At 42.7% G+C, this 115,343-nt stretch carries 117 protein-coding genes and 1 tRNA gene (2 of these 118 running past the window's edge); 71 read left to right on the top strand and 47 right to left on the bottom strand.

Features of this window, described 5'->3' with window-relative positions:
* A protein-coding gene (locus tag V7S75_RS01020; protein WP_459510834.1) for a 2-phosphosulfolactate phosphatase crosses the window boundary here: on the top strand, window positions 1-44 show its final stretch. Its footprint begins 658 nt before the window's first position; only the last 44 of its 702 coding nucleotides appear in the window; the start codon falls outside the window, past its left edge; it ends in the stop codon at window positions 42-44.
* Complete coding sequence (gene thrC, locus V7S75_RS01015) at window positions 41-1,345, top strand: threonine synthase (RefSeq protein ID WP_459510833.1); 1,305 nt, start codon at window positions 41-43, stop codon at window positions 1,343-1,345. Before V7S75_RS01020 ends, thrC begins: the two co-directional genes overlap by 4 nt.
* Window positions 1,346-1,383: 38 nt before the next feature.
* Here thrC and V7S75_RS01010 read toward each other — a convergent pair whose 3' ends face one another.
* From V7S75_RS01010 to lptB, 9 genes are all read right to left on the bottom strand, one after another.
* Window positions 1,384-1,746, bottom strand: coding sequence for a hypothetical protein (locus tag V7S75_RS01010; RefSeq protein ID WP_459510832.1), 363 nt, complete (start codon window positions 1,744-1,746; stop codon window positions 1,384-1,386).
* Between the two features lie 63 nt (window positions 1,747-1,809).
* Window positions 1,810-3,369: a hypothetical protein gene (locus tag V7S75_RS01005; RefSeq protein WP_459510831.1), complete on the bottom strand. Its 1,560-nt coding sequence runs from the start codon at window positions 3,367-3,369 to the stop codon at window positions 1,810-1,812.
* A 1-nt stretch (window position 3,370) separates the two neighbouring features.
* Complete coding sequence (locus V7S75_RS01000; RefSeq protein WP_459510830.1) at window positions 3,371-4,111, bottom strand: glycosyltransferase family 2 protein; 741 nt, start codon at window positions 4,109-4,111, stop codon at window positions 3,371-3,373.
* Window positions 4,111-5,175 carry an NAD-dependent epimerase/dehydratase family protein gene (locus V7S75_RS00995; protein WP_459510829.1) on the bottom strand — a complete coding sequence of 355 codons (1,065 nt, stop codon included), beginning with the start codon at window positions 5,173-5,175 and terminating at the stop codon, window positions 4,111-4,113. Before V7S75_RS00995 ends, V7S75_RS01000 begins: the two co-directional genes overlap by 1 nt.
* Window positions 5,172-6,224, bottom strand: a complete 1,053-nt coding sequence (locus V7S75_RS00990) for an NAD-dependent epimerase/dehydratase family protein (protein WP_315574749.1) — start codon at window positions 6,222-6,224, stop codon at window positions 5,172-5,174. Before V7S75_RS00990 ends, V7S75_RS00995 begins: the two co-directional genes overlap by 4 nt.
* Before the next feature lie 50 nt (window positions 6,225-6,274).
* A complete protein-coding gene (gene recJ / locus V7S75_RS00985) occupies window positions 6,275-8,011 on the bottom strand; it encodes a single-stranded-DNA-specific exonuclease RecJ (RefSeq protein ID WP_459510828.1) in 1,737 nt (578 codons plus the stop codon).
* Window positions 8,012-8,156: 145 nt separating this feature from the next.
* Window positions 8,157-8,717 (bottom strand): sugar transferase, encoded by a 561-nt coding sequence (locus V7S75_RS00980; RefSeq protein ID WP_459510827.1) that lies wholly within the window; start codon window positions 8,715-8,717, stop codon window positions 8,157-8,159.
* Window positions 8,714-9,841, bottom strand: a complete 1,128-nt coding sequence (locus tag V7S75_RS00975) for a trans-sulfuration enzyme family protein (protein WP_459510826.1) — start codon at window positions 9,839-9,841, stop codon at window positions 8,714-8,716. Before V7S75_RS00975 ends, V7S75_RS00980 begins: the two co-directional genes overlap by 4 nt.
* A gap of 1 nt (window position 9,842) precedes the next feature.
* On the bottom strand, window positions 9,843-10,571 hold the full coding sequence (gene lptB, locus V7S75_RS00970) for an LPS export ABC transporter ATP-binding protein (protein WP_459510825.1): 729 nt from the start codon (window positions 10,569-10,571) through the stop codon (window positions 9,843-9,845).
* 185 nt (window positions 10,572-10,756) lie between these two features.
* Here lptB and V7S75_RS00965 point away from each other — a divergent pair.
* The 3 genes from V7S75_RS00965 (at window position 10,757) to V7S75_RS00955 (ending at window position 14,287) form a co-directional block, all read left to right on the top strand.
* Window positions 10,757-10,832: transfer RNA gene (locus V7S75_RS00965), tRNA-Phe, on the top strand.
* A 106-nt stretch (window positions 10,833-10,938) separates the two neighbouring features.
* Window positions 10,939-11,850 (top strand): sugar phosphate isomerase/epimerase family protein, encoded by a 912-nt coding sequence (locus V7S75_RS00960; protein ID WP_459510824.1) that lies wholly within the window; start codon window positions 10,939-10,941, stop codon window positions 11,848-11,850.
* Between the two features lie 85 nt (window positions 11,851-11,935).
* Window positions 11,936-14,287, top strand: coding sequence for a glycoside hydrolase family 95 protein (locus V7S75_RS00955; protein WP_459510823.1), 2,352 nt, complete (start codon window positions 11,936-11,938; stop codon window positions 14,285-14,287).
* Window positions 14,288-14,291: 4 nt separating this feature from the next.
* Here the strand turns inward: V7S75_RS00955 and V7S75_RS00950 are convergent, their stop codons facing one another.
* From V7S75_RS00950 to rbsK, 4 genes are read right to left on the bottom strand one after another with little or no spacing between them, the layout of a single operon-like run.
* Complete coding sequence (locus tag V7S75_RS00950) at window positions 14,292-15,281, bottom strand: GRP family sugar transporter (RefSeq protein WP_459510822.1); 990 nt, start codon at window positions 15,279-15,281, stop codon at window positions 14,292-14,294.
* Window positions 15,282-15,292: 11 nt separating this feature from the next.
* Window positions 15,293-16,840: an ADP-ribosylglycohydrolase family protein gene (locus V7S75_RS00945; RefSeq protein ID WP_459510821.1), complete on the bottom strand. Its 1,548-nt coding sequence runs from the start codon at window positions 16,838-16,840 to the stop codon at window positions 15,293-15,295.
* The gene (locus V7S75_RS00940; RefSeq protein ID WP_459510820.1) at window positions 16,837-17,841 is read right to left on the bottom strand and encodes a nucleoside hydrolase; all 1,005 of its coding nucleotides are present in this window, start codon (window positions 17,839-17,841) and stop codon (window positions 16,837-16,839) included. Before V7S75_RS00940 ends, V7S75_RS00945 begins: the two co-directional genes overlap by 4 nt.
* Entirely contained in the window at window positions 17,838-18,737 is a 900-nt protein-coding gene (gene rbsK, locus V7S75_RS00935; RefSeq protein WP_459510819.1) for a ribokinase, read from the bottom strand. The genes V7S75_RS00940 and rbsK overlap by 4 nt, the downstream gene beginning before the upstream one ends.
* 71 nt (window positions 18,738-18,808) lie before the next feature.
* On the opposite strand from rbsK, the gene V7S75_RS00930 reads away from it, so the two are divergent.
* Genes V7S75_RS00930 through V7S75_RS00910 form a run of 5 tightly spaced genes read left to right on the top strand, consistent with a single transcriptional unit; the run spans window position 18,809 to window position 23,285 of the window.
* Entirely contained in the window at window positions 18,809-20,026 is a 1,218-nt protein-coding gene (locus V7S75_RS00930) for an acyltransferase family protein (protein ID WP_459510818.1), read from the top strand.
* A 30-nt stretch (window positions 20,027-20,056) separates the two neighbouring features.
* Window positions 20,057-20,668 carry a flavin reductase family protein gene (locus V7S75_RS00925; protein ID WP_459510817.1) on the top strand — a complete coding sequence of 204 codons (612 nt, stop codon included), beginning with the start codon at window positions 20,057-20,059 and terminating at the stop codon, window positions 20,666-20,668.
* 48 nt (window positions 20,669-20,716) lie between these two features.
* Window positions 20,717-21,130: a VOC family protein gene (locus V7S75_RS00920; protein ID WP_459510816.1), complete on the top strand. Its 414-nt coding sequence runs from the start codon at window positions 20,717-20,719 to the stop codon at window positions 21,128-21,130.
* Entirely contained in the window at window positions 21,130-22,098 is a 969-nt protein-coding gene (locus V7S75_RS00915; RefSeq protein WP_459510815.1) for a zinc-dependent alcohol dehydrogenase, read from the top strand. The genes V7S75_RS00920 and V7S75_RS00915 overlap by 1 nt, the downstream gene beginning before the upstream one ends.
* Window positions 22,095-23,285: an MFS transporter gene (locus tag V7S75_RS00910; RefSeq protein ID WP_459510814.1), complete on the top strand. Its 1,191-nt coding sequence runs from the start codon at window positions 22,095-22,097 to the stop codon at window positions 23,283-23,285. The genes V7S75_RS00915 and V7S75_RS00910 overlap by 4 nt, the downstream gene beginning before the upstream one ends.
* Window positions 23,286-23,437: 152 nt before the next feature.
* On the opposite strand, the gene V7S75_RS00905 is transcribed toward V7S75_RS00910, so the two are convergent.
* Complete coding sequence (locus V7S75_RS00905; protein ID WP_459510813.1) at window positions 23,438-24,808, bottom strand: MFS transporter; 1,371 nt, start codon at window positions 24,806-24,808, stop codon at window positions 23,438-23,440.
* A gap of 144 nt (window positions 24,809-24,952) precedes the next feature.
* Here V7S75_RS00905 and V7S75_RS00900 point away from each other — a divergent pair, with 144 nt between their 5' ends.
* The 5 genes from V7S75_RS00900 to V7S75_RS00880 all read left to right on the top strand — a co-directional run bounded on the left by V7S75_RS00900 (window position 24,953) and on the right by V7S75_RS00880 (window position 29,755).
* Complete coding sequence (locus tag V7S75_RS00900; protein ID WP_459510812.1) at window positions 24,953-26,275, top strand: alpha-L-fucosidase; 1,323 nt, start codon at window positions 24,953-24,955, stop codon at window positions 26,273-26,275.
* Window positions 26,276-26,368: 93 nt separating this feature from the next.
* The gene (locus V7S75_RS00895; protein ID WP_459510811.1) at window positions 26,369-26,974 is read left to right on the top strand and encodes a gluconate 2-dehydrogenase subunit 3 family protein; all 606 of its coding nucleotides are present in this window, start codon (window positions 26,369-26,371) and stop codon (window positions 26,972-26,974) included.
* An 18-nt stretch (window positions 26,975-26,992) separates the two neighbouring features.
* A complete protein-coding gene (locus V7S75_RS00890) occupies window positions 26,993-28,708 on the top strand; it encodes a GMC oxidoreductase (RefSeq protein ID WP_459510810.1) in 1,716 nt (571 codons plus the stop codon).
* A gap of 228 nt (window positions 28,709-28,936) precedes the next feature.
* Entirely contained in the window at window positions 28,937-29,143 is a 207-nt protein-coding gene (locus V7S75_RS00885; RefSeq protein ID WP_459510809.1) for a helix-turn-helix transcriptional regulator, read from the top strand.
* Window positions 29,144-29,200: 57 nt separating this feature from the next.
* On the top strand, window positions 29,201-29,755 hold the full coding sequence (locus V7S75_RS00880; protein ID WP_459510808.1) for a hypothetical protein: 555 nt from the start codon (window positions 29,201-29,203) through the stop codon (window positions 29,753-29,755).
* Here the strand turns inward: V7S75_RS00880 and cysM are convergent.
* From cysM to bshC, 4 genes are read right to left on the bottom strand one after another with little or no spacing between them, the layout of a single operon-like run.
* On the bottom strand, window positions 29,741-30,616 hold the full coding sequence (gene cysM, locus V7S75_RS00875; RefSeq protein WP_459510807.1) for a cysteine synthase CysM: 876 nt from the start codon (window positions 30,614-30,616) through the stop codon (window positions 29,741-29,743). The two genes, V7S75_RS00880 and cysM, sit on opposite strands and share 15 nt — an antisense overlap.
* A gap of 1 nt (window position 30,617) precedes the next feature.
* On the bottom strand, window positions 30,618-31,427 hold the full coding sequence (locus V7S75_RS00870) for a serine O-acetyltransferase (protein ID WP_459510806.1): 810 nt from the start codon (window positions 31,425-31,427) through the stop codon (window positions 30,618-30,620).
* Window positions 31,427-32,464, bottom strand: a complete 1,038-nt coding sequence (gene mnmH / locus V7S75_RS00865; protein ID WP_459510805.1) for a tRNA 2-selenouridine(34) synthase MnmH — start codon at window positions 32,462-32,464, stop codon at window positions 31,427-31,429. The genes V7S75_RS00870 and mnmH overlap by 1 nt, the downstream gene beginning before the upstream one ends.
* The gene (bshC, locus tag V7S75_RS00860; protein WP_459510804.1) at window positions 32,457-34,010 is read right to left on the bottom strand and encodes a bacillithiol biosynthesis cysteine-adding enzyme BshC; all 1,554 of its coding nucleotides are present in this window, start codon (window positions 34,008-34,010) and stop codon (window positions 32,457-32,459) included. The genes mnmH and bshC overlap by 8 nt, the downstream gene beginning before the upstream one ends.
* 106 nt (window positions 34,011-34,116) lie before the next feature.
* Here bshC and V7S75_RS00855 point away from each other — a divergent pair, with 106 nt between their 5' ends.
* Window positions 34,117-35,220, top strand: coding sequence for a PorP/SprF family type IX secretion system membrane protein (locus tag V7S75_RS00855; RefSeq protein ID WP_459510803.1), 1,104 nt, complete (start codon window positions 34,117-34,119; stop codon window positions 35,218-35,220).
* On the opposite strand, the gene V7S75_RS00850 is transcribed toward V7S75_RS00855, so the two are convergent.
* Window positions 35,217-35,669: an NADH-quinone oxidoreductase subunit A gene (locus V7S75_RS00850; protein ID WP_459510802.1), complete on the bottom strand. Its 453-nt coding sequence runs from the start codon at window positions 35,667-35,669 to the stop codon at window positions 35,217-35,219. The two genes, V7S75_RS00855 and V7S75_RS00850, sit on opposite strands and share 4 nt — an antisense overlap.
* Window positions 35,666-36,283, bottom strand: a complete 618-nt coding sequence (locus tag V7S75_RS00845; RefSeq protein WP_377974607.1) for a DedA family protein — start codon at window positions 36,281-36,283, stop codon at window positions 35,666-35,668. Before V7S75_RS00845 ends, V7S75_RS00850 begins: the two co-directional genes overlap by 4 nt.
* A 103-nt stretch (window positions 36,284-36,386) precedes the next feature.
* On the opposite strand from V7S75_RS00845, the gene V7S75_RS00840 reads away from it, so the two are divergent.
* Genes V7S75_RS00840 through V7S75_RS00830 form a run of 3 tightly spaced genes read left to right on the top strand, consistent with a single transcriptional unit; the run spans window position 36,387 to window position 42,221 of the window.
* Window positions 36,387-36,770 (top strand): hypothetical protein, encoded by a 384-nt coding sequence (locus V7S75_RS00840; RefSeq protein ID WP_459510801.1) that lies wholly within the window; start codon window positions 36,387-36,389, stop codon window positions 36,768-36,770.
* Between the two features lie 38 nt (window positions 36,771-36,808).
* Entirely contained in the window at window positions 36,809-41,119 is a 4,311-nt protein-coding gene (locus tag V7S75_RS00835; protein WP_459510800.1) for a CusA/CzcA family heavy metal efflux RND transporter, read from the top strand.
* A complete protein-coding gene (locus V7S75_RS00830) occupies window positions 41,112-42,221 on the top strand; it encodes an efflux RND transporter periplasmic adaptor subunit (RefSeq protein ID WP_459510799.1) in 1,110 nt (369 codons plus the stop codon). The genes V7S75_RS00835 and V7S75_RS00830 overlap by 8 nt, the downstream gene beginning before the upstream one ends.
* Here V7S75_RS00830 and ispE read toward each other — a convergent pair.
* From ispE to V7S75_RS00810, 4 genes are all read right to left on the bottom strand, one after another.
* On the bottom strand, window positions 42,218-43,027 hold the full coding sequence (gene ispE / locus V7S75_RS00825) for a 4-(cytidine 5'-diphospho)-2-C-methyl-D-erythritol kinase (protein ID WP_459510798.1): 810 nt from the start codon (window positions 43,025-43,027) through the stop codon (window positions 42,218-42,220). The genes V7S75_RS00830 and ispE overlap by 4 nt on opposite strands.
* A gap of 2 nt (window positions 43,028-43,029) precedes the next feature.
* Window positions 43,030-43,788 carry a VWA domain-containing protein gene (locus V7S75_RS00820; RefSeq protein WP_459510797.1) on the bottom strand — a complete coding sequence of 253 codons (759 nt, stop codon included), beginning with the start codon at window positions 43,786-43,788 and terminating at the stop codon, window positions 43,030-43,032.
* A gap of 230 nt (window positions 43,789-44,018) precedes the next feature.
* A complete protein-coding gene (locus V7S75_RS00815) occupies window positions 44,019-44,888 on the bottom strand; it encodes a hypothetical protein (protein ID WP_459510796.1) in 870 nt (289 codons plus the stop codon).
* Window positions 44,885-45,748, bottom strand: coding sequence for a DUF58 domain-containing protein (locus tag V7S75_RS00810; RefSeq protein WP_459510795.1), 864 nt, complete (start codon window positions 45,746-45,748; stop codon window positions 44,885-44,887). Before V7S75_RS00810 ends, V7S75_RS00815 begins: the two co-directional genes overlap by 4 nt.
* A 106-nt stretch (window positions 45,749-45,854) precedes the next feature.
* Here V7S75_RS00810 and V7S75_RS00805 point away from each other — a divergent pair, with 106 nt between their 5' ends.
* From V7S75_RS00805 to V7S75_RS00775, 7 genes are all read left to right on the top strand, one after another.
* Window positions 45,855-46,184, top strand: coding sequence for a DUF4296 domain-containing protein (locus V7S75_RS00805; RefSeq protein ID WP_459510794.1), 330 nt, complete (start codon window positions 45,855-45,857; stop codon window positions 46,182-46,184).
* A 1-nt stretch (window position 46,185) separates the two neighbouring features.
* Complete coding sequence (locus tag V7S75_RS00800) at window positions 46,186-47,049, top strand: glycerophosphodiester phosphodiesterase family protein (RefSeq protein ID WP_459510793.1); 864 nt, start codon at window positions 46,186-46,188, stop codon at window positions 47,047-47,049.
* 5 nt (window positions 47,050-47,054) lie between these two features.
* Window positions 47,055-48,575 carry a GH3 auxin-responsive promoter family protein gene (locus tag V7S75_RS00795; RefSeq protein ID WP_459510792.1) on the top strand — a complete coding sequence of 507 codons (1,521 nt, stop codon included), beginning with the start codon at window positions 47,055-47,057 and terminating at the stop codon, window positions 48,573-48,575.
* A gap of 1 nt (window position 48,576) precedes the next feature.
* Window positions 48,577-49,029 (top strand): GatB/YqeY domain-containing protein, encoded by a 453-nt coding sequence (locus V7S75_RS00790; protein ID WP_459510791.1) that lies wholly within the window; start codon window positions 48,577-48,579, stop codon window positions 49,027-49,029.
* Window positions 49,030-50,070 carry a dual-specificity RNA methyltransferase RlmN gene (rlmN, locus tag V7S75_RS00785; protein ID WP_459510790.1) on the top strand — a complete coding sequence of 347 codons (1,041 nt, stop codon included), beginning with the start codon at window positions 49,030-49,032 and terminating at the stop codon, window positions 50,068-50,070. It begins immediately after the preceding gene.
* 3 nt (window positions 50,071-50,073) lie between these two features.
* Window positions 50,074-50,649 carry a precorrin-2 dehydrogenase/sirohydrochlorin ferrochelatase family protein gene (locus tag V7S75_RS00780; RefSeq protein ID WP_459510789.1) on the top strand — a complete coding sequence of 192 codons (576 nt, stop codon included), beginning with the start codon at window positions 50,074-50,076 and terminating at the stop codon, window positions 50,647-50,649.
* A 162-nt stretch (window positions 50,650-50,811) separates the two neighbouring features.
* Complete coding sequence (locus V7S75_RS00775; RefSeq protein ID WP_459510788.1) at window positions 50,812-51,423, top strand: transposase; 612 nt, start codon at window positions 50,812-50,814, stop codon at window positions 51,421-51,423.
* Window positions 51,424-51,529: 106 nt separating this feature from the next.
* Here V7S75_RS00775 and fbaA read toward each other — a convergent pair whose 3' ends face one another.
* A complete protein-coding gene (fbaA, locus tag V7S75_RS00770) occupies window positions 51,530-52,612 on the bottom strand; it encodes a class II fructose-bisphosphate aldolase (RefSeq protein WP_459510787.1) in 1,083 nt (360 codons plus the stop codon).
* An 880-nt stretch (window positions 52,613-53,492) separates the two neighbouring features.
* On the opposite strand from fbaA, the gene rplC reads away from it, so the two are divergent.
* The 30 genes from rplC to carA all read left to right on the top strand — a co-directional run bounded on the left by rplC (window position 53,493) and on the right by carA (window position 69,905).
* A complete protein-coding gene (gene rplC, locus V7S75_RS00765) occupies window positions 53,493-54,110 on the top strand; it encodes a 50S ribosomal protein L3 (RefSeq protein WP_377974635.1) in 618 nt (205 codons plus the stop codon).
* A 32-nt stretch (window positions 54,111-54,142) separates the two neighbouring features.
* Window positions 54,143-54,772 carry a 50S ribosomal protein L4 gene (gene rplD, locus V7S75_RS00760; protein WP_459510786.1) on the top strand — a complete coding sequence of 210 codons (630 nt, stop codon included), beginning with the start codon at window positions 54,143-54,145 and terminating at the stop codon, window positions 54,770-54,772.
* Window positions 54,773-54,809: 37 nt separating this feature from the next.
* Window positions 54,810-55,097 (top strand): 50S ribosomal protein L23, encoded by a 288-nt coding sequence (gene rplW, locus V7S75_RS00755; RefSeq protein ID WP_315574829.1) that lies wholly within the window; start codon window positions 54,810-54,812, stop codon window positions 55,095-55,097.
* A 45-nt stretch (window positions 55,098-55,142) separates the two neighbouring features.
* Window positions 55,143-55,970, top strand: a complete 828-nt coding sequence (rplB, locus tag V7S75_RS00750) for a 50S ribosomal protein L2 (RefSeq protein WP_459510785.1) — start codon at window positions 55,143-55,145, stop codon at window positions 55,968-55,970.
* A 3-nt stretch (window positions 55,971-55,973) separates the two neighbouring features.
* A complete protein-coding gene (gene rpsS, locus V7S75_RS00745) occupies window positions 55,974-56,252 on the top strand; it encodes a 30S ribosomal protein S19 (protein ID WP_315574833.1) in 279 nt (92 codons plus the stop codon).
* A gap of 39 nt (window positions 56,253-56,291) precedes the next feature.
* Window positions 56,292-56,666 carry a 50S ribosomal protein L22 gene (gene rplV, locus V7S75_RS00740; RefSeq protein ID WP_459510784.1) on the top strand — a complete coding sequence of 125 codons (375 nt, stop codon included), beginning with the start codon at window positions 56,292-56,294 and terminating at the stop codon, window positions 56,664-56,666.
* A 23-nt stretch (window positions 56,667-56,689) separates the two neighbouring features.
* Window positions 56,690-57,505, top strand: a complete 816-nt coding sequence (rpsC, locus tag V7S75_RS00735) for a 30S ribosomal protein S3 (RefSeq protein WP_315574836.1) — start codon at window positions 56,690-56,692, stop codon at window positions 57,503-57,505.
* 44 nt (window positions 57,506-57,549) lie between these two features.
* Window positions 57,550-57,969 (top strand): 50S ribosomal protein L16, encoded by a 420-nt coding sequence (gene rplP, locus V7S75_RS00730; protein ID WP_377974642.1) that lies wholly within the window; start codon window positions 57,550-57,552, stop codon window positions 57,967-57,969.
* Between the two features lie 40 nt (window positions 57,970-58,009).
* Window positions 58,010-58,201 (top strand): 50S ribosomal protein L29, encoded by a 192-nt coding sequence (rpmC, locus tag V7S75_RS00725; protein WP_377974644.1) that lies wholly within the window; start codon window positions 58,010-58,012, stop codon window positions 58,199-58,201.
* Window positions 58,202-58,275: 74 nt separating this feature from the next.
* On the top strand, window positions 58,276-58,533 hold the full coding sequence (gene rpsQ / locus V7S75_RS00720; RefSeq protein ID WP_315574841.1) for a 30S ribosomal protein S17: 258 nt from the start codon (window positions 58,276-58,278) through the stop codon (window positions 58,531-58,533).
* A gap of 44 nt (window positions 58,534-58,577) precedes the next feature.
* Window positions 58,578-58,946 (top strand): 50S ribosomal protein L14, encoded by a 369-nt coding sequence (gene rplN / locus V7S75_RS00715; protein ID WP_459510783.1) that lies wholly within the window; start codon window positions 58,578-58,580, stop codon window positions 58,944-58,946.
* Window positions 58,947-58,988: 42 nt separating this feature from the next.
* Window positions 58,989-59,324 carry a 50S ribosomal protein L24 gene (rplX, locus tag V7S75_RS00710; protein WP_377974648.1) on the top strand — a complete coding sequence of 112 codons (336 nt, stop codon included), beginning with the start codon at window positions 58,989-58,991 and terminating at the stop codon, window positions 59,322-59,324.
* A gap of 45 nt (window positions 59,325-59,369) precedes the next feature.
* Complete coding sequence (rplE, locus tag V7S75_RS00705; protein WP_315574846.1) at window positions 59,370-59,924, top strand: 50S ribosomal protein L5; 555 nt, start codon at window positions 59,370-59,372, stop codon at window positions 59,922-59,924.
* A gap of 40 nt (window positions 59,925-59,964) precedes the next feature.
* Window positions 59,965-60,234: a 30S ribosomal protein S14 gene (gene rpsN, locus V7S75_RS00700; RefSeq protein WP_315574848.1), complete on the top strand. Its 270-nt coding sequence runs from the start codon at window positions 59,965-59,967 to the stop codon at window positions 60,232-60,234.
* A gap of 75 nt (window positions 60,235-60,309) precedes the next feature.
* Window positions 60,310-60,705 carry a 30S ribosomal protein S8 gene (gene rpsH, locus V7S75_RS00695; protein ID WP_130895432.1) on the top strand — a complete coding sequence of 132 codons (396 nt, stop codon included), beginning with the start codon at window positions 60,310-60,312 and terminating at the stop codon, window positions 60,703-60,705.
* A 51-nt stretch (window positions 60,706-60,756) separates the two neighbouring features.
* A complete protein-coding gene (gene rplF / locus V7S75_RS00690) occupies window positions 60,757-61,314 on the top strand; it encodes a 50S ribosomal protein L6 (RefSeq protein ID WP_459510782.1) in 558 nt (185 codons plus the stop codon).
* Window positions 61,315-61,356: 42 nt separating this feature from the next.
* Window positions 61,357-61,704, top strand: coding sequence for a 50S ribosomal protein L18 (rplR, locus tag V7S75_RS00685; RefSeq protein WP_459510781.1), 348 nt, complete (start codon window positions 61,357-61,359; stop codon window positions 61,702-61,704).
* Window positions 61,705-61,710: 6 nt separating this feature from the next.
* Window positions 61,711-62,229: a 30S ribosomal protein S5 gene (rpsE, locus tag V7S75_RS00680; RefSeq protein ID WP_377974654.1), complete on the top strand. Its 519-nt coding sequence runs from the start codon at window positions 61,711-61,713 to the stop codon at window positions 62,227-62,229.
* Window positions 62,230-62,264: 35 nt separating this feature from the next.
* Entirely contained in the window at window positions 62,265-62,444 is a 180-nt protein-coding gene (gene rpmD, locus V7S75_RS00675; protein ID WP_377974656.1) for a 50S ribosomal protein L30, read from the top strand.
* Window positions 62,445-62,490: 46 nt separating this feature from the next.
* Window positions 62,491-62,937: a 50S ribosomal protein L15 gene (gene rplO, locus V7S75_RS00670; RefSeq protein WP_459510780.1), complete on the top strand. Its 447-nt coding sequence runs from the start codon at window positions 62,491-62,493 to the stop codon at window positions 62,935-62,937.
* Window positions 62,938-62,954: 17 nt separating this feature from the next.
* Window positions 62,955-64,283: a preprotein translocase subunit SecY gene (secY, locus tag V7S75_RS00665; RefSeq protein ID WP_459510779.1), complete on the top strand. Its 1,329-nt coding sequence runs from the start codon at window positions 62,955-62,957 to the stop codon at window positions 64,281-64,283.
* A gap of 2 nt (window positions 64,284-64,285) precedes the next feature.
* Complete coding sequence (map, locus tag V7S75_RS00660; RefSeq protein ID WP_459510778.1) at window positions 64,286-65,092, top strand: type I methionyl aminopeptidase; 807 nt, start codon at window positions 64,286-64,288, stop codon at window positions 65,090-65,092.
* A 7-nt stretch (window positions 65,093-65,099) separates the two neighbouring features.
* The gene (gene infA / locus V7S75_RS00655; RefSeq protein WP_092013982.1) at window positions 65,100-65,318 is read left to right on the top strand and encodes a translation initiation factor IF-1; all 219 of its coding nucleotides are present in this window, start codon (window positions 65,100-65,102) and stop codon (window positions 65,316-65,318) included.
* Window positions 65,319-65,349: 31 nt separating this feature from the next.
* On the top strand, window positions 65,350-65,466 hold the full coding sequence (ykgO, locus tag V7S75_RS00650; protein WP_130895424.1) for a type B 50S ribosomal protein L36: 117 nt from the start codon (window positions 65,350-65,352) through the stop codon (window positions 65,464-65,466).
* A 40-nt stretch (window positions 65,467-65,506) separates the two neighbouring features.
* Window positions 65,507-65,884 carry a 30S ribosomal protein S13 gene (gene rpsM / locus V7S75_RS00645; RefSeq protein WP_315574870.1) on the top strand — a complete coding sequence of 126 codons (378 nt, stop codon included), beginning with the start codon at window positions 65,507-65,509 and terminating at the stop codon, window positions 65,882-65,884.
* 45 nt (window positions 65,885-65,929) lie between these two features.
* Entirely contained in the window at window positions 65,930-66,325 is a 396-nt protein-coding gene (rpsK, locus tag V7S75_RS00640; protein WP_315574872.1) for a 30S ribosomal protein S11, read from the top strand.
* Between the two features lie 101 nt (window positions 66,326-66,426).
* The gene (gene rpsD, locus V7S75_RS00635; protein WP_315574874.1) at window positions 66,427-67,032 is read left to right on the top strand and encodes a 30S ribosomal protein S4; all 606 of its coding nucleotides are present in this window, start codon (window positions 66,427-66,429) and stop codon (window positions 67,030-67,032) included.
* Between the two features lie 69 nt (window positions 67,033-67,101).
* Entirely contained in the window at window positions 67,102-68,091 is a 990-nt protein-coding gene (locus tag V7S75_RS00630) for a DNA-directed RNA polymerase subunit alpha (protein ID WP_459494095.1), read from the top strand.
* 82 nt (window positions 68,092-68,173) lie between these two features.
* Entirely contained in the window at window positions 68,174-68,719 is a 546-nt protein-coding gene (rplQ, locus tag V7S75_RS00625) for a 50S ribosomal protein L17 (protein ID WP_377974666.1), read from the top strand.
* Window positions 68,720-68,804: 85 nt separating this feature from the next.
* Entirely contained in the window at window positions 68,805-69,905 is a 1,101-nt protein-coding gene (carA, locus tag V7S75_RS00620; RefSeq protein ID WP_459510777.1) for a glutamine-hydrolyzing carbamoyl-phosphate synthase small subunit, read from the top strand.
* A 98-nt stretch (window positions 69,906-70,003) separates the two neighbouring features.
* On the opposite strand, the gene V7S75_RS00615 is transcribed toward carA, so the two are convergent.
* From V7S75_RS00615 to V7S75_RS00605, 3 genes are all read right to left on the bottom strand, one after another.
* The gene (locus V7S75_RS00615; protein ID WP_459510776.1) at window positions 70,004-71,416 is read right to left on the bottom strand and encodes a TonB-dependent receptor; all 1,413 of its coding nucleotides are present in this window, start codon (window positions 71,414-71,416) and stop codon (window positions 70,004-70,006) included.
* An 86-nt stretch (window positions 71,417-71,502) separates the two neighbouring features.
* The gene (locus tag V7S75_RS00610) at window positions 71,503-72,363 is read right to left on the bottom strand and encodes an N-acetylglucosamine kinase (protein ID WP_459510775.1); all 861 of its coding nucleotides are present in this window, start codon (window positions 72,361-72,363) and stop codon (window positions 71,503-71,505) included.
* The gene (locus tag V7S75_RS00605) at window positions 72,360-72,599 is read right to left on the bottom strand and encodes a cytochrome b5 domain-containing protein (protein WP_459510774.1); all 240 of its coding nucleotides are present in this window, start codon (window positions 72,597-72,599) and stop codon (window positions 72,360-72,362) included. The genes V7S75_RS00610 and V7S75_RS00605 overlap by 4 nt, the downstream gene beginning before the upstream one ends.
* A 100-nt stretch (window positions 72,600-72,699) precedes the next feature.
* Between V7S75_RS00605 and V7S75_RS00600 the strand changes: the two genes are divergently transcribed.
* The 4 genes from V7S75_RS00600 (at window position 72,700) to V7S75_RS00585 (ending at window position 76,978) form a co-directional block, all read left to right on the top strand.
* Window positions 72,700-73,179, top strand: a complete 480-nt coding sequence (locus tag V7S75_RS00600) for a hypothetical protein (RefSeq protein ID WP_459510773.1) — start codon at window positions 72,700-72,702, stop codon at window positions 73,177-73,179.
* Between the two features lie 49 nt (window positions 73,180-73,228).
* Window positions 73,229-74,248, top strand: a complete 1,020-nt coding sequence (gene thiL / locus V7S75_RS00595; RefSeq protein ID WP_459510772.1) for a thiamine-phosphate kinase — start codon at window positions 73,229-73,231, stop codon at window positions 74,246-74,248.
* A 5-nt stretch (window positions 74,249-74,253) separates the two neighbouring features.
* A complete protein-coding gene (locus V7S75_RS00590) occupies window positions 74,254-74,955 on the top strand; it encodes a WbqC family protein (RefSeq protein WP_459510771.1) in 702 nt (233 codons plus the stop codon).
* Between the two features lie 79 nt (window positions 74,956-75,034).
* Window positions 75,035-76,978: a polysaccharide biosynthesis protein gene (locus V7S75_RS00585; RefSeq protein WP_459510770.1), complete on the top strand. Its 1,944-nt coding sequence runs from the start codon at window positions 75,035-75,037 to the stop codon at window positions 76,976-76,978.
* On the opposite strand, the gene V7S75_RS00580 is transcribed toward V7S75_RS00585, so the two are convergent.
* On the bottom strand, window positions 76,967-77,602 hold the full coding sequence (locus V7S75_RS00580; RefSeq protein ID WP_459510769.1) for a phosphatase PAP2-related protein: 636 nt from the start codon (window positions 77,600-77,602) through the stop codon (window positions 76,967-76,969). The two genes, V7S75_RS00585 and V7S75_RS00580, sit on opposite strands and share 12 nt — an antisense overlap.
* Window positions 77,603-77,782: 180 nt before the next feature.
* Between V7S75_RS00580 and msrA the strand changes: the two genes are divergently transcribed.
* Complete coding sequence (gene msrA, locus V7S75_RS00575; RefSeq protein ID WP_459511142.1) at window positions 77,783-78,310, top strand: peptide-methionine (S)-S-oxide reductase MsrA; 528 nt, start codon at window positions 77,783-77,785, stop codon at window positions 78,308-78,310.
* Here the strand turns inward: msrA and V7S75_RS00570 are convergent.
* On the bottom strand, window positions 78,307-80,964 hold the full coding sequence (locus tag V7S75_RS00570; protein ID WP_459510768.1) for a putative LPS assembly protein LptD: 2,658 nt from the start codon (window positions 80,962-80,964) through the stop codon (window positions 78,307-78,309). The two genes, msrA and V7S75_RS00570, sit on opposite strands and share 4 nt — an antisense overlap.
* Window positions 80,965-81,115: 151 nt before the next feature.
* Between V7S75_RS00570 and V7S75_RS00565 the strand changes: the two genes are divergently transcribed.
* The 4 genes from V7S75_RS00565 (at window position 81,116) to V7S75_RS00550 (ending at window position 86,750) form a co-directional block, all read left to right on the top strand.
* Window positions 81,116-81,916 (top strand): N-acetylmuramoyl-L-alanine amidase family protein, encoded by an 801-nt coding sequence (locus tag V7S75_RS00565; protein ID WP_459510767.1) that lies wholly within the window; start codon window positions 81,116-81,118, stop codon window positions 81,914-81,916.
* A 7-nt stretch (window positions 81,917-81,923) separates the two neighbouring features.
* A complete protein-coding gene (locus V7S75_RS00560; protein ID WP_459510766.1) occupies window positions 81,924-82,874 on the top strand; it encodes an MlaD family protein in 951 nt (316 codons plus the stop codon).
* A gap of 13 nt (window positions 82,875-82,887) precedes the next feature.
* Window positions 82,888-83,715, top strand: a complete 828-nt coding sequence (prmA, locus tag V7S75_RS00555; protein ID WP_459510765.1) for a 50S ribosomal protein L11 methyltransferase — start codon at window positions 82,888-82,890, stop codon at window positions 83,713-83,715.
* A 98-nt stretch (window positions 83,716-83,813) separates the two neighbouring features.
* Entirely contained in the window at window positions 83,814-86,750 is a 2,937-nt protein-coding gene (locus tag V7S75_RS00550) for a DEAD/DEAH box helicase (RefSeq protein WP_459510764.1), read from the top strand.
* On the opposite strand, the gene V7S75_RS00545 is transcribed toward V7S75_RS00550, so the two are convergent.
* Window positions 86,742-87,404 carry a metal-dependent transcriptional regulator gene (locus tag V7S75_RS00545; protein WP_459510763.1) on the bottom strand — a complete coding sequence of 221 codons (663 nt, stop codon included), beginning with the start codon at window positions 87,402-87,404 and terminating at the stop codon, window positions 86,742-86,744. The genes V7S75_RS00550 and V7S75_RS00545 overlap by 9 nt on opposite strands.
* Window positions 87,405-87,524: 120 nt before the next feature.
* Between V7S75_RS00545 and V7S75_RS00540 the strand changes: the two genes are divergently transcribed.
* A complete protein-coding gene (locus V7S75_RS00540) occupies window positions 87,525-88,844 on the top strand; it encodes an Nramp family divalent metal transporter (RefSeq protein WP_459510762.1) in 1,320 nt (439 codons plus the stop codon).
* On the opposite strand, the gene ribD is transcribed toward V7S75_RS00540, so the two are convergent.
* The 9 genes from ribD to V7S75_RS00495 all read right to left on the bottom strand — a co-directional run bounded on the left by ribD (window position 88,821) and on the right by V7S75_RS00495 (window position 101,228).
* Window positions 88,821-89,852, bottom strand: coding sequence for a bifunctional diaminohydroxyphosphoribosylaminopyrimidine deaminase/5-amino-6-(5-phosphoribosylamino)uracil reductase RibD (gene ribD / locus V7S75_RS00535; protein ID WP_459510761.1), 1,032 nt, complete (start codon window positions 89,850-89,852; stop codon window positions 88,821-88,823). The two genes, V7S75_RS00540 and ribD, sit on opposite strands and share 24 nt — an antisense overlap.
* Window positions 89,842-92,916 (bottom strand): efflux RND transporter permease subunit, encoded by a 3,075-nt coding sequence (locus V7S75_RS00530; protein ID WP_459510760.1) that lies wholly within the window; start codon window positions 92,914-92,916, stop codon window positions 89,842-89,844. Before V7S75_RS00530 ends, ribD begins: the two co-directional genes overlap by 11 nt.
* Window positions 92,917-92,929: 13 nt before the next feature.
* Window positions 92,930-93,949 carry a glycosyltransferase family 9 protein gene (locus tag V7S75_RS00525; RefSeq protein ID WP_459510759.1) on the bottom strand — a complete coding sequence of 340 codons (1,020 nt, stop codon included), beginning with the start codon at window positions 93,947-93,949 and terminating at the stop codon, window positions 92,930-92,932.
* 7 nt (window positions 93,950-93,956) lie between these two features.
* Window positions 93,957-95,051, bottom strand: coding sequence for an efflux RND transporter periplasmic adaptor subunit (locus tag V7S75_RS00520; RefSeq protein ID WP_459510758.1), 1,095 nt, complete (start codon window positions 95,049-95,051; stop codon window positions 93,957-93,959).
* Between the two features lie 72 nt (window positions 95,052-95,123).
* Window positions 95,124-95,606, bottom strand: coding sequence for an Lrp/AsnC family transcriptional regulator (locus V7S75_RS00515; RefSeq protein WP_459510757.1), 483 nt, complete (start codon window positions 95,604-95,606; stop codon window positions 95,124-95,126).
* Window positions 95,593-96,081 carry a gliding motility lipoprotein GldH gene (locus V7S75_RS00510; protein ID WP_459510756.1) on the bottom strand — a complete coding sequence of 163 codons (489 nt, stop codon included), beginning with the start codon at window positions 96,079-96,081 and terminating at the stop codon, window positions 95,593-95,595. The genes V7S75_RS00515 and V7S75_RS00510 overlap by 14 nt, the downstream gene beginning before the upstream one ends.
* Window positions 96,082-96,084: 3 nt before the next feature.
* Window positions 96,085-97,596 carry a PSP1 domain-containing protein gene (locus V7S75_RS00505; protein WP_459510755.1) on the bottom strand — a complete coding sequence of 504 codons (1,512 nt, stop codon included), beginning with the start codon at window positions 97,594-97,596 and terminating at the stop codon, window positions 96,085-96,087.
* Between the two features lie 21 nt (window positions 97,597-97,617).
* On the bottom strand, window positions 97,618-98,904 hold the full coding sequence (gene purD / locus V7S75_RS00500) for a phosphoribosylamine--glycine ligase (protein WP_459510754.1): 1,287 nt from the start codon (window positions 98,902-98,904) through the stop codon (window positions 97,618-97,620).
* A gap of 8 nt (window positions 98,905-98,912) precedes the next feature.
* The gene (locus tag V7S75_RS00495; RefSeq protein WP_459510753.1) at window positions 98,913-101,228 is read right to left on the bottom strand and encodes a RecQ family ATP-dependent DNA helicase; all 2,316 of its coding nucleotides are present in this window, start codon (window positions 101,226-101,228) and stop codon (window positions 98,913-98,915) included.
* A 79-nt stretch (window positions 101,229-101,307) separates the two neighbouring features.
* Between V7S75_RS00495 and V7S75_RS00490 the strand changes: the two genes are divergently transcribed.
* Complete coding sequence (locus V7S75_RS00490) at window positions 101,308-102,276, top strand: KpsF/GutQ family sugar-phosphate isomerase (RefSeq protein WP_459510752.1); 969 nt, start codon at window positions 101,308-101,310, stop codon at window positions 102,274-102,276.
* Window positions 102,277-102,279: 3 nt separating this feature from the next.
* Here V7S75_RS00490 and V7S75_RS00485 read toward each other — a convergent pair whose 3' ends face one another.
* Together V7S75_RS00485 and crtD are read right to left on the bottom strand one after the other, a co-directional pair.
* Window positions 102,280-102,753, bottom strand: a complete 474-nt coding sequence (locus V7S75_RS00485; protein WP_459510751.1) for a DUF4293 domain-containing protein — start codon at window positions 102,751-102,753, stop codon at window positions 102,280-102,282.
* Between the two features lie 23 nt (window positions 102,754-102,776).
* Complete coding sequence (gene crtD / locus V7S75_RS00480) at window positions 102,777-104,246, bottom strand: 1-hydroxycarotenoid 3,4-desaturase CrtD (protein WP_459510750.1); 1,470 nt, start codon at window positions 104,244-104,246, stop codon at window positions 102,777-102,779.
* 104 nt (window positions 104,247-104,350) lie between these two features.
* Here crtD and aspS point away from each other — a divergent pair, with 104 nt between their 5' ends.
* Entirely contained in the window at window positions 104,351-106,114 is a 1,764-nt protein-coding gene (aspS, locus tag V7S75_RS00475; RefSeq protein ID WP_459510749.1) for an aspartate--tRNA ligase, read from the top strand.
* 81 nt (window positions 106,115-106,195) lie between these two features.
* Here the strand turns inward: aspS and V7S75_RS00470 are convergent, their stop codons facing one another.
* Genes V7S75_RS00470 through V7S75_RS00455 form a run of 4 tightly spaced genes read right to left on the bottom strand, consistent with a single transcriptional unit; the run spans window position 106,196 to window position 109,668 of the window.
* Window positions 106,196-106,825: a carbonic anhydrase gene (locus V7S75_RS00470; RefSeq protein ID WP_459510748.1), complete on the bottom strand. Its 630-nt coding sequence runs from the start codon at window positions 106,823-106,825 to the stop codon at window positions 106,196-106,198.
* Window position 106,826: 1 nt separating this feature from the next.
* Window positions 106,827-108,356 carry a SulP family inorganic anion transporter gene (locus V7S75_RS00465; RefSeq protein ID WP_459510747.1) on the bottom strand — a complete coding sequence of 510 codons (1,530 nt, stop codon included), beginning with the start codon at window positions 108,354-108,356 and terminating at the stop codon, window positions 106,827-106,829.
* 32 nt (window positions 108,357-108,388) lie between these two features.
* The gene (locus tag V7S75_RS00460; RefSeq protein ID WP_459510746.1) at window positions 108,389-108,730 is read right to left on the bottom strand and encodes a hypothetical protein; all 342 of its coding nucleotides are present in this window, start codon (window positions 108,728-108,730) and stop codon (window positions 108,389-108,391) included.
* On the bottom strand, window positions 108,730-109,668 hold the full coding sequence (locus tag V7S75_RS00455) for a toxin-antitoxin system YwqK family antitoxin (protein ID WP_459510745.1): 939 nt from the start codon (window positions 109,666-109,668) through the stop codon (window positions 108,730-108,732). Before V7S75_RS00455 ends, V7S75_RS00460 begins: the two co-directional genes overlap by 1 nt.
* A 125-nt stretch (window positions 109,669-109,793) precedes the next feature.
* Between V7S75_RS00455 and fcl the strand changes: the two genes are divergently transcribed.
* Genes fcl through V7S75_RS00440 form a run of 3 tightly spaced genes read left to right on the top strand, consistent with a single transcriptional unit; the run spans window position 109,794 to window position 112,461 of the window.
* Complete coding sequence (fcl, locus tag V7S75_RS00450) at window positions 109,794-110,732, top strand: GDP-L-fucose synthase (RefSeq protein ID WP_459510744.1); 939 nt, start codon at window positions 109,794-109,796, stop codon at window positions 110,730-110,732.
* A complete protein-coding gene (locus V7S75_RS00445) occupies window positions 110,732-111,469 on the top strand; it encodes a class I SAM-dependent methyltransferase (RefSeq protein ID WP_459510743.1) in 738 nt (245 codons plus the stop codon). Before fcl ends, V7S75_RS00445 begins: the two co-directional genes overlap by 1 nt.
* Before the next feature lie 5 nt (window positions 111,470-111,474).
* The gene (locus V7S75_RS00440) at window positions 111,475-112,461 is read left to right on the top strand and encodes a YhdH/YhfP family quinone oxidoreductase (protein ID WP_459510742.1); all 987 of its coding nucleotides are present in this window, start codon (window positions 111,475-111,477) and stop codon (window positions 112,459-112,461) included.
* On the opposite strand, the gene V7S75_RS00435 is transcribed toward V7S75_RS00440, so the two are convergent.
* Window positions 112,451-115,343, bottom strand: partial view of a S8 family serine peptidase gene (locus tag V7S75_RS00435; RefSeq protein ID WP_459510741.1) — the 3' portion only. Its footprint extends 1,010 nt past the window's final position; the window shows 2,893 of its 3,903 coding nt (coding positions 1,011-3,903); the start codon falls outside the window, past its right edge — the gene reads right to left on this strand; the stop codon is at window positions 112,451-112,453. The two genes, V7S75_RS00440 and V7S75_RS00435, sit on opposite strands and share 11 nt — an antisense overlap.

Here is a 115,343-nt window from a genome sequence, read left to right as displayed (position 1 = left end):
ATGACGTGTTACCGAACTTACAAGGTGATAAATTAGTATTATGAAATTATACAGCACACAACACGAAAGTGCCGATGTAGATTTGCAGGAAGCAATTTTTAGAGGCTTGCCGCCGGATAACGGTTTGTACATGCCTTATGAAATTCCTGCGATGCCGGCTTCGTTTTTTGAATCCATCCACACACTTTCTTTGCCGCAAATTGCCAAAGCCGTTTGCAAGAATTTGTTGGGGGCCGACTTAACGGATGCTGAAATTGATGGAATTATCGACACGTCGATGACTTTTGATGCGCCGGTGGTTTCCTTGGAAGAAAATGTAGGTGTATTAGAGTTGTTTCATGGTCCTTCCATGGCATTTAAAGATTTTGGTGCGCGCTTTATGGCGGCAATCATGTCGCATTATTTAGTGAAGGCCAAAAGAGAAATCCGCATTTTAGTAGCCACTTCGGGTGATACCGGCGGTGCAGTTGCGCAAGGATTTTACAATACTCCTGGGATTTCGGTCACGATTTTGTATCCAACAGGCAAGGTTTCCGATATTCAAGAGAAGCAGTTGACGACCTTAGGTGGCAATGTAACAGCTTTGGAGATTGATGGAACGTTTGATGATTGCCAACGATTAGTAAAGCAGGCATTTTTGGATTCAGATTTGCGTTCCGCGTTTAATTTGGCATCTGCGAATTCCATTAATATTGCTCGTTTGATCCCACAGTCCTTTTATTATTTCGCGGCCTATGCGGCATTGCGTAAGCAAGGTGTTACGAAGCCTGTGGTTTTCAGTGTACCGTCGGGTAATTTCGGAAACTTGAGTGCAGGTTTAATGGCTTATCAAATGGGCTTACCCGTTCATGCATTTGTAGCGGCATGTAATGCGAATCATCCGGTGCCAGATTATTTGGCAACAGGAAAATATGAACCAAAACCTTCGGTCGAAACCATTTCGAATGCGATGGATGTAGGCGCTCCTTCGAATTTTATTCGCATGCGTTTGTTGGCCGGCGAGGAAATCGAACAGGTACGTAAAATCGTCAAGGGCTACGATACCACCGACGAAAAGACGAAGGAAATCATGCTGGATGTATACCAACGAACCGGCTATGTGATGTGTCCGCATACGGCCGTTGCTTATGATGGTTTGTTGCAATATGCTGCGGAATACCCAGGTGATTATTATAGTGTATTATTGTCTACGGCGCATTATGCGAAATTCTTGCCTACGGTGGAGTCAACGTTGGGAACGAGCGTAGAGGTTCCCGCACGTTTGGCGGAGCTTTTGGATAAACAAAAAAAGTCGATCCCGATGGGAACCGACTTTGAAGGTTTTAAGCAATATTTGCTGGGATAAAAAAAGGCCATCCGTCAACTGAAGGATGGCCTTTTTCATTATAAAAGTGCTTTGAATTTATCTTTGTCGATAAATGCTTGAGCTAATACCAATAATACAACAACGGCTCCAACACCTACAGCTCCGGCAATGTAGATTTCAAATAATAGAATATTCACAGCGATAGGTCCTAAGATTAGGACTGCTTTCGCGCGGTGTGCAGGGAATAAAATCAATAGCCCCCCGATTACCTCCAATACTTTGATGACCGTCATGTAGCCTGACCCACCGAACAAGACCATGAAGTCGAGTTGTTTTCCTGTTAAAACCGGGTCCGGCACAAAATGAAAGAAAAAGTTCAATCCGCCGAATAGAAATAAGAAGGCGAGCAATGCTGCGGGTACATGTTTAAGTAGTTTCATGTGTGTAAGTTTTTTGGTTTAATTTTTTCGAAGTAAGGATAAACTTTTCAGAATTCCAACTAATTACAGGCTGCCCAGGTATTGTGTTAACTTCGTTCCATTCGCTTTTTGCGTATAAAGCCAAATGTTTTTTCCCCGCAGATTTGTAAGCTGAAGCGAGTTGATATGCACCAAACGTGGTTTTTTAGCTTGGTCGCGGATAAATGATACGAGGTAGGAGGAATCTGGATTTGTCACGGATTGAATGGCCAACCAGCGTTGGTCGGCCTCCAATACTTTTTCCGGAATGTCATTGAGCTGTAAGCTTAGTTGTCCATTTCTTTCGTCAAGCGAATAGCTTTTTAATGCTTGGAATTTCGTCGGACTTTCTAGCGGGTAAGTAAGCAAAGCTTCTTTGTCGACTTGAAAATATTTTGCCTCCATCAGCATGCGAATTTGCTCGGGTGCGGCGGGGTAATTTAATAAACTTGCCGATTGGTATGCGTTTGTAATATCTGCGCGTAATCGATTGTGCAGCGCATCCTGACGTTTGGTCCAATAATACAAGGATCCAATAAAATACAGGCAAGAAAACAGCAGGATCATATTCAGCCTGATGTTAGACTTGTTGAAATGCGGAATGCCCAAAAGGTAGGTTCCGATCATGGCGAAACTGGCATAAGTATAAAAACGCTCGGATAGAATGAGGGTCGTAATGGAGTTTCCTTGACTTCGACCAATGCAAATCATTGCTCCGGTTGCTAGTATTTGTAACCAAAGCAGCCCTGGCATTTCCCATTGTTTGTTTTTACGTAAAAAATAGAGGCTGAGGAATACTAATATAGCTCCCCAAAGGGCATTTAGTCCGATTTTATAGCTGTCTGATATGGGCCAAGCCGTGTTTCCTAAAAAGCTTAAAAGGGCAATTGGGGCTTGAAAAAGGACATTTACAAAGGACTTGGCTTCACCTGGCTGAGGATGTTGCGCGAGAAAATAGCCGAAGATACTGATGCCTATAATGCTCAAAAATAACATCAATTTCTTCAACGGATGTTTAGTTAGATACATGTAAACGGTCAGTAGCGGCAACATGGCCCATCCTTCCGTAGAAACAAGCGGGTAACATACAGCCGCGATGCACAAGATAACGGAGTGTTTTCTACTGGCAGCTAAATATGCGATGAGGGTTAAAAAAAACAGCGAGCCGGTATGTTGGAGCACCCCTATCAAATTATACTGATCAATGCTCGCCATAGGAGCGAAAAGGATACATGTGATGGATATAAAATGGGCTGTGCTGAATTTTTGCGCTTGGAGGTATTTATAAAAAAAGGTTGCGATGCCAAGCAGGAGAAGGTTCCCGAGCAGGATGATGTACTTAAACTGAAGACTACCAAAAATTAGATAAGCAAATAAGGTAAATACCTTTCCGAAAAATAGAATGTGAATCTGATTATGCGGTTTGAAAAGAAAACCCCCAAAATCACGCCATGAGTCCTTTTGATAATGTTCGATTAATTCAACAAAGAGAAAATCATCTCCCCAGCCTGGGAAGTTGATAATCGTTTGATTCAATAAATAGAAATGGATAACAATGGGAATTGCGGAGAAGCAAAGAAATATATTGTTTCTCGTCGGTTTCATCTTAAGCCTCTCTTTTCAAATAGTCATTACGCGATAAATACTTTTCGATAATGACATAAAGCAAGATAAACAGGTAGCGACTTCCCATTTCTTTGATCTTCAGATTTGACTCTCCAGCCTTTCTATTTCGCCAGGAATTCGGTAGCACGCCGTATGAATAACCACGTATGATGGCTTTCAATGGCAGTTCAATCGTCAGGTTAAAATGGGCTGAAAGGAAGGGTTTTAAGCCCAAAATCGTTGTTTTCTTATATAATTTAAATGCATTGGTCGAGTCGTTGTAGGACATACCTAATAATAAACGAATCAAAGTATTGGCAAAGCGGTTAATTAAGTATTTATGTTTCGGATAGTCATAGGTCGCTCCGCCGCGAATGAACCGGGAGCCAAATACGCAGTCTAAATTTTCAGCAACCATCTTCCGGTAGAACGCAACAAGATCTGCTGGGTCATCCGATAAGTCGGACATCATAATCGCCACACAGTCTCCTTGAAATCGCTCAAGCCCATAACGAATGGCATAGCCAAAACCATTGGGACCATGATTGGTGTGTACAACTAAGGTCGGGATAGTTTCCTGAATTGTTGTCAGTAAGCCGAGTGTATTATCCTTTGAATTATCATTGACAACGACGATTTCGTGGTCAATTTGTTCTTCCTGCAATTTGGCATAAAGTGTGCGCAAGGTTTCCTCGATGGAACCTTCTTCATTATATGCTGGGAGAACGATGCTTAATTTCATTATGCTAAAATGGCTTTTAATGAGGCCTCATCTGCGATGAACCACTCATGAACTTCTTGAAGTAGGGTAGATACGCTTATTTCAGGTTTCCAGCCACTAAACTCTGTGATTTTGCTGTTATCAGTAATGTAAATAGGTAAGTCGCCAGGTCTGTTTTCTAGCGATGAGCCCATTTCAATCGTATTTCCGGTGATTTGTGTACATAAATCAGTCAACTCTGCTAAGGAAACGGTGTTTTCAAGACCTCCTCCTACGTTGAAAATTTGACCTTTTTGCAATCCTAAATTAGCAATCTGCCACTGAACCAAGCGGAATAAATCACGAACATGCAACACATCGCGGGCTTGTTGGCCTAAACCACCATAGCCAATGTACCCCAAACGACCTTTCCAGAAATGTTTGGCCATCCAAAGTACGATAACGCCTTGGTCAATTTTGCCCATTTGATAGGGGCCACTTAATACGCCACAACGGTTAATCACGGCAGGTAGACCAAAATTATGCGCGAATTCTTGGATGAAGTATTCAGACGCTAATTTGGTCGCTCCATATAACGAACGTAAACCTTCTAACGGATAGTTTTCGGCTACGCCTTGCTCCGACAAGCCTTTCAACGCTTGGTCGTTTGATAGATTAAAGCGCTTCGGGGAAGCAACTAAATTGGCTTCAGCGAGGGTATCGTAAGGATAAACGCGAGAAGTTGAAAGGAAAATGATTGCCGCTTGATGTTTTTTGGCAAAATAAAGCGTGTTAATTGTCCCGTTTAAGTTGGTGTCAATTAAGTTTTCTAATTCTCCCGGAACTTTTCCGGCTAACACAGAAGGTTCTGCAGCTGCATCAATCACGATTTCAACGGCAGGAATACGGTCGAAATCCGTTTTTACACGCACATCGCCATGCACAAATTGGCCGCCGGCTGCGAGCACTTTTTGCAAGTTGACTTCTGAGCCTCTGCGCGATAAATTATCTAAGCAATAGACTTCAGAATCCGTGTAATATTGTTTGAATAAAACGGCAAGGTTTGAACCTACGAAGCCGCAACCTCCTGTAATTAATATTTTCATGCTTCCATGTAACGGTTGTAGATGTCAACAAAAACATCTTCCAATGATTTCGTAATGTCCCAATTTGGGTAATGCGCCTTCATTTTGCGCAAATCACTGTAATAGCAAATGTGATCACCGATGCGGTTTTGGTCCACATATTTATATTTCATGGGCTTGCCTGAAATTTTAGCAATCAAGTCAAACGCTTCTAAAATCGAAACAGAATTGTCTTTTCCTCCACCGATGTTGTACACCTCAGCTACGCGTGGCGCCTTGATGAATTCCTCGATGAAACGAGCGACATCATAGGAGTGAATGTTGTCACGAACCTGCTTGCCTTTGTATCCAAAAACGCTGTATTCGCGTTCTTCAATGTTGCATTTGATCAAGTAGCTCAAGAAACCGTGTAATTCAACGCCTGCGTGATTCGGTCCTGTTAAACATCCCCCACGCAAACAAGCGGTAGGCATATTGAAATAACGGCCGTATTCTTGCACGGAAATATCTGCGGAAACCTTGGATGCTCCGAACAAGGAGTGCTTCGATTGGTCAATGCTGAAATGCTCAGCAATACCATGTTCGTAGGCTGCATCATCATAATCAAAGCGAGTTTCTAACTCCTTCATTTTGATGTTGTTAGGAGCATCACCATATACTTTATTGGTCGACAAATGTACGAATGGTACTTCTGTCGAATAACGACGAAGGGATTCTAATAAATTGAATGTCCCTACGGCATTGGTATCAAAATCTTCAAAGGGAATCGAAGCGGCACGGTCATGGCTAGGCTGAGCTGCCGTATGAACGATTGCATCGGGTTTGATTTGAGGAATAATGTCTAAAATGGCTTGGCGATCACGAATGTCAATGTTCGTGTACAATTTGTATTGACTGCCATATTTTGCCAATCGGTCTTTGTTGGAAGAATTATCCCCTTGTAAGCCAAAGAATATAGCACGCTGGTTGTTGTCAATCCCGTGTACTTCCCATCCTTTTTCTAAGAAATATTCACTTACTTCTGAGCCAATAAGACCCATCGAACCTGTTACGATTAATTTTTTAGACATCTCAAATTTATTTAAAAGACAAAGGTAACAAAAATGTCAATTTTTACCATTTATTGTGCCATATCTAATATGCGCAATTGCAGTTTTCGGTCACCTCGGAATTCATTTATATCCAAATGATAAACGATTTTGATTGGCAATTGTTTTTCGTAGGCGTCCACAAGTCCCTCATAATAATCTGCTCGAATTCCGAACCCGACAGCCTCCCAGGCCCTTCCTCCAGGCTGGTCAGAAATGACAATTTTCAGATGCTCTTCTTTCATGATTAAAGGAGCTTGGCAGAGATAAACTTGGCTACTTAGGAAATTTGGCAGCATATTACCCGGACCATACGGAGACAGTCGGCACAAAAGATTATCATAAAATGGCAAACTCAAGGCTTGCAGTGGAATTTCCATGTCGACCGTTAAATCTGCTTTTTGTTCACCTTCAGGGGTTCCTGCTTTAACCAAGCTCTCGAATCTTTCGATGAATGCGGGTAATGCTTCTTTGGTCAAGTGTAATCCAGCAGCATGGGTATGGCCTCCAAATTGTGTCAACAAATCCGCACATTGTTCAAGCGCATGATGTATGTCAAATCCCTTAACAGATCGTGCCGATCCGACGACTTGTCCATGGGATTCCGTCAGAATGATGGTGGGGCGGTAATAATATTCTTGGATTTTAGAAGCTACAATTCCTACGACGCCTTTATGCCAACCGGCTTGAAATAGTACGGTGCTATTCGCGTTTTGAAGAAAATCATTTCCCTCAAATAATTGTAAGGCTTGTTGGACAATTTCTTTTTCCACGACCCTTCTGTCCAAATTTTGTTGGATCACCGCTTCGGCCATCATACCTGCTTCAGTTTGGTTAGCAGCTAGTAGCAATTTAACGGCACCATGGGCGTGGTCCATGCGTCCCGCTGCATTGATGGTGGGAGAGATGGAAAAAACGATATCCGAAATTTGAATTGGGGCTTTTTTGTTGGCCTTTTGCAATAAATAGCCCAAACCGGGACTTGGGTTCGTGCCTAATTTTTGTAAGCCAAAATAAGCGAGTACGCGGTTTTCATCAATGATAGGTACCATGTCGGCCGCAATGGAGGCTGCCAATAAATCGATTCGATCTATCAGTGGTTCCATGTCCAAATCATTTTCTTGGATAAACCCTTGTAATAATTTGAAGCCTACACCACAGCCCGTGAGTTCTTTGAAAGGGTAGGCACAATCTTTGCGTTTGGGATCGAGGACAGCGTAAGCTTCCGGTAGGGTAGCTTCTGGAAGATGATGGTCGCAAACGATAAAATCGATTCCGTTTTCGTTGCACCATTGCACGCGTTCGTGGGCTTTGATGCCGCAGTCTAATGAAATAATCAGGGTATAACCATTATCTGCAGCATATTGAACTCCGGCTTGAGAAACTCCATATCCTTCCGCATAGCGATCAGGGATGTAATAATCACAATCGGCACCTAGTTCCAACGTTAAATAACTGTAGACCAAAGCGACCGAGGTGGTTCCATCCACATCATAATCTCCATAGATCAGGATTTTCTCGCCGGTTTCAAGCGCTTGGTTGAGTCTTTCAACCGCCTTATCCATGTCCTTCATGAGAAAAGGATCATATAATTGTTCCCAGGTAGGGACCATAAAAGTTTTAGCGGCAGCCAGGGTGTTAAGCTTGCGTGAAACGAGCAAGCGCAAAAAGTAGGGATTGATGTTGGCTTGGAATTCTTCTCCCAGAGCGCTTACGGCTTGGGGATTGGGTTCAGGTACATAGATCCAGTTTTTTTTCGCTTGCAACATGTTGGTTTTTTTATTGGCAATTTGCATTCGCGATTGGGCTAATGCAAGGATTAGGAAAGATTATCAGGAAACTTTTAGGGCTTTTTCGGAAATTGGGTGGGGGTAGACGCTGCCGGGGTCGCAGACCCCGGCAGCGTCACTCCGCTCAATGCTGAATCCCCTCACGCTTCACCACCTTATAAAAGGTCAATAGCACGACGTAAACGTCGAAAATGAGTGATTTTTTATCAAGATATTCATAATCTAGTTGCACCTTTTTTTCTAGCGGGATCTCATCCCGACCGTTCACTTGGGCCCAACCAGTTAGGCCGGGTTTTAAAACATGAATTCCTTTGATCGTACGTGCATCGATTAAATCTTGCTGGCTAGATAGCGCGGGACGCGGACCTACCACCGACATATCTCCACAAAGTATACACCACAATTGTGGTAATTCGTCAAGGCTACTTTTGCGTAAAAAAGATCCAATGGGAGTTAAATAGGCATCCGGATTCCCCAATAAGTGCGTAGGTAGCACAGGAGTCTCCACCTGCATCGTGCGGAACTTTGGCATATCGAATAAGGCATTTTCCTTGCCTACGCGTTTTGACCAATATAGAATTGGCCCTTTAGAGCTGAGCCAAACCGCGATTGCAACAACCAGCATGGGTATTGCAAAAATGATGCCGGCAATGATGACAACGATTAGATCAAAAAGTCTTTTCATGCACCCAGAATTGCCTGATTTAAATCTTCCCACAAATCTTCCACATGTTCCAATCCAATCGACAAACGCAATAAATTGCCTGGCGTTTTACTTTCAGGTCCCTCAATGGATCTGCGATGTTCCACCAAACTCTCCACACCCCCTAGGCTAGTTGCTTGTTGGAATAACTGCAATCGATTCGCCACCTTTCTTGCCTTTGCTTCATCGCCTTTGATCTGAATCGAAATCATCCCACTTTGACCATTAGGCATTTGTTTAATTGCCAATGCATAATTAGGATTTGAAGGCAATCCCGGATAATGCACCTGTTCAATGCCGGGATGTTTTTCCAAACGCGTGGCTAATTCCAATGCATTTTTGCTGTGCTCACGCATGCGCAAGGGCAATGTTTTGAGCCCTCTAGTTAGTAAATAGCAATCCAATGGATTTTGCGTAGCGCCCATTAAAATTTGAACACGTTTGACACGCTCAGTCCATGCTGAAACCTTTTTGAAAATAATGGCACCCCCTAATACATCAGAATGTCCCCCGATGTATTTCGTGGTTGCGTGCATCACGATGTCTGCGCCAAATTGAATCGGATTTTGTAAAATGGGGCTTGTCAACGTATTGTCAACGCCCACCAAAATATTGCGAGCATGTGCAATCTTACAAATCGCTTCAATATCACTTAAGCTCAATAAAGGATTTGCTGGTGTTTCCACCCAAATTAATTTCGTTTCTGGTTGGATAGCTGCTTCAACGGCAGCAAGATCGCTCATGTCCACTTGCGAAACCTGCAAGCCCCATGGTCCCATGATTTCTTCGGCTAATTTATAGCTGGCATAATAACCTACGGTAGGCATTAATACATGGTCTCCCGATTTCATACATTGGAAAACCGCTGAAACGGCAGCAAGTCCTGAGCCGAAAACAAAAGCAATTTCCCCTCCCTCTAATTGGGCGAGGCCTTTTTCTAATACATCGCGATTCGGATTTGAATTGCGAGAGTACATGTGCCCTTTGGGGTAAGAACCGTCTTCAGAGCGCTCAAAAGTCGTTGTCAAAAATACCGGCGGCGCAATGGAAGCGGCCGTTTCATCCTGCAAATGGGTTGCATGAATGGCAAGGGTTTCTTTTCTCATGCTATTTCTTTTTTAACTCAAAGTTCTTGCCGAGGTATAATCGTCTAACTTGCTCATCATCCGCGAGTTCTTGTGGAGTTCCCGCCTTCAAGATTCTACCTTCAAAAAGTAAGTAAGCGCGATCCGTGATGGATAATGTTTCATCTACGTTGTGATCGGTAATCAAAATACCAATGTTCCGGTATTTTAATTTGGCGACAATGCTTTGGATTTCTTCTACGGCAATGGGGTCTACGCCGGCAAAAGGCTCATCCAAGAGGATGAATTTTGGGTCAACTGCCAAAGCGCGTGCAATTTCGGTTCTACGACGTTCGCCACCCGATAGCACTTGGCCTAAACTTTTGCGCACATGGGTCAACGAAAATTCTTCTAATAAGCTCTCTGTTTTTTCTTTTTGTTCCGCTTTGGATAAATCTGTCAGTTCGAGAACGGCTAAGATGTTTTCCTCCACGGTCAAGGTGCGGAAAACAGATGCTTCTTGTGCCAAATAACCTACACCCAAGCGCGCACGCTTGTACATAGGCAAGTCTGTCACGTCAAGATCGTCTAAAAACACTTTGCCTTCATTGGGCTTTACCAGGCCTGTCGCGATGTAAAAAGAAGTTGTTTTACCGGCGCCGTTGGGGCCTAATAACCCAACAATTTCTCCCTGAGCTACTTGGTAGGAAATATGGTCATTAACCACGCGTTGGCCGTATTTTTTAACCAAATTTTCGGTTCGTAAGATCATAGATTTGAGCCTTCATTGCTAGGCTGATTTTAAAATTACAAAATCCCTCGGATAATCGCGGATGTAAGAACATATTTCCTTTAGTCAGCGTGGGCAAACGGCTTATTTGAAATATTTTTAAGGCCAAATTGGGATTAAAAAAAAACTTTCCTATTTTTGCAGTCCCATATCCATGGGATCAACGAGGTGGATTAGCTCAGTTGGTAGAGCATCGGACTGAAAATCCGTGTGTCCCCGGTTCGAGTCCGGGATCTACCACCACGTTAGAATTGAAAAGCCCTTCTTTTTGGAGGGCTTTTTTTTGTCCCTTAAATCCCGATAGTTTTTAGCCGTATTTATATTAAATTACATCGCTAAACCTATATGAATGAGTCAAATGAGCCGCAGATCCCTGCTAAAAGCCTCCGGCATCGCAGCGGGCATGTCCACCCTTTCACTGGATTCTCCAGTAATGGCTAAAAAATCATACAAACCTGAACTTTGCCTAAACATGAGCACCATCATGGGGCAAAAATTGGGGTATATCCGCGAAATCGAAATTGCAGCTGCAGCGGGTTTTCGCTCCTGTGAGATTTGGATGCCTACCTTAGAAGCCTATCTAAAATCAGGTGGAACCTTAAAAGAAGCCCGGAAACGTGCGGATGATTTGGGCATGAAGATTCAAAATGCCATTGGTTTCGCGCAATGGATCGTCGACGACGAAAAAGTTCGTGCCCAAGGCCTTGAACAAATGAAACGCGAAATGGATATGTTGGCCCAGCTCGGATGTCCGCGCACCGCGGCCCCTCCCATGGGTGCCACGAAAGAAGCAGGATTGGATTTGCATAAAGCTGCAGAACGCTATCGGGTTATTTTGGAATTAGGGGCTCAAATGGGCGTTAAACCCATCCTCGAAATGTGGGGCCATTCGAAAAATCTCAGCAAAGTTTCCGAGGTGCTCTTCGTTGCTGCTGAAGCTGGACATCCTGATGCCCGATTATTACTCGATGTTTTCCATATCTATAAAGGCGAATCTTCCGTGGATGCCTTGCATCTTGTCGGGCCTGATGCCGTCGATGTATTCCACGTGAATGATTATGTCAAGTCGATTGCTCCGGGACAAATCACAGACGCCGACCGCATTTATGTCGGAGATGGAGAAGCTCCCATCACGCAAATTTTACAAATTCTTCAGCCCGAAGTGATTTCCCTAGAATTATTCAACAAAACACTTTACACACAAGATCCACTAACCGTCGCCAAAAATGGCCTTGCGAAAATGCAACGTATAGTCTTGTAGGTGGGTGGTGACCCTGCCGGGGTCAACGACCCCGGCAGGGTTATAAAAAAATAAAATATTCACAGCAAAACCTAGCAAAAAACTGATGAAAAATATCTGCTTCTTGATTCTTTTAAGCACACCCCTGTTTGCACAGAAAAATCTTAAACTTTGGTACGATAAGCCGGCTACCTATTTCGAAGAAACGCTCGTCCTAGGGAATGGAACCCAAGGAGCAACGGTATTTGGCGGAACAAAAACCGAACAGATTTACCTCAATGACCTCACGCTTTGGTCCGGCGAACCCATGAACCCACGCATGAATCCCGAGGCTTATAAACACTTGCCCGCCGTGCGTGAAGCCCTCAAAGCCGAAAACTACCGTGCGGCAGATTCACTCGTCAAAAAAATCCAAGGCAAATTCTCCGAATCCTATGCGCCTTTAGGTACGATGTATCTGGATTTCCCAACAAAAACGATCACGCAATATTACCGCGAACTTGACCTCAATCAAGCCATCGCCAAAGTCCAATATCGCGCGGACGGCAATCTCATTAAACGACAATATTTCGTCTCGCATCCCGATAAAGTCTTCGCCATCCACATCAGTAGCGAACAAAAAGGTGCTTTGTCTTTCGCGATTCGGATGGATTCTAAATTGAAATTCCAAATCCATTCTACGACCAATCACCTACACATGCAGGGAACAGCGCCCGTCCGGGCGGATCCCAATTATGTCAGGAAAGAAGGAAATCCCATCATGTTTTTGGCCAACAAAGGCACCCGCTTTTCCACCGATATCTTATTGCAATCCACGGATGGGAAAGTTACGCGCACCGACTCATCCATCGTGTTGACAAACGGATCCGAGGCCGTCATCCTCGTTTCCATGGCTACCAGTTTTAATGGTTTCGACAAAAGCCCTTCTCGTGAAGGGAAAAACGACGATTCACTCGCTCAAAAACAATTACAAGACGCTAGTCTAATCCCACTCAAATCGCTTTATGCGCGCCATTTGACAGATTATCAGAAATTCTACCAACGGGTTTCGCTGACTTTGGGCGGGAAAGAAGCGCCTGAATTACCTACCGACGAGCGTTTACGTCGCTATGCGACGGGAGCGTCTGACCCTTATTTGGAAGCACTTTATTTTCAGTATGGCCGCTACCTGCTTATCAGCAGTTCAAGAACGCCGAAAGTACCTGCGAATCTGCAAGGGCTGTGGAATCCACACATCCGTCCGCCTTGGAGCAGTAATTATACCATGAACATCAATGCCGAGGAGAATTACTGGTTGGCCGAAAACACCAACCTCTCCGAAATGCACCTGCCTTTTCTTGGCTTCCTTGAAAACCTCGAGAAAACAGGACGGATCAGCGCTCAAACTTTCTACAATGCACCCGGCTGGGTCACGCATCACAATTCCGACATCTGGGCGATGAGCAATCCCGTGGGTGATTTTGGGAATGGGGAGCCGAGTTGGGCCAACTGGCCGATGGGCGCCACTTGGGCATCTACGCATCTTTGGGAGCATTATCAGTTCACGCTGGACAAGGCATTCTTGCAAAATAAGGCCTACCCATTGATGAAAGGCGCGGCAGAATTTTGTTTGGCCTTTATGATTAAGGATGCTAAAGGCAATCTCATCACATCGCCGTCTACATCTCCGGAGAATAAGTTCATCACACCTACAGGGTACATCGGCTCAACGCTTTATGGCGGAACGGCGGATTTAGCCATGATTCGCGAATTGTTATTGGATATTGTAGCTGCTCAAGAGGTCTTGCAAAATGATTCTCAATTCACGGCACAAGTGAAAGATGCCCTTGCGAAATTGTATCCATACCAAATAGGCAAACTGGGCAATCTACAAGAATGGTACCACGATTGGCCGGATCAAGATCCCAAACACCGCCATCAAAGTCATTTGTACGGCTTATTCCCAGGTAACCATTTGACGGTGGAAGAAACGCCTGCATTGACAAATGCTGCAAAGAAAACCTTGGAAATTAAAGGAGATGAAACAACGGGTTGGTCAAAAGGCTGGCGCATTAACCTTTGGGCCCGACTCAAAGATGGCGACCATGCCTACAAAATGTATCGCGAATTATTGAAATACGTTGAGCCCGACGGCGTGAAAATTAATTACCAACGTGGCGGCGGAACCTATCCGAATCTTTTTGATGCGCATCCTCCATTCCAAATTGACGGAAATTTCGGTGGCGCCGCTGCCGTGGCAGAGATGTTGGTACAGTCCACAGCCACGAAAATTTATTTGCTTCCAGCATTACCAAAAGCCTGGGATTCAGGAGAAGTTAAAGGTTTGAAAACCCGCGGAGGCTACACGCTTAACATGACCTGGGCAAATGGGAAAGTGCAAAATTTCACCCTCGTTAAACTAGGAGGTGGAACCGTCGATGTATTCATCAATGGCGAATGGAAAAAAGTGAAATTATAAGCGCTTATTTCGCGTAAATCAATAGCCCTAACCCGAGGATGTATAAAGCCAACATAAGCTTGAGCATTCCTTGGGTTTTGGCATCACTGCCGTCAAATTCTTTCCAAATATAAATTCCCCACAAAGCGGCAACGACCGTGGCGCCTTGACCGAGTCCATAGGAAATCGCCGTCCCCGCTTTTTCTGATGCGATAATGCTGAAGGCCATTCCCACAAACCAAATGGCTCCTCCAAGTATCCCTACACCGTGATCTTTGAGACTGCCCCGAAAATAATCCCCAAAGCCCACTGCTGCACCCTGAAACGGTCGGTACATCTGTATCGTATTAAACACCAAAGAGCTCGCTAAAATCCCCACCGCAAAAAATACCAATGCCGTATACGGGGTTAATTTTCCCGCTTCCGGCATACTGAAATTTACAACCATCGAGTTGGCCACATACTTATAAAACAAACCCATCATGCATCCGCTGACCACCGCAATCAACAGTCCTTTGACCGACATGCCCGTCGAACTGCGTTTGCCATATGCCCATGCATTCAAGATAATCGCCAAGGTGATCATTCCCACGCCACCAAAAATAATCAAGGGATTGCCACTCGGCTGATCTAAATAATTAACCAACACCCCAAGCACCAAAGCGATTCCAATTCCCACCGGAAATGCAACCGCCATGCCCGTGATGCCTATCGCGGCCACCAATAAAATATTGGCCGCATTGAATACCACACCGCCAATCAATGCGGATTGGATGTGTTCAGGCATTGCTTGTGCAACATCAGCTAAAAAGCCACGTCCCATCGTTCCTGTGCTTCCTAAGGTGAAGGCGAGGAGCAAAGAGGCCAACAATATCCCAAGGGAATAGTCCCAATAAAACAATTCAAATCGCCAGGTGGAGGTCGTTAATTTCTGTGTGTTCGCCCAAGATCCCCAGCATAACATGGTTATCACACAAAGGAAAACAGCTGTTGAATAGGTTTCAATGATGAACATGTTCTTGTCGTTTATAAATTTCCTAATCGATAATTTTTCTGATCATTCACGCGAATGGCCTTTTCTTGATAAATCAAAATGTCGGTCAATTTGCATTCATAACCCGCCGTTGGATTCACTAATTTCAATTTGACATCATGTTTTCCATGGGCCAAATCATATTTCCAGGTTACTTCATGTCGGCGAGTCGTAAAGGATACCGGCAATTTCACATGCTCCATCAACGCTCCATCAACCCAAACTTCAAGGTCAAAGGCATGCGGATCCAAGGACGCCCATTTGGCCATGTCACCCTTCACCACAAATCCCGTTCCCTCAAATTGGAAGCTATATTCGTCTTTCAACGGCTTATTCACCCACAAGCGTTCCACCGGATACACATCCGTGAAACTCTGTTCAAAACGTACTGCCTTAGGGGCTTCGAGCGGAATTTGGATAAGGTTGACCCCCACTTTCCCGCCGTGCATTTCAATGTTTTTCAAGGCATGACGGTAGCCGATTGCATATACTTTGTTCAAAGACGTTGTCGTGTATTTGAAATCAATATCTTCCGCCTCCTTTAATCCCAGTTTCCAGTAAGCTGGAATTTTGTCATAGCCGAGCATCGTTCCTAAAATCCCCGCAGCTGAGGAAGGATTGCAATCCGCATCTTGTCCACACCGCGTTGCGATTTCAACGGTCTTCCCAAAATCGCCCTGACCATATAATAAACCTATTACCACATAGGCCGAATTCACCGTCGCATCGATGTTGAAAGGAGCAAAAACGCCGTCCGGGCAACCGATGTCGTCCGACCATTTATTTTGAACCTCGAGCCACGTTTTACGCCAGTCGTTGGGGTATTGTTTATGCCAACGAATCACATCGGAGATGCATTTGTAATAATTACTTTGAGCAGGAATGGTTTTTAAAGCCTCATTGACAATTTTATTGATATCATTATGAACAAAGGCCAAAGTATAGCAAGCACCCAAGTACACCCCTCCATAATAACCATCACCGTAATTCATGATGTGCCCGATTTGATCTGAGATTTGCGAAGCTGCATTCGGCATCGCAGGTGACATCAATCCCGCAAAGTCACATTCGATTTGGTAATCGATGCAATCTGCGTGCGGATTGTTCTTCCAATGTCCCGATGCAGGTGGCATGATTCCATTCAAGATATTATATCGGCCGGCTTGATTCGCATGCCAAAGCGCATAGCCCGCTTGTGCATAAGCTTTCGCGTGTGAGGCGATCGGCGCTTGCAAACCCTCCCGTTCAAAAACCTCCACAAAGGTTAAATCCATGTACAAATCATCATACAATCCTGGATTTTCAAGCATCGTTTTTTTCAAATAGCCATCATACCACGGCACCGGTTGGTAAGCGTTTATTATCGTTCCATTGTAACGGAATTCCATCGGCCCACCAAAAGTCACCCCGATGGTTTGGCCGGCCCAACCGCCTTTGATTTTGTTTTGTAAGGCCGCCGGCGTGATGTTGAATAGCTGGGTTTGCGCTAGCGAGACTAGGCCCCAAAGTAAAAACGTCACTAAACTGAAAAGCTTTTTCATCGTTTGGGTTGTAGGTTTTGGTAGAGGTATTTTTTCATGATGCGGTCTATGAATCCGGCCGAATCGATGCTCGTTCCGATTTCCGCATTGGGTGTTTTCCCGGGAATTATGTGCGTGAAGCCTTTGTCATCCACGTCGATATGCACCTTTTCTGTTTGGAATAATGCCGGATAGGCTTCCATGCCGATGGCCACCGGGTCAAAAAGGGTAGGCGTTTCATTTCCCCAAAGCACATACAATCCACTTAAGGCATTCGTTAACGGGGATTGTCGCTGGTTAATTTTATCGCGATTGTTGCGGTCTAATTTCACCATCGCCGTCACATCTAATCCTGCATAAACAATGTTCGCTCCTGAATGGACAAATTTCTTAGCCGCAAGTATATCGACCACAACATTCCATTCCGCATCGATCGGCGCTTTCGCCGAATATCCCAATCGGAAAGAACCAAACATGGCATAAATCGCTTTGGCCTTTTTCAGCACCTGCGGATCTTGATCGATAATGTCCGCGAAATTCGTCACAGGGCCCACGGAAAAAATGATTACTTCCCCTGGATATTGCATCAAGGTATTTCGAATAAATTCTGCGGCATCAGGATCTTTTTGCTTCAAGGGACTCAAGCCAATCGTCTGCCGATATTGATTCGCGAAAACGGGGGCAACTTTGGGTGCAGGTTTAAATCCCTCCGCCCAATAAAATTGCTCGGCAAACCAGTTGGCCCGTTCATTTTGGCCTGAAGTATTGCGCCCAACATACACGGGGATTTTGGTTTGACCGGTTTCTGCCAACAATTTTTGAGCCAGGCGCGCACGGTCTTCCGTCCGACCGTAACAGGTCGTGATGCCCATAATTTCATAGCGATCCTGCATGGTAAGCAACAAACTCAGCGCATAGGCATCGTCAATGTCATCTCCCAAATCGCAATCAAAGATGACTTTTTGTTTTTGCTGGCCGAAGACCTGCAGCGAAATGAACAAGAAAAATATCACTTTTTTCATATCAATTCAGCTAATAAGGGCATGGACGCCTGAGCACCTGGTCGCGTGACAGAAATGGTTGCCGCAGCACAGGCAAAGGGAATCGCATCGGCCCAATTGGAATGATTACTTAAGGCAACGGCCAGTGCCCCATTGAAGCAATCGCCCGCCGCGGTCGTGTCTATGGCCTGCACCTGTTTTGTAGGGATGAAGTTTTTGGTTTCCGCCGACTGGTAATAGGCACCTTGTGAGCCCATGGTGATGAGCATGTGTGCTACGCCTTTGTTCAATAAAATCGTGGCGGCCTCTTGGGCCTTTCCTAAGGAATTCACCTCGATGCCTGTTAATAATTCCGTTTCGGTTTCGTTTGGCGTCAACGCAAATAGGTAGGGATATATTTCATCGGGAATTTCAGCGGCTGGCGCGGGATTTAGGATGACTTTAACTCCTTTGTTATGTGCTTTTTTAATCGTGTGCCAAACCGTTTCGAGTGGTATTTCTAATTGGATCAATAAGATGTCACCAGTTTCGAAAAGTGCATCCGCTTGTTCAATATCGACGATACCCAGGTTCCCATTCGCTCCAGAAGCCACAGTAATACTGTTTTCGCCTTGTGCATCTACATTAATCAGCGCTACTCCAGAAGGCAGATTAGGATCTGAAATGACAAAGTCCGTATGAATTCCTTCCGCGATGAACTGTTGGCGTGCCATATCTCCAAACACATCCTGTCCTACTTTACAGATAAAATGCACGTTGCCACCTAAGCGCGCAGCGGCTACCGCTTGATTTGCCCCTTTTCCTCCCGGATTCATAAAAAAGGAGCCCCCTAAAATGGTTTCGCCGGGTCTTGGAATCCGTGCGGATTGAATGACCATGTCGGTGTTTGAACTTCCTACGACAATAATTTTGGACATGTTTGTTGGGAAAAGTAATTCCAAATTACAATTAAATATTGATTTAGTATAAAAATGGCTAATTTTCGAACATGGAAATGAAAAACCGCATCGTATCGCTCGACGTCTTTCGAGGAATCACCGTCATGATGATGACGATAGTCAATAACCCGGGAGATTGGGGACATATTTATGCGCCTTTGGAACACGCGGCGTGGAATGGCTGCACGCCCACAGACCTGGTTTTCCCCTTCTTTCTTTTCATCGTAGGTGTATCCGTTTCCATCAGTCAATCGGGGACAGTTGCCTTTTCTAAAATTTTAACGAGGACTTTAAGTCTACTATTACTGGGTTGGTTTCTCAGTTTTTTCTCTAAAATTCATGTGTCTGATTGGTCGGGCGCCCCATTGATGGTCGTTCGATTGATGGCTACAACAATCATAACCCTTTTGTTTTTCACGGATTATCCTCGAAAATTACATGTTTCTCTTGCGCTTTTTGTTTTAGCCATCTTGCTCGCTTTTGGCGGGTTTGAAGATTTTGCCCACGTTCGTTTACCGGGCGTTTTACCTCGCATCGCCTTAGTTTATGCTTTATTGGCCATGTTACATGGCCGAATTGCCACGCGTGGATTGGTTCTTTTATCCTTGCTTTTTCTGATTGCTTATTGGGTCCTCATGACCTACATGCCCGTTCCGGGTATCGAGGCAGGAAGCCTGCAGGAGGGCAGGAATTTAGCGGCGTATGTCGACAACTATTTATTGCCTGGGCATTTGTGGTCGGTGACCAAAACCTGGGATCCCGAAGGGATATTAAGTACCATTCCAGCATTTGCGACGGGTACTTTAGGGATGTTGGCCGGCCTGTATTTTCGTTCGCAAACGCGACTATTGGCCATGGCGGGTTTATTCTGTATTGTTTTGGGGGCTGTTTGGGATCTTAGCTTCCCGATCAATAAAGCGCTTTGGTCTAGTTCCTTTGTATTATATACCGGCGGCTGGGCAATCGTTTTATTATGTCTTTTATATTGGATCGTAGACGTGCAACATTTCGCAGGTTGGACAAAACCCTTTGTAATTTTTGGTGTAAATCCCATGTTGGTCTTCTTCTTTTCAGGCATCATTCCGCGTGCCTTAAACATGCTAGAAGTGGAAGGGAAGGGGCTGACGGCTTATTTGCAGGATGTCCTATTCGCATCTCGAATTTCGGATCCTTTTCTAGCTTCATTCGCCGGGGCTTTTACGTACTTGCTCATCTGGTTTTTGATTTTACGCTTCTTTTATCAGCGCGGTCGCATATTTAAGGTTTAAACAATCCGACAATTTGTAAGTTAGCTTTTCATGAAATGTTACACTCCTTTCGATTTACAAGCGATGGATCGCTACCAACGCGCGAATTTTGTCAACTGTCTGGGCGGTTTTAAACCGGCGACTTTGATCGTTACCCAAAATCAGTCGGGCTTATCGAACGTTGCTTTGTTTACAAATATCGTTCATTTAGGAGCTGATCCAGCTTTAATCGGTTTTATCAATCGGCCAAAGGAGGCCACGCCACATACATTAGCCAACATAGAATCCACAGGTTTTTTTACGATGAACCATGTGGGTATTGACCAATTCGAAGCGGCGCATCAGACCAGTGCCAAATATCCGGAAGGTGTATCTGAATTTGATCACGTTGCTTTAACAGAACAAGTCCGTCCGGAATTTTCAGTCCCTTTCGTTGCGGGAAGTCCGGTGCAATTGGGCTTTAAATTGGTTGATGTCATGCCGATTAAGCATAATGGAACGTATTTAGTAATTGGCGAATTAGCCTGTGCTTTCTTGGACGAATCACATGTGGCCGCGGATGGTTTTATCGATTTAGCGGAGGCGGGTTCATTGGCAGTCTCGGGTTTACAAGGTTATTACCAACCAAAATTCCTACTTAATTTGGGCTATGCGCGTCCATAAGCTTAAAATTTCCTATTTTTAGGTTCTTGAACCTATAATAACACGGAAATGAAGATTGATTTTATCCATCGGATCCAGCACATTGGTATCCCCGCACATGACCTAGAAGTATCCATTCCATTTTATGAGCGCCTCGGTTTTGAGAATGTGATGGAGGCTCCTTTTGAGTTTGATGGCGGTTATGGCACCTGTGTCATGATGAAAAATCACGAGGTCATTGTCGAATTATACCAAATGCCTGCGAAGCAATTAGCTGAGATCAAAGGTCGGTCAAATGGCCATGTGGATCATTTCGCCATTGATGTTGCCGATGTAGATCATGCGTTTGATACTTTGAAAAAAGCAGGTTTTGAGATTTTAGAATCCACGCCGACTTTTCTTCAATTTTGGAAAAATGGAACTCGTTTTTTCAATGTGAAAGGGCCATCAGGGGAAATCATCGAATTTAATCAGATTTTATAATGCGGGCTGCTTATTTAACAGGGCCCAAATCCATTGCTTTTCGTGAGGAGCCCATACCGGTGCCAGGTCCGGGACAATTGCGCATTCGTTTGGAGGAAGTAGGTATTTGTGGTTCGGATGTACATTATTTTGGTGGGCACCGACCATTGCCAGGCCCAACGATTATCGGCCATGAAGGCTGGGGTTACATCGATGCCGTGAGCGAAGGAGTGCAGCGCGAAATCGGAGAGCGAGTTGTGGTTGATCCCAATGCGCCTTGTGGAAATTGTGTCTACTGCGAACGCGGCCAGGCGACAGTTTGTCCGAATAAACGAACCATAGGTTTAAATGCTCCCGGTTGTTTTGCGGAATATGTGCTTATTCCGGCCGACTTTGCGCATGCATTGCCTGAGACCGTTTCTGATACGGATGCTGTCACCATTGAACCTACTGCCGTTGCTTTTCATGCGCTTAAACATGCTTCTTTGCATGCTGGAGATGCGATTTATGTCCTTGGCCTCGGGGCCATCGGGATGTTGATTACCCATTTGGCAATTCAGCGCGGCATCATTGTTTATGTAGGCGAATTGAATGCGATGCTCTTAGAGAAAGCAGTTTCCTTGGGTGCGCGTACGGGTGAATGGCAGACGGCAGATGTTCGCGTTGCCTTTGAATGTACGGGTTCCGCGGCGGCAACCACCGCCTTGTGTGCCGATGTTCCAAGGGGTGCAAGTGTCGTTTTATTGGGTTTGTCGGAAAAGCCGGCAAGTTTTACTCCGTTGGATTTGGTTCGTCGGGGCATTTCCATTCGGGGGTCCTTGATCTATGACCATCCGGAGGATTTTAAATCGGTTATTCAATCGATTGTGGCAGGTGAAATTCACCCAGGCCAAATTATTTCAAAATATATTCCTTTAGCGGACTTGGAGGCAGGATTAATGGCAGCGTCGAGTGGTCACCCAGGAAAAATTGTTGTTCAAATCAAATGAAAAATTCGATGTCTTGGCTCCAAATCGGAGTAGTAGCCTTATGCTTTTTGCTGAATTTCAATGATGGCATCGATGTGCTGTTGGTCTCCTTTACGGGTGCTGAAATCATGAAGGAATTCGGACTTAGTAATGCCGAATTAGGCTACATTTTCAGTTCGGGTTTAGGTGGAATGACGGCGGGCTGTTTTATTTTAGCTCCTTATGGGGATCAAATCGGTCGGCGGAAGATATTTTTGATTTCCTTATTCCTGATCAGCTCGGGCATGCTTCTGGCCTATTTCTCATCGAATTACGCATTGCTTTTGGTTTGTCGGGCCCTGACCGGTTTAGGTATCGGCGGAATTTTGCCCAATTTGGCGACGGTTGCCTCGGAGTTCTCCACAGATAAAACGCGTGATTTTAATGTCGGTATTGTGCAGGGCGGTTGGCCGCTCGGGGCTATTTTAACGGGCTTTGCGAGTGCGTGGATTGTGCCTTTGTACGGTTGGCGCTTTGCCTATTTGTCTGCGGGAGTATTCTCATTGACGATGTTTATAGCCGTGTTTTTTGTCCTGCCGGAATCTCCGGCTTATTTGAACCGAGATAAAATGCAGGTGAAGCGTGCTTCTTGGCGGGATCTTTTTGTGCCGGAATTCCGACAATCCACGATTTATTTATGGTTGGCCACTTTCTTTGGATTCATCACACTTTATACCGTCTTGAGCTGGGTTCCCATTCTTGCCAAACAAACAGGCATGCCATTCGAATTAGCTACTTACATCGGGACTGCGATGAACCTGGGCGCTTTTTCGGGCGTCTTTGTGATGGGTATTTTGATTGGTCGGATTGGCATTAAACGCGTGATCATGATTTATGTTCTGCTCGCATTTGTGCTCTTGAACCTTTATGGAAACTTAGACCAAGATTTTCTATTGAAGTTTGCCTTGACATTCGGGATTGGCTTTTTTGTACAGGGTGGATTCAATTCCATGTATCCGGCTTCCACGCGCATTTATCCATCCGAAATTCGTTCAACCGGGGTAGGATTAGCGATGGGCATGGGGCGCTTTGGAGCGATTTTAGGACCAAGTTTATTTGGCTTGATGGCAGATTCTGGGGCATCCATTTCGATGCGTTTTGTGCTATTCTCTTTGCCAATTGTTTTGGCAGCGGTATTCATTAATCGGATTAAATCGCCGAATTTATAGGAGAAGGCTGATACGGCTATCGAGGGATCCGAGACTTAGGTCTGGGCTTGAATTAAAACCCTAGGCTTCAGCCTTGGGAACTTTGGCAATCCTATAAGGTTTGCCAAAGAGAAACGTCCAACGTCCAATGTCTAACGTCTAAAGTCCAAACATTAATCCATTAACGCCCTTCCTTTGGTTTCAGGTAGATACAAGACCCCCACAATCACCGTCAAGGCCGAAAGTGCAATCGGATAGAAGATTCCAGAGAAATTTGAATGGGTCACTGCTCCAAGCCATGTAGCGACAAAGGGTGCGCATCCTCCAAAGATTCCATTCGCAAAGTGATAGGGTACCGATAGCGAGGTATAGCGTATTTTGGTCGGGAATAATTCCACTAAAAACGCCGCGATGGGACCGTATGCCATGGATGCAAAGGTCACTAAGCACGTGCAAATGAAGGCTAATTCAATTTTCCCCTTCATCGTTAATTGGTAAGCGTCGTTGATCAAAGTCCCTTCCTGATCTACGATGTCCGACATCCATGCGAACAAAGGATAATAGAAAATGGCTGCGAGGGCCATGCCGCCCAACATGATTTTCTTGCGACCTACACGATCCGATAAACTTCCGAAAACCACAAACAAAGGTGTTCCCACAACCAAGGATGCAGCAATGATCAAATTGGTCGTTGTAAAATCAACCTTCAGAATCTTGTTGATAAATATCTGCGCATAAAATTGACCTGTATGCCACACAACCCCTTGTCCCACAATCGCACCAAACATCGCGATCAACATCAATCGGCGATTTGCTTTCGAAGCAAAAGCCTCTTTTAAGGGGTTTTCTGAGAGTCGGCCTTCCTGCTTCAATTTCGAAAACAGCGGGGATTCGTGCATGTTCCGACGAATGAAATAGGAAACAATCACCAAAATTCCAGATAGGGCGAAAGGCACGCGCCAGCCCCAATCCTTGAAAGTGGCATCGCCCATCAGGTTTTGGCAAACTAAAATCACGACGATCGAAACGAAAAATCCAATCGTAGCTGTAGTTTGGATGTAGGCTGTGTATTTTCCACGCTGGGCATCCGGTGCATATTCTGCTACGTAGGTCGCCGCACCGCCATATTCGCCACCTAATGCGAGTCCTTGAATGATACGTAAAAGCAACAAAATCGCGGGAGCAACGAGACCAATCTCACTATATGATGGGATTAAGGCAATGGCGAATGTAGAGCCGCCCATCAATAGAAGTGTTAATAAAAAGGTGTATTTCCGACCAATCTTATCACCCAATCTGCCGAACAAAATTCCACCAAAAGGTCTTGCCACAAATCCCGCACCGAATGCCGCGAGTGTAGATAAAAATGCCGCCGTAGGATCGTCTTTTGGGAAAAAAGAAAGGGAAATAATCGCAGATAAACTGCCAAAAATGTAAAAATCGTACCACTCAATCACCGTACCAACCGAGGAGGCGATGATGACTTGCCAGAGTTTTTTAACAGGAATTTTATTATTGTCGAAAATAGGAGAAGCTTCTTGCATGTGTAATTTTTAGCTGATAGGCTGCCGGGGTATATAAACCTGCAGTAGCGGTACAAAAAACAAAAAAATCTCCCAAAAATCCTATCTACTTCCTGATAAACCTATCCAAAAAAATGATAATTTGCTGATTCTAAACCTACATCGATGAAGAAAATCACCCTATTATTAGCCCTTTTTGCCAGTTTTCAGGCGATTAGCCAACAATACACGCCATCCGCCGCGAATTTAGCCGAACGTCAAGCTTTTCAAGACCGCAAATATGGGATGTTCATCCACTGGGGTTTGTCCAGTATGCTCGGCGATGGCGAGTGGGTCATGAATAACAAAGGCATTTCCAAAAATGATTATGGGCGCTTAATGCCTGCTTTTGATCCGAGCAAATTCAACGCAGATGCTTGGGTTAGTACCGCTAAAAATGCCGGAATGAAATACATCATCTTCATTACGCGTCACCACGATAGTTTTTCGAATTGGGATACCCAGCAAGCTGATTGGAAAATAACCAATACGCCCTTTCATCGCGATGCGCTCAAAGAGTTAGCGGAAGCCTGCAAAAAACAAGATATGAAATTGGGGCTCTATTATTCCACCCTGGACTGGTACCGCGACGATTATCCTTTTGAGACGGGTCGTACCGGCCAAAAAAGCGGCCGGAAAGGGAAAGGCGATTATGCTTCCTACCTGAAGTTTATGAAGGCCCAACTAACGGAATTGTTAACGAATTACGGGGAAATTCATAACATTTGGTTTGATGGGCATTGGGATCAAACGAATACAGAAGGAAGTGCGGATCGTAAATCGCGCATCGACTGGAAATACGATGAAATTTACAGCTTGATTCATCAATTGCAGCCTGCATGTTTGATTGGAAATAATCACCATTTGGATCCGATTCCTGGGGAGGACTTCCAAATGTTTGAGCGGGATTTACCCGGGGAGAATCATTCCGGGCTGAGTTTTCAGCAAGCCTCTGCATTGCCTTTAGAGACTTGTGAAACCATTAATGGTGCCTGGGGATATAACATCACGGACCGAAAATTTAAAACGCCCAAGCAAATTATTCATTTGTTAGTTGGCGCTGCTGGACGTAACGCAAACTTGTTATTAAATGTAGGTCCGATGCCCACGGGGGAAATCCAACCGGAGTTTACAGACTCGTTGGCTGTAGCTGGACGCTGGTTGAAAGGCCACGGAGAATCTGTTTACGGAACGCGCGGTGGGCCATTGAGTCCACAAACCTGGGGTGTAACGACTCAGACGGACACGCACGTGTATGTACATTTGTTAAAACGTCCACAAGACGAAACGATCTATATCCCAGGGAATTACAAAAATGGTCCCGTGAGCATGTTAGGGGAAACGCAGACTTTGGTAGGAACTGTAGAAAAACAAGGCATCCACATCGACGTCAAAAATCTACCTCCATACCGCATAGATTTAGTTTTAAAGTTAGAAAAAGCTAAATAATTCCTAGAAAAACGAAGATTCTGATTAAATTTGTTGCTTGTCTTTTTGATCAAAAAAGAAGACAACCGACCTGAACAATTTAACAATAAAACTATGCTTAACAGAAGAGATGCTGTCTCGAGAATAGCGATGCTCGTTGGAGGTGTTTTTAGTGCCCCTACCTTGTTTGCTATGGAGGCAAAAAAAGCAGGTATTGTCGCGGAAGCGGGTACCTTCACTTTGACAGATAGCCAACGCAAAATCGTTGCTGCCGTGGCTGAACACATTATTCCAAAAACATCTACCGCAGGTGCCATTGAAGCAGGTGTTCCTCCATTCATCGAAATGATGTTGAATGATTGCTACAAAAAACCAGAACATGTGAGCTTTAAAAAAGGGGTTGATAACTTAGCAAAAGCAAAGTTTTTGGATCAATCACATGATGCGCAAGTAGCGATGTTAACCTTGTTAGAAGCAGATACCAAAGAATTGATGAAATCCTATTCTGCGAGCAAAGTGAAAGTGGGAGACAATGTGGATAAGGATATTTTAGAAGGTGCCGGTGGTGTTCCATTCTGGCGCGTGATGAAAGAATTGACTTTGTTAGGATACTATACATCTGAAAAAGGCATCGAAGGTTCTTTCGAATACCATCCCGTTCCAGGCAAGTTTGAAGTCATTTCAAACATGAAGCCTGATCAAAAATCATTTGTTTATTAATCCCAAATCATACGAGAAATGAATCTTAATATAGATGCAATCAAGAGCCAAACGTTTGACGCTATCGTCATTGGATCCGGTATTTCGGGTGGTTGGGCTGCAAAAGAATTAACAGAAAAAGGCTTAAAAGTTGCCGTGATGGAACGTGGTCGTGAGATCAAACACATCGAAGGTTACGAAACTGCGATGAAAAATCCATGGGAGTTCGACCACCGCGGTCGGCCAACTAACATGGCTGCCGAGGAATATTGGGCAGGAATGCGTACAGGTTATACGCCTGCAGAGGAGCATCGCTACTTATTCGAAAATGATAAGCAAAATCCATACATCGAGAAGAAAGGTGGATTCGATTGGATCCGTGCTTATCACACAGGAGGTAAATCTTTGTTGTGGGGTCGTCAAACGTACCGTTGGAATCGCGAGGATTTCTTAGCGAATGAAAAAGAAGGTATCGGTACTCCTTGGCCTATCGGCTATGATGATTTAGCACCTTGGTATGCATACGTGGAGAAATTTGCGGGTATTTCAGGTCAAGCAGAAGGCTTAGACGTGTTACCAGATTCAGATTTCTTGCCTGCGATGCAGATGACTGCTCCAGAAGTTCACTTCAAAAATGCGGTGGATAAAAAATTAGGTCGTCCCGTGACAGTAGGTCGCGTAGCGCACTTAACAAAACCTGGTAAGCAACATACGGATCTAGGTCGTTCATCTTGTAACTACCGTAACAAATGTATGCGTGGATGTCCTTATGGAGCTTATTTTAGCTCTTTGTCGGCAACTTTACCAGCTGCACAACGTACAGGTCGTTTAACAATGGTACACAATGCAATCGTAGCTGAAATTATCTACGATGAGAAATCGCAAAAAGCAAAAGGTGTTCGCGTGATTGATCAAAACACCTTGGAGCATAAAGAGTATTTCGCAAAAATTATCTTCGTAAACGCTGGGGCAATTGGCTCAACTGCGATCATGATGAACTCGAAATCGAACCGTTACCAAAATGGTTTGGGTAATGATTCTGACCAATTAGGTCGTAACATCATGGACCACCATTTGGGAGTAGGTGCTTCTGCAACCGTAGATGGCTTTGAGAAAGACTATATGTTCGGAAATCGCCCGAACGGATTATACATCCCACGTTACCGTAACTGGGGCAAAGACAAGCGTGGATATACGCGTGGTTTTGGTTACCAAGGGGGTGCAAGCCGTGAAGGTTGGGGACGTGGCGTAGGTCAAGATGGCTTTGGTGCACAATTCAAAGAAAGCTTAACGCATCCGGGTCAATGGACTGTTGGTTTTGGCGGTTTTGGTGAAATTTTACCAGATCCAAACAACCGTTTTACGCTAAGCGATCAAAAAGATAAGTGGGGCTTACCTGTCCTTTCATTCGAAGCTAATTTTGGCGAAAATGAAATCAAAATGCGTCAAGATATGATGAATGATGCCGCTGAAATGTTAGAAGCAGCTGGTTTCAAAAACATCAACGCATATAATGGTCAAAATACGCACATTGGTTTAGGTATCCACGAAATGGGAACTGCGCGTATGGGTACATCTGTAAAGAACTCGATTGTGAACAAACATAACCAAGTTCACGAAGTGAAGAACGTATTCATGACAGACGGAGCTGCAATGGCATCCGCTTCTTGTGTGAATCCGTCGTTAACTTACATGGCAATGACCGCGCGTGCAGCCGATTTCGCTGTAAGCGAATTGAAAAAAGGAAATCTATAAGATTGATCTAATTTGTTTGAAAGCCCGAGGCAATTTGTCTCGGGCTTTTTATTTTTTGGGTATTTTCTAAAATGGAAAATTTATTTCCATTTAGTCAAATGATGTGCCGTTTCATAAATAAATCAACCGAATTAGTGATAAATCAACAAATATCTCATCCAAAGCATTGCATATAAGCATTCAATTTTAAATATTCCCGTATGAAAAATTCACCTAACCCTAATCATCATGAAAACAAAACACCTTTTTTCAGTCCTCCTGATTAAATCCCGACAATCCAAACGAATGACGCAACAACAAGTTGCTTCTGCCGTGGGAGTCAGTCAAAGTGCTTATAATTATTGGGAATCCGGTAAACACTTTCCAAATGCACAGAAACTTTACAATCTAACGCGCGTGCTCAGTATTCCAATCGATGAAATGATTGGCGTATAAAATCTCGCTTCATCCTTGACGTTTTCCAGCGTCAAGGATTTTTTTTACCTTTAAGCTATGTTGATTTCCCGAATCTCTTATTTCCTGCTTTTATCTTGCCTGATTTTCGCATGTAAACCTGCTGCTGAAGAAAGTACAAAACCCGTATTTTACCCTTGGGAGAAATACCTCACAGCGCAGATTGACTCCCTTAGCAAGCATCCGCAAACAGTACACAAAACCATTTTGTTGGACGGGAAAAAGGAAGAAAAGCAACTCGCAACGATCGATTGGAAACAAGAATGGGCGATGTTTTTGCATGCCGACTTGAATACGCCAGCTGCTGCTTCGGCCTATGATAATCTGTCTGAGGATGGATTTGTTTGGTATTCGTTGAAAGCCAATGAAAACTTAGCCGTAAAGAAATTATACATTCAATTGGATGCGTTGGACAGACCTGCAAAGGTTGAAATTGTCATTGACGAAAAGAATTTTCTTTTCGAAACGCACAAAAAATTACACATGAATTTTACGGATGGGCATGTACAGACCTATTCAATCGAGGGGTCCCAACAGATGCGTTGGATGTCTCCAACGCATTATCAATTAATGGGTGTATTACTCCCCAAATAATCCGCTCGACAAATAGCGATCCCCACGGTCGCAAATGATACATACAATAAGTCCTTCGTCTAATTCATTCGCTAAGCGAATACTCGCTGCCACGGCGCCCCCACTACTCATTCCGCCAAAAACGCCTTCTACCTTCGCCATCCGACGGGTCATTGCCGTCGCTTCATCTTCCGAAATGTCCATGATTCGGTCCACACGTTCCGGTTGGTAAATTTTCGGCCGGTAAGCCTCTGGCCACCGACGAATTCCAGGAATTTTCGAACCTTCTGTTGGTTGACAGCCCACAATCTGAATGGCTGGATTTTGTTCCTTTAGATACATTGACGTTCCCATGATCGTCCCCGTCGTTCCCATGGAACTGACAAAATGGGTGACTTTTCCTTGCGTATCCCGGTAAATCTCGGGTCCTGTCGTTTTGTAATGGGCTAAATAGTTGTCCGGATTTTCAAATTGATTCAATAAAACATAAGTTCCAGATGCAGCTTTTTCCACGGCATAATCACGCGCAGATTCGATGCTTTCAGTTAGGGTAACTTTTGCCCCAAAGGCTTCCATTGTTAATACGCGTTCCCGTGTAGAATTGGCGGGCATGGCTAATTCGATTTCTAAATCATATAGTCGGGCAATCATCGCCAATGCAATTCCCGTATTACCCGAAGTTGCTTCGATTAACTTCATGCCGGGTTTGATTTCACCTCGCTGAAGAGCAGACTCAATCATGTTTTTGGCCGCGCGATCTTTGACCGAACCACCGGGATTGTTGCCTTCCAACTTGCCCAATATGCGAACCTTGGGGTTATTGTGCAATTTATTCAAATCAACGAGGGGTGTATTGCCCACCAAATCCAATAAAGCAGCCATCTTATTCTTGAATGATTTTTTGATTTTCTTGATGATAGATTTTTGTGTTGGCCGCCACACTGCGTGTCAACCACACGTTTCCGCCAATGATAGAATTAGCGCCTACGACCGTGTCTCCCCCGAGAATCGTAGCACCGGAATAGATAACAACTCCATCTTCGATACTAGGATGTCGCTTAGTTGATGCCATCGACTTGTCTACGGAAAGCGCTCCCAACGTCACACCTTGATAGATTTTTACGCGTTTCCCAATCACACAAGTTTCTCCGATCACAATCCCAGTCCCATGATCCATGAAAAAATATTGACCGATTTGGGCGCCAGGATGAATATCAATACCTGTTTTGGAATGGGCATATTCTGTTAATATGCGGGGTAATAAGGGTACTTTTTCTTCGTGTAAACCATGTGCTAATCGATAAAATGCTAGGGCGTAAAATCCCGGATATGTACGAATAACTTCATAATCTGTCGTCGCCGCGGGATCACCATTCACCATGGCCTCAACGTCCGTCAAGAGCAATTGATAAATCCCTGGAATGCGCTCCATGTACCTTGTTGTAATGTTTTGTGGCGTGTCAGGTAATTTATCTGCCATGGCATGCAACAAACTTTCCAATCCATTTTCGATGGATTCCCACACTAAACGCAAGTCTTCAATTTGGCAAATTTGTTTACGCGCCTGTTCGGGAAATAGCGTCAACACAATTTTTGTGAACAGTTTTTTAATATCGGATGTGGCTGGAAAGGAGTCCGTATTCACATGGCGATCCAATATTTCTGCTAGGAATTTTTCAGGTAACATAGGCATTATGAAAATGTGGTTTGACAAATGGGATGCGCCATGACTGCATCTGTTTGGGCTTGCGTTTCTAAGGTATGGATGACTATTTCTTGAATCTGCTCGGGTGTTCGCTGATGCAAACCGTGCACATAGGCCTTGTCGTAATAATTCAAGGTAATCGCAGCTACCTGGGTAAAATCATCTACTTCTAATGCCTCGATGGCGCTTTTGTAGAAATCTCCGCCTAGGCGCTTTTTGATTTTCCCTACCGCATGGGCAAGTGCTTCTTTGGGATAATGGGCATATACCTCCACCAAATGAGGTAATCGGTATTCCGCCGCGATATCCAAAAATAAAATTGGTGCTGCACGAAGTTGTGTATATAAACCCAAAGGCATAAATACCTGCCCAATGTGCCTACTTTCATCTTCTATCCAAATGGGCTTGCTGTAGTCCAATCTTCGGAGCTGCGCGACAACCTCGTTCTCAAAATGTTCGCTCGTAGGTTGAGGGACTAATCCCAAATGTCCAAATACGGATCCTCGATGATGAGCAATGCCCTCTAAATCGATGACCTGGGCACCGCGCTTTTGCATCTCGAGTAAAATATCGGTTTTTCCACTACCCGTTTTCCCCCCTAAAACCACGAAAGGAATCTTACGATCAAATTCGCTTAGGACATAATTGCGATAGGCTTTGTAGCCGCCAACGAGAATTTTGACCTTTAAGCCAGCGGTCTCAAATAACCAGGCCATGCTTCCCGAGCGCATGCCGCCGCGCCAGCAATGCACGAGGATGGTATTGTCCACGGCGAGTTTCTTAGCCATCTTCACCCATTGAGCCATTTTAGGCCCTACGAATTCCAGTCCTAGCTCGATCGCGGCGTCTTTCCCAACTTGCTTGTAGGTTGTACCTACGCGAGCACGTTCTGCATCATCAAAAATTGGGAAGGAAATGGCACCAGGAATGTGTGCACGCAGGTACTCTTCTGGGGAGCGAACATCCAAAATAGGATATTGATCCGCAGCCGCTAAAAACGCCTCAGGACTAAGTTTTTCAGGCATCTTTTTCGGGTAAGTACATGACAAATAATTCAAACTTCAGCGGATCCAACACCGCAAGTAAATCCACGAGCAGATTCGGGTAATTGAGGTAAAACTCAAGGAAGTTAGTGTGCCTTTCTTGCCAATTCCCCTCCGGGAAAAGTTTATTTTTGATGGCTTGAATTTGGCCTAAACCTACAGCTTGGTTACGTTCTTCCGCCTTACGCATTTTCTTACTTAGCCGCTCAAGCCCTTTTTGCCAGCGTGTTTCTTCGGCTAACACAGAGGCCTCTAAGGTTTCGTCGATGGCCTGTGCTTTTTGGGCAATTTTCGACATCAGATTGGACAGGCGCTCTTGTTCACTTCCTAAGTCTAAAGCATGTTTGGTGTGCTTGTCGACAAATTGTTGTCTCAAACTACGCTCATCCTGGAAAATATCCGGAATACTTAATTCCAATTTCTCTAGTCGGGCCGCTTCCAAAGGCGGAATGATGATGCCAAAATTACGAGGTAGTAAAATCGGGAATGGCGTTTGATGCAAATCAAAAATGCCCTTCAATTGGAACCAATAGGCTACTTCAGCGGCGCCTCCCATGTAGGCTAAATTAGGTAAAATAGTTTCTTGGTATAAAGGACGCAAAGCAACATTCGGACTGAAGCGTTCTGGATGTGCTTTTATTTCTGCTTGCAAACTAGCAGCGCTAAATCGAATGGACTGATTAAGAACTTTAAATTCATCGCCCTGTTTTTCAATCCGCTCCCGCATGCCATCAAGCATGTAGAAGAAATTGATTTCACGCGCATAAATTTGAGGACTATAGCCCAAATTAGTCAAGATATCATTGCTGGCATTAACGCATGCAAGATGTTTATTGTCTAGTATATCCGCCTCCATAACTGGAATAAAACTGCTTTTTAAGCGCGCATCATCCGCATCTAAACAGATCAAGCCTTCTTGTCCAAACAGCGCATGCATGTATTTGCGAACGGCATCTGCCAAGTTTTTCGCATCAGCATAGCTTTCTTTGAAAACAGGAATGCCGCTTGGCAATTCTGACCAAATGCTGTTCAAGCCTGAAATTTCAAAGCGCCCAACAGGCCCTTTTTGTTCAGTATCCCACTGGATTTTCTTGCCAAATAAGTGCAAATGGTTGATTTCATCCCAGTCGTGATCCTCGGATGCCATCCAGTAGACTGGAACGAAATTGTATTTGGGATAGGCCTTTTTCAGTTGTCTCGCTAGATTTATCGTAGAGACGATTTTGAAAATCACATAAAGTGGTCCCGTAAATAAGTTCAGTTGATGGCCTGTGGTAACGGTGTACGTGTTTGAATCTGCTAAACTATTGATATTGGGGCTATTGGATAGCCCTTGGTATTGATCTGTTAATACTTCAACTAACAGCGACCTGTTAACTGATTTTTTAGAATCGATTTGTGCCTGGAAAGAAGCGAGGGTTGGTGCATTACCATACAAGGATTTTAATGCTGAATCACCCGCTAAATAGTTTTTTAGCAGTTTACCGAAGCCATTTATTTGATCGAGCGGATAAGTTTGAGTTTGCATTGGCCTTTTATGTTGGTAACCATTCCGTAAAAACCCCATAGATTTCCGGAAAGTTCGAACGAAATTAAATATATTTAAGCGAAATTTGTGGTTCTATACCAATCGAATGAGATTTTTAATTTTCCTTTTATTCTTCATGCTAACTTTTGTAGGCTTTGCGCAGCAAACGCCCCAGTTTACGCAGTTTATGATGAATAAATATGTTTATAATCCTGCCTTTGCGGGTTTTGAGGATTATATAGACATTAAATCAGGATTCCGTACGCAATGGACTGGGCTAAATACAGCAAATAAAACGGCCTATGTGACCGCAAATTTGGCCTTAGATAAATCGGACCGCACGTCCACCGGTCGTACGCCTTTCATGTCGAAAACGATACGTAGAAACTTTTCGCCCACTTATATCCGCCAAAAGACCAAACGTAGCGGCTTTCATCAAGGCATCGGTATTCAAGCATATTCGGATCAAATAGGGGGACTGACAAGTAATTCACTCGCAGGAACCTATGCCTATCATCTTTCCGTAGGAGGGGAAAACAAAATCGCGGTAGGTGCCACGGCAGGATATTATTTCCGCACGTTGAACATGACGGGATTTAACGTGAAAGATCCCGGTGATCCTTTCATCATGTATCAAGATCAAAATTTGCCATCCCTTACCCCAAGTGGTCAAGTTTCAGGGGGACAATCCCTGGTCAATGTGGGCATGCTTTATTACAATCGTAATTTTTACATGGGATTATCGGCTAATCAACTCATTTTTGATAGCTTCAGCTACCTCCGGTCGAGCGACGGTTCTGATACCTTATCGAGAAAACTAATGAATCCGGATAAGGCCGAAACCTATCAAGCACTCTTGTTGGGAAGCACAGCACCCAATATCTTCTTCCAAACAGGTATGGAAATTAAGTCCGGAGAGTTTTGGACCTATTCTCCTTCCTTATTGGTGAAGTATATGAAAGGGGTTTCATTAGGGATGGAGGCCAATATGCGCGTGACCTTTAATGATGCGATTTGGGCGGGTGCGACTTATCGCCACAATGAAGCCATTGGTTTAATGTTTGGGATGCACATAAGCCAACAAATTAATATGACCTATTCTTATGAGACTCATTCAAATGGTCCGATGAAAACATCCCTTGGCTCTCACGAGCTGGTGTTAGCGCTGAAATTCAGGAATAAGGTTTACAGTGTAGATCCTGCTTTTTAATTCTTTTTATATCGCTGGTAAGCGTTTTCTGGAATAGGACTTTCGATATCCTTTAATTCTTGAACGGGTTTTTCCCAATTGAGGTATCCACGTCTCCAAGCAAATGCGAGGCCTAGGCTTAGAATCCCAACAAACAAAAACATTTCCCACAAGGCATAAGCAGACCAGTTTGGAATGGCACGTAGTGTTTTGTTGCTGAAAACAACGGCCCAAGGGAAAAGGAAAATTAGTTCAACTTCAAATAGAACAAAGAGTAGTGCAATTACGTAGAAACGTGGATTGAAGCGCGTATTTGCATTGCCCACAGGTTCTTCGCCGGACTCGTAGGTGCTTAGTTTTTCTACATTCGGTCGGTTGGGTCGAATAAAACTCGCAAGCTTTAGCACCAAACCCAAAAAGGCGATACCTGCCAGGAGGAAAGCAGCTACATATCCAAATTGTTCAATCATTTGCGTAATTTCAAATAGCCCTTGATCAGGGTAAATGTCGTAATCCCTAGGAAAAATAATATGATGTATTGAACATAATTGATGATCCAAGGGAAGTATTGTCCCATGTAATATCCGCCGGCAACCAATAATCCTACCCACATGGCGCCGCCAACTAAATTCAATAGAATAAAACTGTACCAAGCCATGTGGCTTATTCCAGCTAAAATGGGCGTAAACGTACGAACGACTGGGAGAAATCGACTGATGACTAAAGCCATAAAACCATATTTTTCGAAAAACTCACGGGTGGAATCTAAATGTTTCTTTTTGAAGAAAAGGCTATCGGGCCTTCGCTGAAGGGATTTTCCGAAGAATCGCCCGACAAGGTAGCCAAGCAAGGATCCCAGAACGGCAGCTAAAAAGATACTTAATAAAATGGTCGTCAAAGGTTCTTTCAAGACACCAGTTCCTCCAAATACTCCTGTGAGGAATAATAGGTAGTCCCCTGGAAGGAAAAAGGCGAAAAACAAGCCATTTTCAGCAAATACGATGCAGGTGATAACAAAAAGGCCGGAGCGAATGATTGTTTCTGAATCAGTTAATTGATGCCACAAAAGATTTATTTCATCCATAATTTTTCCCCTCCTCAGGAGGGTTTGGCCTAATTCTCAATTGTTTAAATAAATTGAGCCCATAAATATCCAATAAATTTCGAATTTTTTCTACATTTGAGAGATGAAAAATGTAATCGCTTTTTTCTTGTTCATGCTTTTCTTCTCTGGGAGTCTTATTCCCAAAGTGGGCTTGGAGCAATCTTTTAAAGCGAATGAACTACTCAAACATTTTCAAGATCACAAAAAAATCTCCGGCGCTACCTTCCGCTTCATCGATTTCCTTTGGATGCATTATGCCGCAGATTCTAAGCACAACAAAACGACCAAACATCCTAGTTTGCCGCATTTTGATTTCTCGGGTACCGCGGGTTTTGTGCTTCCTGTTTTTCAATTACTCTTACTGATTCCATTCGTTTTATTAGCGATTCGCCGTTTACGAACGTTTTGGGAAAATCAATACCAATTTTCATTGGAACGTGTATTAATTGCGCCTCCCCGGGCATAAGAAGATTGTTTTTCAATTTTCTTACGTAATAATACACTATGATTAATTCCATCATTTCATTCAGTATCCGCAACAAATTGGTTGTCGGTTTATTTGTCTTAGGGCTATTATTTTGGGGAGGCTATTCCCTTAGTAAGTTGCCTATCGATGCCCTTCCGGACATCACTTCGAATCAAGTGCAGGTCATCACGCAATCGCCCGCACTCGCAGCTTCCGAAGTAGAGAAATTCATCACCTATCCGCTCGAGATATCGTTGCGGACTATTCCAAACGTCAAAGGAATTCGTTCCGTTTCGCGTATGGGATTGTCCATCATTACCGTTGTTTTTGATGATGCCGTCGCCATGGAAGTGGCGCGCCAACAAGTTTCTGAAAAGCTTAAGGGGGCAGAACCGTATTTACTGCGAGGTGCCGGCGTTCCCGAGATGGCCCCAATTACAACAGGTCTTGGTGAGTTCTTTCAGTACACCTTAGAAGTGGATCCCGCATTTAAGGATCAATATTCACTCGCAGATTTGCGGACATACCAAGATTGGATAGTTAAGCGCCAATTATTAGGAATTCCTGGCGTTGTGGAGGTTTCTTCTTTTGGAGGAAATTTGAAGCAATACGAAGTTGCGGTTAATCCTGAAAGGCTTCGTGCCATGCATGTGACGGTCAATCAAATCTTTACCGCCTTAGAAAACAACAATTCCAATTCAGGGGGTAGTTACCTCGAAAAAGGGACCGATGTGTATTTCATCCGAACGGAAGGTATGCTCGCGAGCCTAGCTGATGTAGAGAATGTCGTGGTAGATCAAAGAGGCCCTGCCGGAACGCCCATTCGTGTGAAGGATGTTGCGACGGTTCAGTTCGGCAAAGCGGTTCGATACGGTGCCATGACACGAAATGGAGAGGGTGAAGTGGTCGGTGCGGTGATGTTATTACTCAAAGGAGCCAGCGCGAATGAGGTTGTGCAAGATGTGAAAGTCCGCATGGAAGAAATTCAGAAAACGATGCCACAAGGGATAAAAATCGTTCCTTTTTTGGATCGTAGCGTTCTAATCGGCAAGGCCATTTCCACAGTTGAAAAGAATCTAATCGAAGGAGGATTAATCGTCGTTTTCATCTTGGTCTTATTGCTTGGTAATTTCCGTGCAGGTTTAATTGTGGCGTCTGTAATTCCCTTGTGTTTGCTTTTCGCCTTTGCGATGATGCACATTTTTGGGGTTTCGGCCAACCTAATGAGCTTAGGGGCCATTGACTTTGGATTGATTGTGGATGGTGCCGTCATTATTGTCGAGTCCATTATTCACCGACTCCATGCGCACAAGAAGGGCGAAGTCCTTTCGCAACATGAGATGGATGAAGAGGTGGGAATTTCTGCCAAAGCGATATTCCAGTCGGCAGCTTTTGGCGTCATCATCATTTTGATCGTGTATTTCCCCATCATGGCATTGGGGGGAATTGAAGGAAAAATGTTTAGACCGATGGCTCAAACGGTGAGTTTTGCCATTGTAGGAGCATTGATTCTTTCCCTAACCTACGTGCCCATGGCATCTGCTTTGTTTTTAAGCAAAAAGATTGACCACAAAGTGACGATTGCAGATCGAATTATGAATGCGATGTTTAGTCGTTATAAACCGATGGTCGACTGGGCATTGAGCAAACCCAAACTCATTGTGATACTATCTTCTGTGCTGCTTGTAGGAAGTATTGGTTTATTTACGACCTTGGGGGGAGAATTTATTCCAGAATTGAATGAAGGAGATTTTGCGGTGGAGGTTGTCTTACCAACCAACGCATCCTTGAGTCAAAGTATTCATGTCAACACAGAGGCTCAAAAACTATTGATGAAGCAATTTCCGGATGAAATCAAGCAAGTTGTTTCTCGTATTGGAGCATCTGAAATACCTACGGATCCCATGGGAATTAATGCTTGCGATTTGTTAATCATTTTGAAAGAGCCTTCAGCATGGAAAAAAGCGCATAGTCCTGAAGAGTTAGAAGCGAAAATGGATGAAGCCTTAAATGTTTTTCCAGAGGTTAATTTCGAATTTACCCAACCGATTCAAATGCGTTTTAATGAATTAATCGCGGGAGTTAAGTCAGATATCGCGATCAAGATTTTCGGGGAAGATTTAGGATTGTTGTTCGAGCATGCCACGGATGCTGCACGACACATTCGCAAAATTGATGGGGTAGGCGATATCAAAGTGCAGCAGATTGACGGTATCCCTCAATTGGTCGTGAAATTTAATCGGACTAAATTAGCTCAATATGGACTGAATGTTCAGGCGATTAACCAATTGATTAAAACAACTTTTGCTGGTGAAACGGCTGGAATTGTGATGGAGGGAGAAAAGCGATTTGATTTGGTTGTACGGATGGATTCCTTGCACCGACAAGACATCCAAAATCTCCGCGAATTGTATGTTGAGCTACCGAATGGAGGGCAGATTCCATTACAAGAGGTAGCTGAGGTTGATTTTGAAAACGCACCTGTAGAGGTTTCTCGCGATGATACGCACCGCAGAATTACGATTGGAATCAATGTTCGAAATCGCGACGTGGAAAGTGTTGTGGCGGATATTCAAAAAGTCATGAAAGAAAAAGTGGTATTGCCTGCAGGTTATTATGTGACCTATGGAGGAACCTTTGAAAATTTACAAGCCGCGAAATCCCGGTTGGCCCTCGTTGTGCCTATAGCCTTGGTCTTAATCTTCGTGCTCTTGTTTTTTACCTTCCAATCCTTTCTAGAAGCCTCTATTATTTATTTGGCCATCCCTTTATCGGCAATCGGTGGAATTTGGGCATTATGGTTGCGAGGAATGCCTTTCTCCGTTTCAGCGGGCATTGGTTTTATCGCCTTGTTTGGTGTCGCGGTGCTGAATGGAATTGTGCTATTATCCTTCTTTAAGCAGTTGGCAAATGAAGGCCTATCCGTTGAGGAGCGATTACAAAAAGGCCTAGCCTTGCGTTTCCGCCCTGTTATTATGACGGCAGCTGTTGCCTCCTTAGGTTTCTTGCCGATGGCGCTAAGTACATCGCCAGGTGCGGAGGTGCAAAGACCTTTGGCAACTGTCGTGATCGGAGGATTGATCACAGCGACTTTTTTAACCTTGGTTGTGATTCCGGTGGTTTATTCGATTTTGATGGGTAGAAAAGAACGAAAAGCAACAAGTGCTTTACTGGTTTTATTCTTATTAGGATTAGGCCTATCAAACGCTCAAGCACAAACCCCTAAGTTAAGTTTGAATCAGTGTGTAGCAGAGGCGTTGCAAAAGAACAGTTTGATTCGCTCGGGAGGTTTGGAGGTTCAAACGGCTGATGCGCTCATTGCCACAGGTCGTGAACTTCCCAAGGGGACACTTGATTTTCAATATGGCAAAACGCAAACTTACTTTAGTCAAGACTACACGGTCATGGCTAACCAAAGTATTCCTTGGCCGTCCTTATTGAAAGCACAGGTGAAAGCTTTGAGCTCACAAAAAATGATTGCTGAAAAGCGTTTAGCCGTAACCAAAAGTCTCGTTGCGGCGAGTGTGAAATGGTATTATTATCAATTGCTTGTCCAACAAAAACAAGCGGCCTTTCTAAAGCAACAAGATAGTTTATATGTTCAAATGCGCCGAGCGGCAAGTTTGAAGTATAAGGAAGGGGAAACGGGGAAATTGGAATTTGTTGCTGCGGAGGCACGCTTGCGTGAATTCCAACAAAAACAAGCTGCTTTGAGCTTGGATATGAAGGCCAATTATGCCCAACTCGCTTATTGGACGAATCACCCCAACCCTTTTGAAATTCAAGGAGACGAGCCTATCACAATGACCCTACAAAAAGGGAAAGATATTGCCTCTATGCCGGCCATTCAGTTGTTCGACGAACAAATTCAACACGGAAAATTGTTGACGGATGTAGAACGTCACAAGCTCTTGCCCGACATAAGAGTAGGAGCTGTTACGCAAAGTATTGAAAATTACGCGGGGCAAAATTTTATCCAAGCGGGGATCTCCATTCCCATTTTTGCCAAAGCACAAAAGGCTAGAGTCAAGGCGGCAGAAAGCAATGAGTTGTTCCTAGCTAGTCAAAAAGAACAAGGAATTGCGCAGCTCAGTGCGGAATTATCAAGTCAGTTCACGCTTTTGGAAAAGCATTTAAATGGGATTAATTATTACCAACAAACCGGCTTAGCACAAGCGGCATGGTTGGAATTAACCGCCTTGAAAAGTTACCAACAGGGTGAAATTGAATATGTGGAGATGTTGCAAAACACGCAGCAGGCTTGGCAAATTCGTGAACAATATTTACAAGAAGTATTGGCTTATAATCAGTCAATCGTACAAATCGAAACCATCTTAGGAAATGAATAAGTTAATCGCATTATCATTGGTCATTTTGTTGGCCAGCTGTGGAAAAGAAAAAGCCACGGAAACAAGCGCAGTTAGTACTGCCATTAAATTGACAGCCGAGCAAAAGCAAAATGCTGGCATTCAGTTCGGGACATTGGAAGAAAAATCGATGGCCGAAAGTGTATTCTGTACAGGTCTAGTGGACGTTCCCCCTATTTCATTGGCTTCGGTATCCTTGCCTATTGCGGGTTATGTCAAGTCTACGATTGAGGTTTTGCCCGGTAAGCAGGTCTCTAAAGGGCAGGTATTGGCCACCATCACAAGCATGGATTACATTCAGATGCAACAAGAATATCTGCAAGCACAAAGCCAAATGAATTTGTTGACAAGTGAACGTTCGCGGCAGCAAGTATTGCAGCAAGAGGAGGTTGGTTCAAAAAAGAAATTCCAACAAGCTGAGGCGGAATTAGGGAATCTACAAGCGATTTCTCGTGCATTAGCGATGAAATTGGAAATTTTAGGTTGTGATATGCAAGCTTTGGCGCAAGGGAAAATGAGTTCGAACCTGACGCTGAAGTCACCTATTGATGGCTTTATTCAGGATCAATCTTTGGCGATAGGCAAATACATTACGCCAACGGATGTTCTGGTTAAGATTGTTGGCGTAGCGCACAAGCATGTGGAACTAAAGGTTTTTGAGCGAGATCTCGCTAAACTTAGAATAGGCCAAACCATTCAATTTGAGGGTGACGGCAACAAATCGACGGGGAAAGTATTCTTAGTAGGCAAGCAAGTGGATATGAATACACGCCTGACACCTGTTCATGGTCATTTTACGATTGACGCGGATGAGCAAAAGTTTACCGTAGGCCAATTTGTCAATGCTATCATTCAAGTAGGCGAACAAAAGGTTTTGAGCATTCCGCAAGCGGGCTTGGCACGCGTGGGCAAAGGAGGCTACATTTATGTTGAGAAAACAGATGGTACGATGGCACAAATTCCGGTGGAGATCCGAAGCGCTGATATGGAGTGGGTGGGAATTAGACCTACGAAAGAATTGCCTGAAGGAAAAGTTGTTATTCAGGGGGCATCAGCTTTGGAGGCTATTTTTGCGAAAGACTAAGGCAATTGGCCCGACCAGGTTTGAAAGGCTTTCCAACTTTCAGGCAGTTTGACCTCTTGATCAAATAAACCAAAGATTGTCGAGCCTGAGCCACTCATCGCCGCGTATTGTGCTCCTAGGGCATATAATTCATTTTTGATATTCGCTAATTGTGGATAAGCAGGGAAGAGACTATTTTCAAAATCATTGGAAATGGTCTCTTTCCATGTTTCTAAGGGTTTTGTTAATTGCTTCTCCCAGTTTTTACGGGCTTTTTTAGGCTTAATTCCGGCATAGGCTTCTTGCGTCGATATGCCAAAATTGGGGTAAACCATCACCAAAAACTTTCCTGTTAATGTCAGGTCAATCGTGGCGAGAACATCTCCTTTTTCAGAACCCAACTGTGCTTGATTGAATAAGAAAAAGGCACAATCACTTCCTAATTTTTGAGCATAAGGGATTAAATCTTCATTCGTCAAGGGAAGTTTGAACATATCCCGAAGTCCCATTAGTGTAAATGCCGCATCGGATGATCCGCCTCCTAAGCCTGCTCCCATGGGGATAACTTTATGTAGATGAATATGAACAGGGGCTATGTTGAAAGCCTCTTTTAAGAGCATAAATGCTCGGTAGCATAAATTAGATTCCAATGTTCCCGAAATCGCTAATCCCGATGTGCTGAATTCAAAGGTGCTGCTCGGCGTGATTTCTAAAATATCTGACCATGGCGCAGGATAGAAACACGTGGATAGATTGTGAAAACCATCCGTTCTTTTTTCGGTAACATAAAGCCCCAAATTGATTTTGGCATTTGGAAATAAGATCATAATTAGTCTTCTAAGGTGTTACTGATTCCTAGAACTTTCAGGAGTAGATTGATGAAGAATAGGAAAAAGGCCAATTGGAAAAATACTTGGGCTGCGGATTTATGTTCCACTTCTTGGATGAGTAATTTTCGAGATTTTTCCATGATATCAATTTCACGGAAAATGGCTTGTAATGTTTGTTTGTCCCTAGCACGATAAAAGCGACCATTTGCCTGTTGGGCAATCATCCGAAGCGTACTTTCATCTACGGGATCTAGGCTAGCTTTTGTGCTTCCTACAGCAATTGTATATACTTTAATTTTAAAAGTTTTTGCTAATTCTGCGGATGTTAATGGGTCTAAATTACCCGCTGTATTATTCCCATCACTGATGAGAATAATGATTTTTTTAGGATTAGCTTCTTCTCGAATTTGGTTGATGCACATCCCTAAAGCATCGCCTAAAGCTGTCCCTTCTTCTGCAACTTGTTCATGAGATAGCGCGCGGAGTGAAAACGATAAAAAGCTACTATCTGCCGTAATTGGGCTCGATAAATAGGGGGCTCCGGCAAAAGCAACGAGCGCAATTTTGTCAAATTTCCGTCCTGCAATGAAGGCTTGAGCCGTTTGTTTTGCAACGGCTAATCGTGAAGGCTGTACATCTTTGCTTAACATGGATGAGGAAACATCCAGGCCTATGGCAATGTCTACTCCTTCTTGTTGTATCCGCGTGTGGTAAATGGACTTATAGGGATCTGCAAGTGCAACGATGAGCGATATCATGCAAAGGCTCAAGACAGTGTCTGGCAAAAAGGTTAAGATGCGGGTTAATTTGTGTTGTTTAAATGGGGCTTTGAATGATAAGACGACACGAGACTGGTTCTTTCTTTTGACTAATAGTCGAATAAGAATGATCAGCAGGGGTAATGGAATGAGATAAAGAAATATTGTATTTTCCCAGGAATAGGAAAAAATAGATTTTACTTGATGCCAAGAATAAAAGAGGTTGAATTTCATGATCGCTTGACTTCTTGATTAATTTTTGCCCGTTCTTGCATGTAAACGGTTTCTGCAATTTCGAGCAAAACTTTAATGGCTTCGAGGGTTTTTGCCGAAAAATTACCTCCATAAATGGCTGAATCTACTTCCTGTAATGTCTTTTCCAAGCGCTTGTCAGGTAGGTTATCAACCATTTCTGTCGTTGTGAAGGTGGCAAATGGAATGTCAGTCAGTTTTTCCAAATAATTTTTCCAAAGCGCAGTTGCATTCTCTAAATTCTGTAAACCTTTCGATGAATTTGAAATGTTCCGCATAAGCCGCTGGTAAGCACGTCTAAATTCTAGGTTTTTCCTCCAAAGTAAGTAAAGTTTGATGCCTTGTCGGATCCGATTCCCCAATAACCAATAAATAAGCCCGATGGCAATGAGCACGGTGATCGCCCCAAGGGTCAAGTTTCGAACATCAGGTTTGGGCTTTAATGGACTGATGGGGATGGATTGTATTAATGAATCGATTTTTATTTCCTTCGCATTGGGCATTAAACGCTTCAGATAAATGGTGTCTTGTGAGGGCGATACAAGGGTACAGTCTAACTCGGTTTGAACCGCGATGGGGATGCGTAAGGTCTGAAAATCCTGAATTTGAAATTGGCGAAATGTGTACACCGCCGAATCAATACTTATGTTTTTGCTACTTGTTTTTGTTGGGTAATAATCTTTTTTAATGGGCTTAAATACGCCAAAAGCATGATTGATACTTGGGAAAAAGATTTCCTGTTGGGGCGAATGTGATACCCGTAACACATAATGAATATCTTGCCCAATTTTGGCAGAATCCTCTAAAAAACGACCTAGTACACGAATGGCTTGTCCTTGCTGTATCATTTTCTCACATTAAAAAGTTTCACTAAGGCAGGCACAAAGTCTTCGCCGGCAGGAATGGCTACGTAATCCGCCTGCCATTGCTTGCATTGGTTTTTTAATTGTGTGTAATCACTATTGTTTGCTTTTAATAATTCGCGAAATGTACTAGCTGAGGTATTCATCCAAGTGGTTTGCTTACGTTCAGGATCATAAACAGGAATGATGCCCATTTTAGGTAATGCCGTCTCTAGTTTATCTTGTAGGTGAACAACGACCAAATCATGCTTTTGAGCTAATGCACGAAGTAAATCCTCATAATTTTCGTCGATGAAGTCTGATAAGACAAAAACCAAACTCTTACGTTTCAATGCTTGTAGCGTGAATTTTAGTCCAGCTTTTAAATCCGTACCTGAGGCTAATGGAGCCAATTTAAAAATTTCAGAAATGGTTTTGTATCCATGTTTTTTGCCAGCACCTGGGGCGATGAATTTCTCATTTTGGTCGGAATAGGCACAAAAACCAATATGCCCTGCTTCTTGCATAGCGGAGAAAGCGAGTACGCCTGCTACCTCCTTTAGGGTGTTAAGTTTGCTCTTATTTCGTTTGCCCACGAGTTGAGAGGCACTAACGTCCAACAAGAAAAAGACGGTTTGTTCTTTCTCTTCCTTGAATAATTTTACAAATGTGCCATGCCCTTTCGCGGTTGTATTCCAGTCGATGTGGCGTACATCATCGCCATAATGGTATTGTCTCAGGTCACTAAATTCCAAGCCTGACCCCTTGAAAATAGAGGAAAAGTTGCCGTGCATTTGCGTGTTTATCGCTTTACGAATGCGAATTTCCAATTGCACAATATGAGTAAGGAATGATCGAATATCCACTTCTTTTTGCCGAAATTTAGCTTTAGAATCTTGCTAAATTACCGATTTTTTGAGCACTTTGGATGAAAAGCGAGAAAAGCTTTCTAATTTGTATCAAATTTGATTTATGCGATTTTATATCACAATTCTCTTGTTGGCCTGTGTGGCATGCTCAGATTCGAAGCCCACGAATCGACTTCCTGAGGATCAAATGGCCGATATTTTGGCCGATATTCATTTGGATGAAGGGAAAATTAGCGCATTGAATATCGTCAGCGTGGATACCTCGGTTATCCTTTATAATCAATTGGAGCGGGCCACGTTAAAACGTCACGGGGTTGATTCTACTCGTTTTGCCAAAAGCTTTGCAGAATATGTTCAAGAGCCTCAGGATTTTATCGACTTGTACAAGCGAGTTAATGCGGCCTTGGCGAAAAAGCAACAAATGAAAAAATAGGATGAAAATTCTCATTGTTTTAATCTTGTTTAGCACTTCTATCATGGCACAAATTCCATTTATTCAAGGTCACCGCGGTTGTCGGGGATTATTCCCAGAGAATTCTTTGCCTGCTTTTGCGCATGCGCTGGAATTGGGTGTGCGCGTGTTGGAAATGGATGTCGTCTTGTCTGCCGATGGCAAAGTGGTCGTGAGTCATGAACCCTATATGAATGCGCGGTATGCGAGCCATCCTTCGGGAGAAGCTGTCATTCGATCGGAAGAATCGTCCTTGAATTTATACCAAATGCCCTATTCGGAGATCAAACGATTTGATGTGGGAAAGCGAGGAAATAGCTTGTTTTTGGAGCAAAAGGCAATGCCAACTTACAAACCTCTGCTTGCCGAAGTTCTCGCAATGGGTGAGGCGTTTCGCAAGCAAACAGGTGAAGCAGTCTATTATAACATTGAGATCAAGTCGGAGCCAGGGGAATATGGTAAATCCCAACCGGCAACGGTGAAGGAGTTTGCTGATGTGGTGCAGGGGCAGATTCGTCAATCTGTGGCGAATGAATTTGTGATTTTGCAAAGTTTCGACATGTCAGTATTGGCCTATTATCACCAAACCTATCCGGAAGTGCGCTTATCGGCCCTAGTGGAATCTGAAAAGCCACAATTTGTATTGGATACCTTGGGGTTCATCCCATCGATTTACAGTTCTAGTTATCAATATTTGTCGGAAGAAATGATTCAGTTTTGTCACGCCAAAGGCATGCAGGTGATTCCATGGACGATTAATACCACGGACCAAATGAAGCAGTTTGTAGCCATGGGTGTTGATGGAATCATTACCGACTATCCAAATCGCGCGCCCAAGATTCATTAATAATTATGTCCTTGTTTAACGAGACTTTATTGTGGTTTATGAAGCGGCGGATGCCGCGGATTGAGGCAATTTATGAACGGCCCTTGGATTTGCAATTTGATGGATTGCGTCGATTAATTACGGAGGGAAGAGAAACTGAATGGGGAAAGAAATACGGATATGAGGATTTTAACTCGTATGAGACTTTTCGCCAAAGGGTACCCATTTCAACCTATGAAGAGCTTTTTCCCTACATCGAGCGGATGATGCAAGGGGAACAGCAAGTCTTATGGTCTTCGCCGATTAACTGGTTTTCTAAATCGTCGGGAACCACAAATGCCCGGAGTAAGTTTATTCCTGTCTCAAAGGAATCCTTGGAAGAGTGTCACATGATGGGCGGGAAGGACATGATTACGCTATTGATTCAAAATAAGCCCGAGACGAAGATTTTTGAAGGCAAAGGCCTTTCGATTGGAGGAAGTTTAACTTCGGATTCCATGAATTCGAGTATGTTGATGGGGGATGTTTCTGCAGTGGTGATGAAGAATTTGCCTATTTGGGCACAGATGATTCGGACGCCCTCGTTGGACGTCGCATTAATGGGCGATTGGGATCAGAAGATTGAGAAGATGGCGCTGGAGACATCACAGGAAAATGTGACGAGTATTTTAGGCGTTCCTACGTGGACATTGGTGTTGATCGAGAAGATTTTGGAAATAACGGGTAAACAATCTATTCTGGAAGTTTGGCCAAATTTTGAATTTTTGGTTCATGGTGCGGTCGCATTTGGACCTTATCGGGAATTATTTCAAACGCATATTTTCCCCTCTTCGGAAGTAAGATTCTTGGAGATTTATAATGCATCAGAAGGTTTTTTTGGCATTCAGGATGATTTGAATAAACCCGATGAAATGCTATTGATGTTGGATTATGGCATTTTTTATGAATTCATCCCGATGGGTGAAAAGGGGGAGGAGCATGACTCGATTGTTCCTTTGGAGCAGGTTGAGTTGGGAGTGAATTATGCCGTGGTGATTACGACGAATTCGGGTTTGTGGAGGTATAAGATTGGAGATACGGTAAGATTTACGTCATTGAGTCCCTATCGGGTAAAGATTTCGGGAAGAACCAAGCATTTTATTAATGCATTTGGAGAAGAATTAATCATTGAAAATGCGGAGCAGGCTGTTGCGGCGGCTTGTCGGGCGACTGATTCGGAAATCAAGGATTATACGGCGGCACCGGCTTATATGGATGGTGGAAAACGCGGAAGTCACGAATGGGTGATTGAATTTTCGCGTGCGCCAAAAGATTTGCGTACCTTTGCGGTTGTGTTGGATGAAACCTTGCGTGCGAACAATTCGGATTATGATGCGAAACGTTCTTATGATTTGGTTTTGGGGTCCCCTAAAATTCATGAAGCGCCGGCAGGAACATTTTATGGCTGGATGCGGAGTCGTGGTAAATTAGGGGGTCAACACAAGGTGCCTCGTTTGAGTAATCACCGCGAATTTTTAGAAGGAGTTTTGGCTCATATCAATCAATAACATGGCTTTAAAAGAAACAATTGAGGCAGGCATCAAAGATGCGATGCGTGCAAAAGATGCAGATCGTTTACGTGCGTTACGTGCGATTAAATCGATGATTTTACTCGAGGAGACTTCGGGCTCGAATGCAGATGGCCTATCGGCAGATGCAGAAATGAAGATTTTAATGAAGGCTGCAAAGCAACGCAAAGATTCATTGGATGTTTATGTAAATCAAAATCGTCCGGATTTAGCGGAGAAAGAACAAGCGGAATTATCAATTATCGAAGAGTTTTTACCCAAACAATTATCTGAAGAGGAACTAACGACGCGCATTGCCGAAATCATTGCGGCTGTTGGCGCTACGAGCCCAGCTGATATGGGCAAGGTGATGGGTGCTGCTTCGAAGCAATTAGCCGGTTTAGCAGATGGGAAGGCGATTTCAGTGAAGGTAGGCGAATTATTGAAAAAATAGATGGAATTGAAGAAACGGGCGATACGGAATTTGAGTTTGGATGCGTTGAAGCAGGAAATGCTTCAGCACGGGGAGCCTGCGTTTCGTGCCAAACAAGTGTATGAGTGGATTTGGAAAAAGTCGGTGCGCTCGTTTGAAGCCATGGCGAATATTCCAAAAACAACTCGTGAGTGGTTGGAGACTGAATTTGATTTACAATGTGTGACGACTGCGGAGATGCAGGTGAGTACGGACCGGACGATTAAGTCAAGTTTTGCCTTACATGATGCACATTTGATTGAGGGGGTGTTGATTCCGACGCGTGAGCGTATGACTGCTTGTGTTTCGTCGCAGGTGGGATGCTCATTGACCTGCAGCTTTTGTGCGACAGGTTACATGGATCGGAAGCGGAATTTGGAGGCATTTGAGATTTATGATCAGGTGGTGTTGATTCGTGATCAGGCGCAGGAGAAATATGGGATTCCTTTGACCAATATTGTTTATATGGGGATGGGGGAGCCCTTATTGAATTATGCCAATGTGTTAGCTTCGATTGAGATGATTACTTCGCCGGAAGGTTTGGGGATGGCATCTCGTCGGATTACGGTTTCAACGGCTGGAATTGCGAAGATGATCAAGAAGTTGGGAGATGATCAGGTAAAGTTTAATTTGGCACTGTCATTACATGCGGCAAATGATGAGAAGCGGAATCGCATTATGCCGATCAACGAGTCGAATACATTGGAGGCCCTTTCGGAGGCTTTGCGGTATTTTTACGAGAAGACGGAGAATGAGATTACGCTGGAGTATATCATGTTTAACAAGTTCAATGATTCAGTAGAAGATGCGAAGGAGTTGTATGAATTCGCGCGTCATTTGCCTTGTAAGATTAATATTATTGAGTACAATCCGATTAAGCAGGCGGATTTTGTGAATGCGGAGGCGGATGCGTTGGCTAAGTTTACGGCATTTTTGGAGAGTAAGAAGATGATTGTGAATGTCCGTCGGTCGAGAGGCAAAGATATCGATGCGGCCTGCGGGCAGTTGGCCGGTAAAAAATAAGCCATGAACGAGCTTTTCCCCATATTTTTAAAGTTGGACCGTTTGAACACGCTCGTCGTGGGTGGAGGGAACGTGGCTTTGGAAAAAGCTTCGGCTTTGTTGCGAAATTCACCAAGTGCTCAAGTGACAATGGTAGCGCCCATGTTTCGGGCTGAGACGTTGGCGTTTTTGAAGGATTATCCGCAGGTAGAGGTTTGTGAGCGGGCTTTTGAGTTTTCGGATTTGGAAGGTCGGGACTTAGTGGTTTGTGCGACGGATAATCGGGAATTGCATGTAGAGATTAAGGCTGCTTGTGTGGAACGTCATTTACTGTGTAACGTGGCGGATACGCCGGATCTATGTGATTTTTATTTAGGTTCGATTGTGCAGAAAGGCGATTTGAAGATTGCGATTTCTACGAATGGGAAGTCGCCTACTTTGGCGAAGCGAATTCGAGGATTTTTGGAGGATGTGATTCCTGAGGAGATACAAGAGGGTCTGGAGGGGATGGAGGCAGTGCGGAAGACGCTTAAGGGGGATTTTCAGGCAAAGATTAAGGCCTTGAATGAGCTGACGAAAGACTTAGTTTTTCGAAAGTAGTCCCTTTACCTTTGCCAATCCTCCAAGGTTTGGCAAAGGTACGGGAGAGCTTCGATATTTTTTTGATTTCAGTGTGATTACCAAGTTCTTGGTAAATTGATTTAACAGTATTTATTTTTCGCGTGAGGTGCTTAGTTTTAGTGAAAATCTAATCACTATACTATGTCACATTTATCACATTATTTGACTCGATTTCATTCGGGGAACTATTATCATATTTATAATCGGGCGATTGATCGGAAGTTGATGTTCAAGTCGCGCTCGAATTATCATTATTTTATGCATTTGTGGAAACGCTACCTGGGTGGGTATTTGGATGTAATTTCGTACAGTCTAAATGCGAATCATTTTCACTTTTTGGTTCGGGTGCGGTATTTTAGTGCAGAACAGTTGAAGGGACGCACGGAGCATGAGTTGGTCGCTGAGCGGCTAAAAATATTTTTCAGGACTTATGCAATGGCGTTTAATAAGCGGCATACGCGGACTGGGTCTTTGTTCGAAGGGCCATTTAAGCGGGTATTGATTGGAGATAATCATTATTTGACTTATCTGATTCAGTATATCCATGTGAATCCTGAGAAGAATAAGCTGTGTGCTGATTTTAGAACTTGGGATTGGAGTTCATACAAATATATTGTTAAGCCAAGTGATTCTGTTGTAGATCGGAACTTTGTGATTGAATGGTTTGGGAGTCTTTATGAATTCCAACAATTTCATTTGAAAGAAAATCAAGAAGTTGATATTCGCTCATTTTTATCAGATGATGAAGATTAAAAAAACTTTCCTCCCTGTACCTTTGCCAAACCTTGGAGGATTGGCAAAGGTAAAAGAAAAAGGGGGCTGCGCAGCAGCCCCCTTTTGAATTAAAAACCTCGAAAGATTATAAGTATTGATTTGCGTTTGTTGCGTTCAAATCTTCGAAAGCTGTCTTTAAACGAGCAACCAAAGTTTCTTCGCCTTTACGTAACCAAACACGGGGGTCATAATATTTCTTGTTTGGAGCATCGTCACCTGTAGGGTTACCAATTTGACCTTGCAAATAAGCTTCGTTTGCTTTGTAGAAGTTTAAGATACCTTCCCAGAATGCCCATTGCGTATCTGTGTCAATGTTCATTTTGATAGCTCCGTAAGATAAAGCTTCACGGATTTCCTCGCGAGAAGAACCTGAACCACCGTGGAATACGAAGTTGATAGGCTTCTCAGCAGCAAGGCTATATTTTTCTTTGATGAACTCTTGCGAGTTTTTCAAGATGACCGGTTGTAATTTTACGTTACCTGGTTTGTAAACGCCGTGTACGTTTCCGAATGCCGCAGCGATTGTGAAACGGTGTGAGATTTTGCTCAACACTTCGTAAGCGTAAGCAACCTCTTCTGGTTGTGTATATAATTTAGATGAGTCAACGTCAGAATTATCAACGCCATCTTCTTCGCCACCTGTAACACCTAATTCGATTTCAAGTGTCATGCCCATTTTAGACATACGCTCAAGATATTTTGCACAGATTTCTAAGTTTTCTTCCAAAGGCTCTTCAGACAAGTCGATCATGTGCGAAGAGAATAATGGTTGGCCTGTTTCCGCGAAGAATTTTTCACCAGCGTCCAAAAGACCGTCGATCCAAGGTAAAAGTTTTTTAGCACAGTGATCCGTGTGTAATACAACTTGAACACCGTAAGCTTTCGCCATTTGGTGAACGTGGTAAGCACCTGAGATAGAACCTGCGATAGCAGCAGCTTGATTTTCGTTTGAAAGGGTCTTTCCAGCGTAGAAAATACCGCCACCATTTGAAAATTGAATGATTACTGGAGAGTTAACAGCTTTAGCTGCTTCTAATACAGCATTTACTGTATCTGTACCGGTAACGTTTACTGCAGGTAATGCAAATTGATTTTTCTTTGCGATTTCAAATAACTCTTGAACCGCATCTCCATGCAATACTCCTTTTTGAGTGGATAAACTTGACATAATGATTTTTTTTCTTGGGAAATAAATATAAAGTACCTGATATTCAGCAAGTAATGCCCAAAAATACTAAAATAAGTTCAATTTCTAGGTATCAAAATGAGAAAAATACAATTTTAGGCGATGGGGGCAGTTGACAGTGGTCGGTAGGCAGTGATCAGTCAGGAGTCCGAAGTCCGAAGGGAGATAGTCCGAAGTAAGTGGTCAGTCCGAAGGGAGATAGTTCAGTCAGTCTCTAGTAGTCAGTGTTCAGTGTTCAGTGATCAGTCCGAAGTCCGGAATCAGTTGTCAGTAGCCAGAAGGAAATAATAAAGAATCTTTTGTGACGCCATTTATAATTAATGTATAATAGTTATTAGCACTTACAGGTTACTGAACTCCCTTCGGACTTCGGACTTTTTCCCTCCGGACTATTTCCCTCCGGACTGACAACTGACGACTACTGACTAGCGACTTTCCCCTAATTCCCTGATTTTCAAAATATTTTTACTCAACCTCTTGCACGTATTATTTTTTTCTGTACCTTTGCACTCCCGTTCGACAAACGCAGTTTTCAATTCCGAAAGAGGTTGGCAGAACTTCTCGAATTTATTTTAAACACAAAAATGCGGGTCGAAACAGGGTTTAAATTGAGGTAAGCTCGATTTTTGTGTCAGAACTGGTATTGGTTAGTACAAGTTGAATGCCCAACGTATTAATTGAATATTAAGCTACACAGAGTGATTTTCACTGTTATCCACAGTGACTCCACTTTGTCGCCTTGTACCAATTCTGCTTTTTATTTAATGTGATTCCTATATCGTTGCGAAACGATTTTGAATAAAAGTCTTACAACAAGCCTCGATCGCCTTGTAAGCATATTTTTTAATAAATATAAAATACTATGTCTGGAATTATTGGTAAAAAAATCGGAATGACCAGCCTATACATGGAAGACGGGAGATCTGTCGCATGTACGCTGATTGAAGCCGGACCTTGCGTGGTAACGCAGGTAAAAACCGTTGAGAAAGAAGGCTATAACGCCGTTCAAATCGGTTATGGTGAGAAGAAGGATAAGCACACGACAAAATCTTTGTTGGGTCACTTCAAAAAAGCAAACACCACTCCTAAGAAAAAACTTGTTGAGTTTCGCACGTTTGAGCAACCTTTAGCATTAGGGGATGTTTTGACGGTAGAGATGTTAGAGGTAGAAACGTTTGTTGACGTGGTAGGTACTTCTAAAGGTAAGGGTTTTCAAGGTGTTGTTAAGCGTCACGGATTTGCCGGAGTAGGAGGACAAACACACGGTCAACATAACCGTGGTCGTCACCCAGGTTCAATCGGTGCGTGTTCATTCCCATCTCGTGTATTCAAAGGTTTGCGTATGGCGGGTCGTACAGGGGGTAATCGTGTAAAGGTTCAAAACTTACAGGTTTTGAAAGTTTATCCAGAGAAAAACCTTTTGGTTGTATCGGGATCGGTACCAGGAGCAAAGAACTCATACGTAATCATTGAAAATTAAAATTCGGGCATAGCCTATAGACATTCTGAAGTATGGAATTATCAGTATATAACATCGCAGGAAAAGATACCGGAAAGAAAGTAACCCTTTCTGACGAGATCTTTGGAATCGTTCCAAACGAGCATGTGGTTTACTTAGATGTGAAGCAATATTTAGCTAATCAACGTCAAGGTACTCACAAAGCGAAGGAGCGTGCAGAAGTTTCACGTTCAACTCGTAAGTTGAAGAAACAAAAAGGTACAGGTGGCGCACGTGCGGGTTCAATGAAATCGCCGTTGATGAAAGGTGGTGGTCGTATTTTCGGTCCACGTCCACGTGATTACCATTTCAAATTGAACAAGAAAGTTAAATCTTTGGCTCGCCAGTCGGCATTAGCAGCTAAAGCACAATCAGGCGATATCGCTGTTTTGGATACTGTATCATTTGATACACCAAAAACAAAAGCATATTTAGCGATGTTGAAAGCTCTTTCTTTGGATAACACAAAATCGTTGTTGATCACGAATGAAGTGGACAAGAACGTGGTATTGTCAGGACGTAACGTACCTAAAACAAAGGTATCAAATGCGGCAGACGTTAATACGTACGATTTGGTTAATGCATCGAAATTGTTAATTACGGTGGATGCAATCCAAAAAATTGAGTCAACATTTAGTAAATAATTTACGGAGCTTCGGTTCTGTGTAAACGAAATAAACAATGGGCATTATTAAACGTCCGGCCTTGACTGAAAAGTCGCAAGCCATGCAAGAAAAAGGCAAATACGTGTTTGTAGTTGAATTGACAGCAAACAAGATTGAAATTGCCAAGGAGGTTAAAAAAATGTACGGAGTTGATGTACAAGATGTACAAACAATGCGTCAAATTGGAAAAGTTAAGTCCAAGAGCACACGTACAAAGGTTACTTCAGGACGCACGTCAACTTACAAGAAGGCGATCGTTACAGTAGCAGCGGGAGAGGTAATTGACTTCTACCAAGGAATTTAATAAAAATAATTAAGGGGGTTCATCCCGATAAATTGAACTAATTAAATGGCAGCAATTAAAAAAATTAAACCAACAACTCCAGGACAGCGTCAGCGTATTGCGCCGACGTTCGAGGAGATTACTACGGATAAGCCGTATAAGCCCCTTTTGGAGCCTATTAAGCGTACAGGTGGTCGTAATGCGGATGGTCGTCGCTCGATGCGTTACATCGGTGGTGGTCACAAGCGTCGTTACCGTGTGATTGATTTTACACGTGCGAAGTTTGATGTACCTGCAACTGTTTTGACAGTTGAGTATGATCCGAACCGTACTTCACGTATTGCCTTGATCGAATATGCTGATGGTGTTAAGACATATATCTTAGCTCCTGCAGGAATTCAAGTAGGTCAAACAGTTATTTCAGGAGAGAAAGTTGCTCCAGAAGTAGGTAATACATTGCCATTGGCAAATATCCCTTTGGGTACTTTGGTTCACGCCATTGAGTTACAACCAGGAAGAGGAGCTGAAATGGCTCGTTCGGCTGGAACGTATGCTCAGTTATTAGCGCGTGATGGAAAATATGCTACGTTGAAGTTGCCTTCAGGTGAGATGCGTATGGTATTAGCTCGTTGTGTTGCAACAATCGGGACAGTATCTAACTCGGATCACATGAACGTGAACTTAGGAAAAGCAGGTCGTCATCGTTGGTTGGGTCGTCGTCCACGTGTTCGTGGTGTTGTTATGAACCCAGTTGATCACCCAATGGGTGGTGGTGAGGGTCGTTCTTCAGGAGGTCACCCACGTTCACGTACTGGTTTATTGGCTAAGGGTAAGAAAACTCGTAATCCAAAGAAAAACACTAATCGTCTTATCATCAGTAGAAGAAAAAAATAGTAGATGGCACGTTCACTAAAAAAAGGTCCTTACATTGATTACCGCCTTGATAACAAGGTTCAAGTTATGAATGATTCTGGCAAGAAGTCAGTAATCAAAACTTGGTCAAGACGCTCAATGATTTCTCCAGATTTCGTTGGTCACACATTTGCGGTTCACAATGGTAACAAGTTTATCCCAGTTTATGTAACTGAGAACATGGTTGGTCACAAATTGGGAGAATTTTCTCCGACGCGTAACTTCCGTGGTCACATTGCGAAGAAAGACAAAGGTAAAAAGTAAAAAGGGTGACCTTCGGGTCCTGTAATCAGATATTGTAAAATGGAAGCAATTGCTAAATTAAGAAATGTTCCTACGTCACCACAGAAGATGCGTATTGTCGCAGATATGGTACGTGGACAGAAAGTATCCAAAGCATTGGGTATCTTGAAATTTGAGCCCAAAGTTGGTGCGAAGGCTATTGAGAAATTGTTGCTCTCAGCCGTTTCTAACTGGCAAAACAAGCATGTGGATGCTAAAATTGAGGAGGCTGACTTGTACATCAAGACGATCTTCGTCGATGGAGGTGCTTCAATCAAGCGTTTACGTCCAGCTCCGCAAGGACGTGGGCACCGCATCTTGAAGCGTTCGAATCACATTACCCTCGTAGTAGCTTCTTCGGCAGCTCCTATCTTGGAAGAAACAACAGCAGAATAATTAACTATTAGATAAAACAAGAAATGGGACAAAAAATTAACCCCGTTGGATTAAGATTAGGTATCGTAAGAGGTTGGGATTCTAACTGGTACGGAGGCAAAACATTTGCTGATAAACTAGTTGAAGACGAGAAAATCAGAAAATATGTAGCTGCTCGTATTCCAAAAGGATCTATCTCTAAAGTTATTATTGAGCGTACCTTAAAGCGCATCACGTTAACAATCAATACGGCTCGTGCTGGTGTTGTTATTGGAAAGCAAGGTGCTGAGGTAGACAAGGTAAAAGAAGAGTTAAAAGCCATCACTGGCAAGGATGTTCAAATCAACATCTTTGAGATCAAGCGTCCTGAGATTGATGCTAAATTGATCGGTGAAGCGATTGCTCAACAATTACAAGCTCGTATTTCATTCCGTCGTGCGATGAAACAAGCAATTGCTTCGGCAATGCGTGTGGGAGCACAAGGGATTAAATTGAAATTATCAGGTCGTTTAGGAGGTGCTGAAATGGCACGTTCTGAAGGATATAAGGAGGGACGTATTCCTCTTCATACGCTTCGTGCGGATGTTGATTATGCGATCTCAGAAGCGTTAACTGTATACGGAAAGATCGGTATCAAAGTATGGGTATTCCGTGGTGAGGTTTTCGGTAAGCCAGATTTGTCGCCAAATGCGAACATGGGCTTGCAGTCTACAGCAGCAGATTCTCGCCCAGGTGACCGTGGTGGTCGTCCAGGTGACCGTGGTGGTCGCGGACGTCGTCCAGATGGTGATCAAGGTGGAGATCGTAACAAGGCAGGTGGTCCAGGTGCCGGTGGTCGTGGACGTGGTGGAAAACGCTAATTGCCTAAAATAAATCAAGAAATAGATATTAGACTTTTAAGAAGATGTTACAACCAAAAAGAACCAAATTTCGTAAGTCCCAAAAAGGCCGCGTAAGAGGTGTTGCCACTCGTGGGCACGAAATTGATTTTGGATCATTCGCTATTAAATCGTTAGAGCCGGGACGTATTACAGCACGTCAAATTGAGGCTGCTCGTATTTCGGTTACTCGTGCTATGAAGCGTGAAGGCCAAGTTTGGATCCGTATTTTCCCTGACAAAGTAATTACGAAAAAACCTGCAGAGGTTCGTATGGGTAAGGGAAAGGGAGCTCCAGAGTACTGGGTAGCTAACGTTCGTCCAGGAACTATTTTGTTTGAATCGGCGGGTGTACCTTTAGCGATTGCTCAAGAGGCATTGCGTTTGGCAGCTCAAAAATTGCCGATGCGCACGAAGTTTGTCGTACGTAGAGATTATTCAGAATAGGTTTTAGGCCTGATGGTTTAAACATCCAAATAGCATTGTTATGAAAAACGCAGAAATAAACAAATTAGGAGTAGACGAATTGAAGAAAGCCATTGCGGCTGAGCAAGAGAACTTGACTCGTTTGAAATTAGCACACGCTATTTCACCGATCGAGAATCCGATGCGTATTCGTGAAACTCGTCGTGTTATCGCTAAGTTAGAGACAGCTCTTACAAAAGCAGTAAACGCATAAGTAAAAATTAATTTTAATAGATCGTGTCCACATACGGCTCACGGTCAATTGTTTAACAAGTTAACAAACCAACGATGGAACAGAGAAATCTAAGAAAGGTAAGGATTGGGAAAGTAGTTAGTGATAAGATGGATAAATCAATCACATTAACTGTTGACCGTAAGGTAAAACACCCCTTGTACGGAAAGTTCGTACAAAAGACTACTAAATTGATGGCACATGATGAAAATAATGATTGTGGTATCGGTGATACAGTGAAAGTGATGGAAACACGTCCTCTTTCAAAAAATAAGCGTTGGAGATTAGTCGAAATTATCGCTAAAGCGAAATAAGACCCCTCTTGTTATTCAATTTTAAAATTTAAAGATCAAAGATAATGTTACAGCAGGAATCAAGATTGGGTGTAGCGGATAATTCTGGAGCAAAAGAAGTTTTGGTAATTCGCGTTTTAGGCGGTACTGGTAAAAGATATGCTTCTGTAGGCGATAAAATTGTCGTTTCAGTTAAATCAGCTCTTTCTTCATCAAATATGAAAAAAGGTACGGTTTCTCGTGCGGTGGTTGTTCGCACGAAAAAAGAAATTCGTCGTAAGGATGGAACGTATATTCGTTTTGAAGATAACGCAGCCGTGTTATTGAACGCGAATGATGAGCCAAGAGGAACACGTATTTTCGGGCCAGTTGCTCGTGAGTTGCGTGAGGCAGGATTTATGAAAATCGTTTCCTTAGCCCCTGAAGTTTTATAAGATCGATGACATATTGGGTTAACCAATAGAAAGAATCATACAATGGAAAAGAAAATTATCAAGCAAACAAAATTGCACATCAAAAAAGGTGATACAGTGATGGTTATCGCTGGTAACGCAAAAGGTAAAACGGGTGTTATCAAAGAAGTGATCACAGAGAAATCTCGTGCAATTGTGGAAGGTGCTAACCTTCAAACAAAACACGTTAAGCCTTCTGCGAGCAATCCTCAAGGGGGTATCGAAAAGCGTGAAGGTTCAATCCACATCTCTAACCTGATGGTTGTAGAAAATGGAAAGGCTGTTCGCACAGGACGTAAGCTAAACGAGAAAGGTAAATTACAACGTTACTCAAAAGCAACAGGTAAGTTTATCGCATAATTAAGAATGTAAAACGTGGGTCGGAAATCCACAAAATATAAGAACATGGCAGTACCTAGATTAAAAGAGCGTTATCTGAAAGAGGTTGTACCTGGCTTGAAAACTAAGTTTGAGTACAAATCAGTAATGCAAGTTCCTAAGATTACTAAAATCGTAATCAACAAAGGTGTTGGAGCGGCAGTATCCGACAAAAAATTAGTAGACGTTGCAGTGGAAGAAATTACACAAATCGCTGGTCAAAAAGCGGTAGCAACAATTTCTAAGAAAGCGATCTCCAACTTTAAATTGCGTGAGAACATGCCAATTGGTGTGAAAGTAACGTTACGTGGTGATCGTATGTATGAGTTCTTGGATCGTTTAACTACGGTTTCTTTGGCTCGTGTACGTGACTTCAAAGGTGTTTCAGAGAAAGGTTTCGATGGCCGTGGTAATTATACATTAGGTGTTAAGGAACAAATCATCTTCCCTGAAATTTCAATTGATAAAGTTTCTAAAATCTCAGGTATGGATATCACGTTTGTGACGACTGCACCAACAGATGAAGAGGCTTATGCTTTATTAGCAGCAATTGGAATGCCTTTTTCAAATATTAAAAAATAATTGCCGTAAGGCTTCATAACCCCTTTAAAATTTTTACAAAATGGCTAAAGAGTCAGTAAAAGCAAGAGAAAGAAAACGCGAAGCAGCAGTTGCGAAATATGCAGCGAAGCGTGCCGCTTTGAAAGCAGCTGGAGATTACTTAGGTTTAGATAAATTGCCTAAAAATGCTTCTCCAGTGCGTTTACACAACCGTTGTAAACTAACAGGTCGTCCTCGTGGATACATGCGTAAGTTCGGAATTAGCCGTGTTACGTTCCGTGAAATGGCTTCAAACGGATTGATTCCAGGTGTGACTAAGTCAAGCTGGTAAGATAAAATTTGATTAATTAAATTCATTTCTGTAATTTTGCATCCCGGTTTTCGGAATGCGGCAAATTTAAAAACAATGACAGATCCAATAGCAGACTATTTAACCCGATTGAGAAACGCGCTTAAGGCACGCCATAGGGTAGTTGAAATTCCTGCTTCCAACATTAAAAAGGAAATCACGAAAGTGCTTTTTGATAAAGGATACATTTCAAACTATAAGTTCGATGATTCTTCCGTACAAGGAACAATCAAGATTGCTTTGAAATACAACTCAGTAACGAAGCAACCGGCTATCGTTAACTTGACTCGTATCTCTAAACCAGGTCTTCGTAAATACAATGGTGCTGAAGAGTTACCACGTGTATTGAATGGCTTAGGTATCGCTATCTTATCTACTTCGAAAGGAGTAATTACAGATAAGGAAGCTCGTACGCTTCACGTAGGTGGAGAAGTACTTTGCTACGTATATTAATTGTTTCACGCTGAAAGGGGGTAACTCGTAATTTAAGCTAATATTTATTTTATGTCTAGAATTGGAAATAAGATTATCACATTGCCTGCTGGTGTTTCAGTAGAAGTTAGTGCTGGTAATTTGGTAACAGTGAAGGGTCCTAAAGGAACTTTGTCACAACAAATTGATCAAGATATCATCGTTAAAATTGAGGATGGTGTGTTGACAGTAGCTCGTCCAACAGAGCAAAAGCGTCACAAAGCGATGCACGGTTTATATCGTTCATTAATCAACAACATGGTTGTGGGTGTGAGTGAAGGCTACAAGAAAGATTTAGAGATTATCGGGGTTGGTTACAAAGCCGCTAATCAAGGAAATATTTTGGAATTAAGCTTGGGATATTCTCACGCTATTTTCATGTCGATCCCTGCTGAAATTAAGGTAGCAACGGCGATGGAAAAAGGTAAAAACCCAATGGTTATTTTAGAAGGTATCGACAAGCAATTGATCGGTCAAGTAGCTGCTAAAATTAAATCATTACGTCCAGTTGAACCATACAAAGGTAAAGGTGTTCGTTTCTTGGGTGAGCAAGTTCGTCGTAAAGCTGGTAAAGCAGGCGGTAAGAAATAAATTATAAGCGTGGGCCGGAAATCCACACAAACAAGTTAAACAATGGCAACAACAAAAGATTTACGCAGAACCCGCATTAAGCGTGCGATTCGTGCTAAGATAGCTGGATCAGCTGAGCGTCCTCGCTTAACAGTATATCGTTCTAATACAGCAGTTTATGCTCAATTAGTAGACGATTTGGCTGGTAAAACATTGTTCTCTGCGACTTCATACAAGAAGGACAAAGTAAACAATAACATCGAAGCTGCGAAAAATGTAGGTATTGCAATCGCGAAAGCGGCTGCTGCTGCAGGGATTACGAAAGTAGTTTTCGATCGTAACGGTTATTTATATCACGGAAGAATTAAATCATTAGCTGAAGGCGCTCGCGAGGGTGGCTTACAATTTTAATAAGATATGTCGCATTTACAAGCAAAACCAATTAAGGTTAACGAGGGTGAGTTGAAGGAGAAGGTAGTAGCCATCAACCGTGTTGCCAAAGTGGTAAAAGGGGGTCGTCGTTTTAGTTTTTCTGCTATCGTTGTAGTAGGAGATGGTAACGGGATCGTTGGATACGGTTTAGGAAAAGCAAACGAGGTTACTGACGCGATCACAAAAGGTATCGAAGATGCAAAGAAGAATTTGTTCCAAATTCCTTTGTTGAAGAAAACAGTTCCTCACGAGCAATTAGGTAAATTCTCGGGTGGTTTCGTTTTAGTGAAGCCAGCTGCTCCTGGTACAGGATTGATCGCCGGTGGTGCGATGCGTGCTGTATTGGAATCTGCAGGTATCCATGATGTCCTAGCAAAATCAAAAGGTTCTTCTAACCCACACAACGTGGTTAAAGCAACGATTGATGCGTTAGTGAAGATGCGTGCACCTCACAGTGTTGCATTCCAACGTGGAATTTCAGTAGCGAAAGTATTTAATGGATAATCCGAGCGCTTCAAGCCTCACTAATAGAACAGAAGATGTCTAAAGTTAAAATTACTCAAGTAAAAAGTGCAATTAAGCGCCCGGAAGTACAAAAACGTACGATCCAAGCTTTAGGATTAGGTAAAATCCGTAAGAGCGTTGAGGTAGAATTAAATCCAGCTATTTCTGGTATGATTCGTGCCGTAAACCACTTAATTGTTGTAGAAAATATTTAATAAACACGCGAGTTGCTAGCAATAGCAGCGTTAAGCCCCAATTACAATGAAATTATCATCATTAAAGCCTGCTGAAGGCTCAGTAAAAGTTAGAAAAAGAGTAGGTCGTGGTCAAGGTTCTGGTTTAGGTGGAACTTCTGCTCGTGGTCACAAAGGAGCTCAGTCTCGTTCAGGTTACTCACGTAAGCGTGGATTTGAAGGTGGTCAAATGCCGATCCAACGTCGTGTTCCTAAGTTCGGTTTCAAGAACATCAATCGCGTAGAATACAAAGCAATCAACTTGGATACGTTACAAGCATTAGCTGACGCAACAGGTTCGAAAGTAATCACATTTGAAACTTTATACAACAACGGTTTAGTATCTAAGTCTGACTTAGTGAAAATCCTTAGCCGTGGAGCTGTTACTACTGCATTGGAAGTAACTGTTAAAGGTTTCTCAGGTGCTGCTAAAGCTGCTATCGAAGCTGCTGGCGGTAAAGCAATTGTTGGTTAATCCTCTATTCTAATCGAATGAACAAGTTAATAACAACTTTCAAGCATATTTTCGCAATTGAAGAATTGAGAGGCCGTATTATTAATACGCTTCTCTTCATTGCTTTCTTCCGTTTGGGATCTTTTATCGTTTTACCTGGTGTAGATGCGACTAAATTATCTCAAGGTGGAGATGGTGGTTTATTCGGCTTGTTGAATATGTTCTCTGGTGGTGCCTTGAGCAACGCCTCTGTTTTTGCTTTAGGTATCATGCCGTATATTTCGGCATCTATCGCAATTCAGTTATTGACTATCGCCCTTCCGTATTTCCAAAAAATGCAGAAAGATGGTGAATCTGGTCGTAAAAAATTGAACCAAATTACCCGTATCCTAACAATCTTTGTTACTGCGGCACAAGGTTTTACTTACCTTCAAGTAACGATTCCTTCCGAAGCAATCATGGTTGATCCATGGTTCTTCCGTCTTTACGGAGTTGCCATCTTAGTGGGCGGTACGATGTTGTGTATGTGGTTGGGTGAGAAAATCACCGACAAAGGTATTGGTAACGGTATTTCGATGTTGATCATGATCGGTATCGTATCGCGTTTCCCTTCTTCTTTATTGCAAGAAGCTGGTTCACGTGGCATGTCGGGTGCTTTGTTATTTATCATTGAGGTTATCGCATTATTCTTTGTAGTAATGGGTGCTGTCATGGTTACACAAGCAGTTCGCCGTATTCCGGTTCAATATGCGAAACAAGTAGTAGGAGCCAAAACTTCAGCTGCTGCTGTAGGTGGTGAGCGTCAATACATCCCGATGAAGTTAAACGCATCTGGTGTTATGCCAATCATCTTCGCGCAAGCTTTAATGTTTATTCCAGGTTTAGTTGCACAATCGTTTGCTGAGAAATCAGAATTTGCAGCTTCGGTTGCTCAATCGTTTGGGGACTTTACTACATGGCAATACAATGCTTTATTTGCATTCTTGATTATTGTCTTTACATTCTTTTACACAGCTATCTCAATCAACCCAACGCAAATTTCAGACGATATGAAGCGTGGTGGTGGTTTCGTTCCAGGTGTTAAGCCAGGCGAAGAGACAGCTGGTTTTATTGCAAGCATTTTAGATCGTATCACTTTGCCAGGTGCAATTATGTTATCGATCATTGCGATTCTTCCTGCGATTGCCAACTTGTTTGGCGTGACACGTGGATTTGCTTCTTTCTTTGGAGGTACTTCATTGTTGATCTTAGTAGGTGTCGTATTAGATACATTGCAACAAGTTGAAAGTTACTTGTTGATGCGTAAGTATGAAGGTTTAATGCAATCAGGACGTGTGAAAGGACGTTCAGAAGTGATCGGTCGTTAAGGATGATTTACCTGAAGACTCCCGAAGAGATGGCCATCATCCAAGCGAATGGCGAGATTTTAGGGAAATGTCATGCGGAAGTAGCGAAGGCCATTCAGCCGGGTGTTACGACCTTAGCATTAGACAAAATTGCTTATGAGTTTATTAAGGATAATGGAGCACATCCATCCTTCTTAAACTACCAAGTAGGAAATAAGAAGTACGCTTATTCACTATGTATTTCGGTAAACGATGTGGTTGTACACGGTTTGCCAGGTGATTTAGTCTTACAAGAAGGCGACATCATTTCAATAGATGCAGGTGTTTATAAGAATAAGTTTCATGCCGATAGCGCCTATACGTACGGAATAGGAAATGTAGATGCTGAGGTACAGAAATTAATGCAAGTGACGAAAGAGTCCTTGTATTTGGGTTTGAATCAAGCCCAAGCAGGTAAGCGAGTAGGGGATGTGGGTAACGCAGTGCAAGTGTATACGGAATCACTGGGTTATGGAGTCGTTCGGGAACTAGTAGGTCATGGTGTAGGTAAAAATCTGCATGAAAGTCCAGAAGTTCCTAACTACGGTCGGCGAGGAGATGGAGCTAAATTGAAAGAAGGAATGGTCATTGCCATTGAACCGATGATCAATTTAGGCAAGCGTCAAATTTCAGTTGATAAAGATGGTTGGACCATCCGGACAATTGATCGTAAGGCGAGTGCACATTTTGAGCATACCGTAGGCGTAACAGCAGCGGGTCCCAAAGCATTAACAACTTTTGCTTACATAGAAGAAGTACTAAAAACCTCAACAGTATTGTTGAATATTTAAAAATATTATGGCTAAACAATCTTCGATCGAAGTAGACGGAATTATTTTGGAAGCTCTTTCGAACGCCATGTTTCGAGTAGAATTAGAGAATACACATCAAGTGATAGCTCACATTTCGGGCAAGATGCGTATGAACTACATTAAAATTCTACCTGGTGACAAGGTGAAGTTGGAGATGTCTCCATATGATTTGAGTAAAGCTAGAATTGTTTATCGTTACAAGTAAAAATAGGGTTTGACCCATAAAATTAAATAAAATGAAAGTTAAAGCATCTATTAAAAAGCGTAGTGCGGACTGCAAAGTGATTCGTCGTCACGGTAAGCTTTACGTTATTAACAAGAAGAATCCGAAGTTCAAACAAAGACAAGGATAATTCAAACTAAATTGATTAATCACAACAATTAATTACCTATATGGCTCGTATTGCAGGGGTTGATATTCCCGACAAAAAAAGAGGAGAGATTGCATTGACTTATATTTTTGGTATTGGTCGCAGCACTGCTCAAAAGATTTTAACGAAGGCAGCAGTTTCTTTTGATAAGAAAGCTGGTGAGTGGAACGACACGGAAGCGAATGCTATTCGTGCGATCATCGCAGCAGAATTCAAAACAGAAGGTCAGCTGAAGTCTGAAGTTCAATTGAACATCAAGCGTTTGATGGACATCGGTTGTTACCGTGGATTGCGTCACCGTAAAGGTCTTCCAGTACGTGGTCAACGCACGAAGAACAACTCACGTACTCGTAAGGGACGTCGTAAGACAGTTGCTAACAAGAAAAAAGTAACTAAATAATAAGTAGAGGAAATACCTCACACCCAATTTTATTTATCAAATAGTATGGCACAAGCAAAAAGAAAAGATAAAGCGAAGAAAAGGGTTGTTGTAGTTGAGCAAGTTGGTCAAGTACACATCAAAGCTTCCTTTAACAACATCATTATCTCCATTACAAACTCAGCAGGTCAAGTGATCTCTTGGGCATCAGCAGGAAAGATGGGTTTCCGTGGTTCTAAGAAAAACACTCCTTATGCAGCTCAAATGGCAGCATCTAACTGTGCAGCAGTAGCTGTAGAGGCTGGAATGAAGAAAGCGGAAGTTTTTGTAAAAGGACCGGGAGCTGGACGTGAGTCTGCAATCCGTACCATTCAAAACTCAGGTATCGAAGTATCACTTATCCGTGATATCACTCCAATGCCTCACAATGGATGTCGTCCTCCAAAACGTCGTCGCGTATAATAATTTTTATGCAGGGGTAATTAGTAATTATTTTCCCCCGCTTTTTTTCACAATTTAATTACTTCACTGCACATAAGAGGTGCATTGACTTTAAAAACAAAATGGCTAGATACACAGGTCCAAAATCCAAGATTGCGCGTCGTTTCGGCGAGCCAATTTTAGGTCCGAGCAAAGCATTAGCTCGCAAAAATTATGCTCCAGGTATGCACGGTAAGGGGAAACGTTCAAAAGTTTCTGAATACGCTGTTCAATTAAAGGAGAAGCAAAAAGTTAAATATACGTACGGTATCTTAGAGCGTCAGTTCGAGAACCTATTCCACAAAGCCGCTGTAAAAGAGGGTATCACAGGTGAGAACTTGTTAAAATTGTGTGAAGCACGTTTAGATAATACAGTATATCGTTTGGGAATTGCGCCGACTCGTCGTGCTGCACGCCAATTGGTTATCCACAAACACATCATTGTAGACGGTGAAGTAGTAAATGTGCCATCTTACTCTTTGCGCGCAGGTCAATTGATCGGTGTTCGTGAGAAATCAAAATCGTTAGAAGTTGTGACTAACTCATTGGCTGGACGTTCTCCAAAGCGTTACAACTGGTTAGAGTGGTCTGAAAGTGATATGGTTGGTAAATTCTTGGCTTACCCAGAAAGAGATCAAATCACAGAGAACTTCAACGAGCAAGCGATTGTCGAGTTGTACTCTAAATAATCCCTAGGGTTATTCTTAATATTAACAGTACCAATAACGTTTTTTCAGTATCATTTTAAGCTACGAAATATGTCAATATTAGCATTCCAAATGCCCGAAAAAGTTGTGATGGAGAAAGCCGATGACTTTCACGGGTTATTTGAGTTCAAGCCACTCGAAAAAGGTTACGGTGTTACCATTGGTAACGCGCTTCGTAGAATCTTGCTTTCTTCTTTAGAAGGATATGCAATTACGAGCGTAAAGATTTCTGGTGTACTTCACGAGTTTTCTGCTATCGAAGGTGTACATGAAGATGTATCTGAAATCATCTTAAACTTGAAAAAAGTTCGCTTCAAAAAAGCACAAGAGATTTTAGATAACAAGGTGACATTAAAAGTAAAAGGTCAAACAGCCATTACTGCTGGTGACATCGCTAAATTCACACCTTATTTCACAATTTTAAATCCTGATTTAGTGATCTGTCACTTAGATGCTTCGAAAGAAGTTGAAGTGGAATTGATCATCGAAAAAGGTCGTGGTTATGTACCAGCAGATGAGCCTCGTGCAAACGAGCTTCCTTTCGGTCACATTGCTATCGATTCCATCTACACACCGATTAAGAATGTTAAATTTAGCATCGAAAATACACGTGTAGAACAAAAAACAGATTACGAGAAATTAGTTCTAGATATCGAAACGGATGGTTCTATCCACCCAGAAGATGCATTGAAAGGTGCTGCGTATATCTTGATACAACACTTTATGTTGTTCTCTGATCAAACAATGACGTTCGAAACGCCAAAAGCGGAAGAAGATAACGTTGTTGATGAAGAAATGCTTCATATGCGCAAGTTATTGAAGACTTCATTAGCTGACTTAGACCTTTCTGTTCGTGCTTACAACTGCTTAAAATCAGCTGATGTTCGTACACTTGGAGAATTAGCGAAATTGGAGATTTCAGATATGATGAAATTCCGTAACTTTGGTAAAAAGTCTTTGACCGAGTTAGAACAATTGATCGAAGAAAAAGGTCTTACGTTCGGAATGGATGTATCTAAATATCGCTTAGACGAAGATTAATAATTAAACTAAAGTAATAGGTGGTTTACAGGTCGTAAACTAACCGCAGCTCGAAAGAGCTTTTAACTTACGAAATACAAAAATGAGACACGGTAAAAAATTCAATCACTTAGGAAGAACAGCTTCCCACAGAGCAGCCTTATTATCTAATATGGCCTCTTCGTTAATCTTGCACAAACGTATCGAAACTACAGTTGCGAAAGCAAAGGAGTTGCGTAAATACATTGAGCCAATGATTACGAAATCAAAAACAGATAGCACAAACAATCGTCGTGTAGTTTTCTCTTATTTACAAAATAAGGATGCCATCAAAGAATTGTTCAGCATCGTTTCTGAAAAAGTTGCTAATCGTCCTGGTGGTTATACACGTATTATCAAATTAGGTAATCGTCTTGGTGATAACGCGGAAATCTGCTTCATTGAATTAGTTGACTTCAACGAAACAATGTTAGCTGCTTCTGCTGAGAAAGCTGGTAAGACTCGTCGTAGTCGCCGTGCTGGAGCTAAGAAAGAAGAAACAGTAGCAGCTGCTCCAGTTGCTGAAGTTCCTTCTGCTGAAGTTGTAGAAGATGCTCCTGAAGCACCTGCAACAGAGGAGCCTACAGAAGAAAAAGGAGAAGACGCTTAAGATTCTTTTCTTACATTTTTTTGAAGGGCTTCAACGTTTAGTTGAAGCCCTTTTTTTAGGATTTTTACATTTTTGATTAATATTTATGAAAGTTTCAGAGTCAACACCGGCAGTACTCTTACTTCAAGATGGAACCCTTTTTCACGGCAAAGCCCTAGGTAAAATTGGCACGCATGGCGGTGAGATTTGCTTCAATACGGGTATGACAGGATACCAAGAAATATACACGGATCCTTCCTATAGTGGACAAGTAATTATTAACACCACTGCACACATTGGAAATTACGGTGTCATCAATCAAGACGAAGCTGAATCCAATCAAGTTCAAATTGCCGGAATGGTTTGTAACGAATTTGCCAGCTTACACTCGCGTGCTACTGCTGATGGTTCGCTACAAGATTATTTGGCGGACGCTGGGATTGTTGGTATCTCTGGAATCGATACCCGCGCACTCGTACGTCACATCCGTACGCAAGGGGTTATGAACTGTTTGATTTCTTCCGAGATTTCAGATTTAGCGACCTTGAAAGCGGAATTGGCGAAGATTCCTTCGATGGAAGGATTGGAGTTGTCTTCACAAGTATGTACCAAACAAGCTTATTTCTTAGGGAATCCTTCAGCGACTTACAAAATTGCGGTATTAGACCTAGGTGTTAAGAAAAGCATCTTGTCGAACTTCACAGAGCGCGATTGCTACCTGCAAGTCTTTCCTGCTAAAACACCTTTTGAGGAAATTGCGGCTTGGAACCCAGATGGATACTTTGTATCCAATGGTCCTGGTGATCCAGCAACGATGCCTTATGCCGTTGAAACGGTATCACAATTCCTTGCCTCGGATAAACCGGTATTCGGGATTTGTCTAGGACATCAGATTTTAGCGCAAGTATGTGGCTTGTCTACCTACAAAATGCACAATGGTCACCGTGGATTAAATCATCCTGTTAAAAACCTTGTAACAGGCCTTTCTGAAATTACCTCCCAAAATCATGGTTTTGCCGTGAAAATGGATGAGTTGAAGAGCTCTGAAAAAGCAGAATTAACACACATCAACTTGAATGACCAAACGGTCGAAGGCTTGCGTGTGAAAGGTCGTAAAGCATTCTCGGTGCAACATCACCCAGAAGCTTCTCCAGGACCGCATGATTCCCGTTACTTATTTGATCAGTTTGTTGATTTATTGAAGTAAAAACTGATAAAATGAAAGCCCATCCGTTTGGTTGGGCTTTTTTATGCTTTAAAACACTAGCTTTGGCAATCCTCTAAGGTTTGCCAAAGCTAAGCTAACTACTGATTAGAAAAGCCAAACAACGCATTTTCCTTAATCATCGCAGCCACCGAACTAGGAACCAATTTTTCCCATTCACCCGGACCTTGCTGAATCATATCTAATACCTTGTCCGTACGGATGTTCATGAGTTTTTCATCGGATTTTTTGATGTCCTCCAATTTCGAATTGTCGATCAAATATTGATATAATCCCTTCAGATGAGGTTCAGGTTTGAATGATTTCAGATTCAAAACAGCCCCTTGATCATCGATTGTAGGGTATAGATATAATTTAATGTTATGCCCAAATAGATTTGCAAAAGCACTTAATATGCCGCCCTCTAAATGGGTATAATGTTTCTCGTCAAAGATGTATTCGAGATTTGGCATACCCATGATTAGAGCCATTTTAAGTTTCGAGAACTGGCTTAAAAAGGCAACCAATTTGAAATATTCATGGAAATTGGAAATCAAAACGGTTTGGCCTAAGGAACATAAGATGTCCACACGGTCCAAGAAATCCTTTTCATTGATGTTATGTGTCCCATCCTCCAAACTACGCAAAGTCAATTCGGATAATACACAAACCTTATCATCATCTACATCCGCTTCCTGTTCAAATTGCGATTGTCCTTTCTTCAACATATCTAAAAAGATGTTGGTCACCGGTCTAAAGCGCCCGCGAATCGCCACGATATGTTTCTTTGCTAGGGCATCATAAGGTTGCATCACATTTCCATCGGGTCCGAAAACCGCTGCCTGTGTGTAGCCATGCTTCACTAAATACAAGGACATCAAGCGATTGTCCACCTCTTTGAAATCCGCCCCCTCAAATCGGATCATATCGATTTCGATGCGATCACGTGATAAGTCATCCAATAATGAAAGCAAGAGTTTCTCTGGATCTTCGTGGTAGAAATAACAGCCGTAAATCAAATTGACTCCAATGATTCCCAAAGCTTGTTGCTGGAGAATATTGTCATTATCCAACATATTTACGTGGATGACAACGCTATTTACGGGTCCATTTGGACGCAATTGAAAGCGTAAACCTATCCAGCCATGGGCATCGTTCGTCTTCTGATAATTTAATGCGGAGACGGTATCTGCAAAAGCGAAGAAACGCTTCTCTGCTGCACTTTCTGTCAAACGCACTTGAAGTAATTTGTACTCGCGATTTAACATTTTAATTAATCGCGGCTCGCACACATATTTACCAGATTCTTCTTCGCCATAAATAGCGTCAGAAAAGGCCATGTCATAGGCTGAGATCGTTTTGGCAATGGTTCCAGATGCTCCGCCCGCCTTAAAAAAGTTGGCTGCTACTTCTTGTCCTGCCCCGATTTCGGCGAAAGAGCCATAAATACTCCGATCTAAATTGATCTTCAGTGCTTTTTGTTTCGTTCCAATGGATTTTAATACGGAGGTCATCGGCGAATAGGTTTGATGATGAATTGCTTAGGCATTAGCAAGTTAAAAAATATTCGCATGCAATGGTAGCGATTCTTGAAAAAATCCTAAAATAGGTCGCGGTGTTTTTCCTTGTAATACATCGTTAATCCTGCCATTGGCCCTTCGCTAATGATTCCCACGTGCAATTGGTTGGATTTTAACACACGTTGGAGTATATCGGCATAATAAAATGCCACCGAACCCGTGAAGTGAATCGGTACCTGGGTTGATTGTGTGTATTTCAACACATACAAGTCACAAAATGACTGAAAGGATTTTTCAATCAATTGATAACAAAATGGATGTTTCCGATGGTCAAATAAGAATTTGGAAAAGGAAGCAAACCATCGATTCGGGAATTCACCTTTATAAGCATGCTGTAATATCGTTAAGCGATCCATTTCTCCGAAGCGTTTCGTGAAAATAGCGCGCAAGTCACCCGGTAATTCATGATGCAAATATGCCAAAACTAAACTTTTACCTAAGTGCCCCCCACTTCCCTCATCACCTAGCCAAAATCCAAGTGGCGGAACTTGATGTTGCATTTCGCCTTCTTCAAAATAACCGGAATTTGATCCTGTCCCAAGGATGCAGGCTATACCAGGTTTTTGTCCACATAGGGATAAGCCTGCCGCGACTAAATCATTATGAACATGGAGTTGGGCTTCCCCGATAACGGGCGTTAACAAGGCCCTTATCATCTCTTTTTTTGATTCATCGGTTATCCCCGTCCCGAAATAGTAGACAAAACGGAGTTGCATGTCCCGAATTTTTTGGAGCATTTCTGCCTGTGCTTCGCGAATTTCATCCGTTGTTTGGTAATAGGGGTTGATGCCTGCCGATTGGAAACTTTCAAAAGCCTCATTTGCCTGCGTGATATAACGCCAGGCTGTTTTCGTAGACCCGCTTTCAATTAGTAGTATCATTGTAACAGTCCTATCGGGGTGAATTTTTCAAATACTTTTTCGCTGTGTGGGGCGTCAGCCAATTCTGCTGTCAAATCTTGACCAGCCCAATGTTCATAGTGTTTTCCGTTTTTCCAGAGTTTGGAATTCGTCATGTCATAAATGTATCCACGAAATGCTACCCAAATTTCTGGCCGGTCTTGCCCATTTCTGAGCGCTAATTGAGATCGTGTATAGGAATTTAATGCTTGTGACAAAACGATGTTTATTATTTTACGAAGCTAAATAAAAAGGATTAAAGACCGTTTTTTTAGTAAAGATTTTTAATTTTACATTTACGAAAAACGGAATCATTTTATGAAAATCGTACAAGGCTTACTCATTTGTTTATTAAGTGTTCAATTGCTCTCTTGCGGTTCTTCCTCAGGTTCTGATCCTGCTCCTACACCGCAGCCAACAGTATCGCAATTGGTCAGCAAATCATGGAGCGTAAGCTCTGCAACTTGGGACGGTGTTACCCAATACTCGAAAGGGGCAACAAGCAATTTGGTATCAGGATATTCTCAATTCAAATTGGATTTGACAAGCTCAACCGCTGCATCTTTAACGGAATTCGATGGACGGAAATTCACGGGGACTTATACTTTGTCAACTGACAATAAGAAAATTACCTTAAATGGCTTGACTAGTTCAGAAGGAGCTCCATCGGGCACGAACGGAACTTTGGAATTTAATATCGTTGGCACGCCAACGGCCACTGCACTGACCATAGAAACTAGTACGACATACATCAAAGCAAGCAATAAAAAAGTTAGCTTAGCTTTAGTTAACCCATAATCAATTCGACATTAGATAAGCCGTCTCACGAGGCGGCTTTTTTTATTATATGGAAAAAAGAACAGAAATTGGCACGCTAGGAGAGTTTGGTTTGATCAAACACTTGGCAGCGCCTTTCACGGAACATCAAGGTTGGACAAAATTAGGGATTGGGGATGATGCAGCCTTATTGGAAGCCGCCAATCAATTAACGGTCACTTCGACGGAATTATTAATCGAAGGTGTTCACTTTGATCTTTCATATACGCCACTGCAGCATTTGGGCTATAAAATTGTCACGCTTGCCGTATCCGACATTGCTGCGATGAATGCTATTCCTACGCAAGTGATGATAGGTATTGGTTTAAGTAATCGTTTTTCGGTTGAAGCCGTGGACGAATTATATGCAGGGATCAAAACCGCTTGCGAAGATTACCAAATTGACCTAGTAGGTGGAGATACAACCGCATCTCCACAAGGTTTGATTGTTTCCGTTACCGCCAATGGTGTGGTTGACTCGACTCAAGTCGTTACACGTTCGAATGCGAAACCAAATGACGTTATCTGTGTAAGTGGGGATTTTGGAGGAGCCTTGATGGGACTTCAATCCTTGGAGCGCGAGAAACAAGTGTTTTTGGCAAATCCAGACATGCAGCCAGAATTGGATAATAAGAGTTATGTGGTATTGCGCCAATTGAAGCCATCAGCACGTTTTGACATCATTCACGAATTACGAGAATTGGGTGTTGTTCCTACTTCGATGATTGATAGTTCGGATGGTTTAGCTGCAGAAATTCTACATTTATGCGAAGCCTCAGGTACAGGAGCACGTATTTTTGAAAAGAATATCCCGATTGATGATGAGACCTATTTGGCGGCGACTGAATTTAATTTAAGTCCATTAACTGCTGCCTTAAATGGGGGTGAAGACTATGAATTAGTCTTTACTGTGTCTCAAGCTGATTTTGAAAAAGTGGAAAAAATTGCGGATGTGACAGCGATTGGTTACATGACCGACCTAAAAAACGAAAAGGTTATGGTTATGAAATCAGACCAAATTGTGAATTTGACTGCACCCGGTTTTAATTAATAGCCATGTCAGTAGCGATCATGCAACCTTATTTCTTCCCTTACTTGGGCTACTTTCAGTTAGTTCAAGCCGTGGATGATTTTGTGTTTTATGATGACGTCATGTTTATTAAAAAGGGATGGATTAATCGGAATCGTATACTCATGCAAGGCAAAGAATTCTTGTTTACGATTCCCCTAGAAAAGCAAAGTCAAAATAAAACTATTCGCGAATCGAATGTTGCTTGGGGACCAGAATTTCCAACTAAGTTGATCGTTCAGTTGCATGCAGCCTATAAAAAGGCTCCTTTTTTTGATCAAGTAATGCCCCGCATTGAAGCACTTTTTGCCCAAAAGCCTGTAAGCATGGCTGAATTAGCAGGTAAAAGCATAGAATTGGTTTGGCAATATTTGGGCTTGGAAAAACGTTTTCACTACAGCTCTCAGCTACCCGATAATCAGGCAGATGGGAGAGCTGAACGATTGATACATTTGACGAAAAGCTTAGGCTCAACACATTACATAAATGCATTAAATGGCCAAAGCCTCTATGAAAAGGTTTTTTTTGCCACTCATGGAGTTGAATTGTCTTTCATTAAGCCAGCCCTCATTCCTTACAGCCAAGGCAAGACAGCAAGTTTTGAGCCTGGACTTTCGATGATTGATGTGTTAATGTGGAATAATCCAGAAGCAATTGTGGACATGTTGAAGAACTACAGCTTGGAATAAATTGCCATTTGCTAAGTATCTCGTCGTTCGGATTGCTTTATTTGTAAATTTGTAGGTGGAATAAATAATAGAGGTTTTCATGACACAATCGCTGTTCATTCGTAGGTATTCGAATCGCTTTCTATCTAGATGGCTCGTACTTGCTATTGATTTGGTGATTGTCATGTTTTCATTTTCGCTTTCGTCCTTATTGCGGATGAATTTTCACTACAGCGAAATCGACTTATATAGCTTTCAATTTCATTTTGTCTTTTTATTTGTCATTCGCCTAGGGGTATTCCTTTGGTTTAAATCCTATACGGGCATTATCCGGCACACCAGTATCGAAGATGCTGTGTTGATTTTAAAAGCTGTTTTTACTGGGACAGCCATTGCTGGGTTATTTTCGTTAAGCCTTCGCTATTATACGGGAATTAATACCTTGCTTTATGTCCCGCTATCCATCTTAGCGATTGATTTTTTTATCTGTTTATTCTTGATGGTTTCCCTTCGCTTTTTTGTGAAGTCTTTCTACGAATCGTTCATTAATGAATTTAAACCGGCAGTAGGGGTATTAATCTATGGCGCCGGCTATTCGGGCATGTTGACAAAAAATGTCATCCAAAATGACCGAGGTGTAAATTATCAAGTGCTTGGATTTATTGATGATAATGCTTCTAAAATCGATAAGACCATCGAAGGTATTCGTGTGTTCAGTTTGTCAGAAGCCATGGAAAAATTTGTAGACCATTACGAAGGACTACAGGTCATCATGGCAATTAATAACATTGGCCTTCAAGCCAAACGGAAAATTTCCGATGTGTTTCTTGACCGGGGTGTTGTGGTGAAAATTCTTCCTCCCGTCGACAAATGGGTAAATGGAGAATTTGCGCTAAACCAAATTCATAATGTCAAAATTGAAGACTTGTTGGGCCGTGAAGAAATTCAAATGAACAACAAGCAAATCAGTCAAGAAATTAATTCAAAATCCGTGTTGGTGACTGGTGCTGCGGGCTCGATCGGTAGTGAGATTGTTCGCCAATTGATTGCTTATTTCCCGGCGAAAATTATCCTGATTGACCAATCTGAATCGGGCCTGTTTGATCTAGAATATGAGTTATCAGGGGTAATGCCTTCCAATACAGAATTAGTTGTTAAGGTTGCCGATGTGACGGATAAAACGCGCCTATCAGCTATTTTTAAAGCACATAAACCCGCATTTGTATTCCATGCTGCAGCTTACAAGCATGTGCCATTAATGGAAAAGAATCCTTATGAAGCGGTTAAGGTAAATATTCTTGGAACACAGGTATTGGCAGATTTAGCGGCTGAGCATGCCGTCCAAAAGTTCGTCATGGTTTCTACGGATAAGGCGGTAAATCCGACCAACGTGATGGGTGCAACGAAGCGTTTTGCCGAGATGTACACACAATCCTTGAACGGGAAAGAGGGCATTCGAACGAAATTTATTGCAACGCGTTTTGGCAATGTGTTGGGATCTAGTGGGTCTGTTATTCCTTTGTTTAAAAAACAGATTGAGCGAGGGGGGCCCGTTACCGTTACGCACCCAGAAATCACCCGCTATTTTATGACAATCCCAGAAGCCTGTGAACTTGTTTTAGAAGCAGCAACCATGGGTGAGGGAGGAGAGGTTTTTGTATTTGATATGGGGGAATCTGTTAAGATTGTCAACCTTGCTAAAAAAATGATTACGCTGAGTGGCCTTCGGGTTGATCGTGATATCGAAATTAAGTATACGGGACTTCGTCCTGGGGAGAAGCTATATGAAGAATTGTTGAATACGGATGAGAATACGCTTCCAACGCATCATCCTAAGATTTTGGTCGCCAAGGTAAACTCGCCTAGCTATGCATTTATGGAATCTCAGATGCTAGAAATGGGTCAATTATTAAACGCTGGAGATTCCAATAACCTGGTGGCTAAAATAAAGGACGTAATACCCGAATACATTTCAAATAATTCCGTTTTTGAAAAACTAGATGTAAAGTCGGCAACGAATAAACGTTCTCAATCAGCTAAGTAGTCGTCTTGCCAATCGAATGGCTATCCACGTCGCGATGGGTGCTGCGAGAATATCCAAGCTGTAATGTACGTGCTGAATAAGTAGTAAGCACCCCAATACACTCGTTAACACCACTGCAATTTTTCGTTCTATTGCACTAGGGAGAAAATAACAAACAAAGACCATCGTAGCCGTGTGCCCAGAAAAGAATAGGTCTTTCGTAATCGCTAAATTTTCACCATAGATAAACATTTCAGCAATGGGGTCATGTAAATCGACTAAGCCAGTAGGCGGATTTAATGCGACCCAATATATGCTTGTAAATCGCATGAGGGTTTCTATATTGAACGCCCACGCAAACCAGAGAAAGTGCTTCGGCTGCCGAATGATTCGGACAATCAGGTAAGCGACACTTAAGTAAATGATTGCAAATATGGGAATCGAAACATTTTTAGCTGGAATATGTGCCAAAATCACATCCTGCATCACGATTCCTTCGCGCTGTTGAATCCATTGAAAATAGTCGTCAGCTTTCCAAGGGAAGATGGCAAATACAGCGATTGCGAGTATCAATTGCCAACGAAATCGGCTATCTTGCCATGCGGCAGTCCAATTTATTTCGATGGATTGTTCAAAACCTTTCATGTATTTTTGTCGTTATAGCCTTGAAAACGGAGCGCAAAACTACGCTAAATTTAAACTGAAATGAATAAGCTGCTAAAAAATATTGCGATGATTGGACTTATTTCCATCACATTGGCTCACATTTCGTGCGGAAGTTCAGCGAAAACAAAGGCTTCATCAACCAACTTGACAACTACAAAAATGGATACAATTACTTTCGGAGCTGGGTGCTTTTGGTGTGTAGAGGCTGTTTATCAGCGGCTAAAAGGAGTCCACTCGGTAACTTCAGGTTACATGGGCGGTAAGCTTAAAAATCCGACGTATCGCGAAGTTTGTTCGGGCCTAACCGGTCACGCCGAAGTTTGCCAAATCACCTATGACCCCAACGTGATATCTTTTCAAACCTTATTAGAGGTTTTTTGGCAGACACATGATCCAACAACATTAAATCGACAAGGTGCTGACGTAGGAACGCAATATCGTTCCGCGATTTTTGCGCACAATGAAGAACAATTGAAACAGGCGGAATCTTGGAAAGAAAACTTAAATGCTAAACATGTGTTTCCTAATCCCATTGTAACGGAGATAACACATGCCTCAGCTTTTTATCCGGCCGAAGATTATCACCAAGATTATTACAATCAAAACGGAATGGAGCCTTATTGCCAGATTGTCATCAAGCCCAAAATGGATAAATTCTTGAAGGCTTTCAAGGATAAATTGAATTAAAAACCACCCTTATCGTAGAAGCTTCTGCGGCGTGAGATTTTCAAGTCTTGTAATAAACTTGACTTCACACGCAAGTCAAATGAGTAGTTACTCGCCCGGCCAAAGAATGGGCTTGCAATGGGCGTCCAATTGAAGTTCATTTCCCAGCAATGCAGGTCGCGGTGCACCGACATATTTGTGTAAGTCAAACCACTGTATTTAAAATCATAGCCTGAACTCACTGAGAACTTCCATTTTTCACTAAGGCTCACATCCCCTTGAAAGGTTAAGCCACTGATTTTTTGTGGATCTGCCAAGCCCATCCGGTTATAACTAAATTGATAAGAAAATGAAAATGTCCATGGTACATTCCAATCGACATAATCATCCATGTTTCGGTTTATTTGCTTGAGTTGGGCTTCTGACCCCATCTCACTCGTCTTAGGTTTTTTGGCCGCACTCGGGGCAAATCGCCGACCAATTGATAAATTAAACGACTGAAGTCTTCCTAATCCTTCCCCCTTACTGAACATGTATTCATTGGTTCGCCGACCCATATCAAAGAAGGCCGCATCTTGTACATAGGAATAGGGATCTACACTTCCGCCGATGTTGATATCGAATTCTTTCACGCGGGAATTCGCATTGAAACCAATGTTTGAAAGGGGGTATTCTTTGGCCAGTAAGTTATAACTCCCGTTAATACCGAAATTATCGATCAAACTGATTTTTTCATTTTGCTTCGTTGCGGTGTCCGACTTGGTTTTCAACTTAGCCTCAAGCGTATTTTGAATCCCAAAACTAATGGCTCCAGATGCACCTCCATACGATAATATACGTGGGTCAAATGTGCTTATTCGCCGGATATCACCCACTTGTTCCACCCCTTCTGCATTGATGAATTTCCGGTTGTTGATTCGTACATCTTGAAAATAACCGTAGGCTGGATCCGAATAATCTGGCGTATAACTTACACTGACGGTTGGTACCATCGTGTGTCTCAATGCTTCCAAGCGGCCTTTTTTAAACCGTGCTGTTCCGAAAACACGTGTATTCATACTTGCAGAAAACGAAATCTGGGAGTTAAATTTAGGTAGTCCCCCAACGGTATCGATGCGAACGGTCGAATCCGATTTCATGTAGGTGTATTTGTAGGAACGTGTATACATATTTCCCGACCACGAAATGCCGGGCGTAATATTGACATACCGATTTAACTTGATGTTTGGTAACGAAATAGGAAGGCTATAATTAAATTTCGTTTGTGCTTTTTCCCATAACATCGGAATGGTGCTTGCATTTACGGCCACGACACCGGGTGGAAGATCATCCGCGTTCGTTGGGATAAACGGTTTTTGAATAATTCCGCGCTGGCTGTTGGTCGAGCGTGGAAATACATCAAACTCGTAGCGGGTATAGGGGTCTTCAATTTGATTCGTTAAGGAAATGCCACCTGAGAAGTCAAGTCCAACGCGAAATTGGTCCATAAAACGGTCGCCCACACTCGACTTTCGCTTGAAGGGTTGAAATTGGTTCAGTCCTAAACTGAATTCTGTGCCTGCGTCGAAAACACGTGTTGTCGTATTTTGATTAATCCGAAGGCTGATGCTGCTTCGAAACGTTTGGCCTATGTTTTTGGTGTATTGAACAGATGACCCAATGGTGTTTGACAAATACTGCTGCGTGTTAAAATTATTGTATTGGTTATACGAGTTGGACGCAATATTCACGGAAGCCGAGAAGCTTGAATTACCTAAACTTCGTGGGCTATGAGACCATTGTAATGCAAAATCCGTACGCTTTGTAGGATTGAACTCATCCCCATTTGAGTTTCGGTTGAATGCGACGTTAAAACTTCCAGCATAACGATACCGCTTGTTATATTGCGAATTCGCTCCTAATCCCCAGCCACCTTTGGAATAAATTTGACCCGTGAAACGGATTCCAATATGTTCGCTCGCTGCCCAATAATAACCTCCTTCACGTAAATAAAATCCTCTCCCGGATGGCTCTTCCCCATAGGTTGGAATTAAAATTCCCGATTTCCCCGCTTCTTTCGGCTGCGAATATGGGAAAAAACCAAAGGGTAGACCAATGGGCAATGGAATGTCATTTAGTTCAAAATGGAAAGGACCAGAAATGATTTCTTTTTTTCCTACGACTTTGATTTTACTTGCCTTGATATGAAAGTGTGGATGACTTAAATTACACGTTGTATAGATGGCGTTTCGGATATATAAATTATCCTCCTCGTCCTTCTTGACCGTTTTTCCTTGCACAAAACCTTCGCCTTGCTGGGTAACAATCCCCTTAATCGCTGCGCGTTTCGTCTTGAAATTATAGCGTATCTCATCCGAATCGTATTTGTCGGCTCCCTGCGTAAACACGGGTAAGCCATTCATTTTGTGAGATGTAGAATCGTATTTGCCTATCGCGTATACTTCATTTTTGTCCCAATCCAATCGAATATAACTCGACTCGAGACTAATATCTCCATATTTTACCTTGGCATTTCCATACAGGTGAACCACTTGCTTGTCGGCATCTAGGACCGTAGAATCCACGGCAGAATAAAAAACGGTTGTTTGGAGGTCCTGCTGTTGTTTCGCAAGGCTATCCGATTTGGCCAAATTCTTTTGCGTTGAATCCGCCAAAATTACCCGCTGGGCATTCATCGTCGGTAAGACGCAGAATAGGCCAAAGCATAGTAAAAGGTAATATGTGGATTTCTTTACCAAATGGAATTTAAAAATTATATTTGTCTTCTGTAATGAATTTGCAAAATTACATCATTGCGTGGTACCTAAGTGTAATAATCTAAAAATAATGTTTTCATCCATCCGAGTTATTTTTGTTATTGGGCTTGCGTTGTCAATTATTTCGGCGACCATGCCGACGGTTGAGCCCACTCGATCTGTTAAAAAGAATCTCATCAAAACGGTCTGTCTTGATGCAGGGCATGGGGGGAAGGATCCAGGATGTTTGGGGCCTACGGGAGCGAGAGAGGGGAAAGTTACCTTGAAAATCATCTTAGAATTGGGAAAACGTTTAAAAGCTGAATACCCAGATATGAAGGTGATTTATACCCGAGAAACCGATGAATTTATTGAGTTGTTTGAACGGGCAGATATAGCAAATCGTAACAAAGCAGATTTATTTATTTCAGTTCATTGCAATGCTGCGGTTAATAAATCGGCATATGGGACGGAAACCTATACCATGGGTCTTCATAAAACCGATGGGAATTTGAACGTAGCCAAACGAGAAAACTCCGTTATTTTGCAAGAGAAGGATTATCAGACTTCCTATAATGGGTTTGATCCTAGCTCTCCGCTTGCGCACATTATGATGGCAAATTACCAAAGTGCCTTCATGGCTAACTCGGTTAAGTTTGCTTCCCATGTGGAAGATGAGTTTTCAAAGACCTTCAAGCGTAAGAGTTTTGGGGTTAAGCAAGCTGGTTTTTTAGTGATTTGGCGGACAGCGATGCCCAGTGTATTGGTGGAAACGGGATTCTTAACAAACCCGAATGAAGAGGAATATTTGAATTCTGAAAAAGGCCAAGCGGAAGTCGCTGATGCCATCACGGCAGCGTTCAAAAAGTATAAAGACGAAATCGAAAAATAAACCCATTATGTTTCAAAGCAACGAATTAAAGGTTGGTTTTTTGGCCCTCATAGCCTTCCTGATCCTCTATTTTGGGTTTAACTTCCTAAAGGGGAATGATGTGTTTTCATCTTCCAAAATCTATTATGTAACCTACGACAATGTCGATGGTTTGACGCCTTCCAATCAAGTGCTTTTGAATGGTATCGAGGTAGGTAAGGTTAAAAAAGTAGAGCTTTTGCCAGAAAATGGGAATAAAATCAAGGTTACGTTACGGATTAATAAGGACTTGATTCTCCCGGATAAAACGCTGGTTGTTCTTTCTGATGGCGCGTTGTTGGGTGGTAAGGTAATGCGTTTAGAATTATTGGGCAAAGGGTCATTGCCTACGGAAAGTGTCATTCAAGGAACCACGGAGAAAGGACTTTCTGCACTTTTAAAAGAGCGTGCGTTACCTGTTTTGTCTAATGCCGATTCGCTCCTCATTTCCTTCCGTAAGATTAGTCTTAAATTCGAACATACAGGGACGCATTTAAATGAGTTAATTAAGAATTCGAATTCCGCGGTGACCAACATCAATGGTTCTGTGACGGAACTCGTAAGCGATAATAAGGCAAACGTTAAGCAAATTACGTCGAATATGAAATCATTGACGCAAAGCTTAACAGAAACCGAAAAGCAATTGAAACCATTGTTGACGAAATTCAATTCGGTCGCAGACTCTTTACAAGCCGTTCGCATAGGTCAAACCTTACAAGAGGCGGGAAAAGCAATTCAGTCTCTTCAGAAGATTGTGACGAAGCTTGAACAAGGACAAGGCAGCGCAGGGAAGTTATTGACGAGTGATTCTTTGTATAATGGCTTGAATAAATCCTTGTTGGATTTAGATAAGTTGCTCATCGACTTCCGTACCCAGCCGAAGCGCTACATTCACTTCTCGGTTTTCGGGAAAAAAGATTCCAAAGCGGTAACGCAATAAATAAACCCATCGCATGGCGACTAAGCAATTGACAATTTCGGCGGCTGTCGAGATCACGGATATTTTAATGGCAGAGCTAAGTGAAATTGGTTTTGATATTTTCGAAGATACCGCTTCAGGCATCAATGCTTATTGTCCAATGGACCTTTATGATTCGACTGCAGCACATGAAATTATTGAGCGCTATCGTTTTTTGGGCCCGATTGATGTTGCGGAGGCCGAAATCGAAAAACAAAATTGGAATGCTGTTTGGGAAACCAATTATGACCCAATCCGCATTTCGGATAAAGTAAATATTCGCGCAAGTTTTCATGAGCCGGATTCGAGTGTGGAGATGGATATTGTTATTAATCCCAAAATGTCTTTTGGTACTGGACATCACGAAACGACGACTTTAATGGTGCAAGCGATGTTTGAGATTTCGTTAGCAGGGAAATCGGTGTTGGATGTTGGGACCGGAACGGGAATCCTTGCTTTTATCGCCTTGAAACTGGGTGCTTCGCGTGTACATGGATTTGATATTGACCCTTGGTCTGTCGAAAATTCGATTGAGAATGCCGCTTTGAATGATTGTGAAATGGCAACTTTTCAGGAAGGTACCATTCGGGATGAGCCCTCTACGATCTACGATGTTGTTATTGCAAATATTAATCGGAATATCTTGTTGGATGAAATTGCCGAATATGCAGTTCGTTTGGCATCAGGCGGTCACTTACTGTTGAGCGGATTCTATGCGGAAGATATACCTTTTCTAACTCAAGCAGCTCAACCCTTAGGCTTAGTATTAGAGGCTGAAACAAATTTGCGTAATTGGGCTTGCCTCCGACTTCGTAAGAACTAATCGTATAATTTCTGTTTTTTGTGTATTATTTCGTGAAAAAACCTTATTTTTGAAGGTTTTACTCATAGAACTCGCTAAATCGGGTTCTTAATAGCTACATGAAGATCTCTCCAAACAAACCTTTTCAGGTTGTTTATTCCTTATTGTCTCATGAATGCCTCGGTTATTTGTTCGAGGTTTTTGTTGTTCAATTGAATGATAAAGGACAATTGACATGGGAGTATCAAACATTGACAACCCGCAATTTTCATGAGTTTGCACATGGCTTAGATGAGCGTGATGAGACTGCCGTGAAATTGGTTGAGGGAATGAAGCCTGCTGCGATTTTTGAAAAGTTTAATACTTCCAAGCGTAAGACCATGGAAGAATTTTACTTAAAAACCTTTGATGCGGAAAAAGGGGAGAAGGAGATCCAAGAAGCGGTTCACGCCGTGGTAGAAAAGCGCCGTGCACAGATTTTTGAATTGATTTGCCCAGATAAGACGCTTTTCATCATGGGGAACGACGGAAATCCGATGCGTCAATCTGTCGAGATTCAGGCGGAAGCCGTTGAGGTCCTTTTCCATTTCATGCGAAATGAAGAGAATACACATTACTTCCCAACGTTAAAATACAAGGGGAACAAGCTTGAATTTCAATACAAAGATGCTTTGATTCTTTGTGATGAGCCGGCATGGATGTTATTGAATCAAAAGCTTTATCATTTCAAACCGCAATTAGAAGGCAAGAAGTTACGCGCCTTTTTGAATAAAAAATTCGTGGTTATCCCGCGAAACATGGAAGAAGATTATTTCCGGAAATTCGTAAAAGCCATGGTTGCGCGTTACCCCGTACATGCCAAAGGCTTTGAAATCACGAATACAGAGAAGAATTGCCAGTATTTATTGTCTTACGGACCGATAACCCCTAAGCTGGACGAGGAGGAAAAAGTATCCGCCAAAAAAGCCTTAGAAGCTGCGGACCGTTGGCAATTTGTCCTTTCTTTTCAATACGGTAATAACCGTTTCCCTTGGGATGGACTTTCGGCGGAGGCCAATGTCCTTTTCGAGAAAAAGGGCGACAGCTATGCTTTTCAAAAAATCATGCGTTCGCTGACCAAGGAAAAGCGTGCTTTTCAAGCATTGAAGTCCATGGGATTACCCATGGAAGCAGATGGCCGCGCAACGATTTCGCGTTCGGATGCAGTTCAATGGCTCACGGCACATAAGCAAGATTTAGATCAGGGAGCGTTCTCTGTACAGTTTAAAGGCGATGGATCTGCGCCAAGGTATTTCTTAGGAAAACCAGAAATCAAGATTCGTATCGGTGAAAAACTGGATTGGTTTGACGTGCAGGCGGTGATTTCGTTTGGTAGCTTCCAAATTCCATTTCTGAAGATTCGCCAATTAATTCTACAGAAAAAGAAAGAGTTCCATCTTCCTGATGGATCGATTGCGATCATACCCGATAATTGGTTCCACGATTATCAAGATTTGTTCTATTTCTCAGAAACCCGTCCAGGTGAAGATGGTGTCTTCTTACGTCGGCAGCACTTCCAGTTAATTCAGGAATGGGAGAATCAAGAGTTGGTGAAAACGAACTTACGCACTAAAACACTCAATGATCTCAAACTCGAAACAAAAGAGTTTCCGGTTCCGAAGAACTTCAAAGGAACTTTACGTCCCTACCAATTGGAAGGATACAGGTGGATGCGTACACGTCAAGCAGCGGGTTTAGGTGCTTGTTTAGCCGATGACATGGGTCTAGGTAAAACGGTTCAAACGCTTTGCTTATTACAGAGTTTAAAAGAGCAAGGCGAGACTTTGCCATCTTTGTTGGTGATGCCAACTTCCTTATTGTATAACTGGGAGATGGAGGCCAAAAAGTTTACCCCTCAATTGCGTGTTTTGGTTTACAGTGGACCTCAGCGGGAGAAATTGCAAGCGCAAATTGGCAAGGTGGATTTGATTTTATGTTCCTTTGGAATGGTTCGTTCCGACATCGATTGGTTCGAGAAGCAAGCATTTAGCTATGTGATTTTGGATGAGTCGCAAGCGATAAAAAATCCATTGGCGAACATCACAAAGGCTGTTCAAAAATTGAATGCGAAGTTCCGTTTAGTGATGACAGGTACGCCGCTGGAAAATTCGACAATGGACTTGTGGTCACAAATGAATTTTGTGAATACAGGATTGTTGGGAACACAACGCTATTTCAAAGATCATTTCCAGGTTCCTATTGAAAAGAAAGCGGATGGTGACCAGAAAAAGCGCTTATACTTCTTAATTAAGCCCTATTTGTTGCGTCGTGAAAAAAGACAAGTGGCAGCGGATTTACCTGAGAAAATGGAGTCGATAACCTATTGCACGATGTCGGAGGAACAGGAGCGACTATACGATAAAACGAAGTCCTTCTACCGTGATGTTTTATTGAAACAGATCAAAGACGAAGGCTTACAGAAATCAAGGTTCTCTGTGTTACAAGGCTTGACGAAATTACGCCAATTGGCCAACCACCCAGCCTTGTGCGAAGATGGATTTGAAGGAGAATCGGGTAAGATGGAAGCCGTTTTAGAGAAGTTGGAGACTGTACTCGAGCAACATCACAAAGTCTTAATATTTAGCCAGTTTGTTCAGCATTTGGGATTGATTCGCAAGGCTTTGGATGAGCGTGGAATTGATTATGCTTATTTGGATGGAAGTACTGCTGATCGGAAAGGTCAAGTGGAGAGTTTCCAGAAGGATGATGGACAATCGGTTTTCTTGATTTCATTAAAAGCGGGGGGAGTGGGCTTGAACTTGACGGCTGCGGATTATGTCTTTTTATTAGATCCATGGTGGAATCCTGCTGCGGAGGCGCAAGCCATTGACCGTGCGCACCGGATTGGTCAAAAGAAGACTGTATTTACCTATAAATTTATCTCGAAAGAGACGGTTGAGGAGAAAATCTTATCCCTGCAACAACGTAAGTTGGATCTCGCAAATGAGTTGGTTACTTCCGACGAAAGTATCTTGCGAAATTTAAGTGAGGACGAAGTCTTGGATTTATTAAGCTAATTTGACCAAGATGTTTTTCGCTACTTCATGACTAATGAAGACAGCAGGAGCATTGTCTATCGACACTGAAATCGAACGGTCAAACGCATTCACTTCTTGGACATGTAATGCCGCACCTAAACTCAGTTCCATTTTTGTGAGTAATTGGAGAAATACCGCCGAATCTTTTGCAACGCCCATCAACACACAACGCTTCTCTGCTTTGATGTCGGAGAGATGCAAATAGCCTAATTCAGGCATCACCCCATTTTTGGTTGGGATTGGATCTCCATGCGGATCTGTTTTAGGAAACTCGAGGAATTCATCTAACTTATCGATCAGCGAATCGGATTCGATGTGTTCTAGTTGTTCTGCGATTTCATGCACTTCATCCCAGTTGAAGCCCATCTTTTCTACAAGGAATACCTCCCAAAGTCGGTGTTTTCGAACAATTCCTAAAGCGATCTTTTCTCCAGCAGGGCTTAAACGTACGCCTTGGTATTTTTGATAATGTACCCAGCCTTTTTCAGCGAGTTTACGTAGCATATCGGTTACGGATGCCGCTTTTGTCTGCGTTAATTCTGCCACAGCATTGGTTGAAATATCGTCATCGTGACCTTCAGAAAGGCGATAGATAATTTTCAGATAATTCTCTTCTGCAAAGGAGGTGGACATTTGTGCGAATTTAGAGCTCAAAAATAAGCATTTATTTGTTTAAATTATTTTTTTAGACCCGACTAAAAAATATTTTTGAATCATCATAATTCTTGTATATTTGGATGTTAAAATCGAATTATGTCCAACTCTTGGCGCAAATCACATCAAGAAAACTCAATGAGTGAGGTTTTTGCTTCCATACCCATTCCGAAAGGAGGAGGATTCTGGAAAAATTTGCGCGCATTTATTGGGCCAGGTTTTATGGTGGCCGTGGGATATATGGATCCAGGGAATTGGGCAACGGATTTAGCGGGAGGCGCTCAGTTTGGCTATACGCTTTTATCCGTTATTCTTGTCTCGAGTTTATTTGCTATTCTTTTGCAGCATTTGGCTTTGAAATTAGGTGTGGCTACGGGGCGCGATTTAGCTCAAGCTTGTGGCGATTCATTTTCAAAACCCGTTGTTTATTTTCTTTGGATTATTTGTGAATTAGCCATTGCTGCCTGCGATTTAGCGGAGGTAATTGGTTCGGCACTTGCCTTGCATTTGCTGTTTGGCATCCCGATTTTGGCCGGTATTCTCATTACCATTCTCGATGTATTTTTAATTCTCTATTTCCAGAATCGTGGTTTTCGCGTCTTGGAATCTATCGTCATGGCCTTGTTGGCGGTGATTACCTTGTGTTTTGGCTATGAAATTTGGGTGGCCCAGCCAGCCGTTTCGCATGTTTTGAGCGGATTACTTCCGCAATCGAGCATCGTCATGGATGAGCATCAACTATATGTGGCAATCGGTATTTTAGGGGCAACGGTCATGCCGCATAACCTCTATTTACACTCGAGCATTGTGCAGACAAGAGCTTTTGAACAGAATGATACCGACCGGCGAAAAGCGATTAAATACGCAACCTGGGATTCCACAATTTCGTTAAGCTTTGCCTTTTTTATTAATGCGAGTATTCTGATTTTGGCAGCTGCGGCGTTTCATTGGAATGGCCGACAAGATGTTGCTGATATTCAAGACGCATTCTTATTGTTGGACCCTGTCATGGGTACAAAATGGGCGAGTATATTATTTGCGGTGGCCTTATTAGCCTCAGGTCAAAATGCGACAGTGACTGGAACTTTAGCCGGACAAATTGTGATGGAAGGTTTTATCGATTTGAAAATGAAGCCTTGGTTAAGGCGTTTAATCACCCGACTGATCGCCATCGTACCCGCTTTTTTTGTTACGTGGATTTGGGGCGAATCTCACATCAATGAATTGTTGATTCTTTCGCAGGTTGTTTTGTCCATGCAATTAAGCTTTGCTGTGATTCCCTTAGTTTGGTTTACGAGTGACGCTAATCGGATGGGGAAATTTGTGAATCCTACCTGGATGACCTGGTTGGCTTGGGTCGTTTCTGCGATTATTCTCTCGCTGAACTGCTATTTATTAGGCCAAATTTTCTTCGCCTAATCGAACTTTCCAGTGGTTATCATTTCCTAGTTGATAGGTTCTTTCGTCCACGAATGGGACATTTGGCGTTGCTATGCCTGAACCTAAAACTTCGGTTGATTCGATGTGAATGATTTCTTGCACATCGATTTCTTGAATAAACGCTTCAATGGTCTTTGTCCCACCTTCGATTAAAATGGATTGGATTGCCTTCTCCTTGCAATAGCCCATGAATTTTTGCAAGTAATTTTCAGCGCCAAGGGCGATCCAGTGTTTATTTCCCTCTGATTTTGCCACTCCATGCGTGAAAATGTAGGTTGGGAATTCATCTTGCAATAGGTGAAGCTTTTCATCCATGCGCGCTTGTGGATCCAACACGAATCGTAATGGAGAATTACCTGGCCAAACACGAGTTGTCAGACTTGGATTATCTGCATTAGCCGTATTAACTCCTACCAAAATGGCTTGATGTTCTGCCCGTAAACGGTGTACGAGCTGTTGGCTGATAGGGTTTGAAAATAGGTGAGCATCTCCATTCGGATGTGCGATAAATTGGTCACCAGAACTCGCGTACTTGACTGTGATATAAGGTCTGCGATTCCGGTGGAAATAGAAAAACCGACGGTTAATCAATTCCCCCTTTTCGGCTAATAGACCTGCATGTACTTCGATTCCTGCTGCTTCAAGCTTAGTGACACCTTGGCCACCAACAAGTGGATTGGGGTCTAAATTACATACGACTACGCGGGATACTTGATGCTTAATTAATAAGTCGGCACAAGGAGGCGTTTTGCCCGTATGACTACAAGGTTCCAAGCTCACATAAGCGGTGGCCCCGCGCGCGTCTTTGATATCCTTAAACGCGTTTACTTCGGCATGCGGACCACCATATTGTGCATGAAATCCTTCACCGAGTAAAACGTTATCGCGCACGATAACACAACCTACCCATGGATTTGGAACAACAAAGCCTCCACCCAGCTGGGCTAAGTCGAGGGCTCGTTGCATCCATATTTCATCAGTCGGCATGAGATGTTTTTACATTACGCGACATATAACTATAAATCGCAGGAATGACATAAAGCGTTAAAGTTGTTGAGAACAACATCCCGCCTACCACGGCAATACCCATGGAAACACGGCTTGTTGATCCTGAACCTAATGCCAAGGCAATCGGTAAAATACCCAATATCGTACACAAAGATGTCATGATAATCGGTCTGAAACGAGCTGTAGCTGCACTTTTTACAGCATCCAATTTTGTTAATCCCCCTTCTTTTTTCTGGTTGGCAAACTCCACAATCAAGATACCATTTTTAGTTACCAAACCAATCAATACAATGATTCCAATCTGAGAGAAAATATTCAACGTTTGACTAAAATCCCAGAGTGATAATAAGGCACCCGCTACGGCTAGTGGTACCGTAAATAAGATGATAAACGGATCGATGAAGCTTTCGAATTGTGCCGAAAGGATTAAGTAGATCAATAAAATCGCTAGGGCAAATGCAAACAATAATGATGAGCTTGATTCCTTGAATTGCTTACTCTGTCCATCATAGGCAGTTGAGAACGATTCATCAAAAGTCTCTTTCGCCAATTTGTCCATTTCATCCAATGCTTCTCCTAACGTTACTCCCTTCGCCATTTGGGCAGTTACAGTCGCTGCAGAATAACGATTGAAACGGAATAATTGTGGTGGCGTGCTTTGCTCCGTGATCTTAACCATGTTGTCTAACTGAATCAAATCCCCGCGGTTATTTTTAACATAAAGCGATTTCAAGTCATTCACATCGTTTCGAAGTGACCGATTAATTTGTCCAATCACCTGGTATTGTTTTCCATCCATGATGAAATAGCCAAAGCGTCGTCCGGAAAGTCCTAGTTGTAATGTTTGCGCTACATCTTGAATGGATACCCCCAAGTTTTGTGCTTTTTCACGGTCAATTTCTAAACGTAATTCCGGCTTCGTGAATTTTAAGTTAATATCCGACACCTCGAATTTAGGGGAGTCGCGAACCTTCGCCATGAATTGTGGCATCATTTTCTTCAACTTCTCAAAGTTGGGTCCCTGAACAACAAAAGCCACCGGCAAACCTCCACCACCTCGTTGGCCTGTCTGTAACGTTGGCTCCTGAATTACAATCGACTTCGCACCTGGGAATTTTTTAACCTTGGGTTGTAGCGCATCGACGATGGCTTGTTGGCTTCTCCGCGCATTGGAATCACTTAACAACACACGAATCATACCCGAATTCGAACCTGCATTACCAAATCCAGGGGACGTAATGGTATAAATTGCATTGCGTTCTTTTTCTGGAATTTCCTTCATAATGAAGCGGGTGATTTCATCGGTGAAGTTCAACATATAATCAAAAGTTGCCCCTTCGGGTGCCGTAGCGCTAATACGCATTTGGCCTCGATCTTCTAAAGGGGCTAATTCAGATGGAATAGCACCTGTTTTGAATAAGGTGTAAATGACACCAATTAATCCGATCATGACTACCCATGCCACCCAGCGAACGCGTAAAAATGCGTTTAATGAGTTTTCGTAGGCTGCGGTCATCCAAACGAAAAAAGGCTCTGTCACATTGTAGAACCATGGTTTGCTATGTCCTCCTTTTAATAATTTAGAACTAAGCATCGGCGTTAAGGTTAACGAAACGAATGCCGAAATGATCACAGAACCAGCAACAACTATACCGAATTCGCGGAATAATTGGCCCGTTATACCTTGTAAGAAAATCACAGGTAAGAATACGGCCGCCAACGTAACGGTTGTTGAGATTACAGCAAAATAGATTTCTTTTGATCCGGCTAATGCTGCTTCCCAAGGGGAAAGACCTTCTTCGATTTTGGTATATATGTTCTCCAAAACAACAATGGCATCATCCACGACAAGTCCAATGGAGAGCACGATTCCCAACAAAGTCAATACGTTTACGGAGAAACCCGCTAGATACATAAAGAAGAATACCCCAATCAAGGAAACCGGAATGGCCGTCAATGGGATGATTGTCGAACGCCAATCGCGCAAGAACAAGAAGATCACAATGGTTACTAATAAGATTGCGGTTAAGATGGTTTCTTCAACTTCTTCAATTGATTTACGCACATATTTCGTGTTGTCGAATCCTTCTTTCAAAATCACATCGCTTGGGATGGTTGTTTGAATCTGCTTGAATTTTTGATGGATTTGATCGACAATTTCAATTTGGTTTGACCCTGGTTGGGGAATCACCGCAATCGAAATCATAGGTACCATATCACGCTTAAAGAATGTCTTCTCGTTTTCAGGGGCAAGTTCTGCATTTCCTACGTCTGAAAATTTAACAGAACGATCGCCTTCCTCGCGGATAATCAAGTTGTTAAAGTCCTCCACAGAGGTCATACGACCTTGCGTACGAACTGTTAATTCGGTGTTATTTCCCTCGATACTTCCTGAGGGAAGTTCAATGTTTTGTTTTGTTAGGGCATTAACAATATCGGGTGCTGTCAAACGGAATGATGCCAAACGTTCTGGGTCAATGTGCAAGCGCATCGCGTATTTCTTTTCGCCCCACATTTGAACGGAACTTACGCCGGGAATAGTTTGTAGCTTTTCTTTGACATTACGTGTAGCAATCTCATTGAGACTTAACAAATCCCGCGTGTTCGAGTAAATATTTAAATTGTAAATCGGATTGGAATCCGCATCTGCTTTGGATACGACAGGAGGGTCCACATCTTTGGGCAATAAGGCCATGGAACGTGAAACACGGTCACGTACGTCGTTGGCCGCATCTTCAATATTAACCGCTAGGTCAAATTCTACGGTGATGTTAGACCGACCGTCTCGGCTCGAGCTCGAGAGCGTTTTAATTCCGGCAATTCCGTTGATGGATTCCTCCAATGGCTCCGTAATTTGAGATTCAATGATGTCTGCATTCGCACCTGTATAACTCGTTTGGACGGTTACGACGGGAGGGTCAACCGATGGATATTCACGAATTCCTAAGTAGGAATAGCCAATTAAGCCAAATACGATAATCGTCACGGACATGACGATAGATAGTACGGGGCGTTTAATGCTGATGTCTGATAATGATGCCATAGGTTGAATAGGTTTAGGCCAATTGCGTTTGAGGAATTGGTTTTAATGTACTTAGTTGTTGCCACACGGTTTCGAATGAAATGTCGGCCGACGAACCATCTGGATTATGGTAAATCATCGCGCGACCTTGTTCATATGAGCCTGAGTATGGCATGTGGTTTTTAAAGTTTTTATACGTTCCCATTAATAGTAGCCCTGGGATTTCAAAGGCATTCGCAATATGTGCCGGGCCAGAATCGATGCCAATAAAAAATAGAGCGCCTGAGATGATGTTTGCCATATCGGCAACACTTGTTTTCCCAACCATCGAAATGAATTTTGGATGCTTAATGGCTAAGCCATCAGATGCCCCTACTTCTACGATGGAAATATCATAAGTCGCAATTGCTTGGTCAATCAAGGTGATCCAATGTTGGTCCTGCCATTCACGGTCGGCACCATTCGATTTCCGATGTATCACCCAGTATTTTCCTGGTAAATCCCATGATTTTCCTTTTCCCAGATACAATTTGGGTTGTAAAGATTCTCGATAGGGGATATCACACAAATCGAATATACCTTTCAACAAATTACCCCGTTCGTAATAATTATGCTTGTTTAAACCGATTTTTTCAGCTTGTTCATTGAAAAGGGAAAGCTTGAAATAGGGATCAACGCGTAATTCGTTCATGTGCAAATTATAAAAGTGCGAGAACGGTGAATATTGGCATAACCACGAACTAGCTAAAATTGAATGTTCGCAGACGACTTGGTCAATTTGAGGGTGGTTTTCCAAAAGGCCTTGGTACAAATCTTTGACGATCCAAACGATGCGTGCCTTCGGATGCTTAATTCGCAATGCAGCAATAATGGGTTCCGCAGCTACAATGTCGCCTAAATGTTCGGCTAATAAAATCCCAACAACAGGCTGAGAAATTCGGGCTAGGCGTACCATAAGGTAAAGTTGGGCATAGGAAAAACATGCCGAAAACCAATAGCTTAGTTTACGGAATTTGTATTCCCATAAGGACCGACTCATGTAGATGGACGCCATAAATCCTTTATTCTACCACTTCTTTAATTTCAACTTCGCCTTCTGGTTTTACTTGGATTACGCCGTTCGTGATCAGTGTGTCACCAATGGAAAGTCCAGATAGGATTTCAACATTCTTCTCGCCACGATTTCCGAGTTTCACTTTTACAGGGACTGATTTTCCTTGTTTTACGATGAATACTTTGTTCCCAGATGCTTCGGGGATAACGGCTTCTGTGGGAATAAGAATTGCGCTACCCTTTGATTTTAAAATCAAATTGACCTTAGCAAAGGCGCCTGGGACCAATTGGTTACCCGGATTTGCCGCTAAGGCGCGAATTTGCAACGTTCTCGTTAAAGGATCGATTTTCGGATCGATCGCATAAACTTTACCAATAAACGTTTTGTCTTCATTTTCCGTTTGGAATTCCACTGTACTTCCTTTGCGAATAGCAGTTGCGTATTTCGCAGGGATAGAGAATTCGATTTTCGCTGGATTTGTATTTGTTAAGGTCGCAATTCTTGTCGTAGGTGAGATGTAACTTCCTAAACTTACATAACGGAAACCTATGGTTCCTGCGAAAGGTGCTTTTACGGTTGTTTTGATGATTTGAGCTTTCAAATCTTCGATATCGGCTTCAATGGTGTTGACTGAATTGACCGCAATATCATATTCTCGTTGGGAGATAGCCTCTTTTTGTAACAAGATTTTTTGACGCGCTTCGTTGTCCTCAGCTAATTTTTTGTTAAAGCCTAATTTGCGTAAGCGAGCTTGTAAATCATCGTCATTGATTCGAAAAAGGACAGTGCCCTTTTGAACCACATCACCCTCTTTGATATTTAATAAGATTATTCGACCTGCAATTTCCGATCTAATTTCTACTTCTTCGTTTGCCAAAATACTACCTGTTGAATTCAACATGTCGTCAAGACGGGTAGATTTTACAACTGAAACCACAACAGCCGTTTTGCCACCCCCTTTTCCTCCAGGGCCTCCCTTTTCTTTTTTTGCTTCTTCCTCCGGATTCTTAGAGATAGCTTGTTTGATTTTAGGATAAAATGCAAGTCCAAGGATCAAGGCTATGGATGCAAGCGAGACGATTGTTTTGGTAACTTTATTCATGGGATTTAAATTCGGTTTAGAAGAACTTCAAATTACATATTTTCCTACATTTAGCTGTCCTAAATTGTAGGTTTATTGGGTTGATTTATTGGTTAACCAAGGTAATATTTGTTCATTTTGAATCTGATTCATCACAAAGTGGCTTTGGGCATTTCCGATGTTTTTGATGCTGGCTAGTTTATGGAGAATGAAATTTCGATATTCATCCATGTCGGAAACGACAATCTTTAATAGAAAATCGCTATGCCCGGAAACGCAATAGCACTCTTGTACTTCCACCAATGACATGACATCGGTTTCAAATTGATTCAAATATTCTGCGGCATGTTCTTTCAATGAAATGTCACAAAATACGGTGAGCGATTTGCCTAGTTTGTTCGGGTTGATTGTCGCTTTGTAACCTGTGATGACGCCCTCTTTCTCCATGCGCTTGATTCGCTCATGAACAGGAGTTGCACTCAAGCCCAGCCTTGATGCCATTTCCTTATTGGACATGAATGCGTCTTCATGCAAAAAGGCTAAAATTTGTTTATCGATATCATCAATTTTGGCCATCGCTTGTTGGGGTTTCAATGATGGATGCTCCTGCGGAAATGATACCTTTTAGCGTGTCAGTTCGCATATATTGTTCTAAACTAACCTGATATTTCCCAGGCCGGGTAAATTTCAGCCCTTTGAATAGCGTATACTGATGGCTGTACATATCGCCCAAACCACTTCCTTTCGGTTTGCCTGTTTTCGCATCATAAAAAAAAGCTTCGGCAAAGGCGCGTTTTAATACAAATCCATTTGCATCAATAATTTTCGGAACAAAATAGAGGTTGTAATACGGATATTCATTTGACTGACGAAATGCCACACGCATGTCGTATGCTTTCGTCGTGTCTGTGACTTGAAAATCAATCAAGATCTTGTTTTTTTGTAACCAACCTTGTTCCGATAAGGAAACGGTTTGATCGACCAAAGTGTCGTTTTGGCAAGCAAACGCGAATAAAGCCATCATGAAAAGAATAATGCGCTTGTAATACATGGCTTATTGTGCTGCTGGTCCCTCAGAAGATCCTCCCTCACGCGGTGGGCGTGGTTTGAATTTCTTCTTAAACTTCTTCTTAAATGGTTTCGGTGTAGCATTTTCTCCGTCAGCTACGGGTGCTGAACCCTCCGGCTTCGGACCTTGTTCAGGTCTAGGTTTACGCTCTTGTTGTGGTCTTGGGCCACGGGTTGTTTCGCCTTCTTTTCCTGGGCTAGCCGGTCTAGGTCCGCGATTTGCCTCGCCTTCTTTACCTTGGCCTGCTGGTTTCGGTCCACGATTATCTGGACGTGGACCACGTGGGTTATCACGTCCTTCAGGTCTTGGTCCTCGGTTTTCCCGTGGTCCTCTATTCTCAAAACGATCACGACCGCCACGGTTATTTCCAGATTTGTTTGCCGGTTTTTTGCCGCCATATTTCTTATCCATGCGCTCCAAATCAGAATTTAATTCTGAAAGCGATGGTTTTTCTGCTACCGGAGCATCTGGATTTAAATCCGAGAAGGATTCCGGAATAATTCCCTGCTTATTCAATTCAATGATTTCTGCGACACGATCACAACTCACCGGAATCCAAATGGACTCTTCACCTACAATGCCAAACCACATCATCCGTTTGAAAATGTCCGTCTTTTGAAGAATGGCATCTCCCTTCTTCGTCTTTAAGCGACCTTCAATCGTAGGAATGCCTTTTAATGCATCCATGTAAGTCTCTAATTCATAATTCAAGCAGCATTTCAAGCGGCCACATTGTCCGCTCAATTTGACGGGATTCAACGACAAATTTTGATAACGAGCAGCTGAGGTTGTCACGTTTTTAAAGTCGGTTAACCAAGTTGAACAGCATAGTTCGCGTCCACAAACCCCAATGCCCCCTAATCTGCCCGCTTCTTGACGCAAGGAAATTTGTTTCATTTCCACACGTACTTTGAACTCTGTTGCCAAAAGTTTAATCAATTCCCGGAAATCGACACGATCGTCTGAGGAATAATAAAACACGGCTTTGGTGCCGTCCGACTGAAACTCCACGTCAGACAGTTTCATGTTCAATTTTAAATCCCCGATGATTTGCCGGCCACGGTACATCGTAGGCATATCACGCGCAATCATTTGCTCGTGTTTTTCGTGGTCTTTATCTGTAGCAAGGCGGACGATTGACTTTAAATTATCATCGTCTTTGATGCTTTTTTTCAATAATTGTAAACGAACTAATTCGCCCTGGAGGGAAACGACACCTAAATGAATTCCTGTGCTTGACTCGATCATCACAGCATCCCCTGTGTGTAGTTCAAGTTTGTTTACATTGCGAAAATATTCCTTCCGACCTCCTTTGAATTTAACCTCTACGACATGGAAACGTTGAAACTGAGGCACGTCTAAGTCGGAAAGCCAATCAAAGACATTCATTTTATTGCAGCCACCTGAGCCACAACCTCCGTTGCTTTGGCAGCCTGCGACTTCGCCCGATACACCTTTGGATCCACAAGAACCCGTTGAACACGATTTACATGCCATAATATATGCTTGATTAGCTAATTATCCTTTATACCGGAGGACGTCTAAGCCAATATCTCTTCTAAAATTTTTACCTTCGAACTGGATGGAAAGCGCAGCCTTTTGGGACTTTTGAATTGCTTTTTCCAGGGTATTCGAAGTTCCTGTTAGGGCGATCACCCGACCGCCATTTGTTAGGAGTTGGCCTCCTTCTTCGCGCGTTCCTGCTTGGAAAATATGCGCGTCTTTTACTTGATCTAATCCTGTGATGGCATCTCCTTTGCGGTAATCTTCCGGGTATCCACCTGCGACAACCATGGTTGTAACGGCATATTGCTCTGAGATTTCAATTTTCTCTTTGTCTAAAGTGCCTTTGGCAGCCGCAAGAAGCAAAGATAAGAAATCTGATTCGATTCTAGGTAAAACGACCTCTGTTTCTGGGTCACCCATGCGGGCGTTATATTCGATGACATAAGGCTCCCCTTCGTGGTTCATTAACCCGATAAAGATGAAACCTTGGTATTTAATGCCATCCGCTTTTAATCCTGCTAACGTAGGTTTAATCACTTTGTTATCGACATGTTCCATGAAAGAAGCTGTCGCAAATGGTACGGGAGAAACGGCCCCCATTCCACCGGTATTCAATCCTTCGTCGTTTTCGCCAATGCGTTTATAATCCTTCGCTTCGGGCAAAACAACATAATTTTCACCATCAGTCAGCACGAAAACGGATAATTCAATTCCGCGTAAAAATTGCTCAATAACGACCTTGTCGGATGCCGCTCCAAATTTGGAATCCAGTAACATTTCACGCAAAGCAGTTTTGGCTTCCTCAAGTGTCAAGGCGATAATCACCCCTTTCCCTGCCGCTAAGCCATCGGCTTTTAAGACAATCGGCAAAGATTGTGTATCTAAATAGGCCAAACCTGCGTCAATACTTTCTTTCGTAAAGGTCTGCGAAGCGGCCGTTGGCACACCATGACGGTGCATGAAATTTTTTGAAAAGTCTTTACTTCCTTCTAATTGAGCTCCTTCTGATCCCGGGCCTACAATGCCCACATGCTTCAAATCCTCTTGCGACTCGATGTAATCCCGAACACCTTTTACCAAGGGCTCCTCGGGGCCTACAACAACTAAATCGATTTGATGTTCCCGAATTGCTTGCGCAATGCCGACTAAATCTGCTACTCCGATGGATAAATTTGTGCCAAGGCTGGCTGTCCCAGGATTACCCGGGGCAATAAATAAACTACTTAGTTGTGGGCTTTGAGCTATTTTCCATGCAAAAGCATGTTCACGCCCCCCAGACCCGATAATTAATACATTCATCTGTTTTATTAATTGGCTAATTCACTCAAAAACTTAATGCGCATTAAACGCAACTCCTCTTCACTCACATCCTCAATGTTACATTCATCCAAGGCCTGTGTGATGTTGTCGGTATCTGCCGACATGAAATAATCGTAGATTTCCTCCTGTTTATCAGGTTCAATTACTTGGTTGATAAAGTAATCTAAATTCAATTTTGTTCCCGAATAGCAAATCGTTTCAATTTCCTCGATCAGCTCGGCCATCGATAATTCTTTCTGTTCCGCTATTAAATCCAAATCGATTTTACGATCCACTTGCTGGATGATGTAAATCTTGATCTTGGATTTATTAACAGTCGATTTTACGACGACCTCCTTGGCAGTTTCAATCTCGTTCTCCTCTACATAACGGATGATCGCGTCCAAGAATTGCTTCCCAAATTTCACGACTTTCCCCATCCCTACGCCATTGATCTGCGCCATTTCTTCCTGCGTAGTAGGGTAGGTTGTAGCCATTTCCTCCAAAGAAGGATCCTGAAAAATCACATAAGGTGGCAAGTTTTTCTCCTTGGCAACCTTTTTACGAAGATTTTTCAAAATCTCAAAGAGCGCATCGTCATAGGCCTTTGCGCCTACCGCTGCATTTTCTTCATCATTCTCAGCCGTGATTGCTTCTTGTTCGTAATCATGATCGCGCGAGAATGTTAACGGATGTGAGTCTGTTAAAAACGCTTCTCCTTTTTCACTTAGACGTAGAACACCGTAATTTTCGATGTCTTTGGTCAACAGGTCATAAATAACAACTTGTTTAATGAATGAGATCCAAGGCGATTTTTCATCTTCGGGATTAACCTCTTTTTTCTTTTTACGCAGCTTTTGTTTTTTGGGCGCTTGCTCTTCGCCATCTACATCCTCATCATCATCGTCCTCATCCTCATCTTCATCTGAGATAGCCCATGAAACCGTTTTGCCTTTCCCAAAAACCGCTAGTTTTTCATGCTCATAGCTTTGTGTGTATTGATTCGTTTTTCCTTCCAATACATCCGCGATGTGTTCTGCATCAAATCTTTCGCCTGTTTGTTTGACGGCTTCGAGTACCAAGGATACTTCTTGTTCCGCTTTGAAAGTAGGCGTAGGGTGCATGCAATTGTCACAAAAACCACAATTTTCACCCATGTGTTCGCCAAAGTAGCTTAAGAGTTGCTTTCTACGGCAAACGCCTAAATTGGCATAATAAACCATTTCGCTCAATAGAATTTTGGCATTTTCCTTTTCAGAAACAGCTTTGTCCTTATTGAACTTATCTAATTTTAAAATGTCATCGTAGGTGTAAAACAAAATGCAAGTTCCGTCCAAACCATCCCGGCCGGCACGTCCTGTTTCTTGGTAATAACCTTCCAAGGATTTAGGAGCATCGTAGTGAATGACAAAACGAACATCCGGTTTATCAATTCCCATGCCAAAGGCAATTGTTGCAACCATCACCTCAACCTCCTCATTCAAAAAGGCTTCTTGGTTCGACATGCGTACTTGTGGATCTAGTCCTGCATGGTAAGGAAGCGCTTTAATTCCATTGACGCCTAGTAATTCAGAAACCTCTTCCACGCGCTTTCTGCTCAAGCAATAGATGATTCCTGCTTTGCCTGTATGGCTTTTGATGTAGCGAATCAATTGCTTATCAATATCTTTTTTCGAACGAATCTCGTAATACAAGTTCTTCCGATTAAATGAAGACTTGAAAACAGTAGCATCCTCTAAATTTAATGTCTTTTGAATATCCTGCTGCACTTTGGGTGTAGCTGTGGCCGTTAGCGCAATGATGGGTAATTTCGTATCAATCGATTCGATGATGTTACGAATCTTCCGGTATTCCGGTCGGAAATCATGTCCCCATTCCGAAATACAATGTGCTTCATCGATGGCAACAAAGGATATGTTTGCTTGCTGCAAGAAATTCAGATTTTCTTGTTTATTCAGCGATTCAGGAGCTATGTAGAGCAATTTAACACTGCCACTAATGACCTCCGCTTTGACGCGATTAATTTCCGCCCGACTCAACGAGGAGTTCAAGAACTGCGCATTGATGCCAAATGCAAGCATTTGGTCAACCTGATTCTTCATCAACGCAATTAATGGGGAAATGACAATGGCCGTTCCAGGCATCACAATTGCGGGCAATTGATAACAAAGTGATTTGCCGGCTCCGGTCGGCATTAAAACGAAACTATTTCGGCCATCTATCGTATTACGAATGATCGCTTCTTGCTCACCCCGGAATTGACTAAAGCCAAAGGTCTTTTTGAGCTGTTCCTTCAATACCTCACTAGAAATGGAAGTCGGCATAATTTTTATCGTGGCGTAAGTGTTTCAGTTATTGGGTAAGAATTGGTTATCTTTGTGGGTCCCACAATTCTTACTAACATTGAAATTAAGCAAAAATATCCAAAGCACAGCAAAAAAAGTTTTAAGCCAAGAAGCTGACGCAATTCTACGCGTTCGTGATGGAATAGATTCTGAATTCGAAGCCTGTGTTGAGCATTTGCTAGCTAGCAAAGGGCGCATCGTTTTTACGGGAATTGGGAAGTCGGCGATTATCGCCCAAAAGATTGTGGCGACCATGAACTCCACCGGAACACCGGCATTATTCATGCACGCTGCGGATGCGATTCATGGAGATTTGGGGATGATTCAAGAGGGTGATGCTGTGATTTGTATTTCCAAATCTGGGGATACGCCTGAAATTAAGGTTTTAGTTCCGCTGATTAAGCGAACGGGGGTTACTTTGATTGCGATGGTATCGAATAAACAGTCTTATTTAGGCCAGCAAGCAGATTTTATCTTGCATGCATTGGCGGAGCAAGAGGCTGATTTGATGAATTTAGCTCCTACGACTTCCACAACTGTTGCACTAGCTTTAGGAGATGCACTTGCCGTTTGTTTGTTGGAATGCAAAGGTTTTACCGCACAGGATTTTGCTAAATACCATCCGGGTGGCGCGTTGGGGAAACGGATGTATTTGAAGGTTAGTGATATCTATCCGCAGCACGAATTTCCCGTCATTACGCCAAAAGCGAGTATTCAAGAAGCTATCCACGAAATTAGTTCGAAGCGTTTAGGCGCGACAGCCATAGTAGGAGAAAATAATCAACTTGTTGGTATAATTACCGATGGCGACGTTCGTCGGATGCTAGAAAAACACTCCAACTGGTCTGAAATCCAATTGGCCGATATGATGAATCGTACGCCCAAAACCATTGAAGCGGATGCGTTTGCTACCGAGGCGTTGGCCATTATGCAATCGATGAATATTACTCAATTGGTCGTCACGGAAAATAAAAAGGCCGTGGGATTTGTTCATCTCCACGACCTATTAAAAGAGGGTATCGTCTAAATTTTAGCGCATGCGGTTCGAGGACTGCACGAGCATTTCATCTTTACGAATCAATCGATTTGCGATCATGTTGGCCAATAACGCCACGACCATTGCATAGAACCCATAGCCATATTTTCCTTGTGCTTCCGGTTCAAAGCTCGGCATCGCCTCTTTGAAAATCACCCAAAACGAATAGCCCATCGCACCAGCTAACAAAAGTGAGTTGATCAGCCCCAATAACATTTGGCGGATGCGATTCTTGAATGAGAAGAGGGTAATTAAAGTGATGATTGTCGATAAAGTCAATAAAATCACGATGGCCATTGCGCTTGATGAAGTCGTTTTCCCGGCATCCGTCAGCGTCCACTCATTGAAAAATAATTCGGCTCTTTGGCCTGCTTGCCCTACTTTCGCCCAAATGCTCCAGCCGAGTGAGACAAGGCAATTGGCAACTAAAACGAGGACTAGGAAGATTGTTTGAGGTCTTTGAATCATGTTTATTTAATTTTCACACGAAATTAAGCATTTTCTTGAAAAAGCTTGGCGGCAATTTTAGCTGAACTTAAGCATAATGGAATTCCTCCTCCCGGATGAACGCTGCCACCTATCCAATACATGTTTTTGATGGCGGATCGGTAATTCGGATGGCGTAAAAAGGCTGCAAATTTGTTGTTGGAGGAGTTTCCATACAATGCGCCTCCCGCTGAAGAGGTGCGGGATTCAATCCGCCGAGGGTCTAAGTAGTCCTCCGCAACGAGGTGTTCTTCCAAATTTATTCCCAATACCTGATTGATTTTATGAATCACATTTTCTCTACATTCCTTGATTAATGCATCCCAATCTTGCCCTGAATTTGCCGGGGCATTGATTAAGACAAACCAATTTTCACAACCTGATGGGGCATCGTTGGGCTCAACTTTACTGGAAATGTGGACGTAGACGGTGGGATCACTCCATAAGTTTTCTGTTTTGAAAATGGCTTCAAATTCAGCTTGGTAATCCTTCGAAAATAAGATGTTATGAACTCCTAATTCGTCAAATACGCGGTTAATCCCCCAATAGAAGATAATCCCCGAGCTTGATTTGGGTTGATTTAGTAATTTATTGGGACGAAGATTTTCGGGTAATAGCTGCTGGTAGCTCGGGCGAATATCCGCGTTGCTCGCTACGAAATCAAAATCATAGGAAGCTTTTTTAGTTACAATTCCATTGGCGATATTACCTGTTGTACGAATTTTTTCGACGGCTTCATTTAAGTGAAATTTGACCCCTAAATCTTTGGCTAAACGAACGAGTGCCTGAGGAATCTCGATCATCCCTCCTTTGGGGAAATAAGCCCCTAAATTGTATTCTAAGTGCGGAATGATGGAAAGGGTAGCAGGTGTTTGGTAGGGATCGGAGCCGTTATACGTGGCATAGCGATCAAATAATTGCACCGTTTTCGGGTTTTTGAACTTCGAAGTATGTGCTTGGTGCATGGTCTGAAAGAGCCCTAGTTTATGTAAATTCGCATAGCCTAGCATCGCTTTTTTACTCGTCCATGTGCTGAATTTGTGCAAGGAATCATCCAAAAATAAGTCACTGACAATGTTGTATTTTTCACCCGCCTCTTTAATATAGCGGTAAATCGTTGGCGCATCCTCCTGTAAGGCATCCGCCATGCATGCCGCTGTCTCTGCAGGGTCCTCAACCGTCGTTAAGCGTGTTTGATCATCCCAAAAATAACGGCAAATCTCAGGTAAACGTTCGTAATTAAAATAGTCACGTGGGTTTTTCCCGGCCATTTCAAATAATTCATCAACCAGCTTAGGCATGGTAAACAAGGACGGCCCCGTGTCAAATCGGAATCCATTGATTTCAAGTAGGCCTAGTTTGCCCCCTGCTCGTTCGTTTGCCTCAAAAACCGTCACTTCATGACCTAACAATTGCATACGAATCGCAAATGCAATTCCTCCTATACCTGATCCGACAATTCCGACTGTTGACATGTCAATTTAATTTCCCGTGAAATTAACTAAATAAGAATAAACAGGTAAATGTTTTACACTACATACTCTTTTCCGTAATTTTGCACGAATTTTTATAATAAACTATGTTACGTACACACACGAACGGCGAATTGAGAATGGAGCACGTGGGCCAAACAGTCACTTTATGTGGTTGGGTTCAAAAAACACGTGATAAGGGAGGCATGTTATGGATCGACTTACGCGACCGCTATGGCATCACCCAATTAATGTTGGAAGAAGGGAAATCAGATCCGTCGGCCTTGACTTTAGCCCGTGGCTTGGGTCGGGAGTTCGTTGTCGCAGCAGAAGGAGTTGTTGTAGAACGTTTGGCAAAGAATGACAAGTTACCTACGGGTGATGTAGAGATTAAGGTGAGCAATTTACGCATCTTAAATCCAGCCAAATTACCTCCATTTTTGATCGAAGATGAGACGGATGGTGGCGATGATATTCGCATGAAGTATCGGTATTTGGACTTGCGTCGTAACCCGATTCGTGAGAGTCTTCGTTTGCGCCATCAAGTAGGTCGTGAAGTGCGTAATTATTTAGATAAGCAAGATTTTATTGAGGTGGAAACGCCTGTGTTGATCAAATCTACGCCGGAAGGGGCACGTGATTTCGTTGTGCCATCTCGGATGAATCCAGGTGAATTTTATGCCTTACCACAATCGCCGCAAACCTTCAAGCAATTGTTGATGGTTTCGGGATTTGATCGTTATTACCAAATCGTCAAGTGTTTCCGTGATGAGGATTTACGCGCGGATCGCCAACCAGAGTTTACGCAGATTGACTGTGAAATGTCATTTGTGGAGCAAGAAGATATCTTGAACATGTTTGAAGGCTTAATTCGCCATTTGTTCTCGACGGTCAAAGGTTTGGATATCGGCGAAGTTCCTCGCATGACTTATGCAGATGCGATGAAATATTACGGTTCTGATAAGCCGGATATTCGTTTTGATATGAAGTTTGTGGAGTTGAAAGGGGAAGGTGTTGACTTGACCTCCGGAAAAGATTTTCAGGTTTTTGATGCTGCGAATACGGTTGTTGGGATATGTGTGAAAGGAGCCGCAGAATATACGCGTAAACAATTGGATGAATTGACAGATTTTGTGCGCCGACCGCAAATTGGGGCTAAAGGATTGATCTATGCACGCGTTCAGCCGGATGGCGTCGTGAAATCATCGGTTGACAAATTCTATTCAGAATCAGATTTAGCTACTTGGGCTGCAGCATTTAATGCGGAACCAGGAGATTTGATTTTGGTATTGTCAGGAGATGGAGATAAGGTGCGTAAGCAATTAAATGAGCTTCGTCTCGAAATGGGAACGCGCATGGGATTGCGTGATCCGAACAATTATAAAGTGCATTGGGTTGTCGATTTCCCATTGTTGGAATACGGAGAAGAAGAGGACCGCTGGTTCGCGATGCACCATCCATTTACTAGCCCTAAGCCAGAGGATATCGCTTTGATGGAAGCTGGGGACTTGGGTAAAGTTCGTGCGAACGCTTACGATTTAGTTGTGAATGGCGTGGAAGTGGGCGGAGGCTCGATTCGTATCTTCCAAAAAGATTTGCAATCGAAAATGTTTGAGGTCCTAGGATTTAGCGAGGAGGAGGCGAAGGCACAATTCGGCTTCTTGCTTGATGCGTTTGAATATGGAGCGCCGCCACATGGTGGTTTGGCGTTTGGTTTTGACCGTTTATGTTCGTTGTTCGGTGGAACAGAATCTATTCGTGATTACATCGCATTCCCGAAAAATAATGCGGGTCGTGATGTGATGATTGATTCACCATCTCCGTTAGCGCAGGCGCAATTGGATGAGTTGAAAATTAAAACGAATTTATAAGTTTTAGCGACTCTTATGTCGCCTTTCCCTCGTAGCTTTGGCAAACCTCAAAGGATTGCCAAAGCTAATGTATAGAAGTGTTTAAAATTCATATTTAAACACAGGGCTTTCCCATTCGCCCGCATTTATATTCAAGACTTCATTAATTTGTCCATGATGGATATCGAAAACCCATCCATGTAAATGGGGAAATTGTCGTTTTGCCCATGCTTTTTGAACGATTGTCGTTTTAGCCAAATTTTGAATTTGTTCGGCTACATTGAGTTCTACCAACTTATTAAAGCGTAATTGTTCGTCATCAATCGCATGTAGTTCTGAAAAATGTTTCTCATAAACTTCCTTGATGTTGCGAAGCCATTTATTAATTAAGCCAAAATCATGGTTAGTCATGGCCGCCTTTACGCCTCCGCAATTATAATGTCCACAAACGATGATGTGTTTGACCTCTAAAACTTCAACCGCATACTGCAATACTGACAATAAATTGATATCAGTATGAACAACCATATTGGCCACATTTCGATGGACAAATATATCTCCTGGGTCAGCATGGGTAATTTCTTCTGCGGGTACCCGACTGTCCGCACATCCAATCCAAAGGAAAAGCGGGTTTTGGTCTTTCGATAAGTTATCGAAATAATGTGCATCAAGTTCAAGGCGCTCACTTGCCCAGGCCTTATTACTCAATAATAATTTTTTATACTCTTTCATGTTATCTCTTTTTTAGGTCGGCTTCTATGCCGCGTTCATGTGCTGTTGCGATAAATTCTTCAATCAATTGGGTGATATCATGGTCCATGAAATGTACTTTCGAAACGTCAATATACACATCCGACCCCTGCGGAATTTTTCTTAAAGCTTCTTTTACTGCCATTTTGTGTAAAAATGTAACGTCCTTTTGAAACTTGATTAACACCTCGTTCCCATTTTGGAAAACGGAAAAAACGGAGGAGTAATTCGTGATGATCACAAAAATGAGGCCGATAACCGTACCGATGAATATGCCCCAAAGGAGATCAACCCCAACTACGACAGCAATGGTGATCAGGAACGGAACCCATTGTTTCCAACCTTCAGAAAGTACTTTTTTGAATTCCTTTGGATGGGCTAATTTATATCCAGTATATAGCAAAATGCTGGCCAAGCAGGCAAGCGGAATTTTATTTAAATACATGGGTAATGCCAAAACCGCCAAGAGCAATAAGACGCCATGTACGAATCCAGACATGCGGGATTTTCCACCTGCATAGATGTTCGTAGACGAACGCACAATAACCGAAGTAATAGGGAGGCCTCCCAATAAGCCACTACTTATATTGCCGATTCCTTGCGCGATCAATTCGCGATCTGCTGAAGCAATTCGTTTCTGCGGATCTAATGCTTCTGTTGCTTCTAAGGATAATAAACTCTCAAGAGAGGCTACAATTGCTAAGGTAAATGCGATCGTATATACTTTGGGGTTTGTGAAAAAGGACCAATCCGGTAGTACGAGTCCGTTAATTGCTTCATTCATGTTCTTAAATACCGGGAGACTCACCATGTGTTCCGCTGAGTTGCCTAGATACCATTGAGGGGCGTACCCAGCGAAAAAAAGATTCAATATGACCCCAGACAATACCACAATGAGTGAAGCAGGTAAAGCTTGCATCCAGCGTAATTTAATTGCGACTGAATTCCATATGAACAAGATGAGTAATCCCAAACCAGAAATGATTAATGCACCTAGTTTAATATCGCGGAATGATGCCATTAATTCAGTAAAGGTATTTTGACCGTCTGCAATTTGTGAAAATTCAAATTCTCCAATGAAGTCTAAGTCATCACCAAACGCGTGCGGGATCTGCTTTAATATAATAACAATACCAATAGCCACAAGCATACCTCGAATAACCGATGAAGGGAAAAATCCGCCAATTTTCCCCATTTTAATCAAGCCCAGGATGATTTGAATCACGCCGGCCAGAATGACTGCAATTAAAAATCCCGCGAAGCTACCCAACTGATGAATGGCATTCGCAACGATGATGGTTAAACCCGCTGCCGGTCCACTGACCGAAAGTTCTGATCCCGAAAGAAGCGAAACGAGCATTCCACCTATAATGCCCGCAACTAGGCCTGCCATCAACGGGGCACCTGATGCTAAAGCAATGCCAAGGCATAAAGGAAGGGCAACAAGAAATACGGATATACCCGATTTCCAATCTCCTGCGATAAGAGATTTACGATAATATTGAAAGTTCATACAAACGTTTATTAATGTGTTAAAACAACAATCTAACTATTTGTATGTGTATCGGGTGGAGTTAAAATGGGCCAAAGATGCGCTTGACTTAAGCGATCTTGATAGCTGTAAAAGTGTAAGGTATTTTGTGTAAAATGGGGGATGAAAGTCTCTAAAGTCGCCTTATTGACATAAGCAGAATCTGTTAGATCATCGTCCGAGTCTTCCGAATCTTCTTCCGAATCGACAGGAGCATAATTAATTAATGTAGCCTGTTGGTCTGTATGTTTGACTTGAAAACGGTAACCATCAAAGGGATTTAAGGGCATCGTCGGTTCCTGTGCCGTACAAAACCCCGACATAAACTTTACCCATAAAATCAATAGCCACACCATCAGTCTAGCGTTGTTTTGAGTTGGTAAATAATCTTCCCTTGTGCATCACGCTCCTGAACCAATTCCGGTTCTTGAGTGTCAAATTTGTCTTTTCCGTAGCGCCATTCTTTCTTTAATCGGCCGCCCGAACCAAATTCATAATATTCACGCCAGCGGCCTATACGCACGCTATCGTCCAGCATGCCTTCTTCTTTCAAGTTGCCACTCGCATAAAATGCACGGTATTGTCCTCGTACTTTTCCGTATACAATGGGAATAACTTCTTTGATTTTCTTCTGTTCGGTGTCGTAATAGCTAACAGTAGATTCCACGGGAAATCCGTGGTGATAATATTGCTTGTTCAGGAGTTCCCCGTCCGGGCCATAAGTTTCCCAGCGACCATCTTTGGCTCCCATGAAGAAAAAGCCTTGCTCCGTCACGTTTTGGTTGACGATACGTCGGAAGGGGCCGTGGCAGATTTGTGCCGATTTATTATCCTTCAGAGATCCAGTAACAATGCGCGATTGTGCGGGGTCAAACCACCAAATTTCAGTCACATACGGGCTAACGGCCTCGTCTTCTACATATTTGACTACATTGATTTCTTCCTGTGTGTTCCGACTTCCACTGCCATAATTGCCCAATCGGCGTTCGGTTTTAACACCAGCATATTCATCTTTAGGGGGTGATTTTTTGGCCGCTCTTCTTGCGAGCATACTCGCTTTGATGCCCAGGTTTTTGATTCCTAAATCCTCAATGATCGCTTTCCCCTCCGATTTGATTTTTTTTGCTCCTTCCAATTGTTCCTCCAAGCCCGTGCTAAGTCGACCTCCAAGAAATCCCTTTTGAGCGCTTGAGTCTGTCAAAGGTTTTTTGGTAGAAATGACCGCCTGCGCCTGACCATAGCTTGAAAAGACAGCTACAACAAGGAAACAAAAAATAAGGAACTTGATTTTCATGGCATTTTAGAACGCTAAGCGCTCAAAAAAATTTCCCAAAAATAGGAATTTAAATGATTAGCTTAGGTAGTTTATGTATTTTTGCGAGGTTTTTCACGCGTTAATTATCGCATAGCAGTCAATCATTGAAAAAGGAAGCTAAAATATATGTAGCAGGACACCGTGGAATGGTGGGATCTGCCATCGTTCGACAGTTACAAGCTCACGGTTATCAACAAATCGTTGTTCGGACATCCAAGGAATTGGATTTGCGGAATCAGGAAGCTGTGTCAACGTTTTTCCAACAAGAAAAGCCAGATTATGTTTTTTTAGCCGCAGCCAAAGTAGGAGGGATTGTCGCGAATAATACCTACCGTGCGGATTTTCTATATGAAAACTTAGCAATTCAAAATAATGTCATTCATGCGGCTTATCTAAATCAAGTAACAAAATTGATGTTTTTAGGGTCCTCTTGTATTTACCCTAAAATGGCGCCTCAGCCACTGAAAGAGTCATATTTGTTGACCGGTGAATTAGAGCCAACCAATGAGCCATATGCGATCGCCAAAATAGCTGGTATAAAAATGTGCGAGGCTTACCGCGCCCAATATGGTTGTGATTTTATATCCGTAATGCCAACCAATTTATATGGTCCCAATGATAATTATGATTTGCAGAATTCGCATGTGTTGCCTGCGATGATTCGGAAGTTTCATGAGGCGAAAGAGCGAGGGGACGCAACCATGGAATTGTGGGGAACGGGATCTCCCATGCGCGAATTCTTGTATGCAGATGATCTAGCGGAGGCGTGTTTGTTCTTAATGGAAAATTACAGCGACGCTGAATTGGTGAATATTGGTACGGGAGTAGACGTTACAATCAAAGAACTCGCGGAAACGGTCCAAAAAATTGTGGGTTTTGGCGGTGAAATTCGTTGGGATGTCTCCAAGCCCGATGGTACCCCACGTAAATTGATGGATGTTTCAAAGCTACATCAGTTAGGCTGGAAGCACCATATCGAGTTGGCGGATGGAATTCGTTTGGCCTATCAAGATTTTTTACAAAACCTCGCTTTGCGCAAGTAATGGAAAAAACGACGTGGTTTAGTACCTGGTTTGATTCCCCTTACTATCATCAATTGTATGCGAGTCGGGATGACCAAGAAGCCAAACATTTTATTGAAAGCTTACAGGCTTATTTGAAAATTGCTCCCGGAGCGTTTGTTTTAGATGCGGCTTGTGGTAAAGGTCGTCATGCCAAAATGTTACAGCGCCACGGGATGCATGTGGAGGGTTTTGATTTGTCCCCGAGTAGTATTGAGGAGGCGAATCGTTTGGCCAATAAACACTTACATTTCTTTGTCCACGACCTGCGTGAACCCTTGCCGAAACAAGCACATTACGATGTTGTTTTTAACTTTTTTACGAGTTTCGGCTATTTCGATGAACCTTCTGATAATGCTCGAGCGTTCCAAACGTTTGCTGGAGGATTAAAAAAAGATGGAATTTTGGTCATGGATTTTCTAAACCCCATCTATATTCTTGCGAATTTGGTTCCGGAAGAAGTTGTCAAACGCGGCGCTATTAAGTTTCATATTAAGCGTTGGGAAGAAAATGGCTATCTCTACAAATCCATTGCATTCGAGGATCAAGGTCAATCCTATGCTTTTCAAGAGAAAGTTGAATTGATTTCAAAAGATGATTTTTTGGTTTATGCGGAACAAGCGGGCTTGAAGTTTCTCAATTTGGCGGGTGACTATTCTTTAGCTAAGTTTGATGAACAAAAATCCCCTAGAATGATCTTTTTCTGGGCTAAGAAATAAGGCTTATGCAATCTTTTCGTGCACTCGTAACGGAAATTAGTCCTGAAGGCAAGGCGTCCACTGCACTTCAAACGTTACCTTTAACTTTTTTGTCGGAATCAGATGTTCTCATAAAAGTTGAATATTCATCCTTGAATTATAAAGATGCTTTGTCGGCAAGCGGCCATAAAGGCATTACCCGAAATTTTCCACACATTCCTGGAATTGACGCAGCGGGTGTCGTCGTATCTGATGTTTCAGGGAAATTCCCAACAGGCACTCGCGTGTTGGTCACCGGCTTTGATATGGGGATGAATTCGCATGGAGGTTTGTCGGAGTATATTCGTGTGCCAGCCAACTGGGTTATCGAAATTCCAGCAAGATTACCTTCGCGCATCGCGATGCAATGGGGAACTGCGGGATTAACTGCTGCCATGGCCGTGGAGGCCTTGATTGCTAATCAGTTAAGTCCTGAAAAAGGGGACGTATTGGTTACGGGTGCAACGGGAGGCGTGGGGATGATTAGTATTCGTTTGTTGAGCCATTTAGGTTATTCCGTTGTTGCGTTAAGTGGTAAACCTGCGTTGGAGGAAACATTGAAAGGATTAGGGGCCTCGCGCGTGATTTCGAGGCAACAATTTGCTGAAGAACCCGTTAAAGCGCTCTATCCTATGGAGTATGCCGGTGCGATTGATACCTTGGGCGGAGATTACCTTGTTCAAGTCGTAAAACGATTGAAATTTGGCGGATCCGTTGCTGTTTGCGGTATGGCTGCGGGGGTTGAATTACCGCTCCAAGTCTATCCATTTATTTTGCGAGGCACGCGGATGCTTGGCATTTATTCTGCTGAATCTCCTTTGTCCCATAAACAGGTTTTGTGGGATAAAATAGCTGAAATCTGGTCAGTCGACTTGGAAGGCCTCAGTCAAGAAATTAATCTTGAGGAGGTACCTGCCATACTTGAGAAAATGTTATCCGGGAATAGTAGTGGACGTTATCTCGTTAAAATTTAACAAATTTAATACCAGGTTGATTTGAGATTTCTGGGAATGAAATTATGTAAATACCATTTGGAATGGCGCGTATATCTAAGGTAACTTGTCTTGAAGGTATCTCATACGTCGTAGTTTGAACTAATTGTCCCAATGTATTCGCTATTTGTACTTTCAATGGTCCTGATTGTTGCAATCTATCCGGGATGCCAAGGTTGATTTCATTTTGTGCAGGATTTGGGAAAGCAGTTATTTGTACAAATGGATTAAGTTCGTCATTCGCCAAGATACTTATGATAAAGTTTTCTGAACTTGCTGGGCATCCATTGATGTCTGTCAATTTGATAGCATAAGTCCCTGATTGCGTAGGAGCATAATTTGCATCCGTTGCTCCTGTGATGGCTTTCCCATTGAGATACCATTGCATATTATTCCCTCCGGAAGATTTTAACACCCCATTCGAATAGGACACCAACGGAGATAATGGGGCAGAAATAGTCAAATTTAAGCTACTACTCACAGCGCTGCAATTATTTGTGTTGCTCACTTGGGCTTGATATTGCCCTGATTTAGTAATTGACAAGGATGCTTGTGTCGCCCCAGTGATAGCGGCACCATTTAATAACCATTGAATAGATGCATTGTCGCTAAAGGTTGCTGTAATAACTTTTGTCTCGCTAGAACAAGCTGTTAATGAGCCTGTGGGTGTGATGCCAACAGTTGGGCTTGGGCTCGTGTTAACGCCAACTTGGCTTCGTGGGCTAGGACATCCGATGGATCGGAATTTCATGTCATAAAAATAATAGTATCCTGTAGTAATGGGCGCGCCGTTATATTTGGCTCCGGTCATTGAAACAATGTTGGGGATAGTATACGGATAGCCTAAGTTGACCGGGGCATTAACCGTATCTGCGAGGCTTCTGTTGCTCCTGAAAATACTTGCACCATTGGAGCAAGTTTGTCCAATCACGTAACTACCAGCTTTGGGGAATTGTAGATTTAGGTAAACAATTTGTCCTGGATCATTCTTGTCATCAATAAGTTGGCCTCCCACCCTGGTTAAATTGCTTTGTGTGCGCGTTGCTTCCACAACTTTGGTAACCGACCCCACAAGTTCGCCACTGTCTTTGTTGTAAACGCTGAATGTAATTGTGCCCGCTGTTCCTACATAGATGCGCGCACTTTCCAATACAATCGGGCTTTTGACTTCCAAAATAGGTTGCGGACCAAAATTTTCATAGTAGGTCCCCGTTCCGAATGCGGCCTTCGTACTTGGATTTAATCCACCTGAAAAGTCGGCCTGCGCAATGCTATATGTAGCTGATGCTGGTAGGCTAATTTTTGCTCCGGCACCCACTAAGGTATTGTTTGTATACCAAAGTGCCCCTTCGCTATTTGCCGTTAAATTGACCAAAGTGCCTGGTGTACACTGCGTTCCAATGGCCGAAGGTATACTTGGAGTTTCTATTTTTTGTTGTAATTGGAAATTATTGTTTTGTGGATATTGGTCGTTAGTTAGTTGATGACTTAGTTCAAAAGAATAAATTTTTCCTGCCTCCAAAGCAACGTCGGCTTGCAATGCAATTTCCTGTTCAGATCCCGCATTGATTTTTTCAATTGTGCCTTTTAGTTGGCCTATCGTTAGGGAATTCGAAGAAATTAATATCGTCACGGGGAGATTGCGCTGCGCTTTTGTTCCTGTGTTTTTCACGCGCGCAATGAGTTTGAGTGTACCGGTATTTTGACAGAAATTGCCTACGGTAGTTGATATGCCTATCGCTGCAATGTCATTGGATGCTTGCAAAATCTGAATACTTGCTTCCAAACTATTCCCATTTGAAAACGATCCACAATTACTAGTGATTGGATCATTGGAACAAATAATACGAAGTTTATAGCGCTTGTCTACCGCAACGCCAGATGGCGAGGTGATTGAAAAGTTGAAGTTGTTACCCGTGATGTTTGTCGTGGTATTTATTAATTCGTTTACATCGTCAAAATCACCATCTTGATTCCAGTCTACCACAGCCCGAATGTTTTTTGTTGTTGTGTTACTGAATTGAATGTTCACAGGTTTCGTTTCCCCCGTTTCAATCATTAAGGCTGTTCCGGAACTGTCAAGCGTGTTAGCGACGGCTTTGTTATCAACCATTAATTTTGTGAGAATAATATTGCTCGTACTGGGGTTTAGGTTACAATAGGCATTGCCTCCAATGCCGGAGATGAGTAAAGAAAAATCTTGTTGATTGTTTTTTAGCGTCCCCTTGTGGTTAATGCTTAAGGTATAGGTTTCTCCAGGGATACTTTGTGGAATAATTATTTTTTCAACATTATCTAAATTATTAACCCCTGTCTTCGCCAAAGCACTTGGATTATCCGGGTCTAGGGTAAATGGGAGAAAGGTTCCTTTACTATCTTGAATTTTGATATCTAAATCATTGACTAATCGGGGAGACCGATTGTTCAAGCTGCTTGAAATTAATGGCAATACGTTGCCTTCTGGGTCCGTCCAAGCTAAGGTTACACGGACATTACCAGCTCCCGACGCGATGAATTTCTCGGTATATAATGTGCCATTATTTAAACTCAGTTCACGTATTGCATGTGTTTTGTCGGTGTTTTGAATGACTTTCGCAGCACTTTCGGCATTTAAAAGCCCCCATCCACTTTGGTAGTCGGGTCCTTCAGGGCCAAAATCCATGGCAGTATGAATGACGAGTCCTTTCAGTGTCGCAGAGCGCATGAATTTACCTTTATTTAGACGATTGTATAATTGCTGAAGTAAAAGTAATGATCCTGCAACTTGTGGCGATGACATGGATGTCCCGTCCAGGGTTGTATATGCGGCGTTGGATGTGTTGCTTGTCGATAATATATCGGTTCCTACACCCATAATATCTGGT

The sequence above is a fragment of the Aquirufa sp. TARAVU-A1A genome (assembly GCF_054558675.1).
The sequence above is the reverse complement of the archived record's forward strand: the minus strand, read 5'-3'. Positions and strand labels throughout refer to the sequence as shown.

Coding starts and splice junctions, on each gene's coding strand:
- rplX (WP_377974648.1), top strand. CDS start 58,989: ATGGAAAAGAAAATTATCAAGCAAACAAAATTGCACATCAAAAAAGGT.
- V7S75_RS00855 (WP_459510803.1), top strand. CDS start 34,117: ATGAGATTTTTAATTTTCCTTTTATTCTTCATGCTAACTTTTGTAGGC.
- rplF (WP_459510782.1), top strand. CDS start 60,757: ATGTCTAGAATTGGAAATAAGATTATCACATTGCCTGCTGGTGTTTCA.
- V7S75_RS00455 (WP_459510745.1), bottom strand. CDS start 109,668: ATGAAAATCAAGTTCCTTATTTTTTGTTTCCTTGTTGTAGCTGTCTTT.
- V7S75_RS00940 (WP_459510820.1), bottom strand. CDS start 17,841: ATGAAAAAAGTGATATTTTTCTTGTTCATTTCGCTGCAGGTCTTCGGC.
- V7S75_RS00520 (WP_459510758.1), bottom strand. CDS start 95,051: ATGAATAAAGTTACCAAAACAATCGTCTCGCTTGCATCCATAGCCTTG.
- V7S75_RS00885 (WP_459510809.1), top strand. CDS start 28,937: ATGAAAACAAAACACCTTTTTTCAGTCCTCCTGATTAAATCCCGACAA.
- rpsE (WP_377974654.1), top strand. CDS start 61,711: ATGTCGCATTTACAAGCAAAACCAATTAAGGTTAACGAGGGTGAGTTG.
- V7S75_RS00440 (WP_459510742.1), top strand. CDS start 111,475: ATGCAATCTTTTCGTGCACTCGTAACGGAAATTAGTCCTGAAGGCAAG.
- V7S75_RS00820 (WP_459510797.1), bottom strand. CDS start 43,788: ATGATATCGCTCATCGTTGCACTTGCAGATCCCTATAAGTCCATTTAC.
- rplE (WP_315574846.1), top strand. CDS start 59,370: ATGGCAGTACCTAGATTAAAAGAGCGTTATCTGAAAGAGGTTGTACCT.
- V7S75_RS00950 (WP_459510822.1), bottom strand. CDS start 15,281: ATGTTCATCATTGAAACCTATTCAACAGCTGTTTTCCTTTGTGTGATA.
- rplB (WP_459510785.1), top strand. CDS start 55,143: ATGGCAGCAATTAAAAAAATTAAACCAACAACTCCAGGACAGCGTCAG.
- mnmH (WP_459510805.1), bottom strand. CDS start 32,464: ATGCCTGAAAAACTTAGTCCTGAGGCGTTTTTAGCGGCTGCGGATCAA.
- rpsQ (WP_315574841.1), top strand. CDS start 58,276: ATGGAACAGAGAAATCTAAGAAAGGTAAGGATTGGGAAAGTAGTTAGT.
- V7S75_RS00975 (WP_459510826.1), bottom strand. CDS start 9,841: ATGAGAAAAGAAACCCTTGCCATTCATGCAACCCATTTGCAGGATGAA.
- V7S75_RS00890 (WP_459510810.1), top strand. CDS start 26,993: ATGAATCTTAATATAGATGCAATCAAGAGCCAAACGTTTGACGCTATC.
- V7S75_RS00445 (WP_459510743.1), top strand. CDS start 110,732: ATGGAAAAAACGACGTGGTTTAGTACCTGGTTTGATTCCCCTTACTAT.
- V7S75_RS00800 (WP_459510793.1), top strand. CDS start 46,186: ATGAAAATTCTCATTGTTTTAATCTTGTTTAGCACTTCTATCATGGCA.
- V7S75_RS00550 (WP_459510764.1), top strand. CDS start 83,814: ATGAAGATCTCTCCAAACAAACCTTTTCAGGTTGTTTATTCCTTATTG.
- V7S75_RS00470 (WP_459510748.1), bottom strand. CDS start 106,825: ATGAAAGAGTATAAAAAATTATTATTGAGTAATAAGGCCTGGGCAAGT.
- secY (WP_459510779.1), top strand. CDS start 62,955: ATGAACAAGTTAATAACAACTTTCAAGCATATTTTCGCAATTGAAGAA.
- aspS (WP_459510749.1), top strand. CDS start 104,351: ATGTTACGTACACACACGAACGGCGAATTGAGAATGGAGCACGTGGGC.
- V7S75_RS00830 (WP_459510799.1), top strand. CDS start 41,112: ATGAATAAGTTAATCGCATTATCATTGGTCATTTTGTTGGCCAGCTGT.
- V7S75_RS00990 (WP_315574749.1), bottom strand. CDS start 6,224: ATGTCTAAAAAATTAATCGTAACAGGTTCGATGGGTCTTATTGGCTCA.
- V7S75_RS00600 (WP_459510773.1), top strand. CDS start 72,700: ATGAAAATCGTACAAGGCTTACTCATTTGTTTATTAAGTGTTCAATTG.
- V7S75_RS00835 (WP_459510800.1), top strand. CDS start 36,809: ATGATTAATTCCATCATTTCATTCAGTATCCGCAACAAATTGGTTGTC.
- V7S75_RS00460 (WP_459510746.1), bottom strand. CDS start 108,730: ATGGTGTGGCTATTGATTTTATGGGTAAAGTTTATGTCGGGGTTTTGT.
- V7S75_RS00955 (WP_459510823.1), top strand. CDS start 11,936: ATGAAAAATATCTGCTTCTTGATTCTTTTAAGCACACCCCTGTTTGCA.
- rpsN (WP_315574848.1), top strand. CDS start 59,965: ATGGCTAAAGAGTCAGTAAAAGCAAGAGAAAGAAAACGCGAAGCAGCA.
- V7S75_RS00540 (WP_459510762.1), top strand. CDS start 87,525: ATGTCCAACTCTTGGCGCAAATCACATCAAGAAAACTCAATGAGTGAG.
- V7S75_RS00905 (WP_459510813.1), bottom strand. CDS start 24,808: ATGCAAGAAGCTTCTCCTATTTTCGACAATAATAAAATTCCTGTTAAA.
- V7S75_RS00840 (WP_459510801.1), top strand. CDS start 36,387: ATGAAAAATGTAATCGCTTTTTTCTTGTTCATGCTTTTCTTCTCTGGG.
- rplR (WP_459510781.1), top strand. CDS start 61,357: ATGGCAACAACAAAAGATTTACGCAGAACCCGCATTAAGCGTGCGATT.
- V7S75_RS00775 (WP_459510788.1), top strand. CDS start 50,812: ATGTCACATTTATCACATTATTTGACTCGATTTCATTCGGGGAACTAT.
- ykgO (WP_130895424.1), top strand. CDS start 65,350: ATGAAAGTTAAAGCATCTATTAAAAAGCGTAGTGCGGACTGCAAAGTG.
- V7S75_RS00930 (WP_459510818.1), top strand. CDS start 18,809: ATGGAAATGAAAAACCGCATCGTATCGCTCGACGTCTTTCGAGGAATC.
- V7S75_RS00980 (WP_459510827.1), bottom strand. CDS start 8,717: ATGAAAAGACTTTTTGATCTAATCGTTGTCATCATTGCCGGCATCATT.
- rpsM (WP_315574870.1), top strand. CDS start 65,507: ATGGCTCGTATTGCAGGGGTTGATATTCCCGACAAAAAAAGAGGAGAG.
- rpsS (WP_315574833.1), top strand. CDS start 55,974: ATGGCACGTTCACTAAAAAAAGGTCCTTACATTGATTACCGCCTTGAT.
- V7S75_RS00805 (WP_459510794.1), top strand. CDS start 45,855: ATGCGATTTTATATCACAATTCTCTTGTTGGCCTGTGTGGCATGCTCA.
- lptB (WP_459510825.1), bottom strand. CDS start 10,571: ATGATCTTACGAACCGAAAATTTGGTTAAAAAATACGGCCAACGCGTG.
- rplW (WP_315574829.1), top strand. CDS start 54,810: ATGGGCATTATTAAACGTCCGGCCTTGACTGAAAAGTCGCAAGCCATG.
- V7S75_RS00925 (WP_459510817.1), top strand. CDS start 20,057: ATGAAATGTTACACTCCTTTCGATTTACAAGCGATGGATCGCTACCAA.
- V7S75_RS00850 (WP_459510802.1), bottom strand. CDS start 35,669: ATGATTGAACAATTTGGATATGTAGCTGCTTTCCTCCTGGCAGGTATC.
- V7S75_RS00570 (WP_459510768.1), bottom strand. CDS start 80,964: ATGAATGCCCAGCGGGTAATTTTGGCGGATTCAACGCAAAAGAATTTG.
- V7S75_RS00510 (WP_459510756.1), bottom strand. CDS start 96,081: ATGTATTACAAGCGCATTATTCTTTTCATGATGGCTTTATTCGCGTTT.
- V7S75_RS00910 (WP_459510814.1), top strand. CDS start 22,095: ATGAAAAATTCGATGTCTTGGCTCCAAATCGGAGTAGTAGCCTTATGC.
- V7S75_RS01005 (WP_459510831.1), bottom strand. CDS start 3,369: ATGAAACCGACGAGAAACAATATATTTCTTTGCTTCTCCGCAATTCCC.
- V7S75_RS00495 (WP_459510753.1), bottom strand. CDS start 101,228: ATGCCGACTTCCATTTCTAGTGAGGTATTGAAGGAACAGCTCAAAAAG.
- rplC (WP_377974635.1), top strand. CDS start 53,493: ATGTCTGGAATTATTGGTAAAAAAATCGGAATGACCAGCCTATACATG.
- rpsK (WP_315574872.1), top strand. CDS start 65,930: ATGGCACAAGCAAAAAGAAAAGATAAAGCGAAGAAAAGGGTTGTTGTA.
- V7S75_RS00610 (WP_459510775.1), bottom strand. CDS start 72,363: ATGATACTACTAATTGAAAGCGGGTCTACGAAAACAGCCTGGCGTTAT.
- purD (WP_459510754.1), bottom strand. CDS start 98,904: ATGAATGTATTAATTATCGGGTCTGGGGGGCGTGAACATGCTTTTGCA.
- bshC (WP_459510804.1), bottom strand. CDS start 34,010: ATGCAAACTCAAACTTATCCGCTCGATCAAATAAATGGCTTCGGTAAA.
- rpsD (WP_315574874.1), top strand. CDS start 66,427: ATGGCTAGATACACAGGTCCAAAATCCAAGATTGCGCGTCGTTTCGGC.
- prmA (WP_459510765.1), top strand. CDS start 82,888: ATGGCGACTAAGCAATTGACAATTTCGGCGGCTGTCGAGATCACGGAT.
- rplO (WP_459510780.1), top strand. CDS start 62,491: ATGAAATTATCATCATTAAAGCCTGCTGAAGGCTCAGTAAAAGTTAGA.
- V7S75_RS00995 (WP_459510829.1), bottom strand. CDS start 5,175: ATGAAAATATTAATTACAGGAGGTTGCGGCTTCGTAGGTTCAAACCTT.
- rplP (WP_377974642.1), top strand. CDS start 57,550: ATGTTACAACCAAAAAGAACCAAATTTCGTAAGTCCCAAAAAGGCCGC.
- rplD (WP_459510786.1), top strand. CDS start 54,143: ATGGAATTATCAGTATATAACATCGCAGGAAAAGATACCGGAAAGAAA.
- V7S75_RS00530 (WP_459510760.1), bottom strand. CDS start 92,916: ATGGCATCATTATCAGACATCAGCATTAAACGCCCCGTACTATCTATC.
- map (WP_459510778.1), top strand. CDS start 64,286: ATGATTTACCTGAAGACTCCCGAAGAGATGGCCATCATCCAAGCGAAT.
- rlmN (WP_459510790.1), top strand. CDS start 49,030: ATGGAATTGAAGAAACGGGCGATACGGAATTTGAGTTTGGATGCGTTG.
- rplV (WP_459510784.1), top strand. CDS start 56,292: ATGGAAGCAATTGCTAAATTAAGAAATGTTCCTACGTCACCACAGAAG.
- V7S75_RS00560 (WP_459510766.1), top strand. CDS start 81,924: ATGTTTCAAAGCAACGAATTAAAGGTTGGTTTTTTGGCCCTCATAGCC.
- V7S75_RS00525 (WP_459510759.1), bottom strand. CDS start 93,949: ATGGCGTCCATCTACATGAGTCGGTCCTTATGGGAATACAAATTCCGT.
- V7S75_RS00895 (WP_459510811.1), top strand. CDS start 26,369: ATGCTTAACAGAAGAGATGCTGTCTCGAGAATAGCGATGCTCGTTGGA.
- V7S75_RS01010 (WP_459510832.1), bottom strand. CDS start 1,746: ATGAAACTACTTAAACATGTACCCGCAGCATTGCTCGCCTTCTTATTT.
- rplN (WP_459510783.1), top strand. CDS start 58,578: ATGTTACAGCAGGAATCAAGATTGGGTGTAGCGGATAATTCTGGAGCA.
- cysM (WP_459510807.1), bottom strand. CDS start 30,616: ATGGCTGCTTTATTGGATTTGGTGGGCAATACACCCCTCGTTGATTTG.
- V7S75_RS00465 (WP_459510747.1), bottom strand. CDS start 108,356: ATGAACTTTCAATATTATCGTAAATCTCTTATCGCAGGAGATTGGAAA.
- infA (WP_092013982.1), top strand. CDS start 65,100: ATGGCTAAACAATCTTCGATCGAAGTAGACGGAATTATTTTGGAAGCT.
- V7S75_RS00845 (WP_377974607.1), bottom strand. CDS start 36,283: ATGGATGAAATAAATCTTTTGTGGCATCAATTAACTGATTCAGAAACA.
- crtD (WP_459510750.1), bottom strand. CDS start 104,246: ATGTCAACAGTCGGAATTGTCGGATCAGGTATAGGAGGAATTGCATTT.
- rbsK (WP_459510819.1), bottom strand. CDS start 18,737: ATGTCCAAAATTATTGTCGTAGGAAGTTCAAACACCGACATGGTCATT.
- V7S75_RS00590 (WP_459510771.1), top strand. CDS start 74,254: ATGTCAGTAGCGATCATGCAACCTTATTTCTTCCCTTACTTGGGCTAC.
- V7S75_RS00580 (WP_459510769.1), bottom strand. CDS start 77,602: ATGAAAGGTTTTGAACAATCCATCGAAATAAATTGGACTGCCGCATGG.
- rpmD (WP_377974656.1), top strand. CDS start 62,265: ATGTCTAAAGTTAAAATTACTCAAGTAAAAAGTGCAATTAAGCGCCCG.
- rplQ (WP_377974666.1), top strand. CDS start 68,174: ATGAGACACGGTAAAAAATTCAATCACTTAGGAAGAACAGCTTCCCAC.
- ribD (WP_459510761.1), bottom strand. CDS start 89,852: ATGCCGACTGATGAAATATGGATGCAACGAGCCCTCGACTTAGCCCAG.
- V7S75_RS00920 (WP_459510816.1), top strand. CDS start 20,717: ATGAAGATTGATTTTATCCATCGGATCCAGCACATTGGTATCCCCGCA.
- V7S75_RS00900 (WP_459510812.1), top strand. CDS start 24,953: ATGAAGAAAATCACCCTATTATTAGCCCTTTTTGCCAGTTTTCAGGCG.
- V7S75_RS00790 (WP_459510791.1), top strand. CDS start 48,577: ATGGCTTTAAAAGAAACAATTGAGGCAGGCATCAAAGATGCGATGCGT.
- V7S75_RS00485 (WP_459510751.1), bottom strand. CDS start 102,753: ATGATTCAAAGACCTCAAACAATCTTCCTAGTCCTCGTTTTAGTTGCC.
- V7S75_RS00515 (WP_459510757.1), bottom strand. CDS start 95,606: ATGGCCAAAATTGATGATATCGATAAACAAATTTTAGCCTTTTTGCAT.
- msrA (WP_459511142.1), top strand. CDS start 77,783: ATGGATACAATTACTTTCGGAGCTGGGTGCTTTTGGTGTGTAGAGGCT.
- rpsH (WP_130895432.1), top strand. CDS start 60,310: ATGACAGATCCAATAGCAGACTATTTAACCCGATTGAGAAACGCGCTT.
- thiL (WP_459510772.1), top strand. CDS start 73,229: ATGGAAAAAAGAACAGAAATTGGCACGCTAGGAGAGTTTGGTTTGATC.
- V7S75_RS00960 (WP_459510824.1), top strand. CDS start 10,939: ATGAGTCAAATGAGCCGCAGATCCCTGCTAAAAGCCTCCGGCATCGCA.
- V7S75_RS00585 (WP_459510770.1), top strand. CDS start 75,035: ATGACACAATCGCTGTTCATTCGTAGGTATTCGAATCGCTTTCTATCT.
- V7S75_RS00915 (WP_459510815.1), top strand. CDS start 21,130: ATGCGGGCTGCTTATTTAACAGGGCCCAAATCCATTGCTTTTCGTGAG.
- thrC (WP_459510833.1), top strand. CDS start 41: ATGAAATTATACAGCACACAACACGAAAGTGCCGATGTAGATTTGCAG.
- V7S75_RS00780 (WP_459510789.1), top strand. CDS start 50,074: ATGAACGAGCTTTTCCCCATATTTTTAAAGTTGGACCGTTTGAACACG.
- V7S75_RS00880 (WP_459510808.1), top strand. CDS start 29,201: ATGTTGATTTCCCGAATCTCTTATTTCCTGCTTTTATCTTGCCTGATT.
- ispE (WP_459510798.1), bottom strand. CDS start 43,027: ATGATCTTATTTCCAAATGCCAAAATCAATTTGGGGCTTTATGTTACC.
- V7S75_RS00545 (WP_459510763.1), bottom strand. CDS start 87,404: ATGTCCACCTCCTTTGCAGAAGAGAATTATCTGAAAATTATCTATCGC.
- V7S75_RS01000 (WP_459510830.1), bottom strand. CDS start 4,111: ATGAAATTAAGCATCGTTCTCCCAGCATATAATGAAGAAGGTTCCATC.
- V7S75_RS00815 (WP_459510796.1), bottom strand. CDS start 44,888: ATGATACAGCAAGGACAAGCCATTCGTGTACTAGGTCGTTTTTTAGAG.
- V7S75_RS00505 (WP_459510755.1), bottom strand. CDS start 97,596: ATGGCATGTAAATCGTGTTCAACGGGTTCTTGTGGATCCAAAGGTGTA.
- rpmC (WP_377974644.1), top strand. CDS start 58,010: ATGAAAAACGCAGAAATAAACAAATTAGGAGTAGACGAATTGAAGAAA.
- V7S75_RS00565 (WP_459510767.1), top strand. CDS start 81,116: ATGTTTTCATCCATCCGAGTTATTTTTGTTATTGGGCTTGCGTTGTCA.
- fbaA (WP_459510787.1), bottom strand. CDS start 52,612: ATGTCAAGTTTATCCACTCAAAAAGGAGTATTGCATGGAGATGCGGTT.
- recJ (WP_459510828.1), bottom strand. CDS start 8,011: ATGTTGCAAGCGAAAAAAAACTGGATCTATGTACCTGAACCCAATCCC.
- V7S75_RS00630 (WP_459494095.1), top strand. CDS start 67,102: ATGTCAATATTAGCATTCCAAATGCCCGAAAAAGTTGTGATGGAGAAA.
- rpsC (WP_315574836.1), top strand. CDS start 56,690: ATGGGACAAAAAATTAACCCCGTTGGATTAAGATTAGGTATCGTAAGA.
- V7S75_RS00615 (WP_459510776.1), bottom strand. CDS start 71,416: ATGACCTCCGTATTAAAATCCATTGGAACGAAACAAAAAGCACTGAAG.
- V7S75_RS00870 (WP_459510806.1), bottom strand. CDS start 31,427: ATGCCTATGTTACCTGAAAAATTCCTAGCAGAAATATTGGATCGCCAT.
- carA (WP_459510777.1), top strand. CDS start 68,805: ATGAAAGTTTCAGAGTCAACACCGGCAGTACTCTTACTTCAAGATGGA.
- V7S75_RS00945 (WP_459510821.1), bottom strand. CDS start 16,840: ATGAAAAAGCTTTTCAGTTTAGTGACGTTTTTACTTTGGGGCCTAGTC.
- V7S75_RS00795 (WP_459510792.1), top strand. CDS start 47,055: ATGTCCTTGTTTAACGAGACTTTATTGTGGTTTATGAAGCGGCGGATG.